At 28.0% G+C, this 115,343-nt stretch carries 92 protein-coding genes, 5 tRNA genes, 1 pseudogene and 1 CRISPR repeat array; of the genes and pseudogenes, 56 read left to right on the top strand and 42 right to left on the bottom strand.

Features of this window, described 5'->3' with window-relative positions:
* Positions 1-21 precede the first annotated feature (21 nt).
* From V3255_RS03280 to V3255_RS03260, 5 genes are read left to right on the top strand one after another with little or no spacing between them, the layout of a single operon-like run.
* Entirely contained in the window at positions 22-390 is a 369-nt protein-coding gene (locus tag V3255_RS03280) for a hypothetical protein (RefSeq protein WP_333503481.1), read from the top strand.
* A 5-nt stretch (positions 391-395) separates the two neighbouring features.
* Entirely contained in the window at positions 396-2,141 is a 1,746-nt protein-coding gene (locus tag V3255_RS03275; protein WP_337902985.1) for an Mbov_0396 family ICE element transmembrane protein, read from the top strand.
* Positions 2,119-4,767, top strand: coding sequence for an Mbov_0397 family ICE element conjugal transfer ATPase (locus V3255_RS03270; protein WP_341516239.1), 2,649 nt, complete (start codon positions 2,119-2,121; stop codon positions 4,765-4,767). Before V3255_RS03275 ends, V3255_RS03270 begins: the two co-directional genes overlap by 23 nt.
* Positions 4,760-5,347 carry an Mbov_0398 family ICE element protein gene (locus V3255_RS03265; protein ID WP_157356425.1) on the top strand — a complete coding sequence of 196 codons (588 nt, stop codon included), beginning with the start codon at positions 4,760-4,762 and terminating at the stop codon, positions 5,345-5,347. Before V3255_RS03270 ends, V3255_RS03265 begins: the two co-directional genes overlap by 8 nt.
* Positions 5,347-9,036, top strand: a complete 3,690-nt coding sequence (locus tag V3255_RS03260; RefSeq protein WP_333503485.1) for an Mbov_0399 family ICE element protein — start codon at positions 5,347-5,349, stop codon at positions 9,034-9,036. The genes V3255_RS03265 and V3255_RS03260 overlap by 1 nt, the downstream gene beginning before the upstream one ends.
* Positions 9,037-9,116: 80 nt before the next feature.
* Here V3255_RS03260 and V3255_RS03255 read toward each other — a convergent pair whose 3' ends face one another.
* Together V3255_RS03255 and V3255_RS03250 are read right to left on the bottom strand one after the other, a co-directional pair.
* Positions 9,117-9,371: a hypothetical protein gene (locus V3255_RS03255; RefSeq protein WP_333503665.1), complete on the bottom strand. Its 255-nt coding sequence runs from the start codon at positions 9,369-9,371 to the stop codon at positions 9,117-9,119.
* A 77-nt stretch (positions 9,372-9,448) separates the two neighbouring features.
* Positions 9,449-9,766 (bottom strand): hypothetical protein, encoded by a 318-nt coding sequence (locus V3255_RS03250; RefSeq protein ID WP_318050512.1) that lies wholly within the window; start codon positions 9,764-9,766, stop codon positions 9,449-9,451.
* 71 nt (positions 9,767-9,837) lie between these two features.
* Here V3255_RS03250 and V3255_RS03245 point away from each other — a divergent pair, with 71 nt between their 5' ends.
* From V3255_RS03245 to V3255_RS03235, 3 genes are all read left to right on the top strand, one after another.
* Positions 9,838-11,076, top strand: coding sequence for an Mbov_0401 family ICE element transposase-like protein (locus V3255_RS03245; protein ID WP_341516238.1), 1,239 nt, complete (start codon positions 9,838-9,840; stop codon positions 11,074-11,076).
* A gap of 636 nt (positions 11,077-11,712) precedes the next feature.
* Complete coding sequence (locus tag V3255_RS03240) at positions 11,713-12,891, top strand: IS3 family transposase (protein WP_341516237.1); 1,179 nt, start codon at positions 11,713-11,715, stop codon at positions 12,889-12,891.
* Positions 12,892-13,070: 179 nt separating this feature from the next.
* On the top strand, positions 13,071-13,733 hold the full coding sequence (locus tag V3255_RS03235) for a serine protease (protein ID WP_341516236.1): 663 nt from the start codon (positions 13,071-13,073) through the stop codon (positions 13,731-13,733).
* Between the two features lie 500 nt (positions 13,734-14,233).
* Here the strand turns inward: V3255_RS03235 and V3255_RS03230 are convergent, their stop codons facing one another.
* The 9 genes from V3255_RS03230 to cas1 form a co-directional block, all read right to left on the bottom strand.
* Positions 14,234-15,820 carry a hypothetical protein gene (locus V3255_RS03230; RefSeq protein ID WP_337903152.1) on the bottom strand — a complete coding sequence of 529 codons (1,587 nt, stop codon included), beginning with the start codon at positions 15,818-15,820 and terminating at the stop codon, positions 14,234-14,236.
* Between the two features lie 24 nt (positions 15,821-15,844).
* A complete protein-coding gene (locus tag V3255_RS03225; RefSeq protein WP_333503923.1) occupies positions 15,845-16,540 on the bottom strand; it encodes a hypothetical protein in 696 nt (231 codons plus the stop codon).
* Between the two features lie 62 nt (positions 16,541-16,602).
* Positions 16,603-17,373, bottom strand: coding sequence for a hypothetical protein (locus tag V3255_RS03220; RefSeq protein ID WP_333503924.1), 771 nt, complete (start codon positions 17,371-17,373; stop codon positions 16,603-16,605).
* A 29-nt stretch (positions 17,374-17,402) separates the two neighbouring features.
* Positions 17,403-18,101 (bottom strand): hypothetical protein, encoded by a 699-nt coding sequence (locus V3255_RS03215; protein ID WP_333503925.1) that lies wholly within the window; start codon positions 18,099-18,101, stop codon positions 17,403-17,405.
* A 144-nt stretch (positions 18,102-18,245) separates the two neighbouring features.
* Entirely contained in the window at positions 18,246-18,776 is a 531-nt protein-coding gene (locus V3255_RS03210) for a hypothetical protein (protein WP_333503926.1), read from the bottom strand.
* Between the two features lie 21 nt (positions 18,777-18,797).
* On the bottom strand, positions 18,798-19,493 hold the full coding sequence (locus V3255_RS03205; RefSeq protein ID WP_333503927.1) for a hypothetical protein: 696 nt from the start codon (positions 19,491-19,493) through the stop codon (positions 18,798-18,800).
* Between the two features lie 521 nt (positions 19,494-20,014).
* A CRISPR array of direct repeats spans positions 20,015-20,911; the repeat unit is 36 nt; unit sequence GTTTTACTCTAGTAAGAAATTGTACAGCACAAAAAC.
* Between the two features lie 67 nt (positions 20,912-20,978).
* Complete coding sequence (locus V3255_RS03200; protein ID WP_333503825.1) at positions 20,979-21,752, bottom strand: hypothetical protein; 774 nt, start codon at positions 21,750-21,752, stop codon at positions 20,979-20,981.
* Positions 21,752-22,084, bottom strand: a complete 333-nt coding sequence (gene cas2, locus V3255_RS03195; protein ID WP_282861141.1) for a CRISPR-associated endonuclease Cas2 — start codon at positions 22,082-22,084, stop codon at positions 21,752-21,754. Before cas2 ends, V3255_RS03200 begins: the two co-directional genes overlap by 1 nt.
* Complete coding sequence (cas1, locus tag V3255_RS03190; RefSeq protein WP_333503824.1) at positions 22,071-22,952, bottom strand: type II CRISPR-associated endonuclease Cas1; 882 nt, start codon at positions 22,950-22,952, stop codon at positions 22,071-22,073. Before cas1 ends, cas2 begins: the two co-directional genes overlap by 14 nt.
* A gap of 303 nt (positions 22,953-23,255) precedes the next feature.
* On the opposite strand from cas1, the gene cas9 reads away from it, so the two are divergent.
* From cas9 to nusG, 13 genes are all read left to right on the top strand, one after another.
* The gene (gene cas9, locus V3255_RS03185; RefSeq protein WP_333503823.1) at positions 23,256-27,041 is read left to right on the top strand and encodes a type II CRISPR RNA-guided endonuclease Cas9; all 3,786 of its coding nucleotides are present in this window, start codon (positions 23,256-23,258) and stop codon (positions 27,039-27,041) included.
* Positions 27,042-27,412: 371 nt separating this feature from the next.
* Positions 27,413-29,785, top strand: a complete 2,373-nt coding sequence (leuS, locus tag V3255_RS03180; protein WP_333503822.1) for a leucine--tRNA ligase — start codon at positions 27,413-27,415, stop codon at positions 29,783-29,785.
* A gap of 6 nt (positions 29,786-29,791) precedes the next feature.
* Entirely contained in the window at positions 29,792-31,786 is a 1,995-nt protein-coding gene (locus V3255_RS03175) for a DHH family phosphoesterase (protein WP_337903153.1), read from the top strand.
* Positions 31,767-32,204: a 50S ribosomal protein L9 gene (rplI, locus tag V3255_RS03170; RefSeq protein ID WP_069096481.1), complete on the top strand. Its 438-nt coding sequence runs from the start codon at positions 31,767-31,769 to the stop codon at positions 32,202-32,204. Before V3255_RS03175 ends, rplI begins: the two co-directional genes overlap by 20 nt.
* Positions 32,197-33,594 carry a replicative DNA helicase gene (dnaB, locus tag V3255_RS03165; RefSeq protein ID WP_333503820.1) on the top strand — a complete coding sequence of 466 codons (1,398 nt, stop codon included), beginning with the start codon at positions 32,197-32,199 and terminating at the stop codon, positions 33,592-33,594. Before rplI ends, dnaB begins: the two co-directional genes overlap by 8 nt.
* Positions 33,594-34,832 carry a CNNM domain-containing protein gene (locus tag V3255_RS03160; RefSeq protein WP_318084745.1) on the top strand — a complete coding sequence of 413 codons (1,239 nt, stop codon included), beginning with the start codon at positions 33,594-33,596 and terminating at the stop codon, positions 34,830-34,832. Before dnaB ends, V3255_RS03160 begins: the two co-directional genes overlap by 1 nt.
* Positions 34,810-35,505, top strand: a complete 696-nt coding sequence (locus tag V3255_RS03155; protein WP_303438870.1) for a YgjP-like metallopeptidase domain-containing protein — start codon at positions 34,810-34,812, stop codon at positions 35,503-35,505. The genes V3255_RS03160 and V3255_RS03155 overlap by 23 nt, the downstream gene beginning before the upstream one ends.
* Positions 35,492-36,700, top strand: a complete 1,209-nt coding sequence (cysS, locus tag V3255_RS03150; RefSeq protein ID WP_333503819.1) for a cysteine--tRNA ligase — start codon at positions 35,492-35,494, stop codon at positions 36,698-36,700. Before V3255_RS03155 ends, cysS begins: the two co-directional genes overlap by 14 nt.
* 33 nt (positions 36,701-36,733) lie before the next feature.
* Complete coding sequence (rlmB, locus tag V3255_RS03145) at positions 36,734-37,423, top strand: 23S rRNA (guanosine(2251)-2'-O)-methyltransferase RlmB (RefSeq protein WP_333503818.1); 690 nt, start codon at positions 36,734-36,736, stop codon at positions 37,421-37,423.
* A 25-nt stretch (positions 37,424-37,448) separates the two neighbouring features.
* Entirely contained in the window at positions 37,449-38,000 is a 552-nt protein-coding gene (locus V3255_RS03140; RefSeq protein WP_044284027.1) for a sigma-70 family RNA polymerase sigma factor, read from the top strand.
* A 40-nt stretch (positions 38,001-38,040) separates the two neighbouring features.
* Positions 38,041-38,181, top strand: coding sequence for a 50S ribosomal protein L33 (gene rpmG / locus V3255_RS03135; protein WP_010320912.1), 141 nt, complete (start codon positions 38,041-38,043; stop codon positions 38,179-38,181).
* Positions 38,181-38,417, top strand: a complete 237-nt coding sequence (gene secE / locus V3255_RS03130; RefSeq protein ID WP_318090080.1) for a preprotein translocase subunit SecE — start codon at positions 38,181-38,183, stop codon at positions 38,415-38,417. The genes rpmG and secE overlap by 1 nt, the downstream gene beginning before the upstream one ends.
* Before the next feature lie 18 nt (positions 38,418-38,435).
* Positions 38,436-39,011, top strand: coding sequence for a transcription termination/antitermination protein NusG (gene nusG, locus V3255_RS03125; RefSeq protein ID WP_333503817.1), 576 nt, complete (start codon positions 38,436-38,438; stop codon positions 39,009-39,011).
* A gap of 304 nt (positions 39,012-39,315) precedes the next feature.
* On the opposite strand, the gene V3255_RS03120 is transcribed toward nusG, so the two are convergent.
* From V3255_RS03120 to V3255_RS03080, 9 genes are all read right to left on the bottom strand, one after another.
* A complete protein-coding gene (locus tag V3255_RS03120; protein WP_333503816.1) occupies positions 39,316-42,948 on the bottom strand; it encodes an Mbov_0399 family ICE element protein in 3,633 nt (1,210 codons plus the stop codon).
* On the bottom strand, positions 42,948-45,590 hold the full coding sequence (locus V3255_RS03115) for an Mbov_0397 family ICE element conjugal transfer ATPase (protein ID WP_337896818.1): 2,643 nt from the start codon (positions 45,588-45,590) through the stop codon (positions 42,948-42,950). The genes V3255_RS03120 and V3255_RS03115 overlap by 1 nt, the downstream gene beginning before the upstream one ends.
* Before the next feature lie 32 nt (positions 45,591-45,622).
* Positions 45,623-47,947: an Mbov_0396 family ICE element transmembrane protein gene (locus V3255_RS03110; protein ID WP_341516235.1), complete on the bottom strand. Its 2,325-nt coding sequence runs from the start codon at positions 47,945-47,947 to the stop codon at positions 45,623-45,625.
* On the bottom strand, positions 47,947-48,258 hold the full coding sequence (locus V3255_RS03105; protein WP_277446625.1) for an Mbov_0395 family pilin-like conjugal transfer protein: 312 nt from the start codon (positions 48,256-48,258) through the stop codon (positions 47,947-47,949). The genes V3255_RS03110 and V3255_RS03105 overlap by 1 nt, the downstream gene beginning before the upstream one ends.
* Positions 48,258-49,037: a DNA-processing protein DprA gene (locus V3255_RS03100; protein WP_044284021.1), complete on the bottom strand. Its 780-nt coding sequence runs from the start codon at positions 49,035-49,037 to the stop codon at positions 48,258-48,260. Before V3255_RS03100 ends, V3255_RS03105 begins: the two co-directional genes overlap by 1 nt.
* Positions 49,038-49,832: 795 nt before the next feature.
* On the bottom strand, positions 49,833-51,197 hold the full coding sequence (locus tag V3255_RS03095) for an APC family permease (RefSeq protein ID WP_308700575.1): 1,365 nt from the start codon (positions 51,195-51,197) through the stop codon (positions 49,833-49,835).
* Between the two features lie 81 nt (positions 51,198-51,278).
* Complete coding sequence (locus tag V3255_RS03090) at positions 51,279-52,946, bottom strand: LppA-related lipoprotein (protein WP_333503812.1); 1,668 nt, start codon at positions 52,944-52,946, stop codon at positions 51,279-51,281.
* A gap of 66 nt (positions 52,947-53,012) precedes the next feature.
* Positions 53,013-53,444, bottom strand: coding sequence for a peptide-methionine (R)-S-oxide reductase MsrB (msrB, locus tag V3255_RS03085; protein ID WP_277446629.1), 432 nt, complete (start codon positions 53,442-53,444; stop codon positions 53,013-53,015).
* Between the two features lie 935 nt (positions 53,445-54,379).
* On the bottom strand, positions 54,380-56,977 hold the full coding sequence (locus V3255_RS03080; protein WP_333503811.1) for an MAG2960 family serine endopeptidase lipoprotein: 2,598 nt from the start codon (positions 56,975-56,977) through the stop codon (positions 54,380-54,382).
* A gap of 221 nt (positions 56,978-57,198) precedes the next feature.
* On the opposite strand from V3255_RS03080, the gene V3255_RS03075 reads away from it, so the two are divergent.
* The 9 genes from V3255_RS03075 to V3255_RS03035 all read left to right on the top strand — a co-directional run bounded on the left by V3255_RS03075 (position 57,199) and on the right by V3255_RS03035 (position 65,455).
* Positions 57,199-58,446 carry a DDE-type integrase/transposase/recombinase gene (locus V3255_RS03075; protein ID WP_303437772.1) on the top strand — a complete coding sequence of 416 codons (1,248 nt, stop codon included), beginning with the start codon at positions 57,199-57,201 and terminating at the stop codon, positions 58,444-58,446.
* A gap of 289 nt (positions 58,447-58,735) precedes the next feature.
* Positions 58,736-59,416, top strand: a complete 681-nt coding sequence (gene recO / locus V3255_RS03070; protein WP_337896369.1) for a DNA repair protein RecO — start codon at positions 58,736-58,738, stop codon at positions 59,414-59,416.
* Positions 59,417-59,443: 27 nt separating this feature from the next.
* Positions 59,444-60,004, top strand: coding sequence for a 16S rRNA (guanine(966)-N(2))-methyltransferase RsmD (gene rsmD / locus V3255_RS03065; protein ID WP_258824840.1), 561 nt, complete (start codon positions 59,444-59,446; stop codon positions 60,002-60,004).
* Positions 59,985-60,578, top strand: a complete 594-nt coding sequence (gene gmk / locus V3255_RS03060) for a guanylate kinase (protein WP_333503677.1) — start codon at positions 59,985-59,987, stop codon at positions 60,576-60,578. The genes rsmD and gmk overlap by 20 nt, the downstream gene beginning before the upstream one ends.
* Complete coding sequence (gene rsgA / locus V3255_RS03055; RefSeq protein WP_337898841.1) at positions 60,579-61,436, top strand: ribosome small subunit-dependent GTPase A; 858 nt, start codon at positions 60,579-60,581, stop codon at positions 61,434-61,436.
* Positions 61,417-62,067, top strand: a complete 651-nt coding sequence (locus V3255_RS03050) for a ribulose-phosphate 3-epimerase (protein WP_277446635.1) — start codon at positions 61,417-61,419, stop codon at positions 62,065-62,067. Before rsgA ends, V3255_RS03050 begins: the two co-directional genes overlap by 20 nt.
* A gap of 149 nt (positions 62,068-62,216) precedes the next feature.
* Positions 62,217-63,566 carry a phosphopyruvate hydratase gene (gene eno / locus V3255_RS03045; RefSeq protein WP_333503678.1) on the top strand — a complete coding sequence of 450 codons (1,350 nt, stop codon included), beginning with the start codon at positions 62,217-62,219 and terminating at the stop codon, positions 63,564-63,566.
* Between the two features lie 22 nt (positions 63,567-63,588).
* Positions 63,589-64,830, top strand: coding sequence for a serine--tRNA ligase (serS, locus tag V3255_RS03040; protein WP_333503679.1), 1,242 nt, complete (start codon positions 63,589-63,591; stop codon positions 64,828-64,830).
* Between the two features lie 88 nt (positions 64,831-64,918).
* Positions 64,919-65,455 carry a DJ-1/PfpI family protein gene (locus V3255_RS03035; RefSeq protein ID WP_252263012.1) on the top strand — a complete coding sequence of 179 codons (537 nt, stop codon included), beginning with the start codon at positions 64,919-64,921 and terminating at the stop codon, positions 65,453-65,455.
* A gap of 607 nt (positions 65,456-66,062) precedes the next feature.
* Here V3255_RS03035 and V3255_RS03030 read toward each other — a convergent pair.
* Genes V3255_RS03030 through V3255_RS03020 form a run of 3 tightly spaced genes read right to left on the bottom strand, consistent with a single transcriptional unit; the run spans position 66,063 to position 68,224 of the window.
* Positions 66,063-66,869 (bottom strand): alpha/beta hydrolase, encoded by an 807-nt coding sequence (locus tag V3255_RS03030; RefSeq protein WP_337896981.1) that lies wholly within the window; start codon positions 66,867-66,869, stop codon positions 66,063-66,065.
* A 6-nt stretch (positions 66,870-66,875) separates the two neighbouring features.
* Positions 66,876-67,874, bottom strand: a complete 999-nt coding sequence (locus V3255_RS03025) for a lipoate--protein ligase (RefSeq protein ID WP_333503682.1) — start codon at positions 67,872-67,874, stop codon at positions 66,876-66,878.
* Between the two features lie 14 nt (positions 67,875-67,888).
* Positions 67,889-68,224 carry a hypothetical protein gene (locus V3255_RS03020; RefSeq protein WP_333503683.1) on the bottom strand — a complete coding sequence of 112 codons (336 nt, stop codon included), beginning with the start codon at positions 68,222-68,224 and terminating at the stop codon, positions 67,889-67,891.
* Between the two features lie 144 nt (positions 68,225-68,368).
* On the opposite strand from V3255_RS03020, the gene dnaX reads away from it, so the two are divergent.
* The 11 genes from dnaX to ligA are packed head-to-tail and all read left to right on the top strand — an operon-like array spanning position 68,369 to position 79,052.
* Positions 68,369-70,609 carry a DNA polymerase III subunit gamma/tau gene (dnaX, locus tag V3255_RS03015; RefSeq protein ID WP_333503684.1) on the top strand — a complete coding sequence of 747 codons (2,241 nt, stop codon included), beginning with the start codon at positions 68,369-68,371 and terminating at the stop codon, positions 70,607-70,609.
* Between the two features lie 60 nt (positions 70,610-70,669).
* Complete coding sequence (locus V3255_RS03010; RefSeq protein WP_044284004.1) at positions 70,670-70,948, top strand: YbaB/EbfC family nucleoid-associated protein; 279 nt, start codon at positions 70,670-70,672, stop codon at positions 70,946-70,948.
* A 9-nt stretch (positions 70,949-70,957) separates the two neighbouring features.
* Positions 70,958-71,542 carry a toprim domain-containing protein gene (locus tag V3255_RS03005; RefSeq protein ID WP_157356346.1) on the top strand — a complete coding sequence of 195 codons (585 nt, stop codon included), beginning with the start codon at positions 70,958-70,960 and terminating at the stop codon, positions 71,540-71,542.
* A 1-nt stretch (position 71,543) separates the two neighbouring features.
* Positions 71,544-72,203, top strand: a complete 660-nt coding sequence (gene tmk / locus V3255_RS03000) for a dTMP kinase (RefSeq protein WP_318046691.1) — start codon at positions 71,544-71,546, stop codon at positions 72,201-72,203.
* Entirely contained in the window at positions 72,163-73,038 is an 876-nt protein-coding gene (locus V3255_RS02995; RefSeq protein ID WP_333503685.1) for a DNA polymerase III subunit delta', read from the top strand. Before tmk ends, V3255_RS02995 begins: the two co-directional genes overlap by 41 nt.
* 4 nt (positions 73,039-73,042) lie before the next feature.
* A complete protein-coding gene (gene rsmI, locus V3255_RS02990; protein WP_333503686.1) occupies positions 73,043-73,774 on the top strand; it encodes a 16S rRNA (cytidine(1402)-2'-O)-methyltransferase in 732 nt (243 codons plus the stop codon).
* A 29-nt stretch (positions 73,775-73,803) separates the two neighbouring features.
* Positions 73,804-74,346 carry a hypoxanthine phosphoribosyltransferase gene (hpt, locus tag V3255_RS02985; protein WP_252263020.1) on the top strand — a complete coding sequence of 181 codons (543 nt, stop codon included), beginning with the start codon at positions 73,804-73,806 and terminating at the stop codon, positions 74,344-74,346.
* Positions 74,347-74,355: 9 nt separating this feature from the next.
* On the top strand, positions 74,356-75,174 hold the full coding sequence (locus V3255_RS02980; RefSeq protein ID WP_303438358.1) for an energy-coupling factor transporter ATPase: 819 nt from the start codon (positions 74,356-74,358) through the stop codon (positions 75,172-75,174).
* On the top strand, positions 75,147-76,052 hold the full coding sequence (locus tag V3255_RS02975) for an ATP-binding cassette domain-containing protein (protein WP_252263022.1): 906 nt from the start codon (positions 75,147-75,149) through the stop codon (positions 76,050-76,052). Before V3255_RS02980 ends, V3255_RS02975 begins: the two co-directional genes overlap by 28 nt.
* Positions 76,042-77,004, top strand: a complete 963-nt coding sequence (locus tag V3255_RS02970) for an energy-coupling factor transporter transmembrane component T family protein (RefSeq protein ID WP_069099230.1) — start codon at positions 76,042-76,044, stop codon at positions 77,002-77,004. The genes V3255_RS02975 and V3255_RS02970 overlap by 11 nt, the downstream gene beginning before the upstream one ends.
* A 2-nt stretch (positions 77,005-77,006) precedes the next feature.
* Positions 77,007-79,052 (top strand): NAD-dependent DNA ligase LigA, encoded by a 2,046-nt coding sequence (gene ligA / locus V3255_RS02965; protein WP_337903135.1) that lies wholly within the window; start codon positions 77,007-77,009, stop codon positions 79,050-79,052.
* 623 nt (positions 79,053-79,675) lie between these two features.
* On the opposite strand, the pseudogene mutM reads toward ligA, so the two are convergent.
* The 3 genes and pseudogenes from mutM to rpsD all read right to left on the bottom strand — a co-directional run bounded on the left by mutM (position 79,676) and on the right by rpsD (position 81,643).
* Positions 79,676-80,495 (bottom strand): annotated as a pseudogene (gene mutM, locus V3255_RS02960) (DNA-formamidopyrimidine glycosylase).
* A 1-nt stretch (position 80,496) separates the two neighbouring features.
* Positions 80,497-80,931 carry a ribose 5-phosphate isomerase B gene (gene rpiB / locus V3255_RS02955; RefSeq protein WP_044283990.1) on the bottom strand — a complete coding sequence of 145 codons (435 nt, stop codon included), beginning with the start codon at positions 80,929-80,931 and terminating at the stop codon, positions 80,497-80,499.
* Positions 80,932-81,025: 94 nt separating this feature from the next.
* Positions 81,026-81,643: a 30S ribosomal protein S4 gene (rpsD, locus tag V3255_RS02950; RefSeq protein WP_010320876.1), complete on the bottom strand. Its 618-nt coding sequence runs from the start codon at positions 81,641-81,643 to the stop codon at positions 81,026-81,028.
* Positions 81,644-82,936: 1,293 nt separating this feature from the next.
* Here rpsD and rpsP point away from each other — a divergent pair.
* From rpsP to pgsA, 6 genes are read left to right on the top strand one after another with little or no spacing between them, the layout of a single operon-like run.
* Positions 82,937-83,200 carry a 30S ribosomal protein S16 gene (rpsP, locus tag V3255_RS02945; RefSeq protein ID WP_044283988.1) on the top strand — a complete coding sequence of 88 codons (264 nt, stop codon included), beginning with the start codon at positions 82,937-82,939 and terminating at the stop codon, positions 83,198-83,200.
* Between the two features lie 21 nt (positions 83,201-83,221).
* Positions 83,222-83,908 carry a tRNA (guanosine(37)-N1)-methyltransferase TrmD gene (gene trmD / locus V3255_RS02940; RefSeq protein ID WP_333503689.1) on the top strand — a complete coding sequence of 229 codons (687 nt, stop codon included), beginning with the start codon at positions 83,222-83,224 and terminating at the stop codon, positions 83,906-83,908.
* A 57-nt stretch (positions 83,909-83,965) separates the two neighbouring features.
* Complete coding sequence (rplS, locus tag V3255_RS02935; protein WP_010320873.1) at positions 83,966-84,328, top strand: 50S ribosomal protein L19; 363 nt, start codon at positions 83,966-83,968, stop codon at positions 84,326-84,328.
* Positions 84,329-84,343: 15 nt separating this feature from the next.
* Positions 84,344-86,248 (top strand): type I DNA topoisomerase, encoded by a 1,905-nt coding sequence (gene topA, locus V3255_RS02930; RefSeq protein ID WP_333503690.1) that lies wholly within the window; start codon positions 84,344-84,346, stop codon positions 86,246-86,248.
* A 26-nt stretch (positions 86,249-86,274) separates the two neighbouring features.
* Positions 86,275-86,919 carry an MHJ_0274 family protein gene (locus V3255_RS02925; RefSeq protein WP_044283985.1) on the top strand — a complete coding sequence of 215 codons (645 nt, stop codon included), beginning with the start codon at positions 86,275-86,277 and terminating at the stop codon, positions 86,917-86,919.
* A complete protein-coding gene (gene pgsA / locus V3255_RS02920; protein WP_333503691.1) occupies positions 86,904-87,488 on the top strand; it encodes a CDP-diacylglycerol--glycerol-3-phosphate 3-phosphatidyltransferase in 585 nt (194 codons plus the stop codon). The genes V3255_RS02925 and pgsA overlap by 16 nt, the downstream gene beginning before the upstream one ends.
* Before the next feature lies 1 nt (position 87,489).
* Here the strand turns inward: pgsA and V3255_RS02915 are convergent, their stop codons facing one another.
* Together V3255_RS02915 and V3255_RS02910 are read right to left on the bottom strand one after the other, a co-directional pair.
* A complete protein-coding gene (locus V3255_RS02915; protein WP_337903134.1) occupies positions 87,490-89,094 on the bottom strand; it encodes a CTP synthase in 1,605 nt (534 codons plus the stop codon).
* A 55-nt stretch (positions 89,095-89,149) separates the two neighbouring features.
* On the bottom strand, positions 89,150-89,323 hold the full coding sequence (locus V3255_RS02910) for a hypothetical protein (protein ID WP_252263091.1): 174 nt from the start codon (positions 89,321-89,323) through the stop codon (positions 89,150-89,152).
* Between the two features lie 469 nt (positions 89,324-89,792).
* Between V3255_RS02910 and V3255_RS02905 the strand changes: the two genes are divergently transcribed.
* Complete coding sequence (locus tag V3255_RS02905) at positions 89,793-91,400, top strand: ABC transporter ATP-binding protein (protein ID WP_337903133.1); 1,608 nt, start codon at positions 89,793-89,795, stop codon at positions 91,398-91,400.
* Positions 91,384-92,961 carry an ABC transporter ATP-binding protein gene (locus V3255_RS02900; RefSeq protein ID WP_337903132.1) on the top strand — a complete coding sequence of 526 codons (1,578 nt, stop codon included), beginning with the start codon at positions 91,384-91,386 and terminating at the stop codon, positions 92,959-92,961. The genes V3255_RS02905 and V3255_RS02900 overlap by 17 nt, the downstream gene beginning before the upstream one ends.
* Before the next feature lie 285 nt (positions 92,962-93,246).
* Here the strand turns inward: V3255_RS02900 and V3255_RS02895 are convergent, their stop codons facing one another.
* Complete coding sequence (locus V3255_RS02895; protein WP_252263094.1) at positions 93,247-93,387, bottom strand: hypothetical protein; 141 nt, start codon at positions 93,385-93,387, stop codon at positions 93,247-93,249.
* Between the two features lie 360 nt (positions 93,388-93,747).
* Positions 93,748-94,128 (bottom strand): hypothetical protein, encoded by a 381-nt coding sequence (locus V3255_RS02890; RefSeq protein ID WP_337903131.1) that lies wholly within the window; start codon positions 94,126-94,128, stop codon positions 93,748-93,750.
* A 452-nt stretch (positions 94,129-94,580) separates the two neighbouring features.
* On the opposite strand from V3255_RS02890, the gene V3255_RS02885 reads away from it, so the two are divergent.
* Both V3255_RS02885 and V3255_RS02880 read left to right on the top strand, forming a co-directional pair.
* Complete coding sequence (locus V3255_RS02885; protein WP_252262765.1) at positions 94,581-95,081, top strand: hypothetical protein; 501 nt, start codon at positions 94,581-94,583, stop codon at positions 95,079-95,081.
* Positions 95,082-95,368: 287 nt separating this feature from the next.
* Positions 95,369-96,184 (top strand): MurR/RpiR family transcriptional regulator, encoded by an 816-nt coding sequence (locus V3255_RS02880; RefSeq protein ID WP_069099381.1) that lies wholly within the window; start codon positions 95,369-95,371, stop codon positions 96,182-96,184.
* On the opposite strand, the gene V3255_RS02875 is transcribed toward V3255_RS02880, so the two are convergent.
* The 11 genes from V3255_RS02875 to V3255_RS02825 all read right to left on the bottom strand — a co-directional run bounded on the left by V3255_RS02875 (position 96,171) and on the right by V3255_RS02825 (position 102,291).
* Positions 96,171-97,016 (bottom strand): FAD synthase, encoded by an 846-nt coding sequence (locus V3255_RS02875; protein ID WP_337903130.1) that lies wholly within the window; start codon positions 97,014-97,016, stop codon positions 96,171-96,173. The two genes, V3255_RS02880 and V3255_RS02875, sit on opposite strands and share 14 nt — an antisense overlap.
* A gap of 1 nt (position 97,017) precedes the next feature.
* Positions 97,018-97,830 (bottom strand): YcsE-related riboflavin metabolism phosphatase, encoded by an 813-nt coding sequence (locus V3255_RS02870; RefSeq protein WP_337903129.1) that lies wholly within the window; start codon positions 97,828-97,830, stop codon positions 97,018-97,020.
* 7 nt (positions 97,831-97,837) lie between these two features.
* On the bottom strand, positions 97,838-98,680 hold the full coding sequence (truB, locus tag V3255_RS02865) for a tRNA pseudouridine(55) synthase TruB (RefSeq protein WP_337903128.1): 843 nt from the start codon (positions 98,678-98,680) through the stop codon (positions 97,838-97,840).
* Positions 98,681-98,722: 42 nt separating this feature from the next.
* Positions 98,723-98,806: transfer RNA gene (locus V3255_RS02860), tRNA-Leu, on the bottom strand.
* 29 nt (positions 98,807-98,835) lie between these two features.
* Positions 98,836-98,911, bottom strand: a tRNA-Thr gene (locus tag V3255_RS02855).
* A gap of 3 nt (positions 98,912-98,914) precedes the next feature.
* Positions 98,915-98,990, bottom strand: a tRNA-Val gene (locus V3255_RS02850).
* Between the two features lie 6 nt (positions 98,991-98,996).
* Positions 98,997-99,072 (bottom strand) — tRNA-Glu (locus V3255_RS02845).
* Positions 99,073-99,074: 2 nt separating this feature from the next.
* Positions 99,075-99,149, bottom strand: a tRNA-Asn gene (locus tag V3255_RS02840).
* 72 nt (positions 99,150-99,221) lie between these two features.
* Complete coding sequence (gene rpmF, locus V3255_RS02835; protein WP_044283976.1) at positions 99,222-99,419, bottom strand: 50S ribosomal protein L32; 198 nt, start codon at positions 99,417-99,419, stop codon at positions 99,222-99,224.
* 25 nt (positions 99,420-99,444) lie between these two features.
* A complete protein-coding gene (locus V3255_RS02830) occupies positions 99,445-101,601 on the bottom strand; it encodes a phenylalanine--tRNA ligase subunit beta (protein WP_337903127.1) in 2,157 nt (718 codons plus the stop codon).
* Between the two features lie 9 nt (positions 101,602-101,610).
* Entirely contained in the window at positions 101,611-102,291 is a 681-nt protein-coding gene (locus V3255_RS02825) for a hypothetical protein (RefSeq protein ID WP_333503702.1), read from the bottom strand.
* A 272-nt stretch (positions 102,292-102,563) separates the two neighbouring features.
* Here V3255_RS02825 and V3255_RS02820 point away from each other — a divergent pair, with 272 nt between their 5' ends.
* From V3255_RS02820 to V3255_RS02810, 3 genes are all read left to right on the top strand, one after another.
* Positions 102,564-105,701, top strand: a complete 3,138-nt coding sequence (locus tag V3255_RS02820) for a P97 family adhesin (protein WP_341516234.1) — start codon at positions 102,564-102,566, stop codon at positions 105,699-105,701.
* A gap of 10 nt (positions 105,702-105,711) precedes the next feature.
* Positions 105,712-108,735, top strand: coding sequence for a P110/LppT family adhesin N-terminal domain (locus V3255_RS02815; protein WP_333503704.1), 3,024 nt, complete (start codon positions 105,712-105,714; stop codon positions 108,733-108,735).
* 128 nt (positions 108,736-108,863) lie between these two features.
* Entirely contained in the window at positions 108,864-110,513 is a 1,650-nt protein-coding gene (locus V3255_RS02810; RefSeq protein ID WP_333503705.1) for an MIP family Ig-specific serine endopeptidase, read from the top strand.
* 837 nt (positions 110,514-111,350) lie between these two features.
* On the opposite strand, the gene V3255_RS02805 is transcribed toward V3255_RS02810, so the two are convergent.
* Positions 111,351-113,129 (bottom strand): surface lipoprotein, encoded by a 1,779-nt coding sequence (locus V3255_RS02805; protein ID WP_337898863.1) that lies wholly within the window; start codon positions 113,127-113,129, stop codon positions 111,351-111,353.
* A gap of 231 nt (positions 113,130-113,360) precedes the next feature.
* Here V3255_RS02805 and V3255_RS02800 point away from each other — a divergent pair, with 231 nt between their 5' ends.
* A complete protein-coding gene (locus tag V3255_RS02800; RefSeq protein WP_333503708.1) occupies positions 113,361-113,666 on the top strand; it encodes a hypothetical protein in 306 nt (101 codons plus the stop codon).
* 280 nt (positions 113,667-113,946) lie between these two features.
* Complete coding sequence (locus tag V3255_RS02795; RefSeq protein WP_333503709.1) at positions 113,947-115,200, top strand: hypothetical protein; 1,254 nt, start codon at positions 113,947-113,949, stop codon at positions 115,198-115,200.
* Positions 115,201-115,343 lie beyond the last annotated feature (143 nt).

Below are 115,343 nucleotides of genomic sequence, written 5' to 3'. Positions count from 1 at the left end.
CTATTGAAAGGAAAAAATAAAATGGAAACTTTTATTTCACTTTTTCAACAACAAAGCCAAATACAACAAAATCTTGACAAAGTTAAAGATTCAGTTAATGGTGTTTCAAATGCAGTAATGGGCTATGCCTTAATTGGCGTTTCAGCTGTTACCGGAATTATTGTGGTTGCTTCCATTATTTGATTTATGGCCAGATTATTGCAAGCAAAATTTGCTGGGCCAGAACAAAAAAAGGTTATTTACCGAAATATTAAGCAATCAGCTTGAATTTTTGGGGCTATTATTTTATTACTAGTTGTTGGTGTTGGGGTTATTGGCGCAATTACTAATTTAACTGGTTCTTTTACCGAAGGCATTAAAGAAACACTTTCATCAACTCCAAAACAATAAATTAAATGCTTTTCGGTATAATCAATACAATTGCCTACGGTTTTTTTGCAGTTGGATGAGGACTTTTAGTTTGACCTTTTGTCACTATTTTAAATATTATAACTGAATTATTTGGCTCAATTTCTTTTGATTTATTAAAAAATATATTTTTCGGTGGTTCAAAAGAATTTAGTATTTCTCAAATTCCTATTGTTTTTTGAATTATTACTGCTATTGCAGTTTCGTTAATAATTTTTTTAATTTTACAAAGGTTAGTTAGAAATTTTTTCTTAGCTGGTAAACAAAATTATGATTCAAGTTTAAAAAACGTTATTATAAAAACGATTGCTTCTATTGTTTTTCCAATTTTATTCATTGTTTTTCTGTTTTTTGGCTTAATAATAGTTAGTTCTATTATTAATCTTATAAAAGATTCACTTGGCTATCATAATTCATTAGTTTCTTCATTTGTTAAAGGAGCGCTTCCGCCTGAAGTTAGAACTAAATTAACTGATAGTGATTTAAAATCATTAGCAAGTGGACAAATAATTTCATATGATATTTATTATAATTTTCAGTGAGGAGATGGTCCTAAAATAATTTTTTTAATCGCTCTTTCGACCTTAATCACTGCATGACTTTTAGGTTCAACAGTAATTTCATTAGTCGCAAATATCGCACAAATGTTCTACCAACTACTTTTATTACCTGTTTTTTCAATATCTCAAATTAGCGACGAAGGAAAGTTATTCAAAAAATATATGCAAGCTTTTTGAGGTAAATTTTGAGTAATTATCATTTCGCAACTTTCTTTTTCGTTTTTCTTTATTTGAGCTGAATTTTCAACCAACCAAGCATGAAATATTGAAATAAAAAGCCAACTTGTTAGTCCATGAATTTTCAATTTCTTTTTTAGTTTTTTGATGATCTTAGGTGGCGGAATCGCAATTAAAACAATTGGCGAAGAATTTGCCAGCTACTTTGGCGGGCAGGGCTTTGTGCGTTCGCAACAAGAATGAGCTCATCGAACAACAAAAGGGATCGGAATAACAGCTGGACTACTTGGTGCTTCAAGCGTTCTTGCTGGAAAAGGTGTAAAAAGACTCAAAAAATTAAGTGGGTATCATGATGCAAAACGCGAGGAAATTAATAACGCCTTTAAAAAAGGCGAGATAACTCGAACTCAAAAACGCGAAATGCTAGAAAAACTTAAAGATGACAGGGGAAATCTTGGTCAAACTTTTAGATCGGGTTGACAGAAAAACAAACATAAAAATATTTTAACCAGAGCTTGAAGAGCAAAAAACGCCTATAAAGAAGGAAAAGACTTAGGCGTAATTGAGGAAGCAAAATATCTAGGCTCAAAAATGTTATTCAGACACAATATTAGAGGTATTGAAAACAAAGAAGCAAAAATCAACAAAAATCAGCAAAAAATAGATAAGGTTCAAAAAGCAATTGATTTTGAAAATTATAAAAAAGAATACAATCTTCCAGATTTTGACCAGAAAAAATTAGACAAAGCTGAAAATAAAATGATTCGTTTAAATCGAAAAGAAGCAAAAATAAAAGAAAGAATTGCTGAAAAAACCCAAAAAAGAAATGATCGAGCAGAAAAATTTTTAAAAAGATCAAATAATTTACACACAACCGTTCAAAGAACTGAAAGACATAAAGAAGAACCTGAGAAAACTAACTCTCATAAACTAGCAGAAGAATATAGAAATTCTGCAAAAAATAAGGATAAAAATGAAAAAACAAGTTCAGAATAAACCAATTCAAAAAATTAAGGTACTATTTTTTAAAAACTTTTCAATAGCTGATCTTCTAGTTTTATTTACAATAGTTGTTTTTTGTTTAGTGTGTAGTTTTGCAATTAACACTCAGCTGCATTTTCTTTTAAAAATTTTAATTTTTCTTATTCTATTTTCCTTTTTAGGTCTGCCGATGATTTTTCATTTTCCAAAATTTAAAGCTCGTGGGTGACAAATTCTATTTTACTGATTTAAATATATTTCAATGCCTAGAAAATATAGCTCATCAGTAAGTGGATCTACAAACTCAAAAAATTTAATACCTTATTTATCAATTAACAAAAATTATATTGAAACAGATGGTGGTTGAATTGGTGGACTAAAATTAAAAGGAATTGAAATTTTTAGTTATGATGAAGACCAGCAAAAGTCGATTTTGCTTCAATTTGCAAATTTAATTAATAATATAAACCAAAAAATTTCAATTGTTAAAATAGCTAAGCAAAATAATATCGAAACTAATCAAGAACATTTGCAAAAAAATTTTAATATTTGTACTAATAATCTTGGCGAAAAAATATGTGATTCTTATGAAGAAGACTTAAATTATACCTTCGAAGGTCAGATGAAATTTTCTTATTATTTGATTGTTCATAATGAAAGAGAAAACGAATTGACTTTTGAAATAAATATATTAAAACAAAAACTAGCGCATATTGAAATTGAAGCTGAGAAATTAAAAATTGATGAATTATTAAATTTAGCGGTCGGAATTTTAAATCCTTTTGATAAATTTTCAAAAGAACAAATAGAAGATTTGGTTAAAAATCCAACAATAGAAAACATTCAAAGCGCTTTTTCACTATCAGAAATTCGTTGGAAACCTACCTATTTTCAGTCAATGAACAAATACTTCTCCATCCAAGGAGTTTCTGAACTTCCTTTAGAGTTACCTCCGTATTGAGCCAATAATTTTTTTAATTCTCAATCAAATATTGTCTGGCACATTCAAAAGTTATCTGATCGCGAAAAAGATAAAATTTTAAATCGAGCTTATTCTATTCTTTCTTTAAATTCTGAAGAAACAAATGCAAGTGTTTTAAATCGGAGAAAAAACCAATTAGAACAAGAAGCAATCGAAAACGTTGTCGATGTAGCTGCAAGTGGTCAAAATATATTTTTTTCAACATTCTTATTTGTAAATCAAGCAAATTCTAAGGATGCTTTAAAAAATATTGAACGTGAAAATGAGCAAATTGTTAAAAATTCAGGATCAATTATCCATACATTAATATTTAATCAATTAAATGCATATGTTAATTCTTTTTTTAAATATACTGATACTTTAAAAGAACGGATTGAAATGCCTTCAAATAACATCGCCTGAGGATTTCCGTTTTCAACACGCGAATTTAATGACAACAATTATAATATTTTAGGAACTAATTTTTCTGATGGCACACCTTTATTTTTTGACCAATTTTACCAAAAAAGTTCAAGAAAAAACTCAAATTTGTTTATTTTAGGAACCTCAGGTTCAGGGAAAACTACCATTACAAAAAAATTAGTTACTTACAATATTGGGGTCGGAAATTCAGTTATTATTTTAGATCCACAAAACGAATATGCAAAAATAGGTAAAAATTTAAGAGCTAATATAATTCATTTAAACTCTAGCGGTTTAACTGTTTTTAATCCATTGCAAATTAGAAAAACTTTTAACCCAAATGAAACCGAGGAAATTTTTTCAAATCCGGATTTAATTGCGCTACACATATCCAAGCTTGAAACTTTTTTTAAAATAATTTTTCCTAGTTTAAAAAATGTTCATTTTATTGCTATTCTAAATTCTTTAAAAATTTTATACCAAAGTTATGGTTTTTTTGAACTCAATAATAAAGATATAACCAAGCTTGAAAATAATGAAAACCCAATAATTTCTGATTTAATTCAAACTATTAGAAAAACTGATTTTGATTATTTATCTGAAAATGATAAAAAAGTTTTAATAGCAAGTTTTGAAATCGATTTTGGCCAATATTCTGTCCTTGGTCGAATGTTTAATAATATATCTAATGCAGAAAATCTAAATTCTAATTTTACTATTTTTAACGTTGCTTCTTTGATGAATCTAGAAAAAAGGGTATATCAAGCTGCTTTTTTTCTAGCTTTATCATTTATTCAAGGTCAAATTTCTGATTTTTATCAAGAAAATGATAAAAAAATTGTTCTAGTTGTCGACGAAGGGCATAAGTTCGTTGATGAGTCAAATTTATTTGCCCTCAATTTTTTGTTTGATACTGCAAAAACTATTCGTAAATACAATGGTGGTTTGATAATAACAACACAAAATCCCGGTGATTTTGCAATTAGCGGAGAAGCTGCTCGAAAAAGTGAAGCTATTATTGAAAATTGCCAGTACTCCATATTTTTTAACTTAAAATCCAAAGATATTGAAAAAATAGATTTACTTTATAGAAATGTTGGCGGCCTTTCCGATGAAGAAAAAAATTTTATTAATTTAGCACAAATTGGGGACATGCTTTTAACAGTAAATACAGTTGATAGATTTAAATTGAGTTCTTATTATAACAACATTGAAAAAGAATTGTTTTTTGATAAAGGAGATAGATTAAATGACTAAAAACAAAAAGAAAAGTATTGAATATAAAATGAAAAATAAAAAAACTCAACGAGCAGCTTTATTCTTGCAATTTACAAACCCTGATGAAGCAAAATTAATCGATGATTTAAAGTTTAAAATACTTCAAAATGGCAAAAAACCAACAGTAGTAATTAAGGATTTTTTGATAGAAATTCTGCAAAAAGAAAATTTTCAAAAATCATTTTCTGAAGTAAAAAATGATGTATTTTACTCTTTTAGAAAAGCTAGCTATATTTCTCAAATACCTTTTTATTTAAAGTTGGATGAATTTAGAAAAGAAAATGAATTAATGATTGATCTGCTTAATAAAAAAGTGAATCTTTTGATTAATTTGTTGTACGAATTTACAAAAAAAGATATTGCTGAATTTTCGCCTAACGACACTGAAAATTTTTATTATTTTCAAAAACTAGAAGAAGACATGAGCGTAAAAATAGCACATTTAAAATCTAAAAACGCAAGCAGAAAACGTGAAATGGAAGTTTTTTACGATAATTTTAAAAATTATGATGAAAATGCTGAAAACAATAATACAGACCATTTTGTAGGAGAGAAATAATGAAAAATACCATTTTTAAAGTTTTACCAATTTTAGTATTTTCAAGTTCAATTTTTTTTAATTTATCAGCGATTGTTGAACCAAATTATATAAAAAAAGATCAATGAGATACTGAATATTTACCAGTAAATAATACATTTAATGTTGAACAAGAATATGATGTTGATATAGCTTTGAATGAATCAAATAAAGGCAAATGAGAAATTGAAATCTTTGCAAACACCTATTATGCTGTTGAATTGAGTAACCGAGTAAAAACAGTGATTAAATTAGATGATAGTTGATTTAGTAGATATGAATTTATTTTAAATAAATATGATACAACGGGTTATAATAGATATTCTAGACAGTTAATTAAAATGAAGGACGGGACTTATTCCTTAAATAAAACACTCGGTGGAATAGGTAGTTATAACAATTTTGCACATCATTTTAATAATATAAATTTTGAAAAAAGTATCAATGAAGATATTTTTTTCACAGTTTTAGATGTAAATATTCAAAATAAAGATTATTCAAAAAAATACAATATATTCTTAAATACTAATTCAAAAAAGGGAGTCAAGCAAAAATTAATTGATTTTTTTAAAAATTTAAAAAATTCTAAAAATGAAAATTGAGACTTAAATAATTTTAAACTAAATGACTTCAAACTTTATTTTGAGTATACAGTTCAAAATAACAAAATTATTAAAATTAAAACAATTGCTTCTGGTAATTATTCGGCAAGAGAAGAAAATATTACCAAAAACGAAAAAATTGATAAATTAAATAAATATTTAGCTAATATTTCAAATTCTTTTGAGTCTAATTTTAAAAATAAATTCTCAATTCTAACAGATACAGGAGCTGAAAAAGGTATTAATGCTCCTGCGCCTAAAGAACAAAATCCTCCAAATAATAATTTAAAATCAAATAAAACTTATTTCCATAATTTGGTTAATGAATGGTTTGACAAAGTTAAGACTCAAAACGATAATAGTTATAAGGCTAGTTTTTGATACAATTATGATTCTTTTGGTAATCCTACAAGAGCTTATATTAAGTTTACACACCCAATTGATGGTCAAATTTGACAATATGAACTTTCTAACAATATAAAAACTGAATGAGTTCCAACTGAATATTTTAGAAAAAAAGAATTTAGTGATCGATTAAAATTTATACCATCACAAATTTATAAATACTCTGACTCTTATAAAGGTTTATACCGCGAATTGGATCAAAAAAAGGATATTACTGATCAAGATGAAGAAGCAAAAAAATTAAAAGAAGAATCTTCAAAACAACCAAAACAAAACGACAAAAATCTAACCTATGGAGGCAAGTTTGAATTTTTAGGAGATGTTAAGGTTCAATTTGCCGGAAATAAAGAAGAATCAGAAATAATGTATATAAATGATAAGCCTGTTGATGTTCTTAATTCAAATTTTGAAGCTATTTTGCAAGATTTACGTCTAGAAGATAAGGAAAACGGTGGGATAAATACTTATAAAATTGAAATAAAAAAATTTAAAAGAGATAACAACACAAAAGAAAACAAAGAGGTTGAAAAAACTTATCGTGTTGATATCGTTATTAAATCAATTACAAGTGTTTTAGAAGGAAAATGATTTGCTTGAGATCCAGAAAGAAACAAAGAACAAAAAGAATTAATAAGTCCAACAATGCTTGATGCTAACGGAAATGAAGTAAAAGATAGTGATAATAATCCAATTCAAAATCCAAATTATGACCCTTTTATTGATCCAAAAACTGGAACTAAAAAACAATTAATTTGAGTTAATTTTGATAACAATTTGTTTGATAATTCCATATTTTATCCTGATAATTCTTTAATTCAAACAGGCTTTATTGCTGAAGCTAGCGTTGTTGGCAAAGGGATAAATTTAGTTTTTGCTAAAAATTTTGAGAATGATAAAGCTTTAATTAAAAGGTATGCAATTGATAAAAATCAAACAAATAAATTTGTTCTTGGAAATAATGTAACGTATTTTTCTTCTAATTCTACAAATTCTCAGGGCGAGGAAATTAATATTTACAATAACCAAAATAATTATTTTTCAAAAGAAGGACTGTGATTATATAGAACAGGATTCAAACAAGACAACAATGGTAACAAAGGGCAAAACGGATTTAAAATTTTTTTAATTGGTGATAACGACAATAAAAAATTATTTACTGATTTAATTGATAATTCGGCATTTATTCCTTTTTGATCAAGTCCGGCGGGTCAAAATTTGTCAACTTATTTAAGATTGGTAAGGAAATTTAGCCAAGAAAAAATTAATAAATTATCTTATGAAGCTATCATGAGCTATTGAAAAAGTTTTATTAATTACAAATTAGATCAAGGCAAAATTATTGATCCAGTTCAAGATGAATTAGAAAAAAAATTAGATAATGCTATCGAAGAATATTTGAAAAAGAATCAACCTAATGTTAATCAAAAAATTAACCTTGATTTAGATCTTGGAAAATTAAATGACGTTTTATCAGAAAATCAAAAATCAGCGCTAAATATTAGTAATGGTTCTAATAAAGCCCGGGTAGAATTTGAATTAAAATCAAATCATGATAATAAATATATTTTCGAGTTAAGTAAATCACAAGATTTAAATTGAAATAGAAATTTTCAATTTTTAAATCCTAAGCTCGAAAGTGTAATTCAAAAAGAAAAAAACGGAAAAACTGAAATTAATTTGCACGAAAGTATTGAAAAAGGTATTGAAGAATTATTAAAGGAAAATCCAAATATAAGTAAAAAACAATTACAAGATTTAATTCCAAGTAAATTAAGTCAATGGGTTAATAATTCAAATATTTATTCAATTTTTAAGCTTAAAGATAATTCAAAATTTGAAATAGAATTTGGAACTTTTGATGAAAATTTATATCTAAGCAAAAATAAATTTGAATTTGATCTGGACTCCTTGCAAGAAAAAGCAATAGAAAATCAAAATATTTTTGACCAGTTACCTGAAAAAATAATAAATTTAAAAGGAATAACTGATAGTGAAAAAGCAGTTGAGTATATAAAAAATCAAATTAAAGATTTGTCAAATAGCAAACTGGTTTTTAATAAAGATTTTAGATTTAGTTCGATTGACCCATTATTAAAAAATGAAGAAATTTTCAGACCACAAAATGGAAATCCAAATAATTTAGAGTTTGCCCGCTGAATTAAATTAGGGCTTGAAGGAATAAAACTGCCAGGGTTTGCGAAGTTAAAAATTGTAAATGTTGTCGCTAATAATAGAATTCCAAAAATGAATGATTTATCTTCAATTAATTTAGGTACTATTAAAATTGATAGCGAAAATCAAGAAGAAATAGCTAAACAAATAATAGACGGCTTAAATAATCAACTCGAAAAATATAATTTAAATCTAAAGGACTATTTTAAAGAATTAAATTTAACAAATCTGCTAAATACTATTAAGCACAATAAATTATCTAATTTTACACTAGAACCAAATAATTTTTTAACTACTGGAAATTTAAAATTCAATGTGGATAATTTTAAATTTGATTTGAATAATCCAAAAGAATTTGAATTTAATTCTGAAAATAACGAATCATCAAGCTCAAAATTATGAATTATACCGATAATTTTAATTTCAGTTATAAGTTTAGGACTTATTGGAATTTTTATTTATCGTAGAAAAATCAAAAGATATAATAGCTAATATTTTTGCATTAAAATTAAAAAACGCCCGGTTTTTTTGCCGGGTTTTTTTTAATTTATTGAGAATGTTTTTTTGTTGTTTTAAGCTTTCTGTTTATCTATTGTTGCTGATAAAAACATAGATTCTAGTCTTAATTGGGCTCAATCATCGCCTAATAACATTTCTGAATAAAGGGCTGTAACATAGTTAAGTTCTAATTCTTCTAGACCAGTAAGAAAATTAACATTTTCGCTTTTGCCGTATTCAATTAATTTATCTTTGCGATTTTCAAGTAAATTTTTAATTAATTTTTCTTTGAAAATAGTGTCAAATTTTTCTTGATTTATTGTTATCATAATTAGATTTCCTTTACTAAATTTTGTGTTTAATTTTTAAGCTATCAGTTTTAATTTCTTCTGTAGTTGTTGGTTTTTTATTTTTCTTTACCAATAACATTAATGTTTAAATCAGTTTTTTTGTTTTGTTTGTTATCTAATACTTCTCCTTTTTGTTCCTGTTTCTCTGCTGGTGAGCTAACAATATAATTATAAAGGAAAATACCTCCAGCAACTAAACCCGCAATTACAGAAGCACCCAGAATTATCCAAAAACCTCTTCAAATTAAATACCCGAGGCCAACGAAAATTGGTCCAAGAATGTCTCCGAATATAAGTGCAATTATAAAAAAAGGTAATTGAATAGGTAAGGTTATTATATCAAGGGTTCGTCACAAAAAAGTTTTTCACTCCATTTTGTTTTCTCCGATAAACAATTAATTAATTATTAAATTATAATATAAAAAGTATAAATAGGAGAAAATAAATGAATAAATTTTATAATCCTGCTTTTTATAATAGTGAGGAAAAATCAATTTTACTTGAAAATCTAGTTAGAAAAATTGAGGAAGAAGACAAGAAATTTTTGGAAAAAATTAACCAGATTAAAGACCAAGGTCTTCATTCCAAAATTAAACGAAAATTAAAAACTGAATATGGAAAAATACAAGTTGAAGTTAATCGGTATTGAAAAAAAGTTTCAATAGGCGACGAAAACGGTGAAGTAATAGGACAGAAAAAAGTAATTTTTTATTCAGATTTTTTCAAAGAATTGGTTCAAAAAGGAAAAACAATTACAAACTCACTAATTGAAAAAATTATTGGTTTATGCTTTGAAGTGAAATATGGAAGTTCCCTTTCCAGAATATTTAGCAAGGTAATTTCGGTTGGATCAGTAAACTTAATATTAAAAAGATTGAACGTAGATAATGAAATTTATAATTTTAAAACATTAGCTAGTAATCAAAGTTATATTAATCTGGCAGTTGATGATTCGTTTCACAGGGTAGTCGAAAATAGAAAAACTTATAAGGTTAAAAATAGAATGCTAGTCTTATATTTAGGTAAGAGAAACGGTAAAGTTTATGGCAAAACTAACATTCTGCAAGTTAGAAAAATAGGAAATAGAACGCAAAATATTTACGAGCTAGCAGCAAAAATTAAGGAAATAATTTTGCAAATTTATGGCAAAAAATTAGATATTGTTGTCTATGGTGATGGCGCACCATGAATTAAAACGTTATCAAAACACCTTGGCGCAATTTACATTTTAGATAAATTTCATTTATTAAAAAAACTTTCAGACTTAGTCTCGCTAAAAAATAATAACTCCCTAAATCATTTTTTATTTGCGCAAAAATATCCAAAACTTTATCAAAAGTTATTAAATTATTTTGAGAAAAAACAAAGTAATGATGTTGTTTTAGAGCTACGCCAAATAATGAAATATCTTAAGATTGAATCAGAAAAACATGTTTTACTTTTTAGTAAAATATCCCAAAAAATTGAAGAAGTAGGGGAATTTTTGCGGTATGTAATTTCTAATATGGAAGCAATTAACCAACTATTTTCATTCAAAAGCGCAAGCAGTTGCACTGAAGGTTTTGTTGCTAGTTTAGTAAAATTTAATATTAAAATCAAGTACTCAAGTTTTTCTTTTGATAGATATTTTAATAACTTGAAACTAAATCATTTGTATAAAAATACTAATTTAATTCTGATCTAATTTTGTTAGTTTATAATTTTTTTAGAAACCCAAAGAATACCAAAAACAGGTGTTTCTTCTTGGTTATTAAATTGTTGTTTTTTAAAAAGTCAAAATAAATTTTTATATCAAATTTATTATTTTTATTAATTTTAATTATTTTTATGGTTTTGTAAATTTTTAAAAATTAGTTTATTTACGTAGTAAATAAAACAAAGAAAATTACTAGAAATAAAACAAATTTAAAAATAAATTTTGTCGTTTTTTTGCTGTTTTAAAAATATTTTTAAACTTTTTAAATATATCTATGATATATTTATTTTACAAAAAAAGGTGGCACTTTCCGTTAGGAAAAATTGTTGCTACCGGCAACTATAAAGTGCCGCAATCAAAAAAAATTTTGATATTAAGATTTTTTTTGTATAATTAGGGGTAAGAGGCAATTCACAAATTTTATTAGCCCACGCATTTTTTTGCAAAAGGTTAGTTTAAAATAATAAAAATTAAGATTTTAGCGTCAAAAAACACGGATTTTAAACCAGGACAGAGAAAGTTAACACTAAGGTGTTGGCTTTTTTGTCCAAGTTTAAGGAGAAAGCTAACACCCAAAGTGTTAGCTTTTTTAAATTTTCAAATTCAACAAAAAGGAGAATACTAATGTCAAGACACTTTAAAAAGGACGAGTTTGATATGATTTATAAAATTTACAATGAATTTGGATTAAAACAAACAATAAATTATATAAATGATATTTCGCCAGATACAAATTTTATAACCAGAGATCAACTAGTTCGAAGAATCAAAAAAATTATTAGATATTATAATAATGGTATGCAAGACCAATTATTAGATAAAAAGGGTGCAAGGAGAAAGCCAGGGAGTGGCAAACCTAAAAAACAAATTGAACCCGATTGAAACGAATTTACAAAACAAGAATTAATAGAAATAGCTAAGAGATATTACGAAACCAACAAAGATAAATCAAAATCAGGAAAACTTAGTGAAGCCAAAACACTAAATATTCCCTACAGCAAATCTGCAAAAATTTTTAATGTATGTAGACAATCAGTGGCAAAATCTAAAACTAGAGTTATAAAAGTAAAGGAGCACAAAAATGATGCAATAATTAAAAAATCCTTTTTTGATAACAAAGGTAGATACGGTCGCCTAAGGTTGAGTGCTTATATTTCTATGAAATATAATATTTACATTAACCCTCGAAGTCTTGGAAGACATTTAAAAAGATTGAATTTAGTATGCAAAATTAGAAAACGAAGAAGAAAGAGCGAAATTAAGAACACCAAATTCGCACTTCCGGATATTGTTAAACGCGACTACAATGATAAATTAAATAGAAATATTTTTGCTACTGATGTTACATATATAAAAGCTCCCAGAGATGTTAAGGAAAACCATGTATTTTTGTCTGTAATAATTGAGCATAAAACTAAAAAAATCAGAGATTTTAAATTATCTGTAAACAATGATCTTAATTTAGTTATGGATAATATAAAGACATTCAGGTCTATTGATAAAGATTTTGTTATTCATTCGGACCATGGATTTCAATACACTTCAAAAGTCTATATTGACAAAATAAATAAAATGGGAGGAACTGTTTCGTTGTCTCGCATAGGAAATTCTTTGGATAATAGGGAGGCTGAATATTGATTTTCAATTATAAAAAGTGAATGCTTAAACGAGTTAAACTATAGCAAAATAACTTTTGAAGATCTGAAAAAAATAATTGCAGATTATATATTTTGATACAACAATTATAGAATTCAATCGATTTTAAATTGAAAAACACCACAGCAATATGCTATGATGTTATAATAATATTAAACTGTTACTTTTCTTTGTCCTAGTTTAAAATCTGCGTTTTTTGAGCCTAAAATCTTAATTTTTATTGTTGTAAATTTAACCCTTTGCAAAAAAAAAAAAAAAAATGCTTGGTCAAAAATAAAAATAGGTTATAATTACAATTGCTTAAGAATAAGACACTTTTAGATAAAATGAAAAAATTCACTAAAAAATACGGGTTTATTGGTTTATTTTTGGCTTTAAATCTTGGAATTTTGTTAGCAAACGTTGCTTTACTAACAAATAATTTAATAAAACTAAATCCAAAAATTAACCATGAAGCCCTTTTAAAGTCAATTGTTGAAATTAAGCTTCAAAAAAAGGATGAATTGTCTTTTGCTACCGGTTTTGTTATAGATAATAAAATTATCACAAATAAACACATTCTTGAAAATAGCGATGAAATTGATATTTTTTACCGTTTTGCAAATGAAAAAGACTACAAAAAAACTAAAATTATAAAAATTTCACCAAACTATGACATATTAAGTTTGGAACCAAACACACAAGTTAAAAACCTTGAAATAGAAGAAAATTTTGGTTACGGCGATGAAATTTTTACAATTGGAAATCCACATAATCTTGGCTTGACAATCAGCAAAGGAGTTATCTCAGGAACTAATAAAATAACTAATCAAAATTTTGTTCGAACTAGTATCACAATTGAACCAGGAAATAGTGGCGGCCCTGTTTTAAATACTAAAAATAAAGTAATTGGTATCATGACTTTTCGGCTTATAAATGAAAAACCGGTTCAAGGTGTTTCTTTTTTTGTACCTTCAAACCAGATAAAAGAATTTTTAAATTCAAATTAAATTTTTAATTTTCTAAATAATTTACTATTAAGTCCATTAAATAAATATAGTCAAAGTTATTAAAATTTGTGATTAGATTATTCTAATAAGAAATTGTACAGCACAAAAACGAACGAATATCACTATTATTTTATCTTTTTGCTTTGAGGTTAGATTTTCTATGATATCTTCATAGGTTAAAACTTTAAAATCATGTTTTTTTAGCGCTTGATTGTAAAGGTTATTTTTATTACTATATTGAAATGTGATAAAATCATTAGAATATTTTCTAAAATAATCTACTAAGGTTTTATCTAAAGCGCTATTTCTAAAATTTTCTCAATCTGGATTTGACTTTAAAAGCTTATAGAATTTTTATTTATCTTAGGTTGATAAATTTTTTACTTCTAGCTCTATAATATTTGCCATTTTTATCTATTCGTAGTTTATTGACTTTAATTACATTTTCTTTTTTGGTGTTTACATTTTCTTTTTTGGTGTTTCAAATTTTTCGGTTTGCTCTAATTTTTGAACGGACTAAACCCAAGAAGCTCAACTTCTGGATCTTGGATTTTCCCGGATTTTATATCGCTGACAAAATTAGAAAAACCTTGTCCGCGAGTTTTTACAAAATCTTCATTATGTATGTCTTGATATTTTTCCCAGTTCTTGTTGATTAAATTATTAATTAAATTGAAATTAGACTTAGGCTCGTAAATTGAAAAAACATCATAAGCAGTCTGAGGCATGTTTGTATAAATTTTTTTGTTCTGTCGAAGAATTTGTTCCAAAACCTCAGAAGAATTTTTGGCTCATGATTTTATTAAATCAAAGTCTAAGACATCAGAATTAGGATTAGTTTGTACCCAGTGGTAATAAGCTAATTTTTCAGTTTTTTGCGGATCCGTTTTTGGATAAGTGAGTTTGATTGCTAGTTCTAAATACTCATCTCAGGCTTTTTTTGTTTTGTAATCCATTTGATCTTCAGGAATACTAAAATCATAATCTTTATATTTCATATTTATGCGTTTAAATTCCAAATTTTCTTCAATGATTTGCCATGAAATATCTTCGATGTTTACTCAAGAAGACTCGCACTCGTCCACTAAATTGCAACCGGTTTTACCTAATTTATCAATTCATTTTAGACGATCTTCTTCATCTAACCGGTTGACTTGATCTTGAATTTTTTCATCTTCTCCAAATAAAAAATAATTAACATAATCAACTGCACTGTCAGGCATATCTTTTTTTGCAAAATGATAATAAGCTTCTTTATTTTTGACCAAAAATTCAGCTAGACCATCTTCATAATTTGTAGTTTGGCTTAATTCCGCACTGCCAAATTTATCAGTATATTTTTTATATGCATCACCAATAAAATTTTTGGAATTAGATTCTGCTTGTTTTTGTCAAACTTGGAATTCTTTTTTTAAAAATTCAATTTGCTTATTTGTTTTTATTAAATTGTCTCCTTTTCTTTTTGTTTCTGATAATCATCTACGCTCTAAAATTATTTTTCACTCATTAAAGAGACCATTAATTGACTCATAGTATTCTAAAAACTGATTATCTTTTTCTAGACTAAATAAAAAATAAAAGTACTCAAGCGTTGCTCCTTCTTGTCCAGTTAAAAAAAGTTTTTTAGCACGATCTTCGATAAAAGTCAATTTTCTGGGAAATAAACTATCTGGATAATCTCAGCTAACATCTTGGCATCCGCCATAATTAACAAAAGGATCAAATAACTTATTTTTTTTATTAATATCAATACTTCCATCTTGATTATGGTAGCGTTCGTCTTTCTCTAGAGCTTCATTGGCTAAGTCTACATAGTAAAAATAAGGAATTCATCTTCCAATTTTTCATAAATCTATTTCGAGTTGTTCTGCCATTTTAGGAAACTTTTTATTTTTTGTTAGTTTAACTATCGCAATGGCAAAATACTCAATAAAAAAGTTTTTCTTAAATGCCGGTCACTGAATTCAATCAGAACCGATAACATTTTTTAATTTTTCTTGAAGTTGACTAATTTGCTCTGTATTAAAGCTCTTAGATTCGAATTTAGCATCTTGTTCTTTTAATAAATCAATTAATTGTTTTTTCATTTTTTATCCTCTAATTTTTTTAAATTACATCTTTAATTTTGGTGCTTTGAATTTTTTGCTTTGCTTTGAATTGTCTTTTTGTGCTAATTTAAGCTCATATTTTTTTTCAATTCATCTATTGACTTTGTAATGGGGGTCAAGAACTTTTCAATGTCGCTTAAGAAGTCTAGGCGCAAGCTCTTGATCATTTAAAGCAAAGAAAATAAGGTGGTCATCATCTGTAAAAAATGCTAAATCGGCTTGATCTTTACCCTTAGGCATAACTAAAATATATTTATTATTTTTATATTGCTCTCAAAGTTTTTTATCAAATTTTTTGAGATCTTCTCAATCTTCGTCAGTGAGTTCTCAAATATAAGGATCATCAGCATAATCATTATCATTTTCATCCTTTAAATATTTCGCCATCGAACAAATATCTAGTATTATTTTATCTTTTTGATCTTGATTTAAATTTTCTATAACATCTTCATAATCTAAGTGTTTAAAATCATTTTCTTGAATAGCTTGGCTGTAAAGACTTTCTGAAACGCCAGCTTGAAAAGTGATAAATTCATCAGGATACTTTCTAAAATAAGCTTCTAATGATTCATCTAAAGCGCTATAATTTTTAAATTTTTCTCAATCTTGATTTGGCTCAATTTTTCTTAAAATGCTATACAAGTGTTCTTTAACTTCATTTGGCAAATTTTTTAATTCTAATTTGATTATATCAACCATTTTTACTCCTATTTATTATTTTTTTAATTTATATTTTTAATTTTGGTTTTCGAATTTCTGCTTTATTCTGTATTATCTTTTTGTGCTAGTTCGAGTTTATAGTTTTTTACAATTCATCGGTTTACTTGGCGGTGAGGGTTTAAAAGTTCTTCATATTGATCAAGAATATAAGGAGCAATCTTTGGTTCGTTTAAAGCAAAAAGAATAACTTCGTCATCGTTTTTAAAAAACTTTAATTCTTTTAGTTTTCAGTTTTCTGTGTTTGTTCGAGTTAAAACATACTCATTTTTTAGATATTCATCTAAATTTTCATCCAAATTCGGAAATATTTTTTTAATTTCATGATTATTTTTTTCACCTAATTCAAGCGCTTTTTTATAAGATTTTATTTCTTCTTTAAGTTTTGGTTCGATACCCCACAGAGAATCGTATTCTTTATCTATACCATGCCGAAGCTGTAACACTCCCCCTATCGAAACTTCTTTTCGTATTATTTCTTTTTTTTCTCATTGTTCTAAATCTTCCACAACATCTTTATAACTCAAATCTTTAAAATCGCACTTTTTTAAGGCTTGATTGTAAAGGCTATTTTTATTGCTTTTTTGGAAAGCAATAAATTCATTGAGGTTGTCTTTAAAATACACTTCAAAAAAATCATCAATGTAACAATAAGATAATCGTTTTTTATAATAATATCCTTTAAAATAGTATTGTTTATTTCTATCATCAACTTTATTTTCATCTGAAAATTTTTTAAGTAATTGTTCTTTTTCTTCGGTTGATAAATTTCTGACTTCTAATTCAATAATATTTGACATTATAATTTTTGACATTTTCAACTCCTTGCTGTTATTTTGATTTTTTACAGCTTCTTTTCTGGTTCTTCGAATTTCTGAACTTGGTCTGAATTATCTTTTTGCACTTGTTCAAGCTCATAATTTTTTTCAATTCAGTGGTTGACTCTGAGATGAGGATCAAGAATTTTTAAATATCGTTTAAGAAGTCTTGGGGCGAGCACTTTATCTTTTAAAGCGGAAAGAATAAGTTCATCATCATCTTCAAAAAACTCGACATCACCACTTTCTTCACCAAGGGGAAGAAGTAAAATGTATTTACTATTTTTGTTTTTATCTCATCACTTACGCGTCTCTTCATTGAAATCGTAATTTTTTTCAAATTCTTCGCGGTATTGGTCGGTGTTTTCAACAATGTAAGGTTCATCGTGATAATCATTTCCATCTTTATCTTTTATATGTTTTGCGTTTAAACGAATATACTCTGTTATTCTATTTTTTTGATCTTGTGTTAAACTCTCTACAATATACTTATAGTCCAAATCTTTAAAATTATTTTTTTGGATAGTTTGGTTGTAAATGGAATATTTATAGCCTTTTTGAAAAGCAATAAAATCGGCAGGAAAATTTCAAAAATAAGACTCTAACAATTTATCTAAATTATTAGGATCAAATTTTTTAGGTCCATAAACCTTTAAATGTTTATAGAATACTTCTTTTTCTTCGGTTGATAAATTTTTAACTTCAATTTCAATAATACTTGGCATTTTTGCTTTCTCCTAGTTTTTTATTTTGATAATTTCCGCTTTCATTTTTTTTAAAGGCATAAACAATCGGAGGTTCAAATTTGTATCCAACTTCAACCTTTCGCTGAGTTTCTCTTATTATTTCGCCTTTTTGCTCTTGTTTCTTTACAAACTAGCCAGTCAAGTAACAAGGTGGATAATTCTAGCGATGATGTCTCCAATTGCTATTAAACCTAGAATTATTTGTAAGAAACGTAATAAGAAAGGCACAACAAAATCACAAAGAATAAACGCAATTATATCAAACAAAAATTGAATAGGCATGGTTATTATATTAAAAAATTTCCAAAAAGTTTTTCAGCTTGAACTTGATTTAAGCTTTTTAAACTTGATATAACATGAACTTGATTTAAACTTGATATAACGGCTTAATAATCTAGGTTTTCAATATCATCAATTTTTGCCGTACTGATTATAAAGACTATTTTTATATACTCTTCGAAGAGTAATAAATTTATCATAATGATGTAAGAAATAATTTTTTAATGCCTCATCTAATGCTTCAAGATCTCCAGTCTTTTCTCAATCTTGACTTAATTCAATTTTACTATTTGGCCTCGCCTTTAAAAAGTTATAGAGATCTTCCTTAAATTCTTTTGGTAAGTTTTTAATTTCTAATTCTAAAATGCTTGGCATTTTTTTTACTCCTTTCTTAAACTACATTTTTAATTTTGGTTGTTTAACCTTTTTGGTTTGCTTTGAATTATGTTTTTGTGTTAATTCAAACTCATAGTTTTTTTCAATCCATTGGTTGACTTTGAGATGTGGATCAAGAGTTTTCCAATGAAATTTCAGAAGTCCGGGAGCAAGCGCTTGGTTATTTAAAGCAAAAAGGATAAGCTCGTCATCATTTTTAAAAAATGCAGCATCGCCGTCTTCTTTGTTGGTAGGTAAAATTAAAATATATTTGTTGTTTTTATTCTCTTCTAATCATTCGCGCTTATTTTCGTTCACGACCGGAATTTCTTCGATAGCCTCGCGATATTCATCAGCGATCTCTATAATACGAGGTTCATCAGCATAATCATTACCATTTTCATCTTTTAAATGTTTTGTGGTTAAACGAATATACTCTATTATTCTATTTTTTTGATCTTGTGTTAAACTCTCTACAACATACTCATAGTCTAAGTGTTTAGAATCATTTTCTTGGATACTTTGGTTGTAAAGGGAATATTTATAACGCTTTCGAAAAGCAGTAAACTCGTCAGGAAAATTTCGAAAATAAGACTCTAACAATTTGTCTAAATTATTTAGATCAATTTTTTTATGTCCAGATTCATTTGCAATTTTGATTAATTCTTTTTTATCTTTTGTTGATAAATTTTTGACTTTAAGTTTAACTATATCCATTTTTTACTCCTATTTCATTATCTTATCTAATTTGTATTTTTATTTTTTAAATACTCAAATAATTTTTTGGATTAAATTTGTATTAATTTTTCAACGAGTTCGCCTTAGTGGTCTTTGGATTTTCTGTTTTGAGACAAGTCCATAAAGGCAGCTGAAAAAAACATAAACCGGGCATGATGCTAATATTGTATCACAAAAAAATTAAAAATACAAAAAATTTCAAAGTTATTAAAATTTGTGATTAGGATTTAGTCTAATAAGAAATTGTGCAGCATGATGATATGCCATAAGTGGCAACATGTTGGTAGAGCCATTTTGTTCAATTAATGAATTGTACAGCGCCAGAACAGCGGCATTTTAAGGTTCCCTTTTCTAAATGTTGTTTTACTCTAATAAAATATTCTGCTAAACAATGGCTATAATTGCCCTTGCGTCTTGCCTTGTTGTATTCATCTCTTACTCTAAAATGCAATTTTATTACATACACACATGTTTTTTTCATACGCCTCCTGATGTCTTCTGTTTTACTCTAGCAAGAAATTGTACAACACAAAAACAAGCTCATCAATTTCTGCTCTGATGTTTTTGTTTTACTCTAGTAAGAAATTGTACAGCACAAAAACGCAGTTTTAAATAAAATTATTAAGAAATACGTTTTAATCTAGTAAGAAATTGTACAGCTCAAAAACTATCATTTCATTTTATACCAGAAGCTGGTGGTTTTAATCTAGTAAGAAATTGTACAGCTCAAAAACTGCCCGGTTGTTATATCGGAGATTACTTCTATTTTACTCTAGTAAGAAATTGTACAGCTCAAAAACTGCCCGGTTGTTATATCGGAGATTACTTCTATTTTACTCTAGTAAGAAATTGTACAACACAAAAACCAAAAATCCAAAAAACATTAGTTAAAAATTGTTTTACTCTAGTAAGAAATTGTACAGCACAAAAACATGACTTTATTGTTATAATAATGATTTTGTTGTTTTACTCTAGTAAGAAATTGTACAGCACAAAAACTCAATTTTGAATAATTAAAGAAAAAGAATATGTTTTACTCTAGTAAGAAATTGTACAGCACAAAAACTAAGGGCAAAGTCCCTTTTTTATTTGTCAAGTTTTACTCTAGTAAGAAATTGTACAGCACAAAAACAAAACATAGTCTGTATTAAGATATATAGCTGTTTTACTCTAGTAAGAAATTGTACAGCACAAAAACCACTATTTTACTTTATTTTAAATAAAAAGAGTTTTACTCTAGTAAGAAATTGTACAGCACAAAAACACCTAACCGAAAGTATAACCGAAAACTATGGTTTTACTCTAGTAAGAAATTGTACAGCACAAAAACATCCTTAAAAATTTAAATACTTTTTTAAAAAGTTTTACTCTAGTAAGAAATTGTACAGCACAAAAACCTCATTTCCAAGGAAAAAAGGTATTTTTTTTAATTTTTAAACTAAAAAATCAGTTATAAAAACGTTTTTAGTTTAAAAAGCTTGTTTTTATTTTGTAAAAATGCATTTTTGCTGCCATTTTTTCTTCTTCAGAAGTGTATATTAACTCATCTTCATCGATAGGACGATTTTTGAGATTTTCAAAATATCGAATAATCGGCAAATTATCAATTACATCAATTACAGTTTTCTGTGAATAAAAAGCAACTAATTCAAGTTCGCTAAATTTGGAAATATATTTTGTAAAATCATTTGTCAAAATTAGGAAAGTTATATTATTATATTTAAACAGTTTTTCAAATTTTATATAATCAAGATCTTTTAGAATTACAAGTGTCTGTTTCATTGTACTAAAAATAATTTCGGCTAGATTCTCAAAGTTTTCCTTATTTATTAATATGTCATTTTCAATGTTAAAAATTGCTTTGATTAGTTTTACATTATCAATTTCATAATTTAAAAATTCAAATCCTAGCTTTTGATTGATTTTGTCAACAATTCCATCGATTTTTTCATTCCGAAAAAAGATGCTTTCGCTTCAATACTCATCGTTAATTATGGAATCACCAAGTCAGTTTTTAGCGCTTAAACTTAAAAATTCTGAAAATTTTGTCAAATTAGTAATTAAAACTGAATCTTTTAGTGATATTTTTCTTGACATAAGTTCAAAGACCTTTGATTCAGTTTCATATTCATAATTAAAAAGATGACTCAAAAATAGATCTGTATTTTCAGTTTCAATGATTTTTACGTTAGTTTTAAGTTGGACTGTGTTGTTAAGGTTATTAAAAAATTTTAGCATTATAGTTTGATATAATCCTCCTCTAAATTATAGAGTTCATTTTTGGACTTTGTACCATTAAGAATTTCGATGTTTTGGTATTGTTTTTCAGTTAACATCGCAATTCTAATATTTGAATTTTTTGGAATAATTCTTAAAAGTTTCTTTTTCTCACTGTTATATTGAAGGTGAGTTGGAATTATTTTAGAATAAATCGAGTATTGCAACCTGACATAGCCAAGTTTATAAAGTTCCTTAATGAATTTGTTATAAAGTTTATTATCATCTTCATTAATATAATAAATGTCATACATTAATAAAATTCGCATTTCTCTAGTATTAACTTTGATCACTTTCTGTAGTAATTTCCTTATAATTTTCTTTTAAATTAAGGATGTCCATAATTTCAAATTCCATATATTTGCTAAATTTAATATGTTTGCCTTTATATTCAATATGCTGGCTAAAAGATTTAAAAAGCGCTTCTTTAAAATCTTGAAAATTAAGAAATTCAGCATTGATATGATTATAAACAATCTGGTCAACTCAATAGCGATAAGGTTCCATTAAATCACAAGCAAGCGGAAAATTGTTATTAAAACTTTTATGGTAAATTCCAAGCCGATTATCAAGACCTTTGCCACAAATAATCCGGGCAACATAACTAAGTAAGACAATATAACCGTAATTTAATAGGATGTTAATATTATCATCACCGTCTTGGTCGCGAATAAAACCTTTACCAAACAAAAGTTTAAAATATAACTTTGCCGCATGGCCTTCGCGATTGTTAGTGTCATAAGGTTGAACATCGTGGAAATAGTCTCACATTTTGGCTTCATCTTCTGAATTAATTTTCTGAATTGACTTTAAAACACTTATGGATCTTTGAATTTTTAGTTTAATTATTTCTTGTCAAGTTTTAGTTTTATACGGAATATCTCATTTTATTTGCTCTTGAAAAATCTTATTATTATAGTAGCCACTGTAAGGAATGATTAATGATTGTGGTAAATGATTTTTGCAAATAATAATGTTTACCTTTTTTTCAACAAGTTCATTAATGACTGGAATTGATATAGTTGCTCTGTCATTTTCAAAAATTAAGACATCAACTGTATCAATTGGGAAAACAAATTTTTCACTGTCTTTTTTGATCACAATGTTGTTTAGAAAAAGATAAACGTATTCTGATTCGCTAATTTCAATGATTTTTTTCATAGTAATGCTCGTTTTTTTATAAGAATAAAAAAAATAAAAAAATAAATAAAAAAATAAAAAATGGTGTATAATTAATTTTGCATACATGAGTATGCGCACTAAATTTTACTCTAGTAAGAAATTGTCGCACAAAAATAAGACGCATTATGCTGTCGAATTTCCCCACCTAGTGGGGTTTTTTATTTTTTAGTAAAGGTTAATGCTTAAATTTCTGTTAAAATTTAATAAATGGCGAATTATATTATTTAATAATCAATAATAAAAAAGCAAAAATTAATATTTTGAGCAGAAAGGTTTAAAAATATGCATAATAAAAAAAATATTACTATTGGCTTTGACCTCGGGATTGCATCTGTTGGATGAGCAATTATTGATAGCACAACAAGCAAAATACTTAACTGAGGTACACGAACTTTTGAAGAAAGAAAAACTGCCAATGAAAGACGCGCTTTTCGTTCAACTAGAAGGAATATTCGTCGAAAAGCATACCGAAATCAAAAATTTATTAACCTAATATTAAAATATAAAGACTTATTTGAACTTGAAAATATTAGCGATATTCAACGAGTTAATAAAAAAGATACAGAAAATTATGAAAAAATACTTTCATTGTTTACAGAAATATATAGAAAATGCGCGGCAAAACATTCAAATATTTTAGAAGTAAAAGTTAAAGCACTTGATTCTAAGATTGAAAGATTAGATTTAATCTGAATATTGCATGATTACCTTGAAAATCGTGGCTTTTTTTATGATTTAGAAGAAGAAAATGTTGCTGATAAGTATGAAGGAATAGAACATCCTAGCATTTTATTGTACGATTTTTTCAAAAAAAATGGCTTTTTTAAATCAAACAGTTCTATTCCAAAAGATTTGGGCGGTTATAGTTTTTCTAACTTACAATGAGTTAATGAAATTAAAAAACTTTTTGAAGTTCAAGAAATTAACCCAGAATTTAGCGAAAAATTTTTAAATCTTTTTAGTTCAGTTAGAGATTATGCAAAAGGCCCAGGATCTGAACACAGTGCTAGTGAATATGGTATTTTTCAAAAAGATGAAGACGGAAAAGTTGCTAAAAAATACGATAATATTTGAGATAAAACTATAGCAAAATGCTCATTTTTTGTCAAAGAAAATAGATCTCCTGTTAATTATCCATCTTATGAAATTTTTAACCTGTTAAACCAATTAATTAATTTAAGTACCGAGTTAAAAACTGAACATAAAAAAATATGACAATTAAGTTTGAACGATAGAAATGAACTTCTTGATGAATTATTAAAAGTAAAAGAAAATGCAAAAATTATATCAATTTCACTCAAAAAAAATGAAATTAAAAAAATAATCCTTAAAGATTTTGAGTTTGAAAAATCAGATATTGATGATCAAGATACAATTGAAGGTAGAAAAATTATCAAAGAAGAACCAACTACAAAATTGGAAGTAACAAAACATTTATTGGCAACAATTTATTCCCATTCTTCTGATTCTAACTGAATAAATATTAATAATATATTGGAATTTTTGCCATATTTAGATGAAATTTGCATAATTCTTGACCGTGAAAAAAGTCGCGGGCAAGACGAAGTTTTAAAAAAATTAACTGAGAAAAATATTTTTGAAAAATTAAAGATTGATAGCGAAAAACAGTTAGATTTTGTTAAATCCATTTTTAGTAATACAAAATTTAATTTTAAGAAAATTGGTAATTTTTCACTTAAAGCAATAGATGAATTTTTGCCAAAAATGTTTGAACAAAATAAGAACTCAGAATATTTGAAGTGAAAAGATGAAGAAATAAGAAGAAAATGGGAAGAACAAAAAGCTAAATTAGGAAAAACTGATAAAAAAACTAAATATTTAAATCCGAGAATTTTTCAAGACGAAATTATTTCACCTGGAACAAAAAACACATTCGAACAAGCAGTTTTAGTTTTAAACCAAATTATCAAAAAATATTCAAAAGAAAATATAATTGATGCAATTGTCATCGAGAGTCCGCGTGAAAAAAATGATAAAAAAACAATTGAAGAAATAAAAAAGAGAAATAAGAGCGGTAAAGATAAAAATCTTAAAAAATTATTTCAAATTTTGAATTTAGAGAATAAAGGTTATAAACTTTCTGATTTAGAAACAAAGCCTGCTAGACTTCTGGATAAATTAAGACTTTACCACCAACAAGATGGCATAGATCTTTATACATTGGAAAAAATTGTCATAGATGATTTGATTAATAACAGCCAAAAATATGAAATTGATCATATAATCCCATATTCAATGTCTTACGATAATTCGCAAGCAAACAAAATATTAACAACAAAAGCAGAAAACCTAAAAAAAGGAAAATTAATTGCTAGCGAATATATAAAAACAAAGGGTGATGAAATTTATAACAAATACTATGAAAAAGCAAAAGACTTATTCGGTAAAAAGAATAAAGTGAATAAAAATGCTAAAAAATTAGATTCTTATGTCGATTTGGATGAAGATTCTGCAAAAAATAGATTTAGATTTTTAACACTACAAGATTACGATGAATTTCAAGTTGAATTTTTAGCCAGAAACTTGAATGACACAAGGTATTCAACAAAATTATTCTATCATGCACTTATAGAGCATTTTGAAAATAATGAGTTTTTCACATATACTGATGAAAATTCTAGCAAGCACAAAGTAAAAATATCAACAATTAAAGGTCATGTTACCAAATATTTTAGAGCAAAATCGAACAACATCAATAAGCGAGAAATTGAAAAAAATCGTGAAAATAACGAGCATCATGCTGTTGATGCGGCAATTGTTGCAATTATTGGTAACGAAAATCGTCAAATCGCTAATCTCTTAACACTTGCAGATAATAAAAATGATAAAAAATTTCTTCTTTATGACGAAAACCACAAAGAAAATATCGAAACTGGTGAGTTAGTTAAAATTTCGAAGTTTGAGGTTGAAAAGCTTGCAAAAGTCGAAGATTTAAAGAAAATAATTCAAGAAAAATATGAAGAAGCAAAAAACCATACCCCTATAAAATTTTCACGAAAAATTCGCAATATTTCAAATGGTGGTCTGTCAGATCAGACGTTATATGGGTTTAAATATGACGAAAAGGAAGATAAATACTTTAAATTTATTAAGAAAAATCTTGTTACAACCGAAAACAAAGATTTGAGAAAATATTTTGAAAATCCTTTTGGCAAAACAGTTGACAAAAAAGGCGTGGAAAAAAGTGAATATACAGTTTTAATGGCGCAATCACATTTGTCGGAATTTAATAAATTAAAGGAAATTTTTGAAAAATATAATGGCTTTAGCAAGGATACTGGAAAAGCTTTTGTTGAATATATGAATGATTTGGCGTTGAAGGAACCAACTTTAAAAGCTGAAATTGAATCAGCAAAATCAGTCGATAAATTGCTATATTATAATTACAAACTGTCTGATGAGTTTACTTATTATGATAATATTAATAATAAAAATTTTAAGCGATTCTACAAAAACATTAAAATTATTGAGTACAAATCTATTCCAATAAAATTCAAAATTTTAAGTAAGCATGATGGTGGAAAATCTTTCAAGGATTCGCTATTTTCGCTTTATTCGCTAGTTTATAAAGTTTACGAAAATGGGAAGGAAATCTATAAATCTATTCCAGTTACTTCAGAAATAAGAAAATTTGGAATTAATGAATTTGATTTTCTTGATGAAAATTTGTACAATAAGGAAAAACTCGATATTTACAAATCTGATTTCGCAAAATCGATACCTGTTAATTGCAAGCCAGTTTTTGCGCTTAAAAAAGGGACAATTTTAAAGAAAACAAGTTTAGATATAGATGATTTCCAAGAAACAAAAGAGACGGAAGAAGGAAATTATTATTTTATTTCAACAATATCCAAAAGACTTAACAATGATACAAGGTACGGGCTAAAACCGCTTAAATTAAATGTTGTTAAAACTGTTGCTGAACCGCCAACAAATTCAATTTTTCAACAATATATACCTATCCATCTCGATGAATTAGGGAACGAATATCCTATAAAAATAAAAGAACACACCGATGATGAGAAGCTAATGTGCACAATTAAATAACTATTTGCCCATTTTCATAGTAAAAGTTTACACAAAACACTAAATATTTAATATTCCCGTTTTTGCTTTTTTTGTTTATACTTTTGCTGTTCCTGTTTTTATAAATTTGTTTGAAAACTTCTGTAAAATGTAAAATTTTGGCTTTTAAAATCTTTAAATTCAGCAATTTTAATGTATTTATTTTGTCTACAATTGTCAATTTCAATTGTTTATTTTAACTCGCCTTTTAAATCGTCAAAACTAATATACTAGTTTACCTTTGTTTTATTAGTTTTTCTATTTAGAGCTTTGGATTTATCACAAAACCACTAATTTTGTATAACTTTATACTCATTTTAGCCTTTTTATATTATAATTTAATATTTAGTATCATGTATGACCATAAATTAATAGAAAAAAAATGACAAAACTATTGGCAAAAAAATAACGTTTTTCAAACGAGTGAATCTTCAGACAAAAAAATCTATATTTTAGATATGTTTCCTTATCCTTCGGCGGCCGGACTCCATTTAGGGCATCCAATTGGATATACAGCATCAGATATAATTGCAAGATTTAAGCGGCTTAATGGTTTTGATGTTCTTCACCCGATGGGTTGAGATGCCTTTGGTCTTCCGGCTGAGCAATATGCAATTCAAACAGGCAACCATCCTGCTGATTTTACTAAGAAAAATATTGAAAATTTTAAAGAGCAAATAAATTCTTTTGGTTTTTCATATGATTGAAGCAAAGAAATTAACACAAGTGATCCAAAATTTTATGAACAAACCCAGTGAATTTTTAAGCTTTTATACAAGGTTGGCCTAGCTGAAATTCGCCAGACACAAGTAAATTGATGCCCAAAATTAGGCACAGTTTTAGCAAATGAGGAAATAAGTCGTGACAAAGACGGAAATTTAGTAAGTGAACGAGGCAGTTTTCCTGTTGAAATCAAAAAAATGGATCAGTGGGTGCTAAAAATCACAAAGTATGCCCAAAAATTGCTTGATGGACTTGAGAGTATAAATTTCCCTGACTCACTAAAGTTACTCCAGCAAAAATGAATCGGCAAGTCCCAAGGCGTTATTCTTAAGTTTTACTTTGAAAATAGTCAAGATTTTATTGAAATATTTACAACAAAAATTGAGACTATTTATGGTGTTAGTTTTTTGGCTATTTCACCTTTGCATGATTTTGCAACAAATCTTGCAAAAAAAGATGCAAAAATTAGTGACTACATTGAAAAAAACAGTTTTTCTAGTCCCAAACTTCAGAGTCAAATTTCTGGTATATTCACTAATTTATACATGATTCACCCGTTAAATTCTAAAAAAATTCCGCTTTATATTGCAAATTATGTGCTAAATGACTACGGAACTTCGGCAATTATGGGAGTTCCAGCTCATAATTTAAATGATCTAGAATTTGCTAAAATTTTTGCAATTGACTATTCAGAAGTAATAAATGACAAAAATATCCTGATAAATTCAGCAGAATTTAACAATTTTGAAGTTGAAAAAGCTTCGAAATTAATTTTTGAAAAATTAGAAAAGTTAGGGCTGGCAAAAAAAAGTATTTCTTATAAAATTAAGGACTGAGTTTTTTCAAGACAAAGATATTGAGGCGAGCCTTTTCCTGTTTATTTTGACCAAAACGGCAAAATTTATCTTGAAGAAAAAATTGTCGAACTGCCACATTTAGAAAAAATTGTTCCCTCAGGCGATGGTCAGTCCCCGCTTGCCTTACAAAAAGATTGAGTTTTTTTTGAAAAAAACGGCAAAATCTACCGCCGCGAAACTAACACAATGCCCCAATGAGCCGGAAGTTCGTGGTATTATCTTGCTTATATTTTAAAACAAAAAGATGGAACATATTTAAAATTAGACTCAAAAGAAGCTTATAAAAAATTGCAAAAATGACTTCCAGTTGACATTTATATCGGCGGACAAGAACATGCAGTTGGTCATTTACTTTATTCGCGTTTTTGACATAAAGTTTTATTTGAAGTTGGAATTGTGCCAAATTTTGAGCCTTTTGACAGAGTTATTCACCAAGGAATGTTACTAGGGCCTGACGGTCAAAAAATGTCTAAATCCAAAGGAAATATTATTAATCCTTATACAGTTTTAGATAAATATGGTGCTGATAGTGTGCGAATTTTTCTCATGTTTATGGGGCCAATTAATGAAAATCGCGCCTGGGATGAAAAAGGTGCAAATTCAATTTATGCTTGAATTCAAAGGGTAATTAGAATTATTTTAAAAGATTACAAAATTGATCCTGAGCTCGAAAAAGACTCTGAATTTAGTTACTTTTATAATAATTTTGTCTTTGAAATTACTAATTTAGTCCAGGATTTTAAGTTTAACGTGGCTATTTCTAAATTAATGGTGTATATTAATTTTTTAAGTAAACTTGATTCAATACCGTCAAAAAAATATCTTGTTGATTTTTTAGTGATTTTATCGATTTTTGCCCCTCATATTTCAGAGGAATTACTTGAAAAATTAGAGCAAAAACCACTTCATTTTCACGCCTGGCCTCAGTTTGACAAGAACAAAATTGTAAAAAATACTTATAATTTACCTGTTTCAATTAACGGTAAAACTAGAGCAATTTTGGAATTAAATGATGACCAAAGCCAAGATGAAATTATCGAAATTGCCAAAAAACACTATAAAATACAGCATTTTTTAGAAAATCACTCAATAGTCAAGACAATTTTTGTAGCTAAAAAAATCTTAAATTTCATTGTAAAAAAATAAGCACTCATGAAAAAATTTCTTTTCCCGTTTTCAATTTCATTTATAAGTTTTTTACTTGAAATTACAACTTTATTACTAAAAGTTATTTTTAATGACGCTTTTGATTTTTACCTTTTTTTCATATTAGCCGTCGGAATTTTCATAATTTTCATTATCTCGCTAACAGTTGGAATTGTTGTTTTTTATCAATTTATAATTAAGCAAAATCACTTTTATTACCAAAAATTCGACCTTATTAACGAGGAAAATAATATTGGAATTATCAATTTGTCATCAACTTACAAAATTACAAAAGTTTCCAAATATGTTAAAGATTTATACCCAGAAAGACTAGTAAACCGTGATATTTTTTATCTTTTTCCCCAATATAAAAAGGTCGAAGATATTCCGCCAAAATTTGAGATAAAAAGGGGAAATAATTGATTTGAAATTAATTATAATAAATTTGCATATTGAATTTCTTATCGTGATATCACACTTTTTAAGTCAATTTCGCAAGGTTATGAAAATAATTCGCTTGTTTTTGCAGAGGTTGAGGTTGATAATTTTGTCTCAACAAATTTTCGCAGTAGCGATCAAGACTACCCTAAAATCAAAATTTTTATTAATGATTTTTTTGAAAAACTGTCACAAAAATATAAATTTTTGTACAAAGAATACGCAGATGGCCGGATTATGTTAGTTTTACATTATGAGACATTTGTACTTTGACAAAAAAATCATTTTTACATTTTTCGCGACGAGAGCACTAAAATTGATGATACAACCGAAGTTTGATTTTCAGTCGGTTTTGGCTTTGGCACAACAAATTTAGTCGAAGTAAAAAGACTAGCAAATGAGGCCTTAATTTTTTCAAAAACCCGTGGTGGAAATCAAGTTTCAATTTATCCTTATGGAAAAAGACCTTTTTCTTATGGTTCTTATAGTGAATCTCTCAGCCTCCATTCGCTTGTTAGACTTAGAAGAATTGCTCGTCTTTTAGTTGAAAAATTGGAAAAAATTGATAATATAATAATTTATGGCCACATTAATTCTGACTTAGATTCATTTGGTTCTGGCTATGTTTTGGGTAATTTTTTAAAAAGATATGCTGAAGTTATTTATAAAAGAAAAATTAATTTTTATATCCAAAACCAGACTTTTGACACTACCACAACAAGATTTTTATCGCAAGCTGATTTTATCAAGAAAAATATTTTTATATCGCGTTCAGTTGCCTCAAAAATTACAATGGCCTCAAAAAATAATGACACCTGCCTTGCCATTTTAGTTGATGTCTCTGACGTTGAGCGAATTGAAAACAAAAAAGCTCTTGATCAAATCAATTTGGAAAATGTTTTTGTCTTTGACCATCACGGAATTAATTCCAAAATGCAAGGAATTTTGGAATTAATTCATGACTATATTGATGTCTCATCTTCATCAACATGTGAAATTATTACCCACTTAATTTTGCTAACAATTCATTCAGATATAAGCATTGATCAAGAATGGGCTCAAATTTTGCTTAACGGTTTATATGTTGACTCGGCCCAGTTTAAAAAAACCGCTAGTGCCTCAACTTTTGCGGCCGTCTCCGCCCTTGTTCGTTGAGGTGCAAAAACTGCAAAAACTGGTGAATTTCTCAAACTTAATGAAAATGAGTCAAAAATTATTAAAGAAATTCTTGAAAATGTCACCGAAGTTAAGCCAGGTTTTTTTCTTGCAAGTCTTGATCGGGAAATTGAAACTGATTTAGTCTCGATTGCTTGTGAGCAAATTTTATTAGTTAAAAATCGTCAAGCCGCCTTTGTCGTGGCCAAATTACCCCAACAAAAAAATTATAAAATGTCAGCTCGAGGTGTTGAAAATGTTAATGTTCAATATATAGCAGAGCAAGTTGGTGGAGGTGGAAATGTAACTTCAGCAGCTGCTTATTCAACAGTTGAGACTTTTTCTGAATTTGTTGAAAATATTAAACTTGCAATTCAAAGGAGAGAATATGAAAGTAATTCTACTTAAAGACACAAAAGATGGTCGTGCAAACACTGTTGTTGAGGTTTCAGCTGGTTATGCTAGCAATTATTTGTTTAAAAATAATTTAGCCGAACCTTTTAATCCAAGAACTGAAAAACTTTTAAAAGAAAGGCTAAAAAAAATTGAAGCTGAAAAGGAAAATAAAAAAAATCAGGCAATTCAACTTAAATCTCAAATTGAAAATACTGTTTTGTGATTTAAATTAAAAGGGACACTTGATTCAGTCCACGGGGCAATTTCGGCTAAAAAAATAAAAAAGGAGCTTGAGACCAAAGATATTTTTATTGACAAGCACTTAATTCAAACTCCAGGAATTTCCAATTTTGGAACTAGTTATGTCACTATTAAATTAAGTCCTGAAATTAGTGCTACTTTAAAAATAAACGTTGTAAAAGATGAATAATTCGCGATATACTTCCCCTGATATTGAGTCCTTTATAATTTCTTTTTTGCTTTCAAATCCCAGAAAAATTATCAATTATATTGACGCAATTGACCCAAATGATTTTAGCGATCTAAGACTAGTTGAGATTGCAAAAGCAATTAAAACTGTGGTTGCTAGCGTTCCTGATCCTGAAGTTAATTTAATAATTGAAGAACTGCAAAAAAATCAAAAGCTGGAAAAAATAGGCGGAAAATCATTCATAATTTGACTTTATAATAATAATTTTTCGCTGCCTTCAGAAATTACTTCGCATCTACGGATTGTCAGCGAGAAAAAAACTCTGCGTCAGCTCAAAAAAATTATTGAAGAATCAAGTCATGAACTAGACTTTGGAAAAAAAACTTCCATTGAAATTACAAGCCAAATTGTTGACAAAATTAATCTTTTGACTTTAGATAGCACCAAACAGTCTTTTTATTCAATTTATGAAATTGCCCAGGAAATTTTTCAATTTATTACCGAACTTCGCACAAGTCAAAATGTTATTAAAGGAATTTCGACTGGTTATGATAATTTAGATGTGGTAACCTCTGGTTTTCAAAGGGGTGAACTTGTAATTTTAGCAGCTCGACCGTCAGTTGGAAAAACGGCTTTTGCCCTTAATTTGGCCTGAAATGTTTGCAAAAGTGGAAAATCTGTGCTATTTTTTGCCCTTGAAATGTCAAACACAGATTTAGGAACTCGGCTTTTATCACTTGTCTCAGGAATTGAGGCCAATAAATTCAAAACACCAAAAAATTTACGTCCTGAAGATTTAATAAAAATTGAAAAAGCAATCTCAAAACGACTAAAAGAGGCAAAACTCACCATAAATGACTCAGGTTCGATCAATATTGACGACATTTTTTGAGAAGTTCAAAAACGCTATCGCAACAATACCAAATATGATCTGATTATTTTTGACTATTTGCAACTAATAAATTCAAGTGCAAATAATCAAAATTACAACCGTCAAGTCGAGGTTTCAATTATTTCCCGAAAATTAAAACAACTAGCTCGTGCAGTCAATACGCCAATTATTGCTCTGTCGCAACTTTCAAGAAATGTCGAGCGAAGAGAAGATAAAACTCCTTTGCTTTCAGATCTGCGTGAATCTGGAGCTATTGAGCAAGATGCTGACCTTGTTGCTTTTTTACATCGGGACAACTATTATAATAAAAGAGAAGATGATCAGTCTAATTTTGACAGTGGACCAAATACAAAATTAATTATCGCAAAACACAGAAATGGCCCAACTGGAACGCTATTTTTTAATTTTTTACCTGAAATTGGCCAGTTTATTGCTGCCCTTGATTTTAATGTTGCAAACAAAAATAAAAATAATATAAATTTAGGATTAGAGGACTAATGCCAGGTTATTTTATTGCTTTAGGAATTGTTTTATTATTTTTATTTTTAATTTCGGCCATTTTTTCAGCAAGTGAAACTGTTTTTACCGCCACAAGTCGGGCAAAAGTTGACGAAAATATTTCTGATTCTTTCTGAGGAAAAAAGCAAATTCTTAAATATTATGACAATTATGAAAAAACTTTGACAATCATTTTAATTTGAAACAATATTGTCAACATCGGAATTTCTATTATAATTTCGGCGCTTTTTTCTAATTTAGCAATTAATGAATCTTTGCAAATTTTAATTTCAATAGCAGCAACAACTCCGCCGTTAATAATTTTTGGTGAAATTTACCCTAAAATTTTTGGTCGAAAAAAACCAATTTTATTTTTGAAAGCTTTTTGATTTTTTATTACTTTTTTTTATTACTTTTTATTTCCACTGGCAGCTTTAATGACTAAATTTGTCAAAAAAATCAATGTAACAAATACCGAAAATGAACTAAAAAAAATAATTTTACAAGCTCACCAAGAAGATGTCCTTGAAAAAGACGAATCTGACTTGGCAATTAGAGCGCTTGAATTTGACTCTTTTACAACCGCCAAACATTTTACCAAACTTGAAGATGTTGTCTTTGTAAAATATGAAGATAGTCTTGAATCGATCAAAGAAGTAATAATTGACTCAAATTTTTCAAGAATTCCTGTTTGAAAAGACGACAATTTTGTTGGAATTTTACTTTCAAAAGACATTTTGCACCTTGATAAATTTGACATTAACGATCATATAATAAAAACTCCTCTTCTTCTTTCGACATCTTTGATTAAAACAAATTATGAGATTTTGAAAAAATCAAAATCTCATTTAGGATTTGTAGTTGAATCAAATAAATCACAAAAAATCGTTGGAATTCTTACATTTGAAGATATACTTGAGTGTCTTTTGGGTCCAATTTATGATGAATATGACTATCGTGATGACCTTGATTTTTATCAAATTAGTCCAAATCAGATTACAACAAAAGCTGAAACTTCTATTTTGACAATTAACAAAATTTTAGCAGTCAATCTTCCTGTTAGTTTTAAAAATTTAAATCAGTGACTTTTATCCCAAAGTTCGAAAAAAAAGCTGGTTTTAGGGGCAAAATTCTATTTTGACTGGCCAACATACAAACTTGAATTTGAAATTATTGACAAAAGCGCAAATACAATCGAGCTAAAAATAACCAAAAATGAATTCCAACAAAAAAGCTAAGTTTCGCGAACTAAAAATAGACCTAAATGGTCAAAAATATCCTATTTTTGTTGAATTCAGACCTAAAAGTTCGCGCCTGATAGTTAAATTAGTTGATGACTATATTTTAGTTCAGACCGGACTTGTCTTAAGCGATGAAGTTTTAATCAGGAGTGTCAGAAATTCAAAATATTTTAATAAAATTATCAATATTTTGCCATTAAGACAAGTACTACACTTTTCTGAGTCTTTTTTTTACCTTTTTGGTAAAAAAAACTATTTTAGCTTAATAAAAACAAAAAATAAACTCTATTTGCAAAGTCAGTTTGCTATTTTTTCCTTAGGTCGGCCAAAAAATATTGAGGCTAAAATTGAAAAACTGTTAATGAAACATTTTGAAGACTATTTAATTCAGCGAACAAAATTTTGAACTAAAACCTTAGAAGTTCCTGATTATATAGTCAAATTATCACGAAAAAATACATCCTGAGGCACCAATTATTATCGTCAAAAAATTCATTATAGCAAATATTTATTTGCATTTTCAAAGGAAATTATTGATTATGTAATTGTTCATGAGGTTGTTCACCATTTTTTTCGCAACCACGGCAAGCTTTTTTGGGAAAAAATTGGTAAAATTATACCTAATTATACAGATTTAGTTAAAAAATTAACGAATTATGAGCTCAACTAAAAGTAATTTGAATGTTTATCTTTGCGGTCCTACGGTTTATAATCACGTTCATATCGGCAATTTAAGGTCGGTAATTGTGTTTGATTTTTTAGTTTCTGTATGAAAATATTTTGGCAAAAAAGTTAATTTTGTCCAAAATATCACTGATATTGATGACAAAATTATCGAAAAAGCAATGGAATTAGGACTAACTGAAGCTGAATTAAGTCAAAAATACATTTTTGAATATTTTAGCGTTCTTGAAACATTTAATGTTAAAAAACCAGACAAAATAATAAAAGTAACTGAAATTCTTGACAAAATTATTGACTATATTGTCGAGTTAAAAGATAAAAATTTTACTTATTTTAATCAAAACGGCGACCTTGTTTTTGAGGCAAGTAAAATTGCAAATTACGGTGTAATTTCTCAACAAAAAGTCCACAATTTGTATCAAAAAGATCGGCAAAGTAAATCTGTAAATGATTTTGTTTTGTGAAAAAAAACAAAAAAAGGCGTACTTTTTGACTCGCCTTTTGGCCTAGGAAGACCTGGCTGACATACTGAGTGTTCTGCAATTATTTATAATCATTTTGAGAAAAATTCAGTGGATATTCACGGAGGTGGTGTTGATTTGATTTTTCCGCATCATGAAAATGAAAATGCCCAACATTTTGCACTAACAAATGAACCAATTTCAAAAAAATGAATTCGTGTTGGCTTTGTAAATTTTAACGGTAAAAAAATGTCTAAATCAATAGGAAATATAATTTTTGCAAAAGAATTTGCAAAAAAATACGATCCAGATGTTCTTCGTAGCATTTTTTTGTCAATAAATCCAAGTGTCCCGATTAATTTAACAGATGAATTAATCCAAAATCACCAAAAATTAATAACAAAATACAAAAAAATTTATTTTGATTGAATTCTTAACCCTAAAGAAATTGAAAAAAGCCTTGTTGAGGAAATTTTATCACTTATCGAAGAGCAAAAATTTTCTAATGCTATTTTTTTAATCTCTAACCTAGCAAAACAAAAAAAGAATTCAGAAATTGTCTTTATATTCAAATTACTAAGATTTAGCTTTACAAAAAAAGAAATTAACTCTGAAGATCAAGAAAATATTCAAATTTGAAAAAAACTTCTTGAGCAAAAAAAATATGAAGAAGCTGATAAATATCGCGAAAAATTATGGAAAAGGTTCATTTTTTCATAATTTTTTCCGCGTTTCATACGAAAGTGAAAAAATATGCTTAAATATATCTGTGGCAAGAATTCGGTGATAGAAGCAATTAAAAATGGGTTTGTTTTTAAACAAATTTACTGTTTAAAACAGCCAGATAGTCCAATTTTTTCGAACCAAAAAGTACAAATAGTTAATAAAGATTTTTTAGATAAATTAGTTTTTGCAAACCACCAAGGCTTTGTTGGTGTTGTTGAAAACTTTAAATTTTTTGAAATTGATGTTTTAAGCAAGGATAGACCCGAAATTGTTTTAATTCTTGATCATATTCATGATCAAAATAATCTCGGTAACATTATTAGAACAGCAAATTGTTTTGGAATTAAGCATATAATTTTGCCCAAAAAGCGAGCAGCTAAACTTAATGAAACTACTTTCAAAGTCGCATCAGGTGGTTTTATTGGTATCAAGTTTATTCTTGTAAATTCAATTGTAGCTGCAATTAATAAATTAAAAAAAATAGGTTTTTGAATTTATGCCACTGATTTAAGCGAAAAAAGTAAAAAAATTAATGAAATTCAGTTTAATTTTCCCTGTGCAGTTATAGTTGGCAATGAGGCTACTGGAATTAAAAAAAGTAGTTTGTATGCTAGCGATGAGTCATTTTTTATTCCGATGGAAGGTAAAATTGACTCTCTAAATGTTACAGTTGCAACGGGAATTATACTTTTTTATCTAAAAAACAAACAAAAATAAAGAACTATGAGGTTTTATTTACAAAATGTGATTAGATCGTAAGAAAAAAATAGCTAAAAATAAGAGATATTTTACCGTTTTAAACAAATATTCGCATATTTTATTAGCTTGCTCAAAACAAGTAATAAAAACTTTTGCCTTAACACCGATAACTTATCAAGACCTATTTAATGCTTCAATTGACAAATTTGTGCAGTTATATGAAGAATTTGACCCGAGTTTAGGTATCCCGCTTGAAAATTATTTGGTTCACAAAATTAAACTGTTTATGCTAGGATATGCAACTTCTTTTACCACAAAAAACTATCAAATAGCAAACTTTTCGGTTTCACTTGATGAATTACCTGAAAATATCGAATTTGCTGTCGAAAGTGAGCTTCACAAACTAGAAATTCAGGATATTTACAACCGAATTACCGAGTCTTTTGATGAACTTGAGATGGAAATGTTTGAAATGTTTTTTATTCAAGACATTCCAACTAATGTTATTGCTAAAAAAATTGGCATCACCACACAAAAGGTTAATGATTTTATTCGAGCTACAAGTAATAAATTAAGAAGTTTTTTCCTAAATTAATATATAATTATAGACTGTAATGTTAAATTTTTAGGATAATATGAAGAAAAAAATTAGTCTAAGCTGCTTTGTTTGTAAAAATCGGAACTATAAAACAAATAAATCGCTTCAAACTCGCCTTCAGATTAATAAATTTTGCAAAATATGTCGCAAATCTACTTTACACCAAGAGGAAAAATAATGTGAAAAAAACAAGCCAAAAATATTAAAATCCCTGACGAGACAAAAAAAAGGAAAAAAAAATTTTTCTTTCGCCTTTTTATTAAAGAGATGAAAAGGGTAAAATGACCAACAAGTCGAGTCGCTTTTCAAAGTTTTGGGCAAACAATAATTTTTTCACTTATTTTTATGGCTGTTTTTTTCGCAATTACAATTATTGCTGCCTATATTTGAAATCAAGCCGGAGTAGGAATTTAGAAAGGAGCAAAAAATACTATGAAAATATATAAGTGATACATGATTTCAACTATTTCATCAAAAGAAGATGTTGCAATTACTTTACTTAAAAACCGAATAAAATACGAAAATTTAGAAGAGCACTTTCAGGAAATAATCAAATTTGACGTCCCTTATTATGAGGAGGCCACAAACGGAAAAACTGAAAAAAAACTCAAATACCGTAATTTATATAAGGGTTACTTTTTTATCAAGATGAATATGGTTGATAAAGCCTGATTTGTTGTTAGAAATACTCAATATGTAACTGGACTTGTGGGTTCTCATGGTAGAGGAACTAAACCAACGCCAATTTCAATTCGGCAATTCGAGCGAATGAAAGAAAATTGAAATCAAAAAGTTCTTAGTTTTCAAGAAACTAACGATACTACTGCAATAACTTGACAAATTGGCGATTGGGTAAAAGTGACTCAAGGTCCTTTTTCTGGCGATATTGGTAAAATTATCGAGATGAATGAGACTAAAACCTTAATAACAGTAGAACTTGAAAATGTTTTTGGGCGTAAAGCTCCTGCGACCTTTGAATATAAAAATTTAAAAAAGTTCAATAACTAAAACTTCAGCTTTAGTGACTGAATTTTAAATATTTTTTTAAATTTAGCTCTATCTATCAAGGCTAAAATTTTTCTTCTTAGTTGAAAAAACCTATCTAAAACAGCTATTATTTTGTTTTTTGAAAAAATTTTTAAAAATCTGAAAAACTCCTTTCTTAAACAAAGTCTAACAAAAAATAGTTATAATTATTTTTAGTCAACAAATTAATTAAAATTTATTAATAAAAAAAAGTCTTTTATTCAAGTAAAAGACTTTTTTTTATTAACTATTTGCGATTTTAATTTATTTAATTTTTCTGAGGCTTCTAATTTTTAAACTTTGCGATAAATTTGTTGTAAATCCAAAAGCCAAAAAACAGTAATCCTATTATTGAAAAAATAATTAACGGAATTAGTCAATAAGCTGTGGATTTTGAAATATTTGACTTAGTAATTTCAGAATTTTTTTCTAAACCGCCCAAAGTTAGATCGCCTAAAGTTGTAAAATCTGAATTAAAAATAGTAAGTTCTTTTTTTCCATTTAGCTGAGGTGTTCCAGGTTTTAAAACAAGTGTTGCCTTTTCTAATTTTGGATTAGTCCGAAAATTATTCACAATTTGTGAAATATTCTGTAAGTACAAATATTTTTTTGAATCAATTTCTTCAGGCAAAAGAAGGTTATAGACATGATCTTTAATGGCATTTTCCAAATTTTCACTGTTTTTTGAAATAGAAAGACTAAATTCTTTGGCTTTAATTTGATTTAAATTGCTAATTTTAGGGTTATTTAGACTTCCTATAATATTAACAAGTTTAATAGTTTTCGATCCATAAAATTTATTAATTTGATTTTTCTTGACTTTTAGAGTCAAATTTCAAATTTTGTGAGGTATTTGTTCACTTTCTTCGGCATTTTTTATCACATTTTCGACGACATTATCAAAATTTTCAATTACAAAATCGACATTATAGTTGTATTTAACATCTTTTCAACTCGCCTGGATTTGCTGTAATATAAAATTTTTGGCATTTTGCAAGTTCTCGATACCAGTAAGATTGATTCGCTCTAACAAAAGTTCATCAAAAATATTTCTTGAATCTTGAAAAATTTCACTATTTTTTGTGCTTTTTTTCACAACAATAAAGGGAGTTTGTAAATGAAAAAGCTCTTTAAACTCAGGTTTTAGATCAAAATTGGCAATTATATTTTCGTCATTTTCTTCTAAAAACAGATTTACTTTGTCAAAATTTTCTTGATTTGAAAAGTAATCAATTATTTGAGATGAATTTTGCAAATTTTGATTTACTGTATGTTTGTCATTTTTCAAATTAAATTTAATTTTAGCTTTATTTTTATTTTGCTCTGAATCTTTAATTTCAATGTCAGAAAAACTTAGGATACCTAAAATTTCTTCAAAATTTTCTGCTTTTTTATCATCTTTTTTAACTATTTTAATGTCAAAATCAAATTTATTATCTTGACCCTGAACAATATTTTCAATTTTTATATCAATATTACTAGAATTTTCATTGTCATCTACAAAAAATTTAGATATTTCAGAAATCATTTCTGGGTTAATTTCGAGAACTTTGTTGCCTGTTGAGCTCTCAAAACCGTGATTTGAACCTATTTTTTGGTTATTTGTCTGTTCTAAATTTTCAAAATTTAAATTTTTTTGAACTAATAAGACAATTTTGTTTTTAATTTCGATGTTTTCGTCTAATTTTTGATTAATTTTCTTAATTTGCTTTGTTTTTACAACATTATCTATAAAATTTCTTCAATATAATAAAATTTGTTCATATGTCAGTTTTTTGATATTTTCATTTGTTATTTTTTCTAGAAGTAAATATTGTTCTAAAATTTGGCCTGCTTTTGATTCCCAAAAAGGGATAATTGATTTATTTGGGAAAACATCATTAAAAAGTTGTGAACTTGAATTTTCACCAATAGAAACAATTTTATATGATGAAAGTCCTTTATCAAATTTAGAAGAAAAAAGTCAAACTCCCCCAATCGAAAAATATTTATTTGCACTATTTGTAATGTCGAATTTTTCTGATTTTTTGCCATTTTTGTTTAAAATTTCAAAATTTTCACTATTATCTGAGTCAACTAAATATCTAAAAGATGAAACTTTATCATTTTCAGGATTTGAATTTAACACTATATTAGCGCCTTTTCCACTAACACTTGCTTCTGCAATGAATCCAAATTCTGATTCAAGACCTAAATTAAAACGTGAAATTTCGCTTGGAAGTTGAGCAAAATTGCTGTTTTCAGGTATAGAATTAGGATTTTTGCCGGTCGATACTCAAACAATTTGTTTTTTAGTCCCAGTTTTTGTATCAATTAACGGATCATATTCAGGATTTTTGACCTTAACTCCAAATTGATCATAAATTATTTGATCATTTTTGTCTTTTAAGTAAGGTTCAATTAATTTTTGTTGATCTTTATTATTTTTTGGATCTCAAGCAAACCACTTTATATCCATAATTGAATTTGCTGTTTTAATTACAAATTCAATTTCATAAATAGCAACTAATTCTGAATTATCCTGTATTTTATTGTCTTTTTTAAATTTTTTAATTTCAATTTTATAACTGTTTGTTGAATTTTGCTGGTTTTTTTGTTCAAGTCTTAGGTCCTCAAGATCATAATCAAAATTAAGATCTAAAACATCTACAGGATTTCCGTTGACATATAAAATTTCATTTTCATCTGGATTTGTAATGAAATTTAGCTTTATTTTATTATGATATTCTCATTTTCCGCCGTATATTTTCCGAACTCCGCCTTCGATTGTTTCGCTTTTTGGTTCAGAAATTTTCACTGGTTCGTCAATTTTTGATTCATAAGTTTTAGAATCATAAATATTACCCGGAATAATTGTCAGTCTTTTTCAAAACTTATCATTATTTTCAAAAAATGGGCGTACATTCACCTTGTTATTTAACTGGAAATTGTAAAAATTTTTATCCTGTGGGTGCTTAAATCTGATAAAAAATTCGATTTGCGTGTCGCTAATAACGTTAAAATGGAGATCTGCATTGTATTTTTTTCCTTTTTTAAAAAGTTCGCTTGAAAATTCAGCAACTTTTTTTTCAATTTCTTTTAGACCTTTTTGAGATGAAGTTAGCGAAAAACTTTGTATTTCATTATTATTTTGTTGATTTGTTTCAATTTTTATCGAAATTTGGTTATTCTTGATAATCGAGTTATTAAAATTTTGCCTTAAATCTGACAAATATTTTTCAAGCTCTAGATCCTTATTTAAAACTCTTTTTTGGTATGAATATCGATATTGCAAATTTACAATAAATTTTTTAATTTTATCTCTTTGCAATTCAAACCCTACACTGTAAATTAAATGACTTATTTTTATATTTTTAAGATTAAAATTCTTTTCAAGTTCGCTAATTTTATTTTTGGCATATTCATTTAAAATGTTTGAAATGTTGATTTTATTATATTTTTTTGATGTAATTGATAATGAATTTCGATCAAAAATTGACTTATCATATTCGCCGTAAATGTTAAAAACTGTTTCTTGTTTTCAATCTCTAAATCTGGATTCACTTAAATAAAATTGTCAATTTCGACAACTTTCAAGTTGACTACAATATTCAGGTGCTAAATTCTCATCTCTTATTTCAGGTTTTGAGCCTGGTTTGTAAAATTTTTCTTTGATTGTTCGATCAAATCAATATGAATTTAGTTTTCTTATTTCACTTTTTGAGTCAATTTTGTTGTCTTTTATTCATTCAAAACTAAATGAATCAGGTTGTCTTTCGATTTCCAAGTCAAATTGAGCACTAAAATTTGCAAATTCAGATTTTATTTCATAATTATCATAATTATTTAACTTAAAATAAGCTGTGTTTTGGTAACCTGCTGACAAAAAAAGCACAGGAATAAGGCCAGAAATTAAAAAAAATGGTATTTTTTTGCTCATTAATCTCCTTTGTTAATTAGTTTATCTCCTTTATCGAAAAATAATTTTTTCTCTGCATTGTTAAAATAACCTGAACAAATATATCGATCATTTAAATTTGCAGAAAAAATGAACTCACCTATTTGGGCCAGTGCAATAAATTTTTTTTCTTCATCAGTAAGCCCACCTGAAGATGAAAAAAGTTTGTCTACTTTATTTATATCATTACTTTTTAAATTAAAAAAGAAAGCATACTGGCAGTTTTCAATAATAGCTTCACTTTTTCGGGCAGCTTCACCGCTAATTGCAAAATCGCCGGGATTTTGTGTTGTTATGATCAAACCACCGTTGTATTTACGAATGGTTTTAGCAATTTTAAACAAAAAATCTAGCGCGATTGTGTTTGATTCATCAATAAATCGGTGTGCTTCGTCGACAATTAGGGTAATTTTTTTATTTTTGTAAAAATTTGTAGCAATTTTCCCTTCTATAAATGACAGGATCAAAAAAAATGCTGCCTGATAAATACGTTTTTCAAGATGCATCAATGTTGAAACATTAAAAATTACAAGACCATTTTGAATATCAAAGTTGGAATTCTGCCCATTAAAAAGTCTATTGAGTTTCCCGTATTTACTAAATTCATATTCTAAAGTTGATGAGACAATCATTTTTTCATGCTGACTAATGTAGGAAAAATCCATTGACTTGTAATTGGCAATTAAGTCATCAATAGTTGGAAATTCACTAGGTTCTAGAAGGCTAACATCATTAAAAAGTGTATAAAAGTTCTTATTTTTATAGATTTCATTGACACATTCAATGATTGACATTAGCATTTTGTGATCTAAATTTGGAAGCAAAATGCCAAAAAATCGCTCTAAATTTTGCAGGTGAAGTGAAATAGTTTCGGCGTTATTATAAATACTTTCATCAATAATTTTTGACTGAGGATTAAAAACTTTTTGAATTTGTAAAGGGTTAAAAATTGTTGATGATCCACTGGCAAAATTAATTGTATTTGCTTTTAGTTCTTCACCGATTTTCCAATATTCGTTTTGTGGATCTAAAATAATCACTGAATTTCCGACAGCTTTATTATAAGTTAGCAATTTTTTTGTCAGTGTCGACTTACCAGCACCAGAAGTTCCTAAAATGAAACAATTTGAATTTTTTCGATCTTGATTTTGCAAAAAAAGATCGAAAAAAATAGGTGTATAATCAGTTTTACTAATCCCAATTATATTATAATTTCCGTCATTAAAATTTCGCGATGTAAAAGGAATTCCAAAAGCAACATTACTTGCTTGCATTTCAATTTCTTCCTTTAAAAAGTTGCTAAATCGAAAAAAAAGTGAAGCAAAACCTTGTAATTGACGGTATTTTAGTGGATTTATTGTTCCACCAATGTTTCTTAAATTATTTCGATTTTTACTTTCAATTTCTTTAAGTTGAGATTTAGTCTCCCCTCAATTCAAAAAAATAAATGTCGAATAAAAAATTTCTTCATTTGAAGAGCCAGCAATGTTAATTATTTCTTCAAGAGCTGCTCGTTCTGTAGCGGTTTTAGATTTTTGGACAACATTTTTTTGGTCATTCAAATTAGATTCTAAATTTTTCGCACCTCGGTTAAAACTTATTTCTTTTTCGGCACTTGTTAGTCGATTTAAATGCCAAACCACGCTGCTATTTGTTGAAAAAAGTTGAGCTGCTCATCCAAGAGGAAGATTAAAAGGATATTCATTAATTGTTTGAACTGAAAAATAAATGTCATTAATTTTAAAATGTTCTGGATGTCATTCAATTCGGTCTTGTGCCAAATATTTACTAATATCATCACCTTCTTGAATTTTTTTGTATTCCTGATCACTTAAAAAATCACTAAAATTGATTATTTTCAAATTTAAATCAAGTAAATCTCTAAGTGTGCAAGTTTTAGCACGAAAACCTGTTGATGAAATGTTCGATCTGAGCAAATTAAGTTGCTGAAGCAAACTAACGTCATTTTTTTCATAAATAATAATAAAATAGCGATGATGCAAATAAGTGTCAAAATTTGCAATATCATTTTTGTAAAACTGGCAAAAATTCTCGTTCAAATTGGCTTTGCATTCATCCTGATTTTGTAAAAAAAATAGTTTATTTTTTGTTAAATCATTAGGATGAGCAATTTTTACAATCGAAATTCGACTATTAACAGCATTAAGACTTGTTGTAAATTGTTCAAGAATTTGTTCGATTTTTTGACTTCCAATGCTAAAAATATCTTGACCATAAATTTCAATTCCAGCTATAAAACCGCCTGAAATTTTAATAAAATCCTGTTTAGCACGGCTATATGGTAATAAATTTCGTGTATTTGCACTTGTCGAGGAAATTTTGCTATAAACTTTAGGTCTTGTAAAATAGAGAGCAATATACCAGATAATTTTATAGCCTTTTAGCCCCCAATTTTTGTAGTATTTTATTAATGGAACTGTTCAAACTAAAAAAAATGCCGTAGAAATCAACATTTTTACCAAAATAAATAAATTTTCAGGCAGCGCAAAACCAATAGAGGCAGAAACTAAAAACAAAACGATAATTACCGGAATGTCAATTAGCGTAATGTGTCGAAAAATTTGGATTTGAACATTTTTAATTCGTTTATTTTGTAATTTCATAATTTACCTATCCAAAATACAAAAAGTTTGTATTAATTGTTTAACTTATCTTTTTCTTGTTTTTTAGCACTATTAGTGTTTGATTTATCTGAACTGTCCTGAATTTGCTGATCTTTTTTGGTCATATTTTCGTTTAATTCATCTTTAACTGGTTTTAAATTTTGGTTAGATTCACCAGTTCTTAATTCAGAATTTAAAATTATTTCAGTATTGTTTTGGGCTTGACTGTCAGTATTAATTTCTGCTTTTTTACTTCTAGTTCATGTTTTTTTAGGTGCTGAATTGTCGATTTTTTCATCATTTTGTTCAATTTGTGGTCCTGATTTTTCAATGTTTTTTGAATTTTCATCTTTAGCTATGGAAGATTTTTCGTCTGATGTTGCAGATGCAGTGCTACTTTTTTCACTAGTTTTTACTTTTTTCGCCTTTTCTTTTGTATCACTAGTTTTTTCATCTAATTTTGAATCAGATTTTTCAATTTTTACCTTTTTTTCTTTAGATTCGGCTGCTTTTTCTGCTTTAGTTTCTTTCTTTTTTACTGCTTTTTTAACTTTTTTAGCTTCTTTTTCAGAGGTTTCATCTTTTGTTTTGGAAGATTTTCTTCGCGTTTTTTTAGTCTCTTCTTTTGGTCACTCACCTCAAAATCTAGCTCAAAAGCCTTGTTTTTTTGCAGGTTTTTCTGCTATTTCTGGATTTTCAGTTTGCTGTTTTTCATCAGATTTATTTTCAGAATTCTCTTGTTGATCTAAATTTGGCGCAATTTCAACATCATTTTTTTCAATTTTTGGCTGTTTTTCATCAGTAGATTGATTTTTAGATTGACTTAATGAATCAGTTTGCTGTAATTTATCATCAGAAATTGGGCTTTTTTCAGTCAATAATGCATCATTTTGATTCATTTTTGCTGTTTCTTCGATTTTATCTTGAGATGATGGGTTTTCTGCTGTTTTTTCAACAGTTGACCGTGTATTTTTTGGCTTTTTATCTAAATTTTGACTTGAATCACCCCTTTTAAATTTCGAGAATAAATTATTAATTTTTTTGCTAAAAAAATTTTTTAATCCTGTTTGTTCACCATTTAAAGCCCGATTAGCTCTGTAATTTCGTCACTTTTTAATCAAAGGTTTAGCTTTAGTCGCGGCATAAGCAACTCCAGCCCCGACTCCCACTAGGTTCATCGCATTTCTTCAAGGGCTTTGCTTTTGGTTTGGACGAATTGAATTATCAATAATATCAAAAGGCTCTTTTTGATTTCATTTTGAAGGCAGGCCTGTTAAATCAGTAGCATTTTTGTGATTATTTTGGTTTAATTTAAACATTGTCCCGGCCGCCCCAGCAAGCGCAACTCCTCCAACTTTTAGAGTAGAAGAAGCCAATCTTTGGTGGTGTTCAACAGCTCCGGCCTGTCCATAATTAGCGGCAATTTGGCGAGTAAAGGTAGAAATTGCCAGTCCGCCCCCGATTATAAAAGATATTTTTAGCAAAAAACGGAAGATAAATATCCCTTTTGCTCCTTCAAAATCAATTGAATCTGCAATTTTATAGGTCGAAGCTACTCAAATTAAGAACAAATTAAAACTGACTTGGTAAATAATAATTACCGCAAATTGCCCAAAAAATGTTCTTGTTCAACTTTTTAGTTTTCGACCATCGTCCCAAATGCTACTTACTGCTCAAAGTGGCATTGTTATAAAATTCATAAAAAGTTGCGCTGATGCAGTGAAAAGTGAAATAAAACTAATTCCTAAAATATAGGCAACAACAATTGAAGATGCCGAAAGTGTTATAATTAAAATTATTGCCTCACCTGATTCCATTGTCGTAAAAGTTGAATAAGATGGAACACTAAATTCTTCACTAATTGTTTTAATTTCACTGTCAGGAATTTTATTTGATGCTGATCTTAACATTAAATCAATTAAATTTTGATCACCACTAATATAATTATTTATTATTGTTAAGGTTGACTGAATCGCAATTAGTAAAGCAAAAAAAATAACCGGAAAAGTAAAAATAAAAATAAAAGAGCCAACACTAACTTTTGACATTGCCGCAATTTCTGTATCTGCAGAATTACGGCGAATAATTAAAAATTTAACATATCGTAAAATAAGAACAATAAAGCCCATTGAAATCGAGGCAATTGCAAAAATTCAAAAACCGATTGGAAGACTTTCGAACGAAAAAGTTTGTCTGTGAAAAATTGCATGGACAATAATGTTTATGCCAATTTTTTCGAAAATATAATTAAAAAAGGCTATAACTGAAAAAGGTAAATAAACAAGTAAATACCATCCTAAAACAAAAAATGGGTAGGTAATAATATTGATTAAACCACTAAAAAGTCAACCAAACATTACCCTTTAGCTCCGCCAGTTGCTGCTGAACTTGCAACAGAAATTATTACTGTTGATAATCCAAGGGCAACTAGAATGATTACAAATCCAATTGAAGATCAAATTAGTGCTTTTTTTCACTTATCCCGCTTTTCAACATCGTGGGAAATTGAAAGCATTGTTGCAAAAAAGACGATTGCGGCAACTAAAATTCCGCCAACAACAGGCATTCCTATTTGAGTCAGATATTTTATTCAATTTTGCAACGTAGTTGCAAGAGTCGATAACTCACTTCCAACTTTTGTGTCTTGAAATAAACTTAAAAAATACATTATTCTTCACCCATTCCTATTTTGTAATGCACATCTTTGATTTCAGTTATCCAATTTGCTCCTTGATAAATTAAGTCAAAAGAACCTTTAAAATCAATTAGATTCTCATAATTATCATCATAAAAGCAATAAATTTCCTTACCAAGATCGAGAAAATAATTAACTAGATTTTGTGATCCACCTTTTTGCCTTAGTGAATAAATCACTAAAAAATTACTAAGAGCGGCAACTAATCGATTCCGCTGGATTAGCCGTTTTTTATTAATATTGACCCCCTTAGGGTATTCAGAAATTATCAACAATTTATCGTAATCTTTAAAATTTTCAAACATTCAAGGATTTTCAACACCATTTACTGAAACGCCAATAATTGGTATTTCATGTAAACGGAAAAATTCCATTACTTTTTGTTCCACTCCTTTATATGCATTTGTTACTAAAACGTGTCTTTTTATTATTTGATCAAGTGAACGATTAAAAAAATTTTGAACCTGGGGGATGTAATTTTCACCAATTAGTGAAGCTTTTGGTTGCAGGTCATTTAAAAATTCGATATTGCCACTATAAAATATCACATATGGTGGGTTTTTAAGAATCCGCAAGGATTCAGGGTAATTTTTATCTGTAATTGTAATTGCCCTAACCTCCCCTGAATTAATTAATTGTTCAACTTTTTCTATTTGCTCATCACTTACCTCTTCATTTTGTTGAATTGCCTTTTGGATTGAAAAATAATCCCCTTTATATTTGATTGCATAATGGATTAATTTTTTATTCATACGCCCTCCTTCTGCTCTAAATTAAGAAAAAAGACCAAGAAAACGTTAAAAAAAACTTTTTAGCTAAAAAGTCTTTTTATTGTTCTTTTTTAGTAAATAAACCTAAATCTGGCTTAACTTATTATTTTTATTTTTTTCCTGAGTTTTCCAATTTGATGTCAAAAATTCACTTTTTACTGAGTATAAATATGCAAAAATACCGTCAAATCCATGTTTTTTGAGGCAAAACCTTAATTTTTATTATTTTAAATCTAAGCTTTTGCAAAAAAAAAAAAAAATGTTTGGTCTAAGAAAAAATTATGTTATAATAAACCTCACTAAGAATTAATTAATAAATTTTGATATTGAATTAGGGGGATTAATTATGTTTTTTTGCATGAAAAAAATCAAATAGTGCGAATTTTCCATTATGTTTTTAAATATGATGGAATGCCTTAAATTCACCCGTTTAGAAATCTATAAATTTAAGGCTTTGAATTATTGTTCTTTCAAAACTTCATATGTTTTTTTAGGCTCAGCATAAATAAAAATGAGTTTTCTATTTGCATTGAGTTTAAATAGTAGTTGTATTTTTTATGATTTTTGTTAGTGTTTTAAACTAAAAAAGTAGTTTAAAAATTTCATAATTTTACCTTTTAAGTTAAAATTTTAGCTTTTTTAGTCAATAAACTTAAATTCGGCTTAACTTATTGTCTTTATTTTTCTTGAAATTTTTTGAATTTATAGCAAACTAAAACATAAAAAAAGCTATGAATTCATAGCTTTTTTTATGTTTTGATGGACTTTAAAACAATATTAACTAACTACTTTTCTCAATTTTCTCTTTTTTAGTCAAGAATTTAAAAATTTAACAATATACCCAATTAAAATTGCGGCAACGTAACTTATTAAAGGTATAAACTGCTCAAAAGTTACTTCTTCAGAACTACTACTAATAAATGGTAATTGTGAAACAATAAGGGTAAATAAAATAACAATCATACCTATAATGTAAATTACAATTTCTCAAATTGGTATTTGCTCGTTTTTTCGTCATTTTCAAATCAAAACTGTAAAGAGTGTGAGAAAATACTGAATTAAAAAGGAAATATTTCCTGCCTTTAAAATTGTACCAAAGGTGTCTGTAACACCGGCAATTCTAGGAATAATTGTAAAAATTATACTTGAAGTAATAGCAAGCGAAACTGAAAGATAAATAGCATGATGGTATTCGTTGTGCTTATTTTTTTTGGCAAAAATTGAAGGTAAAAAACCGTCTTCAGCAAGTGGGGCAATATATCTTGCATAAGGTTGAACCGATCCCATTGTTGCTGACATTCGATTAAAGAATAATCCGATTGTAAAAAGTGATACTCCTGTGGTACCTCAAAGAGTTTTGTAGACTTGTTCAAGTCCAAAGTTTGAAAGATATTCTTTACCAAGTCCTATAAAAATTATATAAAATAAAAAATAGGAAGAAATTACTATAAGAAACATTAGAATTATTACTTTTTTAAACCGTTTTGTTTCGACACTTTGTGAAATTGTCGCTAATGACTCAAAACCACCATAAGAATAAATAAATGATAAAATTGTACTAGCGAATAATGTAACACTAAAAGGTTCGATTTGGCTAAAAGTATGCCCATATGTATTTGATTGAATAATTAAATAAATAATTAAACCAAAACCAATAAGAAGTGTTGCCCATTTAAAAATAGCAGTAACTAAAATTATTTGTTTTGAGAGCTTAAACCCAAAACTACCGGCAAGAATTAAAATTATATAAACTACTAATGAGATTGAAACATAAACTCATTGGCGATCAGGATCAAATTGTGTTAGTAGAGTTGAAAAAAATAGCGGACTTGTTGCCGAAAAAAGCATAATTCGGGCGACTTGATTTCAACCTGTGAAAAAAACAAGCCCATTTTTAAAGGTTTTCTTAGCATATGCATAAGAACCACCAACTTCATTTTGGTATTTTTGGCCAGCTCGAGCAAAAGCAAAAATAACAGCTAAAGTAATTAAAGATGTTAGAATAAAGACAAAAACACCCCAAATTCCTTGATTAATTACTCTCGAAATAGTGGCGATAAAGCCAAATCCTACAACATAATTTAGCCCATAAAAAATAAATTGTCGTTCTGTAAGTGTGTTTTTTGATTTAGTTTTCATAATTTTGGCCTTTAATTTTCAAAATTGTATTAAATTGTACCACTAGAAAAAATAATTAATTAAAAAAATTTACTTGAAATTTTTTTAATTAATTTCAAGAACACCACTAATTTTGTGAATTTTTTCCTTACCATGGAAAAATTCACCATTAGGGGTCAAAATTTGATTGTTAATTAGTAAAACTGTTTTTAAATTTAAGATTCAAGTTATTTTTTTACCATTTCTTTCTAAAGTCAAATTATCTATTAATTGTTTGACAATTAAATTTGCAGATTGAATTTGCGGGAAAAACAATCATCCATCATGCTGAACTTCAGATAATTTAATCCACTTATTATTAATTTCGGCATTAACTCTTATATATAAGTGGTCTAATAAATGTTTTAAAAATGTGCCTTTACTAAACTCGGAATTTAAATCTTTTTCTAATAATGTTTTTTTAACATCATTTTTTAAAACATCAATTTCTAAAGTATTTTTTGATAATTCGATTTGGTAAATATTGTCTGAATTTTTAGCTAAACCTGAAAATTCAAGACTTTTATTATTTGGTAAAAACGTTTTTATCTCAGTATCTTTATCTATTTTTCAAATTTGTAAATTAAGTCTTAATTTTCCATTTTCATCATCAGGTTGAGCGCTAACAACATCAAATCCATATTTTTCCTTTTCATCATCGCTAATTTCAGGGCTAAATTCGGCAAAAGTATCTTTAAGTCCAACCCCAAAATTTCGATCATTTAAAACATGACCAATTTGATTAAAAAACGGGTTGGAAATGACATCATTGTTGGAGTTTAGCAAAGAAAAAGCTAAAAATGATGGGAAAATGTTTTTAAAATTATCAGGTAATTTCTTGCCTATTAAATTTATTTTCGATGCCTCTTCTTGTTTATAAAAAAGACTGACTGTTTTTGACGATTTAATTGTTTCATTATCTTTAAGATACAAAAATAAAAGCACGTTATTTATAGGTTTTTCTTGGTTTGAAGCGCCTGTGGAAGCAACAACAGCGTTAGAAAAATCTAATTTAATCGAATACTTATCGTTCAAATTTTGGATTGGGTCAATAAAATTTACATAAGAAAAATTTTTATATTCATCGCTTTTACCTTTACCGATTATTGTTAGGGGGTATAAATCTTGCATGCTTTTTGTAATGCGAAATGAACTAGGTAAAGTTGAAAGATAACCTTTTAATTGAGCTAATTGGACATCAGTTTCTTTTCCATCCTTTTTTGGGTCAAAAGGTTCGGGAATAATTTTTTCTTCATCGCTCGGTTTTTGCGGTGTAAAAGATGGAATTTTGGGCTGTTCTGAGCCCTTTTTATCATCTGTTATTTTAATTACACCTGGTTTTTCTTCAATCTCATCAGGGATTTCTATAACAGCGGGTGGCAAATCAGGTTTTTGACTAATGCCTGGATTCTTTTTTTCTTCTTGAGTTTTATCCTTATCAATTTGGGTTTCTCTATCAATTCCTGGATTTGATGGATTCGATGGTTTTTGACCTGGATTTGATGGGTTTTGACCAGGTGTTGATGGATTTTGACCTGGAGTTGAAGGATTTTGACCTGGATTTGATGGTTGAGATGGTTGCTCTTGTTTAGGCGGTGCAGCAATTTTTTGTGAATCATCAATATCTTTACTTATTTTATCAGGTAAATTTGACTCAACTGAACAACTTGATAAAAATAAAAAAATTACTGAAAAAAATAAAAAGTTTAATTTTGATTTTCTTAGTAATTTCATAATTTAAAATTTTACAATATTAATTATTAAAAGTAATAATTTTTCTTATTTTGTTTTAAATAAAATTTAGTCAAAGTATTTTAAAAGGTGCTCTAGATTATTATTTTTTAATTCATTTTTAGGAATAAATTTAAGGGCAGCTGAATTAATACAGTAACGTCTTCCTCCTTGTTCTTTAGGTCCATCATTAAAAACGTGCCCTAAATGGGAATCAGCATTTTTTGAGCGAACTTCAACTCTAGTCATTGAGTGGCTAAAATCAAGAACTTCAACAACTGAGTCCTCGTTTAAAGGTTTTCAAAAGGATGGTCAACCGGATCCTGAATTATATTTAGTTGAAGACAAAAAAAGCGGAGTTCCGTCGATAATATCAACATAAACACCTTCTTCGTAATTATCGTTATAAAGATTATCAAAAGGTGGTTCTGTAAAATTTTCTTGTGTAACTTTGTATTGTAATTCGTTCAAATGATCAAGTTTTTTCTTGTTATTTTCCATGTTTTCTCCAAAATAAAGTTTAATTTATAAATTATACCATTTTTAAAATTATTTTTTAAAAAATTCATTTAATATTATGAATTTGAATTTATTTAAAATATGAAAAATAGCACTTTTTTATTAAAATTTTTAAAAAAAGTATCATTTTAACCCAGATTAGCAAAAATGCAAAGACTTTTATCAACAAAAAAATTTATAACAATAATAAAATTGGATCAAAAACCGGATTCAACCATCTAACCTTGAGTTTCCCAGTTTGATGGAAAAATTCGCTTTTTAGTGAATATAAATATGCAAAAATACCGCTAAATCCGTGTTTTTTGAGGCTAAAATCTTAATTTTTATTATTTTGGAATTAACCTTTGTAAAAAAACAAAAAAAAAAAAAAATACTTGGTCTAAAAAAAAATTTCTGCTATAATTAAACTCACTTAAGAATAAATTAATAAATTTTTGAGATTAGAATTAAGGGGGACTTGATTATGTTTTTTGTCATAAAAAAAACATCAAATGCGAATTATCCATTATATTTTTAGATATGATGGGATGTCTTAAATTTAACCGTTTAGAAATCTTCAAATTTATGGCTTTTAATTATTGCTCTTTCAAAACTTCATATATTTTTTTAGGCTCAATGTAAGAAAAACGAGTTTTCTATTTACATTGAGTTTAAATAGTTGTTGTATTTTTTATGATTTTTGTCAGTGTTTTAAACTAAAAAAGTAGTTTAAAATTTCATGTTTTGCTTTTTTAGTTTGCTTTATTTGATTAATAAGTAGATTTTTCATTCGTGATGGTCAGATTTAAAATTAAGTGTTTTTGCTCAAAATACTAGGCCAAATTTGCCAAATTGCCCGCGAATTTTGCCAAAAATGCAAAATAAAATATCTAAAAAAGCCAAAAACTGCTAATCCTAAAAATTAGCTAAGATAATTTTTAGGATTTTGGATTAATTTTAACTGTATATAAGCCGTCTTTTTGTAATTTTTTCTTAAAATCCTCGCGAATATTGCCGTTAAATCCATCAAGATAAGTAGATTGACCCTCCATTAATGAAATTGCATTTGAAAAAGTGTTGTTTTCTGAGTCAGTCGAATACGAATAATTTATACCAATTAAATTAAAACCTGAATCAATAGCCATCGATCCCGAAGATCCAGGCCCAAGTGCGTCTAATTTATTTTCAGAATTTACTTTTGTATATAAATTTGAATGCTGATTTAAAACCTTTTTTAGCATTCCGTGTTTTAAATTGGCAAGAAATGGTTTTTGGTAGTTTTTTCACTTTTCATGTTTAGCATTTCAGTCTTTATTTTCGGCATCATTATAAGGAACTCAAAGACCATGAAAAAGACTATCATTAATTACACGTGATCGGGTGTTGATTATTCCGCCTGTTGATTTATTAGACTTAAAATTTACACCTTTTTCTCAATCACCATTTTCATTATCGCTAGTTGCAACTGGATATCCGCCATAAAATTGTGTTTTTATCGGACTAAATTTTTCATTTTGACCTAGACCAATATGTCAGTCTTTCTCAGTACCAGAGTCAATCGCTTTTTTTAATTCAGGTAAAACATGCTCTAAATCAGTTTTTTTAATTTTCAGTCTTAAAATAACAAAGTCTGAACCGCCGTTTTTGGTTGTTCCAACTCGGGTGGCTTCATTATAATTATCTAAATATTTAAGACCCACATCGACATCATGGCCCATTATTCCCTCAACCTTATAGCGTGGAGTGTAATATGGAGCACTTAAATAGCTCTCATAAGCATCAAAAACTGGGTATTCTTTAATTTTCTGGTATGTATTTTCGTATTTATTGCCTGAAATTAAATGGTCTGAACGCGCTGCGGTAAAAAAAGGCTTTAATTTATTGCCTTTTTTTGCATCTTCTTCAGAAACAAATTCATAGTTTTGGTTAACAAAGCCAGCATTTCACTTTTTTGATTTTTCATTTTGGTTATCTAGGTCAAAAAAATACATGCTTTTGTCAAAAATTTGTGGCATATTCCAAACATGAATGTTTGTTCCAACTAAAAGTTCATAACTATCAGAATTAGCGTCATTATTTGTTATTCTATCTAAAACTCAGGCGGTGCCGTATTCTTTAAAAGCTTCAGTGCCGTATCTATTTCCAAAAAATTGATCTTGATAATATTTAAATCCATAAATTCCAAGACTAAATGAGCGATCATAAATGAACTTTTCATAGTCAATATCTTTTTTTAAATTAGAATTAACCTGATTTGATTTTCAAATTTGTTTTTTTCCTTCACCGCTTTCAAACAAAATACTAATTTCACCTTTTTTGTCATCGAAATTGGCGCTAACTTTTTTTAAATTATGAATTTTAAAAATTTTGCCAATTTCATCGATTTTCATGTAATAAAATAACTGACTTAAATTAGAAGGTAAAAAACCAAAAGGATTTTTCTTTACAATTTCTGTCAAATTTTCAGAATTACTTAGTGCCCCAGAAGATTCAACTTCAGAAAACTTTGGAAGATATACTTGTTCAGCCATTCCATTATAGGAAATACCACGGTTATAAAACATTAATTTTTCATCGTTGTTTCTACCAAAATCGCCGTAATGACCAACATTTTTTGCTAATTCTCAGAATCTTTTATTTCTATTTGGGTCATTTGGATCAAGAAAATTAATTGGCTGATTATTTTCGCCATTGTACAAAAAAGTGTATAAATTATGCACTCCAGTTTGATATTTTGGTGTATTTTGAATAATTTGCAACACTGAATGATTTAGTAAAAAATCTTTGCCAAAATAATGATCATCTTTAAAATATTCAGGATTTTGTGATTCACTGTAAATTTTATTTGTGTATTTTAACTTTGGAGTTGCTTCAAAAAGTGGATTATAAATTTTTGTATTGTAATTTACAGTTTGAAATTGACTTAAATTTACATTATTAATAGGGGAATTATTAGTCGGAACATTATTGATTTTCGGGCTAAAATTATTTATAATTTGTGATTTTGGTTTTTCTTGGGGCTTAATAATTCTGGTAATTTTAGGTTTATCAGAGCTAGGCGGTTTTAAAATTTTTTCTATTTTAGTTTTAGAAAAATTAGGTTGTGGATTAGGTTTTTCTTCAACTTTTTTTGGCTCTTCTTCTTTAATTGGATTTTGAATTTTATCTAAATTTGGTTCTGGTTTTTTGTCTTTTGCTTTTAAAAACGAAGTAAAAACAAACTCTTTTGGTATTGAAAGTTGCTTTTTAGTATCAACGAGCAAAACATTAACTCTTAACGAATTTTGCTCAAAATTTTTATTTAAACTCAATTTTTGCAAATTGTATTTTTCGCTGTCATATTCAAAATTAATGTTTTTCCAATCAACATCATCAAGACTGGTTTGGTGCTGGTTTTCAATTTTTGCATGAATTTTAGGACTAATTTGTTTTTTTGAGTCCAATTTATCGCTGTTTACATTGCATGCTGAAAATAAAATTATTGATAATGACCCAAAAAACAGATTAGAAAAAATAAGTTTACTAAGCTTTTTCATAAACCAAACCGCTTTGTTTTTTACAAACTTAAATTCAAATCTTATACATTTTTATTAAGTTTTGCTGATTAAATTATAGCACAAAAAAGACTAATTTTTAAGCTAAACCATTTGTGTAATTGCGAATTTTGAAACATTATCAAAAAAAAAAAAAAAATGAATAAAAAAAAATGATAAATTAGTATACTAGTTTCAGACCATTCGAAAAAAGGTGTGTCAAAATGAAACAATACAAATTCACAATTGAAGACAAATTTAGATACATAAAAATTGCCGAATCTAAAGGGTTAAAAAACGCAATTTTGCATTTTGCTGAAGAATTTAGAGAAATTTACAAAAGCAAATCGAAAAGCAAAAAAGCGGATAAAGAATGAATGCTGCATATATATGCTAATAATTTGATAAGAAATTGGCAAAAAAAGTTTTATAATAATGATATGAAAAGTTTGATAAGTGTTCGCGGGAAAATCAAATCACCGCGCAAACCAAAGAAGAAATATACAATTAACGATCTTTCTGAAAATGATCGTGAAGTTTATCAAGAAATAATGGAGAATGTTCTTAGAAGATACGGGATTGACCCCGCAATTGTTCTTGAGGAGCTTAAAAAGCGAAAACAAGAACAAGAAAAAGATAAAGGTAAAATCGAAAATTGCACTAGAATTTGTAGTGTTTTTAACATTAATCGCACTTCGATTTATGAAAAGATAAGGGTGAAAAAACCACCAAAGAAAATGATTTATGATGAAAAGTTACTTGAGTGAATTCGTGAAAATTTCAATTTAAATCGAAAAGTTAAAGGGCGCGACGTTCTATATAATATTTACATAAATCAGGGAAATTATGTAAGCACGTACGTGTTTCAAAAACATTACGAATTTTTAGGATTAAAATCTCTAGCTTATAAAAAGCAAGGAAAACCAGCACCAAAAGAGAAAAAGTTTACGCGAATTTGGACTGAAGATCATATAAAAGGTGACTTTTCCTCAGAAAATTTTGGCGAAAAATGGTTTGCTGATATTAAATTTATCAAAATTAACAACGAATGATTTTACCTACACTCAATTATTGAAACAAAATCCAATTACCTGCTAAATTTTTCAGTTTCTAAAACAAGATTTTCAGAAGAAACTATAAACTTAGTAAAAGAAACAATTAAAAAGTATAATATTAAACCAAAATTTTTCCATTCAGATCATGGTGTGGAATATGCAAACTACAAATTTGCTAATTTTTTAAAACAAAACAATATCCAACAATCAATGTCCCCAAAAGGTTATGCCCTTGCAAACCGGCCTATTGAATATTTTTATGCAGTTTTTCAGCGAGAATTGCTTAATATTGAGGGCGAAAATTTTGAAAATGTGCCTACCGCTTATCAAAAAATAAGTTCATTTATTGATTGGTATAACTATGAAAGGCCTCAAAGTTGCTTATCATATAAAACTCCAAGTTATTATATGAGGTAAATTATTTGTCCAAATTTTTAAAATGAACATGCTAGAAAAAATTAACAAAAGTGGAGCAATCAAAATCATAGAAAAAAACTAATTGTCTGAGATTTTTCTACTTATTTATGAATAAAAAAAATGACAAATCAATAAAAAAAAAAAAAAATTAATTTGTGGTATAATTATATTTATAATCAAAATATTTTAGAAATTCATTTTTCACTTAAAAATTAAATTTCATTTTGATAGAATTAACTAATTTTAGATCTTCAAACCTAAACACCATACAATAAGTTTTAATGAAAAAATGGCTGAAAAAATCATTAAAGGGATAGTTGTCGAAAGATTTAACTTTAGAGACTTTGATTTAATAGTTAAATTAGTAACAAATTTTGGGATTCTTAAAATGGTCGCCCTCGGCGTACGTCGTCCAACTAGCAAAAATATTTATATATTAAATCCCGGCTGCTTTGGTGAGTTTGAGATTTTTTTGGCCAAAAATCCTAATAAATTATCTAAACTAAAAAAAGGTGAATGCCTTGTTCGCTTGGATTTAACTAATGAAAATATTTATAAGTTTTGAAAAGTAATTTATCAATTTACTGATGAAAATAACTATGATTCTAAAATTTTCAGTATTTTTCAAAGTGCCTTTTCCAAAATAAACGAAGAAAATGTAGACGCAATAATAGTATATGTAATTATCAACTGAATTAAAATTAACGGTTGAATTGGCAATTTAACTAGTTGTAAAGTTTGCAAAACCAATAAAAGGCTTGTAAATTTTGATTTTTATGGCGGAATGGAATGCGTTTATCATCGCACTTTAAAACCTTTTTTTAGATTTAATGTCAAGGAATTGGAAATTTTGTATTGAGCCAATTTTTCGCTTGATGAATATTTAGAAAAAATCAATTTTGACCATGTTTATTCTATTTTTGAAATTTTAAAGATGTTTTTAAAAAAAAATTCATATATTATTTTTTAAATTTTTGGTATAATTTTATAAATATTTATGATTAGAATAATTTCTGGTAATTATAGGCGTGCTGTAATAAAAAATCCTGAATTTTCAGTAGTTAGGCCTATGTCCGATCGTTGTCGTGAGTCAATTTTTTCACAGTTACAATTTGAAATTCCAAATTCAAAAGTTTTAGATTTGTTTGCTGGAACAGGTGCAATCGGTCTTGAAGCCTCTTCGCGTGGGGCAAAAAAAGTTGTAGCTTCAGAATTAAATCAGCAGGCATACCAAAATATTGTTGATTTTTGTAGAAAATATAACGTAAAAAAATACGAAATATTTAATAAAAATGCAATATTTTTGCTTAACGATCTTAGTGGACAAAAGTTTGACTTTATTTTTTTGGATCCACCACACGCTGAAGAAGAAATTACCAAGAAATGTTTTTTAAAAATTGCAAAAAATAATTTATTAGAAGAATCTGGAATTATAATTTACAAAACTAATTTAGGTTCTAAATTAATTCCCAAATTTTTTTCAATTGAAAAAACAAAAAAATATGCTAAAAATACTGTTTTTTTTCTAAGATTTAATAATGAAGCAAAAGATGAATAAACTAATTGTAATTTCCGGTCCTTCAGGTGTTGGCAAAGGGACAATTGAGTCAATTTTATTAAAAAACAAAAAATTGCCTATAAAACTTGCAATTTCTGCAACAACCAGGCAAAAGCGAGCTAATGAAATTGACGGTGTGAGTTATTTTTTTTTAGACCACGAAACTTTTAAAGAAAAAATCAAAAATAATGAATTTATTGAGTGAAGTTGTCATCTTGATAACTATTATGGAACTTTGGAGTCACAAATTCAATATATTCAAGATCAAAATTTCATTCCCTTATTAGAAATTGACACAAATGGTGCTAAAAATATTATTGAAAACTATAAGAAAAATAACCAATTAGATAAAATTTTAACCATTTTTATTTTGCCTCCCTCGCTTGAAGTTCTAAAAAGTAGAATCAAAAATAGACTAACAGAGACATCAAGTCAAATTGATCTTCGACTTAAAAAGGCTGAATCTGAAATTAAAATTAAGGATTTATTCAAGTTTCAAGTTGTAAATGACAATTTAGAACAATGTGTTGATGAAATTGAAAAAATTATAACAACAGAAATAAAAGAGCTGTAGATGAAGGGACAAATTGTTAGAGTTATAGCGGGTTTTTATGATGTTTTTGAACCATCAACTCAAAAACTCTATCCACTTTTGAGAGGGTCTGGATCACTTAGACAAAAACAAATATCTCCTTTAGTTGGAGATTTTGTTGAGTTTGACCCTAGTGGATTTATTAAAGAAATTCTTCCAAGAAAAAACTGACTAAAACGTCCAAAAGTTGCTAATATTGACCAGGCACTTATTTTCGTTTCCCTAAAAGAGCCTAATTTTTCGCCTTTATTACTTGACACTTTTTTGTTAATGATTGAATTTAAAAATATTAGTCCAATTTTGATAGTTACCAAAGTTGATCTTGAACCAGATTATAAAAATTTGTTGCTTGATTATCAAAAAATGGGATATTCTATTTTCTTTATTAATAACAATAAAAAAAAAATTCCTAGCGATTTGCAAGAAAAACTTAAGAATAAACTTAATTTTGTTATCGGGCAAAGTGGAGTTGGGAAAACAAGTTTTATTAACAATTTGTTTGGCACACAATTCCAAGTTCAGGAAATTTCTTTTTCATTAAATCGCGGAAAACACACAACACGAGTTGTCCAAATTATAAGAAAAGGAGACTTTCAGATAGTAGATACGCCCGGATTTTCTAGTTTTAATTATGACGAAATTCCCAAAGATCAAATTAAAAGCTCATTTGAAATTTTTCGCCAGTTTTTGCCTAAATGCAAATTTAGAACATGCTTTCATTTTCATGAGCAAATTGAAAACTGCGCAGTAAAAAATGCTGTAAAAGACGGCATAATTTCAGAAACTAGGTATAAAAATTATCTCTATCTTTTAGAAAAATATGAAAAAAAAGATTATTAGTCCCTCACTTTTGAATGTTAGTAAAAATAACCGTCTAAAATTAGTTAGAACCTTTTTGAATCTTGGAATAAAATGATTCCATTTTGATTTTATGGACGGCAAATTCGTTGAAAATACAGCAATTTCTGTTTCAGAAATTAAAAAAATTGTCACTAAGTCAAAAAAGTTTATTTCTGATGCTCACTTAATGTCAGTTGATCCTGAAAGTCAAATTGAAGAACTAATTGGCTATGTTGATTTTGTCACAATCCATTTTGAAAGTAAAAATTATGACGAAATTCATAGGATAATTTTAAAATATTCTGAAAAAATTAAGATAGGACTTGCAATAAAACCTTCGACCAAAATTGAAGAAATTTTAGACTTTCTACCCAAAATTGATCTGATTTTGGTAATGTCAGTTGAACCTGGAAAAGGTGGTCAGGATTTTATCCAAGAAACATATCAAAAAATTAGTAACCTAGCAAAAATAATTCGTGAGTCAAATTACAACATTTTAATCCAAGTTGACGGTGGAATTAAAGATTACAATGCAAAAAAAGTCTTTGAATCAGGGGCTGATGTGATTGTTGTAGGAACTTTTCTTGCTCAAAAACCAAATAAAACAAAAATCCAAAAGTTATTAAATTAACACTAAAATAACAAGCAAAAATTACTATTTAAGAATTTGTTAAATTCATAGTTTGTGATATAATTTTTAGCATGTTATTATTTTCAATCTTTACTTATAAATAATACATTCAATAAATTTAAACTATATATACAAATTCGAGGTGTTTTATGTCAAAAATTACAAGAATTTTTGCAAGAGAAATTCTTGATTCACGGGGAAACCCAACAATTCAAGTTGAGGTTCACACCCAAGCGGGCGGTTTTGGCTCTGCAATTGTTCCATCAGGAGCTTCAACTGGATCAAGAGAAGCGCTTGAATTACGTGATTCAAATACAGAATATGCTTATAATTGATTCGGTCAAAAAGGTGTAATGACCGCAGTTAATAATGTAAATAATATTATTGGTCCTGAAATTATTGGTATTTGTGTTAAAAATCAAAGACTTATTGATCAAAAAATGATCGATTTAGACGGAACTCCAAATAAAGAAAGACTTGGTGCAAATGCAATTTTAGGTGTTTCTTTAGCTGTTGCAAAAGCAGCCGCAAGTGAGTTAAGACTTCCACTTTTCCGTTATTTAGGTGGTCCAAACCCAACTTTAATGCCAGTTCCAATGCTTAACGTGATAAACGGAGGTGAGCATGCTTCAAATACACTTGATTTTCAAGAGTTTATGATTATGCCACTCGGTTTTTCAACATTTAGAAAAGCTTTGCAAGCATCAAATAAAGTATTTCACACTTTAGCAAAACTTCTTAAAAAATCAGGATTTGGAACTCAAGTTGGTGATGAAGGTGGATTTGCCCCTAATTTAAGTTCTCACGAACACGCACTTGATTTCTTAGTTGAAGCAATCAAGGAAGCAGGATTTAATCCGGCTGTTGATGGTGAAAATGCTATTGCAATTTCAATCGATGCCGCTGCTAGTGAATTTTATGATGGTCAAAAATATGTCTTTAAAAAATTAAAAGCTGCTTCTGCTGATCAAGAAAATCACCAAAAATATGAATTTACATCAGAAGAATTGCTTGATTATTACAGACAACTTTTTGATAAATATCCAATAATTTCAGTTGAAGATGGTTTTGCTGAATCAGATTGAGACGGATTTATTGCTTTTACCAAAAGATTTGGACAAACACACCAAATTGTTGGTGATGACTTAACCGTTACAAATGTAAAAATTTTAAAAGAAGCTATCAAAACAAAAGCAATTAATTCCATTTTAATTAAATTAAATCAAATTGGAACACTAACTGAAACACTTGATGCAATTCAACTTGCACAAAAATCAGGACTCACCGCAGTTATTTCACACCGTTCTGGTGAATCTGAAGATACTACAATTTCTGATCTTGCAATCGCAGTTTCATCTGGTCAAATCAAAACAGGATCACTTTCAAGAACTGACCGAATTGCCAAATATAATCGACTTCTAGTAATTGAAGAGTTTTTAGACACATATTCAAAAAGTGAATATACTGGAAGAGACGTTTTTTACAATTTAAAAAAATAATCTAAAAAAAATAATTTAAAATATGGATATTCGTTTAATTTTAAACAACAAATCTTTTGTTGAAAAAAAATTATCAGACCGTGGTTTTGATATTTCTATAATTGCGGACTTGTATGAAAAAGCCCAAAAACGTAACTTTTTGCGTCAAGAAATTGATGAATTACTAGCGGAAAAAAATAAAGCTAGCAAACAAATAGGCCTTTTTGTCCGCGAAAATAAAGACTCTGAAGATTTGAAAAACCAAGTAAGTCAAATTAAAGACAAACTTGCAAATTTAGAAACAGAATGACAAGAACTTGATAACTGAGTTAGTCAAAAAATTCTTGAAGTGCCAAATCTTCCTGATGATTCAGTTCCTTTTGGAAATTCTGAACTTGATAATCAAGTAATTTATCACTGAGGACAGCCAAAAAAAATTGATCCTAAAATCAAGCCTCACTATGAATTTGGTAAATCTAAAGATATTTTAGATTTTAAACGAGCTGTAAAAATTTCAGGAAATCGCTTTGTAATTTATAAAAATTTAGCGGCTAAATTAGTTCGGGCTTTGATAAATTTTATGATTGACACTCATGTAAATTCAGGTTATCAGGAAATTGTTCCAAATACTTTAGTTCTTGAAAATTCGCTATATGGAACAGGTCAACTTCCGAAATTTTCAGAAGATTTGTATTCTTTAAAAAATTCTGATCTTTGACTAATTCCGACAGCTGAAGTTCCTTTGACAAATTATTACCAAGACGAAATTATTGACTTAGAAAAACCAATTTCGCTTGTTGGTTATAGCAAATGTTATCGATCTGAGGCCGGAAGTGGTGGAAAAGACACAAGAGGTTTGATCCGACTTCATGAATTTCACAAAGTTGAACTTGTTAAAATAACAAATGAAACTGATGGAATGAAAGAATTTGACAATGTTGTTCAAGATGCGGCTAAAATTTTGAAACTACTAAATATTCCTTATCGAGCCGTGCTTTTGTGTACTGGTGATCTTGGATTTTCAAGTAAAAAAACTATTGATTTAGAAGCATGACTTCCATCAGAACAGACGTACCGTGAAGTTTCATCAATTAGTTATTGTGGTGATTTTCAAGCTAGAAGAGCAAAAATTCGCTACCGTGATGAAAAAAATAACGTTTATGCACACACAATTAACGGATCTGGCCTTGCAATTGATAGAATTGTCGCGATTTTACTCGAACAGAATCAAAACCCTGATGGTAGTTGAACAATACCAGAAGTTTTAAAACCTTATTTTAATTAGATTTATACATAAATTTTTAATGAATAAAATTGTACCATAGATTTTTTATGGTACAATTTTATTTTATTTAATTAAATAAGGAGTAATAATGAAAAAATTATTGGTAGTTTTACTTGATAAATTTCAGGATATCGAGTTTACAACTTTTCTTTCTTTGATAAAAAAGGCCGATTTATACGATAAAATTGAATTTTATAATCCTGAAAACAAAATAGTAACAGGCCAATTTGGAGTTGTTCAAATTGAGACCAAAAATCATTGAAAATCTGATGATTTTGATGCAATTTTTATACCAGGCGGAGTTGCAGCGCAATATCTTCGAACTTGTGAGCCAGCAATAAAATTAATTAATGAATTTTTTGCCCAAAACAAGCATGTTTTTGCAATTTGTGATGCGCCAAATGCTATTTTTGAGCGTAATTTAGCGCCAAATTATCAATTTAGTTCATACCCTGATGAAACAAATTCAGACATACCAACAAGAAAAAACGATTTAGTTACAGTTGATAAAAATTATATTTCAGCTAGAAATGCCTCATCTTCAGCTGAATTTGCATTTAAAGTTATTGAAAAATTAGCTTCAAAAGAAATTGCTGAAAAAATAAGAGCCGGATTTCAAGCTTAAATTTCTAGAATTTCCCAGTTTGATGAGATAATCTTAAAAAGTACCCGGTTTTGGGCTCTTTTTAACTTTTTTGGCAAGCTCAAGAAAAAATAACTATCAAACCAAAAACACTAAGTTTAAAACCTAACAAAAAAATACAACTACTATTTAAACTCAATGCAAATAGAAAACTCGTTTTTATTTGCAGCGAGCCTAAAAAACATATGAAGTTTTGAAAGAACAATAACTAAAAGCCCTAAATTTGAAGATTTCTAAACAGTTAAATTTAAGGCATTCCATCATATTTAAAAATATAATGGATAATTCACATTATCTGATTTTTTTTATGGCAAAAACATCCTTAATCCCTCCCTAATTCAATATCAAAATTTATTAATTCATTCTTAGTGAGTGTAATTATAACATAATTTTTTCTTAGGTCAAACATTTTTTTTTTTTTTTTGCAAAAGCTTAATTTCAAAACTATAAAAATTAAGATTTTACGTTAAAAAACCCGGATTTACGGGTATTTTTGTGTATTTATAGTCATTAAAAAGTGAATTTTTGCCAACAAATAGCGAAACTCGGGAAAAGAAATTGCTGAAAAAATGAGAGAGGGATTTTAGGCTTAAATTTCTAGAATTTTTTCAATTTGAGCATTAATTTCGTCACTTCTTTCAAAGAAAACTGCATGGCCAGTTTGTTCAAATTTTATAAGTTTTTTATTAAAATTTTCACTAATTTTGCGAAGACTTTCTAATGGCACAAAATTATCTTCAACACCAGCAATTAAAAAATAATTATTATTTTGTTGGTAAAGCGGTAACAATTCGGTTTTCAGTCATTCCAAGTTAAGGATTTCTTCAAAAACAATCTTTTTAAAAATTTCTCTTTTTTTTGTGACATTTTCAAAAAAATTAATAGCATTTTTTGCTAAATTTTTCATATAACTAAATTTATCAGTAAAAACTAAATGTTCAAGACTATCTTTTGCAGATTCAATGTCTTGAGGTAAGAGTCAATTTCCTATTTTTTCAGCTTCACTTTGCAAATTTTTCTCTAAAATAAAAGGATTGAGTGGAGCAACTAAAATTGCTTTTTTTGCTAAATTTTCACTTAAAATATAAAGCGCTATAGCTCCACCAAGTGAGTGACCGATTACAATTTGGATATTTAAATTGAGCTTTTTAATGAAACTAGCTGCAATTTTCTGATAATTTTTAACATTAATTTCATTATTATTAGTGCTTTGACCACAACCGGGAAAATCAAATGAAACAATGTCATAGTTACGATTTTGTTTATTTTTAAGTTGAAAAATGAAATTATGACTTGAATTAAAACCGTGTAAAAATAGTATTTTTTGCTTTCCAGTTTCTTCTAAAAAATAAAAAATATCCTCATTTTCAACAGTAATTTTAGAATGAACTATCATTAATAATTAGCTTCCAAAAATTGTATCCAAAATTTCATTAAGAGGAATTGCACCAAAATATTCATCAAGATTTGTAATTTGTAGAAGTTGTGATTCTAAAATTGATCTAGTGAATTCCTTATTTTCTAAAATTTCTTGAATATCTTCAACTGATCTTTGAGATAAAAAATCACCTTCAAACTTTATTTTAACAATGTGATTTTTCTCAATATTTGCAAGCACTCTTAAAGTTCCGCCGCTAGTTCGAGCTATATTTTCATAGCTAAAATAAGGATTTGAGCCAAAAACTCATTCTCTTGACTGTCTTAAGGTTTGAACTTCTTGAAAATCTTTTTGAAATGTCATCTCATCTTGAAAATAAGTCTCAACATCTTGTGCTTTTGTTTGATATTTATTTTCAAAAAATGTGATTAGTCTTGAAATAAATTCAGAATCTTCCATTTGTTCTTCAATTTCATGCAAAATATTTGTTACTCGTTGACGTATTGATTTTATTCCTTTAGACTCAATTTTTAATCGATTTGGTTTTAAAACTTGTCCTAATTTTGCCAAATTAGCATTGAATAGAATTGTTCCGTGATGAACAATTCTATCTTTGTAAATTATTTGAGCATTTCCTGAAACTTTTGCGCCATTAACTATGAGATCATTTCTGCCTTTGAATTCAGCATCCAAACCAAAAGATTTAAAAAATTCTATAATCGGTGTCAAGAATTTTTGATAACTGTGATTCTGTTTTTTAGTTATAAATGAAAAATTAATGTTTCCTAAATCGTGATAAACAGCTCCACCTCCAGAAAGTCGACGGTAAATTTCAATTCTCTGCTTTTCAACTTCGTCAAGCTTAATTTCCTCGTAAATATTTTGATTTTTACCGATAATTATTGCATTATTATGCTGGTAAAAATATAAAATATCGTCCTGATTCTGGTCATCTTTTAGAATTAGCTCCTCACAAACTAACGTGTAAAATGGGCTTGTTTTTTTAGTAGTATAAATCTTCATATTTCCTCCATATTTTAGTTATGTTCTAAATCAAAAGTTGTAATTAATTTGAATTTTGATTTAAAATCATCAAGATTTTCTGCTAATTGTAAGTTTTCTAAATTAAAAAGTGTTATTTTTTCATAGTCTCAACGAAGCGCATACTTGTTTTTTGATAAAAAGTAGATTAAATTTTCAACAAACCAAAAAAAATATTCTGAATTGTAATCGATTGTTTTATCAAGACCTTCAATTGAAATTTCTAATTTCCGAAAGGAATAGCTTAAAATTCGAAAATTAAATACAAATCTTTCGTTTATAGTACATTTCTTTTGAGCTGAGTTTTGTTTCTTGTTAAATGAAACTGACATATAAAAAATCCTTAAATTATATAAAGTCTATTTTTTATTTTATTTTATTATAATTTATAATTATAAACTATTTAAGTATACTTTTATTTTTAAAAATTAAATTTAAAAATTATAAAGGATTTTTTTTGAAAATCTTGGAGAAATATGAAAAATACAAATGAATATGTAGCTTGATATCGAAAATATCGACCTACTAAATTTTCCGATGTTGTTGGTCAACAATATTTAGTTGAAAGTTTGAAAAACATTGTTAAATCAAAAAAGTTTTTTCACGCTTACCTTTTTTCAGGACCTAGAGGTACTGGAAAAACTTCGCTTGCAAAAATATTTGCAAATGCAATAAATTGCACTCACAAAGAGCAAAATTCTATTGACCCGTGTCAAAATTGCCTTAAAAATATAAATAATTCTATTGATATAGTCGAAATGGACGCTGCTTCACACAATGGCGTTAAAGAAATCCGGGAAATTGTTGAAAATTCTATTAATTTACCTCAGGTTAGCCCATATAAAATTTATATTTTAGATGAGGTTCATATGCTTTCAACTTCAGCTTTTAATGCATTTTTAAAAACTCTCGAAGAACCGCCCAGCCATATTATTTTCATTTTAGCAACAACTGAAGTTCACAAAATTCCTTTGACAATTCTCTCAAGAGTCCAGAGGTATAATTTTCTTGGCCTAAATAAAGAGCAAATTTCACAACGACTTTCACAAATTTTAGACTATGAAGGCGTAGAATATGAAGAAGAAGCCCTAAAATCTGTGTGTTTATTAAGTCACAACAGTCTTCGGGATGCAATTTCAATTCTTGAGCAAGCAGTAATTTTTGGCAACAACTTTTTGAGTAAAAAAAGTGTTGAAGAACTTTTTGGACTAGTTTCAAGTGAAAAACTTGTTGAATTTATAAACGTTCTTTTTTTGGCACAGTCCCAAAAAGCCTTTGATTTATTAGATAAACTTTTATTACAAAGCAAAAATTTTCAAATTTTAATTGAGGCCTTAATAAATTTAGTCAAAGAGTGAATTATTTGAGAAAAAACTCAAGAAGAAGACTTAATTGAAATTTATTCAACTTCTGATTTGGAAAAGTTAAAAATTAGCCACGATTTTGCTTTTAAATTTTTAGATATTGGCTTTTCAACTTTAAAAGACATTAACCATGATAAGTTTCAAAGTTTAGCACTTGAAATTTTAGTTATGAAAATTCTTGCTTTTAAACCAGAAAACTTGCAAGAAAAAAGCCAATCTGTTTTAGAAAATTCAGACAAATTTGCTGAAAAACCAAAAGAAGAGCTAAAAATCGACACTGAGGAAAGCAAAGAAAGTGAAGAAAATATTAAAAAGGAACAAAAACTGCCAAAAAAATTAGAGTTTGTTACTGTCCGTGATAAAAATTTTGGTTCAAAAAATAATTTGAGTCAAAAAACAAATACACAAAATTTATTCGATTATGATGATCCAATTCTTGAGGACGATGATGATGCCGATTTAGATTTGCATGCTAGCGATGATTTGAATTTTGGATCAATTTTTGACCGTAAAATCAAAAATAATTTAGAGACAAAAATCTTCAAAAGTGAAAAAAGCAATAAAACAGGCAATAATTTTAAAAACAGGGACAATGCTTTTAATCCTTTGTTAGACCCCGGCGGTGCTAGTTATCATAGTAATTTTTTAAATAAAACTGAAAATTCAAATTTGAATTCGGCTGAAAACATTGATTTTTCCAACTCATTTTTAAATTTTAATGATAAAAATACTGATAATACCACCAAAAAAAATGTTAACTCGATTGATTCAGGTCCAAAAACAAATAATCAAGCATCATATTTGAGTAAAAATGAAGAGAAAGACGATAATTTTTCATTTGATAGAAATTCATATGTAAATAAATTTTTAAAAAATAATCTGCCAAATGATTATTTGTCCGTTGATGAGGCATTTAATCTTATAGTTTTGGGAAGAAATTTTTATAAGGAAAACAGCGAAATTTATTTCGATTTACGCAAAAAATGGAGCAAAAATTTGTTAGATTTTCAGTATACTTTTGAATTCATAGATACTGTTGGAGTATTAAAGCATGCAGAAATTCTTACATTAACATCTAATTTTGTGTGTTTTATCACTAAAAATCCAGAGTATGAAGAATTACTAATTGAAAAAGTGGAAAAAGAAGGCAATGATGTCAACCGATTATTAAAAAGTGTTTTTGGTCAGGATATCTACGGCTTTGCCATGAGTAATAATCTTGTTGAAGAAACAAAGAAAAGGGCAAGTGAAATGAGAACCCGCGGTGAAAAATTTGTGCCAAAACCTTTTGAAAAACCAAAAAAACGCACTATTTCTAAGACAGATTTACAAAAATTATTCTTTGATGAATAAAAATTTTTAAACTTTTTAAAATAGTTTATATAATTTATTTAAATAAGAGAAAGGAAAAAAATGAATCTTCAAAAATTATTAAAAGAAGCTCAAAAAATGCAAAAAGATCACAAAGTAAAAAAAGATTTGTTAGAAAAAACAGATTTTGACTTTGAAAATCAAGGAATTTCGCTGACTATTTCAGGAGGATTTGAGTTAAAAAAGTTAAAAATTGCTCCATTTTTAGTCGACAAAGACGATATTGAAACATTAGAAGATTTAATTTCTATTACATTAAATCAAGCTTTGTTGAAAATTAGAGAAGAAAATGAAAAAATTGCTCCAACTCAATCACATTAATTTTGAATCATGGTAGATGAAAATTTTGAAAAACTAGTTGACCAATTAAGGAAAGTTCCCGGAATCACAAAAAAACAAGCCACAAATATTTTATTTTCTCTAATCGATACGCCCCTTAGTCAGATTGAGACATTTGTCGAACAAATTTATAATTTAAAACGAAATCTTCAGTATTGTGAGAGATGCGGATATCTAAATGCTAATTCAGTTTGCCAAATATGCCTTGATTTTCAGCGTTCTTTTAAAATATTAGTGGTTGAAAATTCTGAAATGGTCACAAAATTTGAAAAACTAGGAAAATATGATGGCAAGTATTTTGTTTTTGGCAAATATGATATCAAAAAGCTCGAAAATCACGACTTGCAAATAAAAAAACTTGCAGACCTTGCTAATGAAAAAAGTGAAATTATTATCGCTCTTTCTTCAACAATGGAAGGTTGAATTTTTGCAAATTATCTTGCAAAACACAAGTTTTTATCATCATCAAAAATTACTAGGCTAGCTACAGGCATTCCTTTTGGGGCGGCAATTGATTATATTGACAATATAACCTTAAATCAGGCACTCGAAAATCGTCAAGAAATGGAAAAATAATATGTTTATAAGTTTTGAAGGGATCGATGCAAGCGGAAAATCAACCGTTATGAATTTGTTTGCAAAGTATTTGAGAATTAAATTTCCAGAAAAAGAAATTCTTACAACTTTTGAACCATATAGCGGCAATGATTCGCAGGAAGCACAGCAAATCCGCGAGTTTTTACTTAATAAAAAAAATCAAATTAGCCCATATGTTGAGATGCTTTTATTTTCAACTTCGAGAAGAATTCATCTTGAACAAGTAATTTGGCCAGCCTTAAAATCTGGGAAAATTGTTCTTTGTGATCGCTACATTGATTCTTCGATTGCATATCAAGGCTTTGGAAATAATTTAAGCCCAGATTTAGTTTTTGATTTGAACAGTTTAATTTCTGAAAAAACTTTTCCAGATCTTACAATTTTCCTTGATGTTAAAATTTCAAAATCACGCGAGCGAATGGAAATTTATCGAAATGAAAAGCGAGACCGTCTTGAAAATCGCGGCGAGGAATTTTATAAACAAGTTATTAAAGGATATGAATATTTACTAAAAACAAGAAAAAATTTCATTAAAATTGACGGTAATGGCGATTATGATCATGTTTTAACAGATATAATTAATTTTTTTGAGAGCTATTATGAAGCAAATTACGACAAATTGGCGCCATTTTCTCGATAATTTGTCAAAAACTAAAACAATTCCACATGCAATTTTACTTGTTTCGAGTTATTCAGATTTTCTAGATGAGAAAATAGCTGAATTTTTAGAGATATTTAGTCAAAAACCACAAATTTTTCAACATGATTTTGCAGATAATCGCCTTTCAAAAACAGAATTTCTAGAAGAGGTAAACAAGTTGTATTTTTCCTCTCTTTATGGCGATAATTCAAAAATTTTCCTAATAAAAAACATTGAAAATGCCCATATTTCTTTGCTAAATTCATTTCTAAAAATTTTAGAAGATCCACCTTTGAATACATATTTTTTATTAACTTCTTTTTCTTCTGACTTAATTATTCCGACTATTGTTTCTCGTTGTCAAATATTTCTTTTCAATGATTTAAATAGAAAAAACGAACTCAAAAAAAAGTTAGATACATGAAAAAAATCGCCTTATAATGCCATATATGCAAATATTTTCACCAATTTTGATCAAGCAACTTTGGCTATTAAGGCCATTAGTGATTCGGATTTAGATAAATTAAAATCATTACTAAATAATTTAACTAAATCAAAATTTGATTTTTTACTGTTTTTAAATCAAGTTTTAACAAAAGAAAACTCATTTATTTTTCTTCAGATAATAATCGCTCATTTTAAACAATTTTTTTTAAGCAAATCTGGTCTTAACAAAAAAGACGCTAAAAAAGGTAATTTTTTTGACTTGAATTCTGAAAAAATGGTAAAAATTAATCAGACGTTTAAAAAATTTCTTTCGTCACTTGAGACAAATGCAAACTTTAATATTCAAAAATCGAGCTTTTTAGTTCGTCTAAATAATATTTTAACTTAAAATTATGGCAAAAATCACTGTTATAGCAACTCCAATTGGAAATTTACAAGATATAACTCTGCGAGCAATTCAAGCAATAAAATCAGCTGATTTAATTTTGTGCGAGGATACCCGAACTTCCAAAAAAATATTAAATTTTTTGGAAATTAAAGACAAAAAGTTAATTTCCTATCACAAATTTAATGAAAAATCAACTATCGCCAAAATGTCTGACATATTTTTAACTAACCAAAACATTATTCTAATGTCAGATGCAGGCACCCCTTCAATTAGCGACCCGGGTCAAATTTTGATAAAATGAGCCCACCAAAACGATGTCGAAGTTGATTTTTTACCTGGTGCATGTGCTTTTGTTGGCGCTTTTGTTCTTTCTGGTTTTGATTTACCGTTAGTTTTTATGGGTTTTTTTAACTCAAAAAAGCAGCAAATAATTAAACAAATTGAGCATTTTATACTAAATTATAGTTATATTTTTTACGTTTCACCATATAAATTAATTTATATTCTTGAAGTAATTAATGAATTTTATGGCGAGAAAGTCGAAATTTTTCTTGTTAAGGAAATGACAAAAATCCATCAAAAATATTTTTTTGGTTCGCCTTTAAAAGTTTTAGCTGAACTTCAAAATTCTACCAAAGGTGAATTCACTATGGTTTTAAGGCTAAAAAACGATGAAAAGCCAAAGTTAAAAGCAAATAAATATGAAAATTTTTCCAAAAATAGTGTAAAATTTTAGATTAAAATATTTTAAAAAGACGGGTTAAAATGATTAACAAGCATATTGTAAAAATTTTGTTTGACAATAAACAAATTAAAACTAGAATTGATGAGATTGCAAAGTGAATAAATTCAAACTATAAAAATTCACAAGAAATTGTTTTTGTTGCGGTTCTTAAAGGTTCATTAATTTTTCTTACTGATTTAATTCAACAAATCGAAATTGATTCAATGGTCGATTGCATAATTGCCAAATCCTATTTTGGTGGCACACAATCAGGTGGCGAATTGAAAGTTATTACCGATATTGACCTAAAAATTGAAAATAAAGATGTTATTTTAATTGATGATATTTTTGATTCAGGGATAACTTTGACAAAAATTAGTGAACATTTAAAATTAAAAAAACCAAAATCACTAAAAATAATTACTTTATTTTATAAAAGAGAAAAAAGAAAAACTGATATTGAGCCTGATTATTTTGGCTTTGAAGTTCCTGATGCTTTTCTTGTTGGTTATGGACTTGATTATCAGGAAAAATATCGAAATTGACCTTTTGTTGCAATTTTTGATCCAAACAAAAAGGAATAAAATAAAAAAATGATAAAAGTTACAAATATTTCCTTCAGTTATACTAACGATATGAACCAATTAGCGCTCAAAGATGTTAGTGTAACTTTTGAAAAAGGCAAATATTATGCAATTTTAGGCCACAATGGATCAGGAAAGTCGACATTTTCTAAAATTATTTCCGGAATCGCTAAACCGCAAAAAGGGACAGTTGAAGTTGATTCAATTTTATTAAATAAAGAAAGTCTACCTAAAATTAGAAAGAAAATCGGGATTATTTTTCAAAATCCAGATAATCAATTTGTTGGGGCAACAGTTGAGGACGATATTGCCTTTAGTTTGGAAAATATTAACGAAGATCCAAAAAAAATGCCCAAAATTATTGCAGAATTGGCACAAAAAGTACAAATGCAATCTTATCTCGAGCGCGAGCCGCAATTTTTATCTGGCGGTCAAAAGCAAAGAGTTGCTATTGCCTCAGTTTTAGCCCTAAACCCGCAAATAATAATTTTTGACGAAATAACCTCAATGCTTGATCCGAAAGGAAAAAGTGATGTTGTTAAAATTTTAGATGACCTCCGCAAAGATAAAAGTAAGACTTTGATTTCAATAACGCACAATATGAACGAAGCGATTTTGGCCGATGAAGTTGTTGTCTTTGCAAAAGGCCAAATTATTGCAAAAGGTGATCCAAAATTAATTTTAAATAATGATGAAATAATTGAAAAAGCCAAAATTGACTCGCCTTTTATTTATAAAATTTCAAAAAACCTTGATTTTATTAGTCCGACCTATGATGAAAATGAATTGCTGGAACAATTATGAAAATTAAAGCAAAAAATATCGTAAAAATTTACGACCAAAAATTACCAATTGAAATAAAAGCGCTTGACAATGTCTCTGCTGAAATTAATCAAGGTGAATTTATCGCAATAATAGGTCAAACTGGCTCAGGAAAAACAACTTTTATCCAACATATGAACGCTCTTTTGCTCCCTGACAAAGGTCAAGTTGAGTATTTTTATTTTGATCAAGAGTCCAAAACTGAAAAAAAATTAGTTGTTGAAAGACCGAGATTTTTAAAATCAAAGTTTAAATTTATAAACCAAATTCGCCGTCGAGTTGGAGTTGTTTTTCAATTTGCTGAATACCAACTTTTTGAACAAACCATTGAAAAAGATATCATTTTTGGCGCCGTTTCAATGGGAGTAAACAAAGAAGAAGCCAAGAAAAAAGCGGCTGAAATGATAAAACTAGTCGGTCTTGATGAGACTTTTTTAGACAAATCACCTTTTGAACTCTCAGGTGGCCAAAAACGAAGAGTTGCAATTGCCGGAATTTTAGCAATGGATCCGGATATAATTTTTTTTGACGAACCAACGGCCGGCCTTGACCCTCAAGGTTCAGTAAAAATGCTTGAAATATTGGACACTCTTCACAAAAAAGGAAAGACAATCATTTTAGCAACTCATGATCTTGACAGTGTTTTAGAGTGAACAAAACGTTGTATTTTTTTTAAAGATGGTAAAATTATATACGATGGTGAAACTTATCCTATTTTAGATAATAATCAGTTTCTTATTGAAAATGAAATGTTACCTACAAATTTGCTAAATTTCCGTGAAAAATTAGTAAAAATAGGATATCCAATTTCGAAAGTTAAGTCAATCGATGAACTGATTAGTCAAATTAATCTATTAATAAAAAAGGAAAAAAATGCAAATTAGTGTTGCTAAATATGTCCCAAGAAACACAATAATTCATAAAATGGACCCCCGACTAAAAATAGCTTTTAACATTCTTTTTGCAGTGCTTTTTTTTGTCACTACCCATTTAGCGACAATTTCAATTCTGCTTTTGCTCTCACTTGTTTTTTTCTATATAACAACAAAAAGAGTTAAGCAAATTTTTACTTTAATGAAAATGCCAATAATCATTTTCATAATTATGTTAATAATTTACGGATTTATTATTGATCACCAAAATATTAATACAATTTTAGGCATTTCATCTGATAATGAACCGCCTAAATATAAAGTTTTAGGTCTAAATCCTGAAGAAACAACGCATTTTATTTCTTGATATTTAGTCGAGCCGACCGTTTTATTTGGAAGTATAAAATTTTCAATTGGAACTGTTAGCATAATTCGCTCTCTAGTTTTAGCGGTTCGAATTTATGGCATGATAATTTCAACTACAATTTTAACTTATTCAACAAAGCCATTTTTACTAACCCGTGCAATTGAAGATTTAATTTTACCCTTAAAACTTTTATTCATTCCAACCCATATAATTGCAATGATTATTTCAATCGCGATTCGTTTTATTCCGACTTTGTTACTTGAGGCGACCCGAATTATGAAAGCTCAGTCTTCACGTGGGGTTGATTTTAAACACGGAAAAATTAAGGATAAAGTCAAATCATTAATAACTTTAGTAATCCCACTTTTTGTACTTGCTTTTTCACGGGCTGAAGATCTTTCTAATGCTATGGACGTCCGCGGTTATGATGTTTATGCAAAAAGAAGCCGTTATCGCCGTCTAGTTTTTAACAAGCTTGATTATCTTTTTGCCCTTATTTTTATTGCCCTTATTACTTTGACAGTTTTAATGGAAATGAATATTATTCCAATTTCGCGCCTTCCATTTTGATGACTCTATACTAATCAAAAAATTTAATCATGGAAAATAATTCTAAAATTCGCAATGAAATTCTTGAGCTAAGAAAGCAAATTGAAATTTGAAATCATCATTACTATCAACTGCAAAATCCGCTTGTTGATGATTTAATTTATGATAAAAAGCTGAGAGAATTAATAAATTTGGAGCAAAAATATTACTATCTTTTTACTTTAGACGAACTTAATTCATCCCCAAGTCAACAAGTTGGCAGCAAAATTACTTCAAAATTTGCCAAAATTAAACACTCAGTTCCGATGTTATCGCTCAACAAGGCTCATACAAAATCTGAACTTGAAAAATGAGCCCAAAAAGCAATGGTAATTTTAGAAAATGTAACTTTTTTTGTCGAGCCAAAAATTGATGGAATTTCACTTTCACTAATTTATAAAAATGGCCAACTTATTCAAGCACTGACTCGTGGCGACGGTGTTTTTGGCGAGGATGTTTTAGTTAATGTCCTTAAAATTAAAGATGAATTTATCCCTAAAACAATAGAGTATTTTGACGACCTTGAAATCAGAGGGGAAATTTACATAGATAATTCTTCCTTTGAAAGTTTACAAACTGAGACAAATGTCTTTAAAAATCCTCGTAATGCCGCAAGTGGAATTCTTAGACGATATAAAAAGAACCAAAAAGATTCAAATAGCGATGATTTTTCGTTTTTAAGCGGATTTTTTTACACACTTGTAAAACCAGAAAAACATAAAATTTTTAGACAGTCAGAGGCAATCACTTTTTTAAAAAAATTAGGTTTTAAAACTAATGATTTTCAAAAAAAATGCAATAATTTAAACGATGTTTTTGACTTTATTGGTCAAATTAAGCAAAAAAGAGAGCAACTAAATTACAATATTGACGGCGTTGTTATCAAAATTAATGAATTTTTGCTTTATGATCAGCTAGGGTTTACTTCAAAATTTCCTCACAGTATTATTGCCTTTAAATTTGAAGATGACGTTGCAAAAACTAAACTACTAGAAATTTTTCCCACAATTGGAAGAACCGGAAAAGTCACATATAATGCCAAAATTGAGCCCGTAAATCTTGGTGGTAGTCTTATTTCTTCGGCTGTTTTACCTAATTATTCTTATATTGAAAATCTAAAATTAAATTTAATGTCTGATGTTTTTGTTAAAAAAGCGGGCGAAATTATCCCGCAAATTATCGGAAGCGTTGAAAACCATGAAAAAACTAACTTTTCAATTGCAAAAAACTGTCCAAAATGTCAGTCTGAACTAATTTTTAGCGAATCAGGAATTGATCAATTTTGTCAAAACAAAAATTGTCCTGACATAATTCTCCAAAAAATCGTTCACTTTTCATCAAAAGCCGCTTTAAATATTGAAACTTTAGCCGAAAAAAGAATTCAAACACTACTGGATAAAAAAATTATTTCTAATATTTGTGACATTTTTGACCTTAAAAATAACCTTGAAAAAATTTATTCTGAATTTAAACCTAGTGAATTAAATTCAGAAAATAAACGCGCTCCATCTTTACAAATTAAGTCAATAATTAAATTGCTTAATGAGGTTGAAAAAGCAAAAAACATCGATTTTCATAGGTTAATTTTTGGTTTAGGAATAAAAAATGTCGGAATAAAAGCCGCTAAAATTCTTGCAAGATATGCCAAAAATATTTCTGAATTAAGAAAATTAGATTTTGAAATATTGAAAAATCAAAATGATTTTGGCCCAGTTATAATTAGTTCACTAACTGAATATTTTAATAATGAGGAAAATCAAAAACTACTTGACTGTCTTGAAAATGTGAATTTTAATTTTAAAAATCCAACTATTTCACCGTCTTTAATTGGTTGAACTTCATTTGCAATTTCAGGCAAATTATCCAAACCAAGACACGAATTTGTTAAAATTATCGAAGAAACAGGCGCATATTTTCACACATCAATAACAAAACAAACCGCTTATTTGGTAACAGGCGAATCGACCGGATCAAAAATAGAAAAAGCAATTAAATTAGGTGTTAAAAGAATCTCTGAAGAAGAATTTTGAGAGCTAATTAAAAGTAAAATTGAATAAAAAAACCTATAAATTCATAGGTTTTTTTATTCAATTTGGCAGGTTGGGCAAAAATAAGTTCGCCCTGAGTTTGGCAGTTTGATGGCGAAAATTAACTTTTACTGAATACAAATATGCAAAAATACCGGTAAATCCTGGTTTTTTGAGCGTGAAACCTTAATTTTTATTAGTTTAAATTTAACCATTTCCAAAAAAAAAAAAAAATTCTTGGTGTAAAAAAAATTTAGGTTATAATTAGACTCACTTAAGAATAATTAATAAATTTTGGTATTGAATTAGGGAGGACTTAGTTATGTTTTTTGACTAAAAAATCAGAAAATGCGAATTATCCATTATATTTTTAAATATGATGGAATGCCTTAAATTTCACCGTTTAGAAATCTAGAAATTTAGGGCTTTTGGTTATGGCTCTTTCAAAACTTCACATATTTTTTTAGGCTCAATTTAAATAAAAACGAGTTTTCTATTTGCATTGAGTTTAAATAATAGTTGTATTTTTTATGATTTTTCTAGTGTTTTAAAATATGCAATTAACTTTTGCCAAAAAAGTTAAAGAAGTACCCAAAAAACCGGATACTTTTTTAAGATTATTTTATCAAACTGGGAAACTCGCGATAGGTTTTTTATTCAACTTGGCAGGTTGGGCAAAAATAAGTTCCTCTGCCAGCAACAACAACTTTTAAAATTTTTTCATTGCACTTAGTGCAAGGTAAATTTTTTTTTAGTATGTACCTTCAAAAAATTTTGAAATTTACCCTCTTTAGCATTCAAAGAAGTATATGAATTTATACTTGATCCACCCAATTCAATTGATTTTTGCAGAATTTCTTTGCTCTTTTCAACGATTATTTTGGCTTGTTCTAAGGTTATTTGGTTAGCAATTTTGTCTGGAGAAATTTTAGCCGCAAAACAAACCTCATCAGCATAAATATTTCCTAGCCCACTCATTATTTTCTGATCAAGTAAAATCGATTTGATTGAGCGAGTTGATTTTTGGATTTTTTGGTAAAAATCCTCAACATTAATATAAAAAGGTTCAGGTCCTAAATCGACTAAGGGTTTAGTTTTGAATAAATTAAAACGATCTCTAATAATAAAAGTCCCGAATTTTCGACTATCATTATAATTTAAAACCGAATTATCTGAAAAAATAAAGGAAATATAGTCAAATTTATTTCATTTTGGGTACTTATAAGTAAAATATTTCCCGTTCATTCGCAAATGTGAGAGTAAAACTTTTTGGTTATCTAAGAAAAATAAAATATGTTTAGCCCTATTTTGAACATCAATTATAGTTGAATTTTTCAATATTTTTTGAAATTCAACAAATGAAATTTCTTTTACAAAACTTTCATCTTTAGCCAAAACATTGACTATTTTTTTACCGATAATCTCGTTTTTTAAGGCATTTACAACGGTTACAACTTCTGGCAATTCAGGCATTTTATTTGTCCAATTCGTCAATTCGAGATTGGTGCCGGCCAGCTTCGTATTCTGCTTCTAAAAATTTATCAATAATTTTTTTAGATTCTTCAAGGGAATTAAATCTACCCGAAAGAGCTAGAGCATTTGCATTATTATGTAATTTGGCCAAAAAAGCATCATTTTCATTTGTTACTCTTGCGGCACGAATCCCTTTAAAACGATTTAGCGCATAAGACATACCAAGACCTGTTCCACAAATTCCAATTCCGATCTGATTTTCATTTTCAAGTAAAAAATTAGCTAACTTTTTCCCATAAATTGCATAAGAACTTGACTCATCATTATATGGCCCTAGGTCGGTAACTTGATGACCTAAGGATTCAAGATATTGAATTATTTCTTTTTTTCTCTCAAAACCAGCATGATCTGAAGATATAGCAAATTTTTTTGGCATTTTTCCCCCTTATTTTTGTTAAATTATACCATTTTTAACAAAAAAAATCCAAACTAATCAAGGTTTGGATTTTTCAATTATATAGAATATTAGATTATTTACTGTAGAACTCAACAATTAGTGATTCTTTAATTTCCTGATTTAACTCAGAACGTTCCGGACGACGAGAAAAAACAACTTTGAAATTTTGTTTATCAACTTCAAGCCAAGGTGCGGCTGTTTTTGTTTCTAATGCTGTTAAAATTTGCTCGTTTTTACGGATTTTTTCATTTTTTAACTTAGTTAATTCAAATGTATCACCTTGTCTTAATTGGTATGATGGAATATTAACTTTTTTCCCATTAACCAAAAAATGACCGTGGCTAACTAATTGACGAGCTTGACGACGAGTTTCGGCAAATCCTGCGCGATATACGGAATTATCAAGTCGAGATTCGAGCGCTTGTAAGAATAAAGTTCCGGCAATACCAGTTTTTTTAGTTGCTTTTTTATATGTATTTCTAAACTGTTTTTCTGATAAACCGTACATAAAACGGACTTTTTGTTTTTCACGAAGGTGAACACCGTAGTCAGAAAGTTTTGAACGTCTTTGACCATGTTGCCCTGGTGCGTATTTTCGTTGTTTACCTTTTGCAAATTCTTTTCCAGTTTCAAGAATAGAAAAGCCAACACGACGTGATTTTTTAAAAATTGGGCCTGTATAGCGTGACATTTTTCTCCTTTTACTAATTTAATTTGCATTTTTAGACTAAAAAGAGAAAACTAAATATTTATTAAATGAATTCAAAATCTAATGTTTTCACCAACAGCAGGATACTCACAAATCTTGACAAATTTTGAATTTTTTTTAACAATATTTAATGCTGTTAATTTAAAAATGCAAAATAATTATAGCACAATTTGAAATTTTTGCAATATTTTTCCGAATTTTTAATTTCATTGGGTGACTAAATTTTATTTAATAAAGAATTTACCGTCTTGAAATTATAGTAGACCTTTTGTTAATATTTAACCACAAAAGAATAATTAACAAAACTCCTGAGTTTTACAGTTTGATGCCAAAAATTCACTTTTTAGCGAATATAAATACGCAAAAATACCGCTAAATCACGTTTTTTGACGCTAAAATCTTAATTTTATTATTTTAAAATTAACCTTCTGCAAAAAAAAAAAAAAATGCTTGGTCTAAAATAAAATTATGTTATAATAAATTTGACTAAGAATAATTAATAAATTTGGATTTTAGAATTAAGGGGGACTTAGTTATGTTTTTTGTCTAATAAAATCAGACAGTGCGAATTATCCATTATATTTTTAAATATGATGGAATGCCTTAATGGAATGCCTTAATGGAATGCCTTAAATTTAACCGTTTAGAAATCTACAAATTTATGGCTTTTGGTTTTTGTTCTTTCAAAACTTCATATGTTTTTTTAGGCTCGACGCAAATAAAAACGAGTTTTCTATTTGCATTGAGTTTAAATAGTAGTTTTTTTATGATTTTTGCCAGTATTTTAACTAAAAAAGCAGTTTAAAAATTTTGTAATTTTACTTTTTAAGTTAAAATTTTTATGTTTAAATTTAAAAAATTTAGATTTTATGGTAAAATATCTTTATTCAATTCTAATTTGCAAATTTATGAAACAATTTAGATTTAAATAATTTTATCAACAAAGATTTTTGCAAAACTAGCCACATCAATCCTATGATGAAAAGCTTTGAAAAAAGCTCCTTTGTTTTAGTAAATAACCATAAAAAAACAAAATTTATCGCTATATAACGCAACAATCAACTGTTAAAAAAAATTAGAACCACTTTTCTTAGAGAATATTTTAACTAAATATTTAATATATTTCAAGAAACAATAAAATTAACTGTGTTTGCTAATCTTTTTAGATTTTTCACGCTCAAAAATTATTTAAAAATTTGTTTTTTTATTATTTTATGATATAATTATTTAATTGCTTAATGAAAATAACCCAAAAAAGCTAGTAAAGGAACTAAAATGGTAAAAATTCGTCTTCAAAGAATGGGCTCTAAATTTAGTCCAATTTATAAAATAGTTGTCGCAGATGCGCGTGCACCTCGTGATGGTCGTTTTATTGAATCACTTGGATTTTATGATCCTCAGAAAAAAGTTGCTAGGGTTAATTTAGAAAAAACATATCGTTGATTGCATATAGGCGCTCAAACAACAAACACTGTGCGAACTATTTTTTCTAAAAAAGGTATTTTTGAAACTTTTTTAGAACAAAAACATTCAGCATAAAGTTCTTTCAAAACTTAAAAGATGAAAATTAATGTTTTAACATTGTTTCCCCGCTATTTTGAAACCTTTACTTCTGAATCAATCATTGGAAAGGCAATTCAAAGAGGAGATATATCAGTTAATATTATTAATTTTCGCGATTTTAGTCAAAATAAGCATCAAAAAGTAGATGATTATGTTTATGGCGGTGGCCCTGGTTTACTTTTGCAAATTCAGCCAGTTGTTGATGCTCTTGAAAAGGTTGGAGGCATAAAAATAGCTCTGAGCCCTCAAGGTAAAAAATTTGACCAAAATATTGCAAAAAAATTAGCAAAAGAGCCAGAAATAACTCTTTTATGTGGTCATTATGAAGGTTTTGATCAAAGAATTATTGATAATTTCATCGATTTTGAATTGTCTTTAGGTGATTTTGTTTTAACTGGGGGCGAAATAGCTGCAATGGCAATAATTGATGCAATTTCGCGTTTACAGCCAAACGTAATAAACCCAAATTCTTTAGATAATGAAACTTTTAATAATTTTTTATTAGATTATCCTCAATATTCTCGACCAGCAAATTTTCGTGGGTTATTAGTTCCTGAAGTTTTAATTTCAGGCAATCATAAAGACATTGAATCCTGGCGTCAAAAGCAAAGAGAAATTAATACCCAAAAAAAACGCCCTGATTTATGAGAGAAGTATATAAAATTTAAAGAAAAAAATAGTTAAATAAATTTTTTTTATTATAATTTATAAATCAACAAAAAAATTTTTAAGGAGTAAGACATGCAAACAAGATTAATGGAAATTGTTGAAGCAACCCAAATACGTGATTTCCAAACTTTTCAGCCAGGCGATAACGTTCGTGTTCACGTTAAAATTCAAGAAGGTAATAAAAGTAGAATTCAAATTTTTGAAGGTTTAGTAATTAAATTTAAGAAAAATGGGCTATCTTCAAGCTTTGTAGTTCGTAAAATTTCTCACGGTGTTGGTGTTGAGAGAACATTTTTACTTCATTCTCCACTTGTTGACAAAATTGAAGTTGTCCGTTCAAACAAAGTTCGTCGCGCAAAATTATATTATATGAAGGAACGTTCTGGAAAATCTGCACGTCTTAAAGAAATTAAAAGAAAAGAATTAAAAAGTTAAAATTGTCCTTAAATCGTGGAAAAGCTAATAATTGTTGAATCTCCAAATAAAATCAATACGATTTCATCTTATCTAGATTCATCTTATACAGTAACATCTTGTGTTGGTCACATTACAAATTTGGCTAAAACCGGTGAATTTGGGCTTGGAATTAATTTAAAAACCTGAACACCTTCTTATGTAATTGATAAAACTAAGAGAAAAACTGTAACTGAATTAAAAAAATTAGCAAAAAAAGCTAAAACAGTCATTATAGCAACCGATGCTGATCGCGAAGGTGAAGCAATTGGTGCTTCACTTGTTGAATATCTTGATGTCGTTGATAAATATCAACGGATAAAATATAACGAAATTACAAAACCAGCAATTATTTCTGCTCTTGAAAATCCGGGTCTTCTCAATCAAGATTTGGTAAATTCCCAGCAAACTAGACGAATGCTTGATAGAATTATTGGCTTTCGTCTTTCTTCGTTGTTAAAAACTAAAATTCAAAATGCACCTAAAATTCCTGCTGCCGGACGTGTCCAATCTATTGGTCTAAAGTTAGTTGTTGAAAGGGAAGAAGAAATTAAGGCCTTTATTCCCGAGGTTTATTTCAATCTTTCAGTTCTATTAAAAGACGAAAAACACAATTCTTTTGAGGTTAATTATTATAATCCTGAAAATGAGTCCAAAAAATCTGACTGGATTTTTTCCCAGGAATCTTTGACAGAAATCACTGATGAAATTAAAACTAATCCGTTTTTAATTCTTGATGAATTTAAGGTTTCCCGAAAAAAGGATCCTAAAATTTCACCTTTAAAACAAGCGACTGTTTTTAAAAAGATGTCGCAATATTCGTCTTCTTCTGTTTCATTATCGCTACAAAAACTTTATGAAGGTTTTGGCGATCATGGTTTAATTTCCTATCCAAGAACTGATTCAACTCGTCTTAGTGAAACTTTTCTTCAAAAAGGACGCGAATTTATTTCAAAAAATTTTGGTAAAGATTATATAGCTAAATCAATCAAAGGTTTTGCTGGTGATCAAGATGCCCACGAGGCCATTAGACCAACAGATTTAGAACTTAGCCCTGAACAAGCAAAAGAAAAATATCCTTTAAGTCAACTAGATTTCCAAATTTACCAATTAGTTTATAATACAACACTTGCAGCAATGATGGAAGTTCCTGTTCGGAAAATTACCCGTCTATTATTTAAAACATCCTCAAAAAAACACAATTTTACTTATTCATTTTCAGAATTTGTATTTGATGGATACTTCAAGGCAACTGAACTTCCTGAATTAAAATTCAAACCTGAATTTGAATCATTAGATAATTTAGTTGACTCAAAATTTGAAGTTGAATCAAATTTTGAGAAAACTATTAAAGAATCCAGGCACGAAACCCAACCACCGGCAAGATTTAATGATGGTACTTTAATTGAAAAGTTAGATGATATCAAAGTTGGCCGTCCATCAACGTTTGCAATTTCGGTTAAAAAACTTAAAGATCATTTATATGTTCAAAGTGAGTCAAAAGCGTTAATTCCGAGCGAATTTGGGCGAATAGTTTTGGAAAATCTTTTAAAAATTTCACCAGATATTATTAATACTAATTTTACTGCTAAAATTGAAGAAGAACTTGACTTGATTGCTCAAGGAAAACAAGATTATAAAGAATTTCTTGATAATTTTTGAACACAAATAGAGAAAATTACAGATTCATCAAAGCCGCTTGAAAAAATAGTTATGGAAATTGAAACAACTGGTGAAAAATGTCCTGAATGCAGTATGGATTTGGTTTACCGTTACAATCGCAAAACTTCACAGCGTTTTATTGCATGTAGTGGTTTTCCTAAATGTCGCTTTCTAAAGCCTGATCCTGAAAGCAAAAATACCTATAATTTTAAGGCAAAATTTAAGAAAAAAACAAAATAGATAGCTATATTTTTTAATTTTTATTTATGGTTGATACTAATTTAATAGTCGTAATTGCACTGCTCACAACACTAATCATAGGATTTTTAGCCTATGGTTTTATTTCAAATCGTCTTAAATTAAGGCGACTAAAGATAGAAAAAGCTGAACTTAAGGACTTAAGTAACAAAACCTTAGCAATTTTTTTAGCGCGAATTATTGTAATAATTGAAAAAAATATTGATTTAGTATCAAATTTTGTTGTTGGTGCTAATCTTAAAATGTCAGATGTAAACAATTTAGCACGCGTTCACCTTGAGGTTCTCCAAAATGATCAAGTTGTGTCCCAAATTATTCAAACAGGGTATGAAACTGAAAAAATTTTTTTCAATAATATAAATATTTTATCCAAAAGTAAATCAAATTTATGAGCAAAACATAATACTAAGGAACTTAATTATTTTACTGATTTTGCTAGTTATTTGAAAAAATATGACAAAACTATCCTTGGATTATATAATGACGAAAAAATCCGCTTTTTGAAATACTATAGTCATTTAATTGCTGATTTAAAACAAAAAAAAGTTAAAATTGACGATCTCTCAACATTAAGTCAGCAATATTTTGATCAAAATCGCATTCCGACAAAACCGATTAAGCTACCTTTTTGAAAAAAATGAAGAAAAAAATAGATATTTTATTTTATTTTATTAATTTTTTAACTTTTTTTCGTCTTCTTGGCGGCTTAATAATTTTTATTTTACTCTTTCTTTTTTCCAAATATAATTATTTTTCGCTATTTTATACAGCGTTTTTCTTTTTTGTTGCTTCAAGTTTGACCGATTTTCTTGATGGTTACCTTGCCCGAAAATTTAGACTTGAGTCAGAATTAGGCAAAATTTTTGACCCAATAACCGATAAAATATTGACAACAACGACTTTTTTTCTCTTATCCTATTTAGAATTAACGCCGTGATTTCTTGTTTTGGTTTTTGTTTTGCGCGATATTATTGTCGATGGCTTTCGTATTTTTCTTGCGAAAAAAAATATTAATGTAGCTGCTAATTTTTTAGGAAAACTAAAGACAGTTTTACAAATTTTAGCGATTATTATTATTTTCCTTGGATACTCAATTAGTGCTGAAATTTTTATAAAACACTATTATTTATTTAATTTGACAACTATTTTTGCAGCAATTATATCAGTGATTTCTGGGATTTATTATGTTGCCCCAGTCTTTAAATTAGTAAAAAAACAATAATTTAGTACTTATTTTTAATAATTGTTTCAAAAAAACTATTAAAAAGTGGGTGAGATTCTAGAGGTCTTGTTACAAATTCAGGATGATATTGGACACCAATATAAAAAATATGAGATTTAGATTCGCAAACTTCAATTAAATTAGAAACTGAATCTCGACCAGTAAAACTAAAGTCAGAATTCTCAAGTTGATCAACATATTTTTGAACCACTTCAAATCGATGACGGTGTCTTTCGTATGCAAAAGAAGTTCCATAAATCTGAGCAATTCTGGAATTTTGGGCAAAAACAACCTTATATTCACCAAGTCGAAGAGTTCCACCAATTTGAAGTTTAGAACCATCAATTTTATTGTAATCAAGAACGCTAGTTTGATTAGGTTTTTCTGCTAAAAACTCAGCTGAATGTGCGTTTTTAATCCCATTTAATCGCGCAATTGCAACTGTCATTGCTTGCATTCCAAGGCAAATTCCAAATGTTGGAATATTATTTTGATAAGTAAAAATAGCAGATTCAACTTTATTTTCAAATCCACGAAAACCAAAACCTGGTAAAATTATTATACCATCAAAATTTTTTAACTGACTAGTTGAAAAGTTTAGATCAGCGGTATTAATAAATTCTAATTCTAAATTTATTTTTTGGTAGGCGGCTGTTATTTTTAGTGCTTCTAAAATTGACTTATAAGCATCTAAAAATTGTGTGTATTTTCCAAGTGCACCTATTTTTATTGTTTTATCTCATTTTTTTAATAATAAATTAGTAAAATCTCGCCATTTGTCTAATTTAGGTTGTCTATGTTCTAATTCAAAATGGGAAAAAATAGCATTTAATAGGTTACTTTTTTCTAATAACAACGGAAGTTGGTAGATATTTTTAAGATTCGGAATTACAATAACATTTTCTAATGGCAAAAAGGCACTTTTTGCAACTTTTTTAGCAACATGATCATCAATTTGATCATGTTCAAGTCGTAAAAAAATGGAATTTGCACGAATTCCGCGCGAATTTAATTCAGCTATAGAAAACTGAGCCGGCTTAGTTTTAAATTCATTAGAAGCATTCAAAAAAGGAATGTAGGTTGTGTGAATAAAAAACACATTCTTAAAATTTGACTCAGCGGCCATCTGTGAGGCTGCAAAGAAAAACGGATTTGATTCCATATCACCAACAGTCCCACCAATTTCGACTAAAATAAAATCACTTTGGTATTTATTGCCAACATTTTTGATTCGTGAAATAATTTCATCAATTACATGTGGAATTATTTGGACAGTTTTTCCTTGATAAAAACCTTTTCTTTCTTTTTTAATAATTGAAAGTAAAATTTTACCACTTGTGTGATTTGAATCTTTTGAAAAATTTTGACCAACAAATCGCTCGTAATGACCTAAATCTAAATCAGTTTCACCACCATCGGCGGTTACAAAAACTTCACCGTGTTCATAAGGTGATAAAACTCCTGGATCAACATTTAAATATGGATCCAATTTCAAAATATAAACCGAATAGCCGCAATTTTTTAGTAAATTAGCAACTGAAGCAACTGAAACACCTTTGCCAATCCCGGATAAAACTCCACCGCTGACAAAAATATATTTTGGCATAATTTTTCCTTTGATAAAAAATTGTACCATAAATTTCATTTTTTCCTACAAATTGCTAAAAAATTTGGTATATTCATAATTTTGTGCTTGAAGATTTGTTATTTTCAGAATTAAATTCAAATTCTTTTGGATTATTCAAATCAAATTTAAAACTATTTACATTGAATTTTAAATTTCCAGTAGTTAAAAAATTATTTGGTTCTAAAGTAAAATTAGATACTGAAGACATTAATTACATACAAGAGATTCATAGTTTTTTTGATTTACTTACTTTTATTTAATACCTATAACCAACAATAAAACATAAAAAATTTTATTAATTTTTCTTTTTAAAATTTTATTAAAATGTTAAAATTATGAAAAAAATATTGCGGGTGTATGTGATGAAATTCCTAGATTTAATCTTGCTACCAGAATCAGAAAAAACTACTTTTTTTTGGCATCTTAGACAAATTTTCTGGAAACTTGATATGTTCGAAGTTCTAAAAGAGAAAAAATATTAAGTAAAATTTCATTATTTAATGACAAGTTTTTTAATAAAACCTCTGCTTTTTTAGTTAATATTCCCCAAAAAATTTAAAAAATAATAATTATAAGCCAAAAATTTACGCCTCTATAATAACAATTTCAGAATTATTTGCTTAATTATTTTCCCTAAATATTTATACTATCTTAATTAGAATAATTGTGGAGAAAAAATGAACATTTTCAAATTATTCAACTTAGCAAGAGCAAAATTCATACTAATATTTTTTATAATATTTATAAAAGAAGCAGGTCTTTTAGTTCACATTTTTAGTTATAAATTTGTTATTGAATTTTTTTCCGAAGAAAAACCTACCCTTAATTTAGGTTTGACTTTGGTTATGTTGATAGCGCCACTTGGAATTTTTATCTTTTTTTCATTTCTAAAAGGTTGGATTTTCAGTCTTTTAGAAATGGATATCAGGAATAAATTAAGCGATATTATTATTAAAAAAATTCAAAACAGCTCCTATTTTCACTTGAAATTTAACAGAAATTCTATGATTTCGTGGTTTAATTATGATCTTAGACTTGCTTTAGAAATAATTGGTAACTTTTTAAACATAATAACTCCACTTATATCAATTTTTGGCGGAATCTCATTAATGATAGTTTTGTCATTAAATTGAAGTTGAATTTTAATTTTATCGACCATGATTTTAAGTTTAGTTTTGCTATTTTTTCAACAAAAAATTAACAATTTTGCATCAGAACCTGTCATGAATCTATCAAGAGATAGCGAAATTTTTTCACAGTATAATTTAGGACTTCTTAATTCATTTAAATCATTCTACTTTCACAATAAAATAGAAAAATTTAAACAATTATTTTACACAAGTTATAAAAATTTTTCCAAAAAACAAATAAAAGAGTATAAAAAACTGACAAAGTTAAATGTTTGATTAAATTTTTTATTTAGTATTTCAATAGCATTTATTATAATGGAAATATCAGTTTTAACATTTTATAATTTTTATAGTTTGACGATTTTTCTATCACTACTTTTATACTCAAATCAATTGCATTCTGACATTGGAGAAATCGTCCTCGGATTATTTTCATTCAAACAATCGTCATTTTTGTTTGACAAAATTGTTGAAGATAATAATTTGTCAGAACAAAAAGTAATGATTGAAGAACCTATCAATAGTATTAAATTCCAAAATGTTAGTTTTAAATTTGAAGATAAAACTATCGTAGATAATTTCAATTTTATTTTCGAAAAAAATAAAAAATACTTGATTTCAGCACCAAATGGCGCCGGAAAATCCACCCTAATTAAAATAATTTCCGGAGTTTATGACACTTACGAAGGGAAAATCTTAATAAATAATAACTATGAGCAGAAAGAATTGCGCCAAAAATATCTAAGAGACCAAATCGGACTTATTGATAACCAAAATTTGATTTTTAACACAAGTCTCAAAAACAACATTACTTTATTTGCGGAAAATCCAGATTATCAAAAGCTGAATTCAATTCTGAAATCGCTAGAAATTGACTTTGACCTTGAGGCCCAAATTAGTTCTAATAGTCTTTCAGAAGGTCAAAAACAAAAAATTGTTTTTGCACGACTCAAATATTCTCCTATTAAATTTTGATTAATTGATGAAGCTTTTGATAATATTCAGAAAGATTATTCAAATATTTTAATAGGTCAATTGTTAAAAAATCCTGAATTAACTATTATTTTTGTCAGCCACCATATAAGCGATTTGCAAAAATTAGGCTTTGATGAAATAATTAACCTGGAGAAAAATAATCATGAAAAAAATAGTTAAATTGCATACTTTTAATATATTTTATTCACTTTTTATATTTTGTCTTACCGGTCTTTCAGTAGTTACAAAAAGATTTTTATACCAGGCTTTATTAGACAATAATCAAGTTCAAATGTGAATTTGGTTAGGCTTAGATATGTTTGCAATTATAATTAGCTCTCTTTTATCTGTTATTTATAATTCACTTTTTACAAGAATTTTTGGACAATTAAGTGCGGTAAAATTAATTAAAGAAAAATTGAGTATATTTAACAATTTATCATATAAAGAATATGTTAAAAATACGCCTGGCAACTATTTTTCATTGTTTTTTAATGAGGCTTTTACAAAGGGTGAGTCACTTTTTGCATTTTTATTTTATATTATTTCTTTAATTTTTCCAATTATTGCGATTTTGGCAACTATTTTTTATATAAATCCAATAATTGGGTCAATAGTTCTTGGTTTGACTTTGGCTTGAATTAGTTTTCCTGTTTTTTTTAGAAAATTTTTTAGTCAAAAAATTAGACAACAACTAGATTCGCTTGAAAATTTAAACAGTGAATTTAGCGAAAAATTAAATAAATTTGAGGCGTTTTTATTTTTTGGCAAAATTCATTTACTAAAAAAAATCCTAAAACCAACATCAAAAAACGCAAGTTTTATGCAAAGAAAATATACATTGTGGGATCAATTTAATCTAAATATAAATTTAACAATTCGCAAATTATTTTTAATTTTAACGGATTTAGCAATCATTTTTTTAGGAATTTATTATGAAAATCCAGCATCAACAATTATTGCATTGGTAACTATCAATAGTGCCAATCAGTTATTTATCAGTAATTTTAACACCTTTATTGTTGTGAGTGTTCAATATTTATCACTAAAAAGGCAATTTAAGGATTCTAAATTAAATGAAAATAAGCCTAAAACAAACTTGAATTTTGATGATTTTACAGAAAGAATCCATAAAATTAGCGTCAAAAACTTGAATTTTGATTATGAAGATAAAAAGGTGCTAAAAAATATTAATTTTGAAATTATTGGTGGTAAAAAATATTTGCTTCAAGGTGATAATGGCTCTGGAAAATCGACGTTTTTAAAGATTTTAATGGGTATTGAGCGTGGTTATAAAGGTGAGATTTTTTTCAATTCAACTAATTTAAAAACCATTTCTGATAAAAATATTATTCAAAATATAAGTTTTATTGATAATAGTCCGGCCTTAATTGAAGGTGATTTAGCTGGAAATATCAGTTTTTATTCAAAAACTGATCTTGAAAAAATCAATGAATTAATTAATTTAGTTAATTTGAATGACATAAAAGACAAAAATTTAATTAATTACCAAGAAAAAACAGATCTATCAGTTGGCCAAAAACAGTTAATTAATTTTGCAAGTCATGTTTTTGAAGCTAAAAAAATATTAATTATCGATGAAGGTTTTTCAAATCTTGACAAATCAAATATTAATAATCTTATAAATTGGCTACTTGAGCAAGACGTAACCCTCATGTTAGTTTTGCATAATTTAGACCAAAATTTAGTTGAAAAATTCGATTTTTGTCTAAAATTTTAAAAATGACAATTTATAAAATAAAAAATTTCTTTTTTTAACTTATCAAGTAAAAAAAAAGAAATTTTTTGTTCATCAAATTCTGGAATATTAAGTATTTTGTGTAGCTCTCAAATGAAATAGATAGTCAAAAAATGTTTTAATAGTACCTAGGTCAAAATTAGTAATATTAAAATAAAATATTTTGTTATTAATCCCGAGTTTCCCAGTTTCATAAGGTAATTTTAAAAAAGTATCCGGTTTTAGGGACTTTTTTAAGTTTTTTGGTAAAAGTTGGTTACAATTTTATTAGTGATTTATTAAGATATCAAAGTAAAAATCATATCTATTTCAAATGTTTGGATCGCTAGGGACACCATCGTGTTTTTTAAATATAATTTGCTGATCTAAAGTGTTAAATTCAACCCTTTGTCTTAATTTTTGCAACATCGATACTAAACCAACTTAGTTAATTTTTGTTTTTTCATAATTTATAATTATACCATAAAATTACTTAAAATGCTACCAAATGCTACTTATAAAATTAAGGTTTTACATTAAAAAAACACCGATTTACGGGTGTTTCTTCATATTTATATTCACTAAAAAGTGAATTTTTGTCTTAAAACTGGGAAACTCGGGATAAAATATTTTGTTATTAATAGGTGGATGTGGTCTATTTCTATTTTGTAAGTTTGACTTTGCTTATATGTTCTTTACATGCAACATCTATTAAATAGCTTTTTACTACTTATTTTATTTATTATAGTCTGGGTTTTAAAAGCGAATGCAATAACTAGCTCGTTAGAATTAGAAATCAAAACGACCTTTTGGAAAAGGTTCGTGTTTGTCGTTAAACACTGATTTGTAAAAGTGATCTGGTGTACTTGGGAATGTTACAAGTTCTAGGTCTTTATTTTTAAATTGATCTTCTCAATTGTTTAGTATTACTTTTGAAATATCAGCAATTAAATTTCCAGAAAAATTTAATCGTTGAAGTATTTTAGAAAGTTCGGTAATTTGGGTTTGGTGGGTAATTCTAAATTCGGCAATAAGTCCATCAAAATAAACCTCGCAAAGTGCTATTCTAATAGGTGTACTTTGTAATTGTTGATAAGTAAGGTTGTAAGGTTTTAATACGATAACTTTTTTTTCGAATGCATACCATTGTTCATAAGCAACCTGATACATGTCTGTAGGTTTAAGATATAATCGCTCGTTTATTTTAAATGTTTTCATTATTTAGTTAAGTCCTCCAAATTATGAAGTTGTTCATTTTTTTACTAATTTATAGCTTAAATCTATAAGTGTAAAAATGTAGTGGCAATATTATTTTTTTTATTGTAATAATAAATTGTACAATAAAAAAAAAAAAAAAAGTAAGTAAGTTAGTATACTAATTTTAGACGCATTCAAAAAAAGATTGTCAAAATGAAACAATACAAATTTGCAGTTGAATAGGAATTTAAATACATTAAAATGCCGAAACTAAAGGATTAAAAATTGAATTTTACCTTTTTAAGAAAAATTTAGACAAATTTACAAAATAAATCAAAAAGTAAAATCTCCATAAACAATGAAATTTGCATATATATGGTAATAATTTGATAGCAAATTGGCAAAAAAAGTATTATAATAATGGTATGAAAAGTCCAATAAGTGCTGGTGGGAAAAACAAATCTCCACGCAAACCAAAAAAGAAATATACAATTAACGATCTTTCTGAAAATGATCGTGTAATTTATCAAGAAATAGTGGAAAATATTCTTAGAAGATCAGGGATTAAGCACGCAATTGTTGTTGAGGAGCTTAAAAAACGAAAACAAGAACAAGAAAAATATAAAGATAAAATCGAAAATAGCACTAGAATTTCTAGTATTTTAAATGTTAATCGTACTTCGATTTATGAAAAAATAAGGGTGAAAAAACCACCAAAGGAAATGATTTATGATGAAAAGTTGCTTGAGTGAATTCGTAAAACTTTCATTTTAAATCAAAAAGCAATAGGTCGCGACGCCCTATATAAGATTTACAAAAATGAGGGAAATTTTGTATCCACGTACGTGTTTCATAAACACTACCAATTTTTAGGAATAAAATCAATTGGTTATAAAAGGAAAGGAAAACCAGCGCCAAAAGAGTAAAAGTTTTGCGAATTTAAGCTGAAGATCATATCAAAAGTGAATTTAGCCTAGAAATTTTGATGAAAAATGGTTTGCTGATATTAAATTTATAAAAATTAAGGTTGAATCATAAAATGTGAGATAAACTTTAATGAAATATAAAAAAATGTGCTAAATTTACTTTATAATTGTGTTTGAAAATAATTTTTTCGGAGTTTTAGCCATTGATTTTATAAATTTTTTTAATAGTATAAAAATTTATAAAATTTATATAATTTTTTTTATTTTTTTAGTATAATTAAATTATTATGAGTGTACTTACTATTTCGAAAAATTTTAAATTAACACATATTGAAAAACTAATAATTCGTTTCATAGAAACAAAACCACAAAAATTTGTGGAACTGACAATTAATGAACTTGCTGCAATTTTATTTATAAGCGTCGGAACAATTACTCAATTAACTAAAAAACTTGGTTTTAACAACTTTAAAGAACTAAAAAAATTCGTAATTGAATGATTAAAAATCGATAAAGATAACAATTTATATAATGAAAATGATGAAATTGAGAACATAAATCTTCTTTATGCTCACAGTATTGAAAAAACTTTGGCAATTTTAGATGTTAATCAAATCAATCGAATTGCTAATTTGATGTTAAAAATGGATAAAATTATTGTTTTTGGTGCTGGCGCATCCTTAATTGCCGCAACTGAATTTACACATAATTTAAGAAATTTACACTTAAATGCTTTTAGGGCTAATTCAATCACTGATATTGCTGCCTGAGTTGATTCACCTATGAATACTTGTTTATTTATTTTTTCAACTTCGATGACTTCAAAAAGTGCACTTGCGATTGCTAAACTATTAAAGCAACAACAAATTTATACTATTTTTATTACTTCTAATATTTCACTCGAGCCGACTCAATATTCAGAAGTTGTTTATGTTGATAATTTAGAGCAAAATAATAGTCTTTTTTCAATTGGTGCAAAAATATCCCAACTTTTTGTGGCAGACTTATTAACTACAAAACTTCAAAGAGAACTCAACGTTAACCGCTCAGATTTATATACCGAATTTATGCGTGTTTGACATAGAAAAACTAAATTTGACTAATTTTTCTATGCTGTTCTTTGAATAATTTTTTTGCATTTTCAATGTCTTGGTCTTTCAAGACATTGTTTTTTTGTGAATAAATAAGGCGAATCTGCTTGATAATTTCAAGAAAACCTGAATTTATGTTTGGCTGTTCAAAAAAATGAACTTTTCCGGCCCGGCTATCAAATTCTATATGAATAATGACCGGAAATTTTATATTTTCGCTTATATTAACAAAATAGCCAAGATAAATACCAGGAGCAGGACAAATTAATGATGAGTCTCAAGTAAATTTTCCTTCTGGGCTAATTGAGGTGCTAACTAAAAAATTTGAAGCCAAAAACTTATTTAAATTTTCAAAGTCACCAAATTCAAGGAAAAGTTTTAAATTTTTTGTTGAAATTTTTTTATTATTTTCAGCTAAATGATCAATAATTTTAGTTTTGGGGAAGAAATTTTGCAATTTCTTCGAATTTCAACTAGCGTTTTTGCCAAAACTAAAATTTTTGCCAACAACAAAAAATTTAGCACCATAATTTAAAAAAATTTCAATAAATTCTTGACCATCAAGTTCTTGCATTTTGGAGTCAAAGTCAAAAATTAAAATATTTTGAACCCCAGAATTAGCCATCATTTGAATACGCGCGTCAAGATCAGTGAAATTTTTGCTTGTATTTTTTGGCAGTTTTGATGGATCTCTAATCAGCATTAAGATAACATTTTGGCCTAAAATTGTTGCATTTTTTAGAAGTTCAAGGTGTCCTAAATGAAATGATTCAAATCCACCCAGAACAAAAACAGGATCAGCAAAATCAAATTTTGAGCTTGGATAATAAAAGACTTTTGTCATTTTAATCAATTATGTTTAATTCTATTGCTTTAAGGTAAACGCCAAAAGAATCAACAGGTGGGGCAATATCTTTTGCAGCTTCTTTTACCTCTGGAACTGTTGAGTTTTCCATTGCAACGCCAAAGCCAACATTTTTTAACATTTTAGTGTCATTTCGCGAATCACCAAAGGCAATAATTTCGTGAATTTCAACATTATGCATTTTTGCAAGAATTTCTAAAGTCTGCATTTTGTCAACGTTTTTTGCGCCAATGAAAAATCCTCATGACCACCTTGAGCTGACGCTAACATTTAGATTATTTTTTTCAGCAAATTCTTCAAATTTTAACTGTATTTCAGAAGTTGTGTCCTGATCATCAACAACTGTAAAAATGTGGAAATTATTCTTAAAATTACACATTTTTAACGGCTTCATTCGATCAAAATACGGACTTAAAAACTTTGAAGAATGCTGTGGAAAGTAGTTTGAGGTATAAATTCACTCAGAGTCCATAATTATGTAGCGAACTTTGTGCTGATCGAAAAACTCAACAATTTTTAAAAAATCACTGATTTTAATAGGATTTTCATAAATCATTTGCTTTTTTTTGAAATCAAAAATGAAAGCACCGTTGGCTCCAATGAAGTAATCGACATTTTTTGCATTAATTAATTGCCCTATCGTCACAAAATCACGCCCAGTTACAAAAGTTGTGATAATATTTTTCTCTTTTAATTTTGCAAAAAGCAAGTCTATTTTTTCGGGAATTTCTTGACCACCATGAGGCACAATTGTATCATCAATATCTGTTGCAAAAATTTTAAATTTATTCATTATAAGCCTAAATTTTTATTAAGTTTTTAACTTTATTACCAAAAATTTTTTTTGGTAATAGTTCATTATTAATTATTTTGCCAAAACCAACTAAATGTTCATCAAAAACAAGTTGAATAAATTCGCTGTCTTTGGTAAAATAATTAATTTTCTTACCGTTCAAAAGTTCAATAAGTTGATCTGAATTGACTAAAATTTGTGGAAAATCAAGGAAATTCTGTATTTTTAAAGGTAAATTAACAAATGAAAAATCAAAATTACCGATTTTAACACGCTCTAATTCAGATAAATATCCACCGGTTTTTAGCATTTTACCTAAATCATTAGCTAGTGAACGAATATAACAACCTTTTGAAACTTCTCAAAGTATTGTTGCGATTTGTTTTTTTTCATTAAATTCTAATAAAATGGTTTTAGATATTTTTATTTTAATAGGCGCTAATTCTATATCTTTACCATTTCGCGCATATTCATAAGCGCGTTTTCCGCTAATTTTTTTACTTGAAAAAATCGGCGGGACCTGTAATTCTAGCTGTTCTAATTCTAACAATTTGGACTCGAGGGCTGTTTTTGTGACTCAAGTTGCGGATTTACAGGTAAAAATTTCCCCATCTATATCAAAAGTTGTTGAATAAAAACCGAAATTGACTTGGGCAATGTAAGTTTTGTTTTCTTGATCTAAATAAGGCAATAATTTTGTATCATCATCAGTAGCGACTAATAACAAACCAGATGCAAAAGGATCGAGAGTTCCTGAGTGACCTGCTTTTTTGATTGAGTTTATTTTTGCTCATTTTCTTAAAAAAGTCGCAGAACTAATATTTTTTGGCTTATAAAGGAATGTAACCATTATTATAAAAATAAAAAAATCAACTAAAAGTTGATCTTAAGCTGGTGCGCAAGAAGGGACTTGAACCCTTACGCCCGAAGGCACTAGAGCCTAAATCTAGCGTGTCTGCCATTTCACCACTTGCGCGCATAACTTAGAAACTCTATCTAAAAAGATGGTGCCACTTATAGGAATCGAACCTACGACCTTTCGCTTACAAGGCGACTGCTCTGCCTGCTGAGCTAAAGTGGCTAATGGTGGAAGATAAGGGACTTGAACCCCTGACCTTCGCCTTGTAAGGGCGTTGCTCTCCCAGCTGAGCTAATCTTCCAATCTTTGGTGACCCGTACGGGACTCGAACCCGTGAATCCATGGATGAAAACCATGTGTGTTAACCGCTTCACCAACGGGCCAATGGCGCCGATTGCGGGGATCGAACCTGCGACCAACTGGTTAACAGCCAGCTGCTCTACCGCTGAGCTAAATCGGCAAAATAAAACCAAAAGTAATTATACTATAAAATTTTATTTTAACAAGAAAATTTTTAAAATTTTTTTTCTTGTTAATGTTTATCATTGATTGCTTGGAAATTTATAACTTTACGATTCTTATAAAATCCACAAAATTGACAAACATGATGTTGTAATTGTTTATTAGAACAATTGCTGCAATTCACAAGGTTTGGCAATTTTAATGCTGAATGAGAATTTCGCTTATGTTTTCTTTGTTTGGAGGTTTTTCGTTTCGGAACTATAGCCATTTTTTTCCTTTAAAAATAGAAGAAATTATTTATAAAATTTATCTATTTCCTGACAAACCTTGTCAGTTCCAGTTACTCTGTAAGTAATTTTCTGGCGATTATTAATTATAACATAATCTTTTAATTTTATTGAAAAAATTTCTGGAATTTTTTTAATAACGTCTAAATAAGTGTCAGGAATATCATTTTTATCTAAAGATAGCGTAATATCTCGATATTTAAGTTGCGAATTATCATATGGCTCGAACTTAACAAGTTTATTTTTATGTTCAAGATCAATTTTTGAAACGATTATTTCAAGAAAATTGATGTTTTGGTAGTCATATTTTTCACTTATTTGTCCAACTCAGCCAACTAAAGTATTATTTCAATAAATAAATTGGGACACTGAAGGATTTAGAAATTCAGATTTGGCCGGCTTAAAACTAAAGTTATCACTGTATAAAATTTTTAAATGATCTTTTAGAGTTTCAAGATTATAAACTGTCGAAGCCATGGCAAAAACTTGATGTTTCTCGGAGACACTACCTGTTTCATAAAGACTAATATCAATCATTTTTCGCTTAACATTATATTTTACAATTTTTGCTAACTGTCAGGCGAGTGAATATCTAATTGTTGTGTGTTCTTGGGATGTATAAGTTGTTAAGGTTTGAGTTTTTAAATTTAATGGATTAAAATTTTCTGACTGAGAAATTAAAAGGAACGAATTAGCTTCAAAATAACCTAAAGTTTTTAGTTGAATTGGTTTTGGATCAACAACAGAAATTGATCTCTCTACCTTAGCTAATTTTTTGTTCCCTAATTTTTCAAGTCCGTAAAATCTAAGAAAATCAGCGGAATAATCGGCAAAAAATTCAATGTCAACACGATAAAACGGTGCTAAAAAACTGTCAGAATTAAAATTATAATAGATTTTCTGAAGAATTGAGTTAATTTTTTCAAAATCTTTTTGCTCAAGTTCAATTCCTAAAATATTTTGGACTTCTTCAAGTCCAAAATTAATGCTAGGTCTTTGGTCAAATTGATTTTTGTCAAAATTAATTGGTGCAGAAAAATTAATTCCGTGTTTTTCAAGGAAAAATTCTAGAAAAATAAAGCTTAAAAGTGTTGTTCCTTGACTGTAATTTTTTGCCAATTGTCTTGCTGAGGGACTGCTTAAATTAAAATTATGATTAATTTGCCTAATTTTTGCTGAGTCAAATTTAGGCATTATTAAGTATAAATTTTGATCTTTTTCTATTGGTTTTTGGAATATTTCCGGAATTAGTATTAATTCATCATTGTTTCAAAATTGAAAAGTAGCAAATGAGTCTTGAATTTCAGGTAATTTTGTTTCTTGATAAGTTAATTTAATTTGGTTTTGATCTTTATTTGTTTGTAAAAAATAAGATGGCTGACCTGTGTAAATTAAGACAAAATTAGCAAAATTTTGGTTTAAATCAGCAATTTTAACACCTGATTTTAAAAGTAAAAAAATATCTACTAAGCCAAGATTAGGAACTTTTTCAATCTCAATAGCAGCAACTTTTGACTCATTTTTTTTAGTAATAATTTCTAAATTTGATTTACTTTTGCTGTCAAAATTTAGTTTGTCAAACTCCAAATCCAATTTTGTGCCAAAAAAAGCAGCAAGTTCAATTGCTATTACTAAATAAGAATTTGCATCAGGCCTGTTTCATAAAAGTTTGATATCTAAAATTAGGTCAGATAATTCTAAAATTTCAAGCGGATTTTGTTCTAGATCAAAAATTGGATCAAAAACAAGTACTCCTTGGTCCAGTTCTGGACTTAAGAGTTTAGTGCTAAAACCTAATTCACTAGCTGAAACTAGCATTCCTTCAGAAATGTGACCGCGTAATTTTTTAGCTTCAAAAGTTATTTTTCCATTTGTTGAACCAGGAACAAAAGCTAAAACTTGCTTGTCTTTTTGGACATTTTTTGCTGCAGTTTGAATTTGTCTTATTTTGTCGTCAAACTGAACTTGACAAATCAGTAAATTGTCAGCATTTTCATTTTTTTTAACTTCCAAAATATTTCCAAATTTTATGCCGGAAATTTCGTTTAGTTTTGAAATTTTATCAACTTCAAAACTAAGACTAATCAAAGCGTCAATCACTTTTTCGTCGCTAATATGATCAATATTAGCTATTTTTTTTAATCTTCTTAATGAAAAAAGCATTTTTTTTACCTATCAAAATTGTTTTAAAAAACGTAAATCATTTTTATAAAATTCACGAATATCACTAATCCCGAATTTAATAGCAGCTAGTCTTTCAATCCCAATTCCAGCGGCAATTCCGTAAATATTTTTATCAGTAAATCCGGCATTTTTCATAACTTTTGGGTGTAAAAGTCCACATCCTAGAACCTCAATTCAACGCCCCTGATAAAAAATATCGACTTCAAAAGAAGGTTGCGTAAATGGGAAATATGACGGCCTAAAACGGGTTTCTAATTTTGTTTCAAACACAAATTCAAGCAAATCACTAAGCAATCCTTTAAGATGTGAGACAGTGTATTTTCCGGTTGCAACTAAATCTAATTGATTAAACTGATGAGAATGAGTTGCGTCTTCTTCGTCGTTTCGGAAAACTTTTCCAAAAGAGAAAAAAGCCCGTTCTTGATTAGGATATTTTGCAATTGCTTCAATTGAAACACCAGTTTTATGAGTGGCCAGTAAATTTTCGCTGTCAAAAACAAGACTTTGAGTTGGGTCAAAAGCAGGGTGAGATTTGTCAATATTTAACCTTACAAAATTTTTCTCAAAAGTTGTCAGTTCATCAGATTTAATGTGTTCAAAACCGTAGATAGATAAAAAATCAGTAATTCTTTTAGTTAAAAGTGATATTAAATTAAGTGAGTTTGGCATGATCTAAGAGTTTTATGTTTTAAAATATTAAAATAGAAAGAGATTTAAATTAAATAAGGTAAAATTATAGCATAACTTACTTAAACAAAAGCAAAATTTTATTTACTTTTTTAGCAAAAAAAGCAAAAAAGTTGCTAATTTTCTTATTTTGTGTTTTAAAAATCAATTTGCTATTATTTTTAAACATAAAATTAATAATAATAGCAGTTCTATGCCAAAAAGGCAAAATATGCTATAATTTATTAATTTATTAAAATTTAGGAGTGTGGACTATGAATTCATCAAGTTTAGCAGCCAAAATGAAAAAAAACAAAAGAAAAGTATTAATTTTGTCATCATTTTTCACAGGACTGGCTTTTGTTGGAATAACAGTCGGAATTAGTTTTACATTTAAATATAACGGAAAACATCCGTGCGAAGAAGTCCAGCAATTTGTAAAGAAAGTAAAATATGTTGCATTTAATCCTGAAAAAATAAGCAAAAATAGCGATTTTTCTGCAATCAAAAGTTTATTATTTGACGGAAATACTCTTAAAAACACAATTAAACTTGATGAGTACTTGATTCCTTATTATTTTAGTGAAGATTCAAAACAACTTGTTAAATTTGAGCAGCAAAATGAAAAAACTAACTCGCCAGTTTTTGACTTTGTTGATTTAAATTTTGATGATTTAAATCAAAATTTTATTATTAAATTTAGAGCAAGACAACAAATAACTGACCAAAATTTTGCACAATCAGATTTTGTTTTATATCCTGTTTCTTTTTATGACTCAAGAAAGTTTTTGAAAGCAGATTTTAACTTTGCTCTGCAAAAAATTACAAAAAAAATAGAAGATGCAGTCTCTAATTTTAATACGACAATATCGAATTTTTCTGAGGAAAATTCGAATTTAGCTCAAAACAATTTATACCGAGCTTTAGATTTTGCCGCTAAAATTAATTCTAGTCAAGATTCTTCGCAAGTTGAAAAAAATTTAGGGCAAATTTTTCCAAAACTTACTGATTTAATTTCTTCTGTTAGAAATTCAAAAGAAAATTTAATTCCTGAAACAAATGCCCAAATTTTCGATATAAATTTTGCAAAAGATGCTACAACCAACCAATTTGTCAGCGTTCAAAACAATATTGCGACAATGTTTTTGCAGGCTAGTTTGACTCAGTCGGCACTTGATCAATTAGGTGATAATTTTGAAAATAATGGAAATAAAATTATCAACATAAACCTTGAATCCAAAGATAAAAAATCAATATTTTTGGATGTTAATGATTTTTTTGCAAATGTTAAACTAAAACCGTTAATTTATAATACAGAGGAAAAAGACAATAAACTTCTCATAAGCAAGCAAAATCCCTTTGATTTTTTTGCAAAAATGAAATTTGAATCCAACCCTTTTTTAAAAAATTCAAGCATTAAAGACTTGATAAACCCGTTGTTAGCTGAAAATTTATCTCTAGATTTTGGTAATTTTAATAAATCAATCCCTTCAGATAAGCAAGGTATTGATTTTATTTTTGACACGCCAAACGCAAAACTAATAAATGACAATGGAAAATATATTATTGAATTACCGTATAAAATTGTCTTAAATGAGTCTTTTTTTGATAATAATTCAAACGAAATTATCAATGAAAAGGAATTAATTTTAAGAATTGAAGGCTTTGGTTTGCCTATAAATTCTAGTGCTGCTTCCGGAAATGCTTTTGGTAATTTTTCTATTCCTGGAACACAAAAAGGGATAATTTATCAACAAAATCCACTTTTTGACAATAAAAGTGCCAATTTAGCGCAATTTATTTCAACTTTTGGCGAACCTGTTTTTGCAAAAGTGCCGTTAAATAAAGAAGAATTAGACAATTTATTACTAAAACAGGATTATAAAACCTTAGCCGATAAATTGAGTTTGCCTTCATCTTATAATTATAATTTTGATAATTTTGAGGCAAAAGTTAGATCTTGATCAGGTAAAACTTTGATTCCTAGCCTAGATGATATTTCCCATTTTAAAAAGTTTGAAACAACAACTAGTATAAATTCCTCAAATTCAACTGGAAATTTGGCAGTTAGTTCTTTAGTTTCAAATACTTTTTTTCAAAATCCATCTGATGTAGCTGCTTTTTTTGCAAACTATATTCAGCAAGAGCCTAATAAAATTGCTAAAACATTTTTTGAATTAGCTAAATATTTTGGACTTCTTAATCAAAATCGTTCTTCTTTACAGACTTTTGATGATGATTTACAGGAAGATATCTTTAAAAAAGCAGCAAAAATTAACCTTGATAATAAAAATGTTCAAGTTTTAAGTTTTAATAATCATTTTGAAGATGTTTTTAATCAAGGCTTTTTTTCTACATTATTTTTACCCCAATCGATAAAAACTCAAATTGGTGATTTGAAAAAAAAATCAACTTCAGATGTTTTAGCAGCATTGAAAGATCAAGAAATTTTTAAGGAATCTAACACTAATTTTGATATTAATCAAATAAAGGAAAATTACAGACAAAGCGTTCAGTTTGCTACTCTTGCTGACGTTTTATTAGCTTTTTATTTAAAATCATCCCAGTTGAGTAATTTTTTGGCATGAGAAAAAATAGATTCAAATTTAAATTATGAAATAGTTTTTAAAAAAGGCAATGAAATTTCAAAGCAAACTCTTGATCAAGAAATTAAAAAAATAACAGAACAACCTAAACCTGAACAAGAAAATGATGGACAGCCTGGACAGACTGAATCAACTGAATCGACTGAGCAGACTCAAGGGACTGAACAAACTGTACAGGCCCAACAATCTGAAAATGCTCAACAACCCGGAGAAGTTGGGCAAAATTTAACAGATAGTAAAAATTTTGAATATTTAACCCTAAATTTTTATTACAATATTGGGGATGAAAATACTAGCAAATTTTCACTTCAAACACCTGTTAGAAAAATTTTAATTAATTTATCTACCGAAAAAATTGATCCAAAAGTTTCAGATCAAGAAAAACTTAATTCACTAGCAGACTCAATTCCTTCTGAATTATTGAATTTTGAAGTAAATGAAGAAACATTTAATAAAATTTCTAAACCCCAAACTAACACAACTGGGCAGCAAAATGATCAAACTTCACAACTTTCATCATTAGAAAATGATCTTAATAATTTGAAAAAAACTAAAGAATATTTTTCAAAATCATTAGAAAAAACCGAACTAAGATTTGATATATTTCCTACCTTCGAAAATTCAATAAAAAAAGACACAATAAATTTTTTACTAACAGTTTCTATTCTTGATAAAAACCCTCAGACTCAAGGTTCTAGCCAAAATAATACTAATCAAGCCGAATTTTCAGCCTCTCGCAGTTTAAAAATTTCAGTAAAAAAATCAGTTAATTCAGAGTCATCCGCTTCAAGTCAACAATCAAACTAACGAGGTCAAAATGAAAAAGTTCTTCAATTTTAAGCATTTTTCAAGCAAAACATCCAATATAGTTATCGGAATTTCATCTTTAACAATAGTTAGCGGGCTTGCTATTTCAATTCCCTTAGGAATTTATTCTTATAATCGTTCTTACTATCAAAAATTAAATGAAGAAATTCAAACATTGAGTTTAGATCAGGAGCAAAATCCTTTTAAAAATGGGCTAGCTGGTTTGTTTGATAATTTGACAGTTAAAGATAATTTTAAAAATTTAACCGCTTTTACTGCACTAAATTTGGCAAAAAGCAAAATTTATAATTTTGACCTTTTATCATTAATAGATCTTGATAAATTATATGAAAATGAATATCAAATTACTTATGATTTGATAAATGCACAAGTTAGTGGAAATTCGATAAAAAATATTGTCTTATTTTTAAAGTCAAAAAATGACAACCAAATTTTTTCAAAAGCAATTGATATCAAAAATTTCGCAGATGAAAATAAAGTTGTTGATTTTTCAAAATTTGAAATTGATGAAAAAAAGTCATCAATTAATATAGACTCAAAAAATTTAATTAGTTTTTCTGAATTTAAAACTAAAATTCAAGCAAGTTTTAGCGCGGCTCAAGCCACAGAAAACCAAAAATTTATTGCATTTGAAAAAGCGCTTTTAGCACTCAAGGGAAGTTATAATTTTGTAAATAGTTTAGGAAATCCGTCCTTTATTCGCAATGGTTTGACTCTTGAGCCAACAATTGTTGACAATAACCTTAGTTTTTTTTCTGAAGCTGGCCAAAATTACCTTAATTTTGAGTTAATTGATGGGGATAAAAAAACTCCAATTCAGCTGGAAATAAAAGGAATTGCTACTGATCAAGAAATTGAATCAGAAATAAAATCTTGAATAAATGATGAGTTAATTCCTGAAATAAAATTAAAACCTGAAATCCAGCAAAATCTTGTTAGCAAAAATTTATCACTTGGATCATATTTGTATTCAACTCAAGATGAAACAAACAGCATACTGTCAAAAAATTTTTCAGAATTATTTAATTACACTAGCAACGAGTTTAGTCTAAATACTAATAAATTAAAAAATTATCTCGTAAATATAGATATTGTTCTTAAAGATTTGTCTGAAATTAGTGAACAAGATCGCCTAAATTTAATTAAAGACGGAAAAGTTCGCCTAAATTTAAGCGGAACCTTAACAAAAAGAGACCATCAAAAATTTATAAAAATTTTAGATTTTAAATTGGACACTGATATTAAACCTGATCTAAACGAATTTTCACGTATTTTTGCAAGGAATTTACCTGAAACTAAATTACAAGATTTTTCTTTGCCAAAAGCTTCAAATACTCCAGCACTCAGTTCGGATAAATTGGTTCAAATATTTAATGAAATTAAGGAATCATCTAGTCAAATTGACACCAAAAATCCTAATGATAAATTAGTTACGCAGCTTTATTTGCTAGATTTTGGTAAAAATCCAAGCAAAGATTCGCTTGAAAAGTATAAAAAAGAGTTAATAGAAATTTCAGAAAGTTCAAAATCTCAAGCAATTCAAGCCCAAACTTTTTCAGATTCAGGTGATGGCAAAAGTGAAAATGAACCATTAACTTTAGGGAAGTCTATCTGAAAAGCTTTAAATTTACAGCATAATTTTATTTCACTTGATGTAAAACCAGAAATAAATTTTGAAAAGCAAAGTGATAATTTTGTTATTGAATTTTCACTGGTTTCTACTAAAAATAATGAAAAATTGGCCTCTTCAAAAATCCAGATTAATAATGTTTTAAGTTCGCAACAAAGTGCCTTTGATGTTGCTTCAAAATTTTATCCAACCTTTTTCCTTGACGGAAGAGCTAGCTTTTCACAAACTTCACCAACCGAAACGCTAAAAATTCAAGACTTATCTGATAATGACATTAATTTTCAGAATAGTAATTCTACCGAAAATAAGCTAACCCACAATGGTTTTGAAATCAAAAAAGCCTTTAAATTTATAGATAATTCGCAAAAAACCGAGAATACTTCTAGTTCGACCGAGACGCCAAAAACAAATCCTGCCCCATTTTCGCGAGTCAATTCAGGGGTTGTTTATTTAGCATTTAGACCAAAAAATATTAACGATTATAAAAAACATTATTTACTTTCAGATTCAAATGGTAGTGGACTTTTCATTCAAAAAGTTGCAAGATCTAAATATGTTGAAAAGTCAAAACCAATTAAGGCAAAAATTGAAAAAAATAAAGAAGTACAAATTATTCCCAACCTTTCAATAGATGCTAGTCAGATTGATGCAAAAATTGACGAATATGTTATTGGTTTTGATTTGAAGCAAGCTGAAAATTTTCAATCTTCTAATACTTATTTACGTAAAGATAAGGATTGACTACATTTAGAAATAAATTCATTTTTAACTTCTGCAAAAGAAAAACAAGCTGTCGTTCTTGGACCTAGTTCTTGAAAAATAAAAGATAGGATGTTATCGGCGGATATAAATGAAAATTCTACTGGTTTTCCACCTAATTCTGAATATCGCCCATCAATAGAAATTGCAAATCGTCTCGATGAAATGCGTCTTTTTTCACAAGAATTTCGAAATTCTTCACCATTTGTCGGCCAAAAAATTAATCCAATAATTGAACAAGACCAGGATATTCTCCTTGAAATTATTAAAACCCCTTGATCTTTTGAAATTACAGCTTATTCTTCGTCAAATAATCAGCTAAATTCGCCATTCTCAGTTAGTTTAAATGCTAAAACAATTTATAATATTAACCATTTTACTGGTGTGTGAAACCCACTTCCTAATTTTTTCAATCTTGATTGATCTCAAATCGGCCCTAATCCTGAAAAAATGTCAACTGATACTGACTCGAAAGGATCAGATTCAGCTCAAAGTCAAAATTCAAATGCTTCTATAATTCTTAAAGGTCTTGCTGTTTATAACAATTCTCAATTGACCAGCCCTTTAGGAAAACCAGCTCGCGAAGAAATCAAACGTTCTTTTATTAATGCATATTTAAAATAAAATCTTTGCGCCTAAGTTAGTAGAAAAAATTAACAAAAGCGGTGTAATCAAAATCATAGATAAAAAACTAGCTGCCTGAATTTTTTCTACTAATTTAATCAAACTTTTATTTTAAGGTACACAAACTTATGCAAAAAAATAATAAAGAAATAAGAAAATTGAAAACATTTTTAATCACTTCCACTTCAATTGTTGCACCTTTAAGTGCAGTGGTCTTTCTAGTTGCTTGCCATGAAAAAGAACAACCAAAAGTAACAAAACCAAACACTTCATCAGATAATACAAAAGAAACAATAACTACTCCACCACAAAATAACCCGCAAAATGGCCAACATGATTTTGTCACTCATTTCAATCCGAATTTTATACATAGTGGAATAGAAAATGCTAAACGCTTAAGAGAACAACAAAAACAAGAATTAGCATCTAATTTAGCGAAACTAACAGATGCGCAAGCATATGAAAAGCTAAAAAACAGAACTTTTGCAATCGCTTTCAATAGCGTTGACAAAACAGATGAGAGCAATCCTAATCATGTTGTCAAATATGAGCCGACAGGAACAGGTTGATTATTAGATGCTGCTTACAATGAAAACAAGACGGAAGTAATGTTGTATATTGCTACAAATGCTCACGTTTTTGCCAGATCTTTTAACACTTTAGACTCAAAATATAAAGACACTTTCCCTGAATATTTTACTGAGCCAAACAAAGGCGAAAAAGTAGATAGCTTTATTATTGGTGTGCCAAAAAAAGAAGCTAATATCCAAGCAATTGATAATAACTCAAGACCAGATGCAAACAATACTCCTGTTTACTTTATTAACAAGCAATTAGGAGAAGGGAGTGAGATTGGTATCGAAGGAATTTTTGATAATCCCAAAACTGTCTTTGTGGCTTTAAATATTTTTGATGATCAAACAAATGAGCAACTAAAACAAACATCGACCACATCTCCTAGTAGTCAAAAAATAAACAATGGAATTGGTAAAGATTTTGCCGTTTTTGGACTAAAAGTTAATTTAGCAAAATTAGATGACCTCATTTCAAAAAATGATGCAAACAAGGAAAATTTTCAATTATTCAAAGAGCATATCGAAAAGGCAATTGTAGACATCGAGCAAGATATTGCTAAGTTTCAAACACAACAGTATCCAAATCATGACAAAAAGGCAGTACCTTATATAAGTTATGATTATACCTCAATTTATCAAAAAGGTATTGCTGAGCCAGAAAAATTAGGAATTAGCGAATCTGCCATTTTATCCCCCAATACCACAAAACTTTATTTATTAGGTTATCCAAGCCTTGATGGACAACAATTTTTGATGAGAAATTATCCAAAAAACTTAACTAACAAGGCTTTTGCAATTTCTAATGATAGTTTCAGCAATGGTTTAACGCTAAATGACATCCTCAGCCCTAACAGAAGTTATTCTTCTTTTGGCTTTATAACCTTTATTGAAAATAGTGGACTGTATTATGGAGCCTCTGGGTCGCTCGTCATTAACGATTATGGCTTACCTGTTGGTATTTATTCCGCTGTTCAAACCAGAGGGGGTAATTTAGACATTAGTGGCAAGGCTGGTTATACTCCTTTTGTCCAAATTACTGATTTTGACTCTTATGGACTAGCACACAACTTAATTGATGGTACAAATAAAAAACTGTTTCCCAAACAAGAAAAATCATATCGGCAAAACTTAAAAAAATTATCTGAAAATGAAGGCGAATTTAAAGATTTTCGCAAAACTTTACTATTTCCAGATGGCCCTTAATATTTAAAAAGTTAAAATAAAAAAATAATTAATTCTCGTAAATCTCAGGTTTTTTAAAACTTGAGACTTTTTATTAAGCCTGAATTTTAAATCTAACCATCATAAAAGCAAAATCTATTCACTAATCAAATAAAGGAAACTAAAAAAGCTAAAATTTTAACTTAAAAAGCAAAATTTTGGAATTTTTAAACTACTTTTTTAGTTTAAAACACTGACAAAAACCATAAAAAAATACAACTACTATTTAAACTCAATGTAAATAGAAAACTCGTTTTTACTTACATTGAGCCTAAAAAAACATATGAAGTTTTGAAAGAACAATAATTAAAAGCCCTAAATTTGTAGATTTCTAAACGGGTAAATTTAAGGCATACCATCATACTTAAAAATATAATGGAAAAGTCGCACTGTCTAATTTTTTTAGACAAAAAACATAACTGATCCCCCCTTAATTCATATCAAAATTTATTAATTTATTCTTAGCGAGGTTTATTATAACATAATTTTATTTTAGACCAAGCATTTTTTTACAAAGGGTTAATTTTAAAATAATAAAAATTAAGATTTTAGCGTAAAAAACCCGGATTTACGGGTATTTTTGCGTTTTTGCATTCAATAAAAAGTGAATTTTTGCCACCAAACTGGGAAACTCAGAAAATTAAGGTTTTTTGCCAATAAAATTTATAATTGTGACGGCCACACATTTTTGCCAAAATTATTAAAAAATGTGCCTAGAATACAAATTATCATCTAAATCAAAGGGTTTTAACATCTAGTTTATTAGTTGTTGCTCTAAAATAAAAGGGTAATTTTGTTGGTAAAATTACAAAATTTTATTTAAATTAAAAATTGATCAAGGGGAATTTCGCCTTTAATTTGAGTGGTTTTGTAATCTAAAAATTGGAGCGTCTGATCTTGAGGAGTCAGCGTTGAATTTGGTAAAAGATTTGCATATTTTAGTTCAAAACTATAAATTAACTTCTTATTTTCTAGTTTGAGTGTAATTTTTTTGTGGGCATCATTTCTGATCATGCCATCTCATTCTAGGGAAATAATTTGTGGATAAGGGAAAAAGTTGTTGTTTTTAATATGATCCTTGACTAAAAATTCCTTTAAAAGAACCTCAGGATCGGGGTTTTTTATTTTAAAATAAAGACTGTCAAAAATTATTTTAGTTATTAGTCCCTTTTGAATTTCAGATAGTTCTTTATTTTGTTTATTGTCTTTGAAAATTCGTTTATCTCTTATTTGAGGCCAAACTTTATGACTGTCAACTTCAAATTCAAATTCAGCTGTATTTTTATTATTTTTCTTTAAATTGGAAAAAGTAAATTCTTGAAGATCACTAATTTGTTCTTTTTGCTCTTTAAATTTTGTTTTTTTGACTTGAATTTTTAAAGTCCCATTTTCATCATCAGGAGTTGCGCTTATAATATCAAAGGAAAATTTTTCCTCATCATTTAGTGATTTTATCCCTAAAAATTCATCTTTAAGACCAACTGAAAGTGAAACTTCACTAAATGCAGCATTAAAATCGCCAAAAAGTACCGAATTTAAAACAGCTTCATTATCAGAATTGACTAATGCGTATGCCAAAATTGAAGGACTTATTTTGCTAAAAACAGGCCGTAATTCTTTTTGATATAATTCTGGCTCTTGATTTTGTTGAATTTCTTTTGATTTTTCTAAATCTCAAAAAAGGTTCACTCGTTTTGTGACTTTTGTGTCTGAACCCTTTTTGGACACTGAAAGTTCAACACCTTCTAACCTACTTTGATTAATATCACTGTTATTTCCAACAGTTTTAATCTCAAAAGGAAAACTAAAGGTAATTGTATAATTTTGGTCATCAAAGTTATCAATTTTCTTTACAAAATTTTCATAATGAAAAGTTGATGGTTTTTGCTTATAACGAAAAAGTACGGTTGCAACACTATTTGATGAATCTTTTTCCTGTTTAGCTATTTCTAAAGAATTTGGAATTTTTGCTAAAACAGCATTCAAATCATTGACTGTTTGGATATGTAGTCTATTTTTTTCAAGTATTATTTTTTGTTTTTCTAGTTCTTTTTGCCTTTTTTCTTCCTCAAGTTTTGAAAGGCGTTCTTTTTCTTTAAGTAGTTTTTCGGCTTGTTCCTTTTTTTGTTTTTCTAATTTTTCCTTTTCAATTTCTAGTTTTTCTTTTTCTTTTTTGATTTCTTCTGAACTTTTATCACTTTTTTGTTCATCAGTTGAAGCTTGATTTTGTTTAATTTTATCAAGTTCTTTGTTTATTTCTGCTTGTTTTTCTTCAATTTGTTTTGTTTGTTCTTCTGTTTTTTCGATATTTTCTTTTTGTTTTTTTGTTTCTTCGATTAATTTCAAAGTGTCTGATTCAATTTTGCCTTTTTGTGTGTCAAGAAAAGCAACAGGATCTCCTTGCACGTTAATTCCACCTTTTGGAGGATCAGGGTTTTGTTTTGGTGGATTAGGGTTTTCTTTGTCTAATTTTGGATTTTTTTTATCTTCCTTATTTTTATCACCGTTATTTTGGCCACATGCTGCAGCGAGAAAAAACGTTGGAATTAAAACTGTAAGACTTCCTAAAAACCATTTTTTTGAATATATTCTTTTCATAATTCTCCTCACAAGTTAGATTAAATTATAACATAAAAATAGCTAGTTTTCTAATATATCTTAAAAAATACTATTATTTAAAACATAGAAATGTGTTTTTTGTTGGTTAAAATTTTTGTCAATTCTTGCTAGGCTAGGTACATTCAATTTTTATTTTATAAATAAGTTTATATTTTTGATATAATTATACTAATTTATTTTGGTTTAGACTTTAATTCTTAGGGGTGAAATATGAAAAAATTTTGAAAAATAGCAATTATATTAGGATCGGCTGTTGTTGTAGCAGGAACAGCTGCGTTTGTTTTGATTTATAAATATAAAAATACTAAAGAAGACGAAAAAAATTCAATTACCGTAGAAGTCCCTGATGGTCTTTTTGATCCGCCTCCAAGCTTTCAACCCGTAGAATCTAGTGAAAAAATAAATCAACCAGAAATAATTTCGTCCAGCGATAATCATAATATTCCAGCAAATTCATCAAAAGATCAGCCTAAAATTTTTTTGTTAGTAAATAAGCTATATTTGAAAAACAGCTAAAATATCCTTAAATTGTAGACTAAAAGAAGTTAAAATACTGCATTATTATAATTGTGTTTTATTTTTCAAGTTAGAAATATTTTAATACTTTGAAGAATTGATATAAATAAATTTTTTAGGTTTGCTTGGTTTTTAAAATTTTTTGTTTATAATTAATAAATATAGTAAATCAAACAAACAGGATGAGCTAGATCATTCCTGTTTTATTTTTTTAAATAATTTTATATTCGTGGTATTATTATAAATTATTGGTGTTGGTTTTAATTTCTAGGAGTGAAATATGAGAAAATCTTTAAAATTGGTTTTTGGATTAGTTCCAGTTGTTGCAGGCTCAGCAGGAACGGCTATTTATTTGACTTCTAGTAATGCTATTTCTAATTTGGACGATACAAGTTTAGCACGCCAAACACTTCAAGTTGAAACCCGTCTTTCACCACTTTCTGATTCACAAGATAATGAATTCAACCAAAATTCTGAAGAATTATCAACCCAGAAAACTATAAAAAATGATGAAACAATTGTTCTAAAAAGTCCAGAAGTCTCAGAAGATTCTCCAAAATCTCAGCCTATTAAAGTTACTAAAAACACAAAAAAACCAAAAATAATTTTTTCTAATAACCAAATTGAACTACCAAAAAATTCACCAAACACACAACCAAAAATCTTATTGGCCGAACCTGTCAAAAAACCAGTTGATGAAATAAAAAAAGCTGTTTCAGTTAGTAAAATTCAAAGTAGTGAAAGTAAAAATTCTTCTATTTCAGTTTTAGAACCCCAAAAGCCAACAAATTTAGACAAATCCCCATCAAATTCTTCTGAAATTATTCAAAAAGTTGTCATAATTAAGCAAAAACCGACTCAGGCTGAAGAGAAAATTCAAGATCCAACCCCATTAATTTCTCCTGTAGTTTCTAATGAAGATGTAAAACCGGTTTTACCGCCCAAAATTGTAAAAACTCCTGAAGTTATCGTTATTAGTGAAACTCCAAAAGTTGAACACAAAGAAGATACTCCTAAACCTAAAACCCAAACCCAAAGTGATATTTTGAAGTCAACATCATCCTATTCAATTTCTCCTGCAACAATCGAATCAGAGCGTGAAGTTGATGAAATAATTGAAAACCTAGAAAATGATTTAAAAATATTGGCTCATCCTTCAAAATATCAGGATCCCCAAAATTATTCACAAGCAAAAAAGCGACTTTATAAATATATCTTTAAAACAAAAGATCAAATGATAATTTTTAAAGAAAGATTCCCAAAAAAACCATTAACTGAAGAAGAAGCGCGCTTTTTATTCGACTTTTGGGAGAATAATTATGCTCATTTTTATCCTCGACTAGCTAAATCAAAAAAAACTCGTGAAAATTGAAAAAAAGAACTTCAAAAAGTTTTGGCAATTACTAAAACACCAGAAATTGGTGCTTTTAATAGAACAACAGGCGGTCATGTGTTTATTATCGATGAAACAAACATAAATAACGATGAGTGAATTGAGGCTCAACCTAATAGCCCAACCCCTAAAAAATCTTAAAGTTTATCTAGGCAAAATAATGTTAAAATCCTTCAAAGTAGTTCTAAGTCTTGTTTCTATCGCCGCTGGTTTTGTAGGAACACCGGTTTATTTTAGTCCGCTAAATGTGAAGAAATGAGATAATTAAAAAATTATAGTTATAA

The organism is Mesomycoplasma ovipneumoniae (genome assembly GCF_038095975.1).
GTDB lineage: Bacteria > Bacillota_I > Bacilli_A > Mycoplasmatales > Metamycoplasmataceae > Mesomycoplasma > Mesomycoplasma ovipneumoniae_C.
The sequence above is the reverse complement of the archived record's forward strand: the minus strand, read 5'-3'. Positions and strand labels throughout refer to the sequence as shown.